The sequence below is a fragment of the Nostoc sp. genome (assembly GCF_036918245.1).
Taxonomy (GTDB): Bacteria; Cyanobacteriota; Cyanobacteriia; order Cyanobacteriales; family Nostocaceae; genus Nostoc.
In genome coordinates this window covers 1-115,343 of sequence record NZ_JBALEF010000087.1, presented here as the reverse complement: position 1 = coordinate 115,343, position 115,343 = coordinate 1, and the positions used below count along the sequence as shown (strand labels likewise).

At 42.8% G+C, this 115,343-nt stretch carries 89 protein-coding genes, 4 pseudogenes and 1 riboswitch; of the genes and pseudogenes, 53 read left to right on the top strand and 40 right to left on the bottom strand.

The genetic code is table 11. From position 1 onward, the window contains the following. Window positions 1–51 precede the first annotated feature (51 nt). Window positions 52–291, top strand: coding sequence for a hypothetical protein (locus tag V7L12_RS24835; RefSeq protein WP_335088403.1), 240 nt, complete (start codon window positions 52–54; stop codon window positions 289–291). A 274-nt stretch (window positions 292–565) separates the two neighbouring features. On the opposite strand, the gene dnaA is transcribed toward V7L12_RS24835, so the two are convergent. Further along, a complete protein-coding gene (dnaA, locus tag V7L12_RS24830) occupies window positions 566–1,948 on the bottom strand; it encodes a chromosomal replication initiator protein DnaA (RefSeq protein WP_335088401.1) in 1,383 nt (460 codons plus the stop codon). A gap of 164 nt (window positions 1,949–2,112) precedes the next feature. On the opposite strand from dnaA, the gene V7L12_RS24825 reads away from it, so the two are divergent. Further along, window positions 2,113–3,357 (top strand): HhoA/HhoB/HtrA family serine endopeptidase, encoded by a 1,245-nt coding sequence (locus tag V7L12_RS24825; protein ID WP_335088399.1) that lies wholly within the window; start codon window positions 2,113–2,115, stop codon window positions 3,355–3,357. A 152-nt stretch (window positions 3,358–3,509) separates the two neighbouring features. Beyond that, entirely contained in the window at window positions 3,510–4,040 is a 531-nt protein-coding gene (def, locus tag V7L12_RS24820) for a peptide deformylase (RefSeq protein ID WP_335088397.1), read from the top strand. A gap of 257 nt (window positions 4,041–4,297) precedes the next feature. Here the strand turns inward: def and V7L12_RS24815 are convergent, their stop codons facing one another. Then, window positions 4,298–5,989, bottom strand: a complete 1,692-nt coding sequence (locus V7L12_RS24815) for an NAD-binding protein (protein ID WP_335088395.1) — start codon at window positions 5,987–5,989, stop codon at window positions 4,298–4,300. A 316-nt stretch (window positions 5,990–6,305) separates the two neighbouring features. Here V7L12_RS24815 and V7L12_RS24810 point away from each other — a divergent pair, with 316 nt between their 5' ends. After that, the gene (locus V7L12_RS24810; protein WP_335088393.1) at window positions 6,306–7,406 is read left to right on the top strand and encodes a D-alanine--D-alanine ligase family protein; all 1,101 of its coding nucleotides are present in this window, start codon (window positions 6,306–6,308) and stop codon (window positions 7,404–7,406) included. A 356-nt stretch (window positions 7,407–7,762) separates the two neighbouring features. After that, complete coding sequence (locus tag V7L12_RS24805; RefSeq protein ID WP_335088391.1) at window positions 7,763–8,257, top strand: hypothetical protein; 495 nt, start codon at window positions 7,763–7,765, stop codon at window positions 8,255–8,257. A gap of 23 nt (window positions 8,258–8,280) precedes the next feature. Here the strand turns inward: V7L12_RS24805 and V7L12_RS24800 are convergent, their stop codons facing one another. From V7L12_RS24800 to V7L12_RS24785, 4 genes are all read right to left on the bottom strand, one after another. Further along, window positions 8,281–8,502 carry a hypothetical protein gene (locus V7L12_RS24800; protein WP_335088389.1) on the bottom strand — a complete coding sequence of 74 codons (222 nt, stop codon included), beginning with the start codon at window positions 8,500–8,502 and terminating at the stop codon, window positions 8,281–8,283. Window positions 8,503–9,326: 824 nt separating this feature from the next. Further along, entirely contained in the window at window positions 9,327–10,259 is a 933-nt protein-coding gene (locus V7L12_RS24795; protein ID WP_335088387.1) for an alpha/beta fold hydrolase, read from the bottom strand. A gap of 19 nt (window positions 10,260–10,278) precedes the next feature. Continuing rightward, window positions 10,279–10,785, bottom strand: a complete 507-nt coding sequence (locus tag V7L12_RS24790; protein ID WP_335088385.1) for a DUF4112 domain-containing protein — start codon at window positions 10,783–10,785, stop codon at window positions 10,279–10,281. 87 nt (window positions 10,786–10,872) lie between these two features. Further along, a complete protein-coding gene (locus V7L12_RS24785) occupies window positions 10,873–11,772 on the bottom strand; it encodes a YihY/virulence factor BrkB family protein (RefSeq protein ID WP_335088383.1) in 900 nt (299 codons plus the stop codon). 157 nt (window positions 11,773–11,929) lie between these two features. Here V7L12_RS24785 and V7L12_RS24780 point away from each other — a divergent pair, with 157 nt between their 5' ends. Continuing rightward, window positions 11,930–12,391 carry a hypothetical protein gene (locus V7L12_RS24780; protein ID WP_335088381.1) on the top strand — a complete coding sequence of 154 codons (462 nt, stop codon included), beginning with the start codon at window positions 11,930–11,932 and terminating at the stop codon, window positions 12,389–12,391. A gap of 97 nt (window positions 12,392–12,488) precedes the next feature. On the opposite strand, the gene thrC (V7L12_RS24775) is transcribed toward V7L12_RS24780, so the two are convergent. Beyond that, complete coding sequence (thrC, locus tag V7L12_RS24775) at window positions 12,489–13,580, bottom strand: threonine synthase (RefSeq protein ID WP_335088379.1); 1,092 nt, start codon at window positions 13,578–13,580, stop codon at window positions 12,489–12,491. Window positions 13,581–14,514: 934 nt separating this feature from the next. Between thrC (V7L12_RS24775) and V7L12_RS24770 the strand changes: the two genes are divergently transcribed. Continuing rightward, complete coding sequence (locus V7L12_RS24770) at window positions 14,515–14,709, top strand: hypothetical protein (RefSeq protein WP_292778303.1); 195 nt, start codon at window positions 14,515–14,517, stop codon at window positions 14,707–14,709. Window positions 14,710–14,787: 78 nt separating this feature from the next. Here the strand turns inward: V7L12_RS24770 and V7L12_RS24765 are convergent, their stop codons facing one another. Next, a complete protein-coding gene (locus V7L12_RS24765) occupies window positions 14,788–17,145 on the bottom strand; it encodes a hypothetical protein (protein WP_335088377.1) in 2,358 nt (785 codons plus the stop codon). Between the two features lie 255 nt (window positions 17,146–17,400). On the opposite strand from V7L12_RS24765, the gene V7L12_RS24760 reads away from it, so the two are divergent. Then, a complete protein-coding gene (locus tag V7L12_RS24760; RefSeq protein WP_335088375.1) occupies window positions 17,401–19,068 on the top strand; it encodes an iron uptake porin in 1,668 nt (555 codons plus the stop codon). A 401-nt stretch (window positions 19,069–19,469) separates the two neighbouring features. Here the strand turns inward: V7L12_RS24760 and V7L12_RS24755 are convergent, their stop codons facing one another. Then, the gene (locus tag V7L12_RS24755) at window positions 19,470–19,745 is read right to left on the bottom strand and encodes a ubiquitin-like small modifier protein 1 (protein WP_335088373.1); all 276 of its coding nucleotides are present in this window, start codon (window positions 19,743–19,745) and stop codon (window positions 19,470–19,472) included. Between the two features lie 88 nt (window positions 19,746–19,833). Continuing rightward, a complete protein-coding gene (thrC, locus tag V7L12_RS24750; RefSeq protein WP_335088371.1) occupies window positions 19,834–21,144 on the bottom strand; it encodes a threonine synthase in 1,311 nt (436 codons plus the stop codon). Window positions 21,145–21,973: 829 nt separating this feature from the next. Between thrC (V7L12_RS24750) and V7L12_RS24745 the strand changes: the two genes are divergently transcribed. The 6 genes from V7L12_RS24745 (at window position 21,974) to V7L12_RS24720 (ending at window position 34,735) form a co-directional block, all read left to right on the top strand. Further along, window positions 21,974–24,502: a beta strand repeat-containing protein gene (locus V7L12_RS24745; RefSeq protein ID WP_335088370.1), complete on the top strand. Its 2,529-nt coding sequence runs from the start codon at window positions 21,974–21,976 to the stop codon at window positions 24,500–24,502. 178 nt (window positions 24,503–24,680) lie between these two features. Next, window positions 24,681–25,244, top strand: coding sequence for a hypothetical protein (locus V7L12_RS24740; RefSeq protein ID WP_335088460.1), 564 nt, complete (start codon window positions 24,681–24,683; stop codon window positions 25,242–25,244). 165 nt (window positions 25,245–25,409) lie between these two features. Then, on the top strand, window positions 25,410–26,960 hold the full coding sequence (locus V7L12_RS24735; protein ID WP_335088368.1) for a hypothetical protein: 1,551 nt from the start codon (window positions 25,410–25,412) through the stop codon (window positions 26,958–26,960). Then, window positions 26,957–30,856, top strand: coding sequence for a TonB-dependent receptor (locus V7L12_RS24730; RefSeq protein ID WP_335088366.1), 3,900 nt, complete (start codon window positions 26,957–26,959; stop codon window positions 30,854–30,856). Before V7L12_RS24735 ends, V7L12_RS24730 begins: the two co-directional genes overlap by 4 nt. 284 nt (window positions 30,857–31,140) lie before the next feature. Continuing rightward, window positions 31,141–33,561, top strand: a complete 2,421-nt coding sequence (locus V7L12_RS24725; protein WP_335088364.1) for a hypothetical protein — start codon at window positions 31,141–31,143, stop codon at window positions 33,559–33,561. A 175-nt stretch (window positions 33,562–33,736) separates the two neighbouring features. Next, entirely contained in the window at window positions 33,737–34,735 is a 999-nt protein-coding gene (locus tag V7L12_RS24720; RefSeq protein ID WP_335088362.1) for a DUF1350 family protein, read from the top strand. Window positions 34,736–34,826: 91 nt separating this feature from the next. On the opposite strand, the gene argC is transcribed toward V7L12_RS24720, so the two are convergent. Together argC and glpK are read right to left on the bottom strand one after the other, a co-directional pair. Next, window positions 34,827–35,822, bottom strand: coding sequence for an N-acetyl-gamma-glutamyl-phosphate reductase (gene argC / locus V7L12_RS24715; RefSeq protein WP_335088360.1), 996 nt, complete (start codon window positions 35,820–35,822; stop codon window positions 34,827–34,829). A 150-nt stretch (window positions 35,823–35,972) separates the two neighbouring features. Beyond that, window positions 35,973–37,487 carry a glycerol kinase GlpK gene (gene glpK / locus V7L12_RS24710; protein WP_335088459.1) on the bottom strand — a complete coding sequence of 505 codons (1,515 nt, stop codon included), beginning with the start codon at window positions 37,485–37,487 and terminating at the stop codon, window positions 35,973–35,975. A 727-nt stretch (window positions 37,488–38,214) separates the two neighbouring features. Here glpK and V7L12_RS24705 point away from each other — a divergent pair. Continuing rightward, complete coding sequence (locus tag V7L12_RS24705; protein ID WP_334821543.1) at window positions 38,215–38,904, top strand: CPBP family intramembrane glutamic endopeptidase; 690 nt, start codon at window positions 38,215–38,217, stop codon at window positions 38,902–38,904. Between the two features lie 30 nt (window positions 38,905–38,934). On the opposite strand, the gene V7L12_RS24700 is transcribed toward V7L12_RS24705, so the two are convergent. From V7L12_RS24700 to V7L12_RS24680, 5 genes and pseudogenes are all read right to left on the bottom strand, one after another. After that, a complete protein-coding gene (locus V7L12_RS24700) occupies window positions 38,935–40,104 on the bottom strand; it encodes a PAS domain S-box protein (protein ID WP_335088358.1) in 1,170 nt (389 codons plus the stop codon). 1,192 nt (window positions 40,105–41,296) lie between these two features. Beyond that, a pseudogene (locus V7L12_RS24695) lies at window positions 41,297–41,593 on the bottom strand (hypothetical protein); the annotation flags it as partial. Between the two features lie 103 nt (window positions 41,594–41,696). Beyond that, window positions 41,697–42,032, bottom strand: a complete 336-nt coding sequence (locus tag V7L12_RS24690; RefSeq protein WP_335088356.1) for a XisI protein — start codon at window positions 42,030–42,032, stop codon at window positions 41,697–41,699. After that, window positions 42,020–42,436, bottom strand: coding sequence for an element excision factor XisH family protein (locus tag V7L12_RS24685; RefSeq protein ID WP_335088354.1), 417 nt, complete (start codon window positions 42,434–42,436; stop codon window positions 42,020–42,022). Before V7L12_RS24685 ends, V7L12_RS24690 begins: the two co-directional genes overlap by 13 nt. 238 nt (window positions 42,437–42,674) lie before the next feature. After that, the gene (locus tag V7L12_RS24680; protein WP_335088352.1) at window positions 42,675–43,112 is read right to left on the bottom strand and encodes a hypothetical protein; all 438 of its coding nucleotides are present in this window, start codon (window positions 43,110–43,112) and stop codon (window positions 42,675–42,677) included. 177 nt (window positions 43,113–43,289) lie between these two features. Between V7L12_RS24680 and V7L12_RS24675 the strand changes: the two genes are divergently transcribed. Further along, window positions 43,290–43,544, top strand: coding sequence for a hypothetical protein (locus tag V7L12_RS24675; protein ID WP_335088351.1), 255 nt, complete (start codon window positions 43,290–43,292; stop codon window positions 43,542–43,544). 126 nt (window positions 43,545–43,670) lie between these two features. On the opposite strand, the gene V7L12_RS24670 is transcribed toward V7L12_RS24675, so the two are convergent. Next, window positions 43,671–44,051 (bottom strand): endonuclease domain-containing protein, encoded by a 381-nt coding sequence (locus V7L12_RS24670; protein WP_335088350.1) that lies wholly within the window; start codon window positions 44,049–44,051, stop codon window positions 43,671–43,673. 261 nt (window positions 44,052–44,312) lie between these two features. Here V7L12_RS24670 and V7L12_RS24665 point away from each other — a divergent pair, with 261 nt between their 5' ends. The 3 genes from V7L12_RS24665 (at window position 44,313) to mutS (ending at window position 48,221) form a co-directional block, all read left to right on the top strand. Beyond that, complete coding sequence (locus V7L12_RS24665) at window positions 44,313–44,504, top strand: hypothetical protein (protein WP_335088348.1); 192 nt, start codon at window positions 44,313–44,315, stop codon at window positions 44,502–44,504. 164 nt (window positions 44,505–44,668) lie between these two features. Then, on the top strand, window positions 44,669–45,139 hold the full coding sequence (locus V7L12_RS24660; protein WP_335088346.1) for a tellurite resistance TerB family protein: 471 nt from the start codon (window positions 44,669–44,671) through the stop codon (window positions 45,137–45,139). A gap of 487 nt (window positions 45,140–45,626) precedes the next feature. Then, entirely contained in the window at window positions 45,627–48,221 is a 2,595-nt protein-coding gene (mutS, locus tag V7L12_RS24655) for a DNA mismatch repair protein MutS (RefSeq protein ID WP_335088344.1), read from the top strand. A 72-nt stretch (window positions 48,222–48,293) separates the two neighbouring features. Here the strand turns inward: mutS and V7L12_RS24650 are convergent, their stop codons facing one another. The 6 genes from V7L12_RS24650 to rpmI form a co-directional block, all read right to left on the bottom strand. After that, entirely contained in the window at window positions 48,294–48,863 is a 570-nt protein-coding gene (locus V7L12_RS24650; protein ID WP_335088342.1) for a peptidylprolyl isomerase, read from the bottom strand. A gap of 119 nt (window positions 48,864–48,982) precedes the next feature. Continuing rightward, window positions 48,983–50,965: a primary-amine oxidase gene (locus V7L12_RS24645; RefSeq protein ID WP_335088341.1), complete on the bottom strand. Its 1,983-nt coding sequence runs from the start codon at window positions 50,963–50,965 to the stop codon at window positions 48,983–48,985. 174 nt (window positions 50,966–51,139) lie between these two features. Further along, a complete protein-coding gene (locus V7L12_RS24640; protein ID WP_335088339.1) occupies window positions 51,140–51,664 on the bottom strand; it encodes a tetratricopeptide repeat protein in 525 nt (174 codons plus the stop codon). 83 nt (window positions 51,665–51,747) lie between these two features. Further along, a complete protein-coding gene (locus V7L12_RS24635) occupies window positions 51,748–52,563 on the bottom strand; it encodes a transporter substrate-binding domain-containing protein (protein ID WP_335088337.1) in 816 nt (271 codons plus the stop codon). A 12-nt stretch (window positions 52,564–52,575) separates the two neighbouring features. After that, a complete protein-coding gene (gene rplT / locus V7L12_RS24630) occupies window positions 52,576–52,932 on the bottom strand; it encodes a 50S ribosomal protein L20 (RefSeq protein ID WP_104908268.1) in 357 nt (118 codons plus the stop codon). A gap of 19 nt (window positions 52,933–52,951) precedes the next feature. Further along, on the bottom strand, window positions 52,952–53,149 hold the full coding sequence (gene rpmI, locus V7L12_RS24625; protein ID WP_335088335.1) for a 50S ribosomal protein L35: 198 nt from the start codon (window positions 53,147–53,149) through the stop codon (window positions 52,952–52,954). Between the two features lie 115 nt (window positions 53,150–53,264). Here rpmI and V7L12_RS24620 point away from each other — a divergent pair, with 115 nt between their 5' ends. Further along, window positions 53,265–53,804, top strand: coding sequence for a GrpB family protein (locus V7L12_RS24620; RefSeq protein ID WP_335088333.1), 540 nt, complete (start codon window positions 53,265–53,267; stop codon window positions 53,802–53,804). Between the two features lie 5 nt (window positions 53,805–53,809). Here V7L12_RS24620 and V7L12_RS24615 read toward each other — a convergent pair whose 3' ends face one another. The 4 genes from V7L12_RS24615 to V7L12_RS24600 form a co-directional block, all read right to left on the bottom strand. Next, the gene (locus V7L12_RS24615; RefSeq protein WP_335088331.1) at window positions 53,810–54,532 is read right to left on the bottom strand and encodes a hypothetical protein; all 723 of its coding nucleotides are present in this window, start codon (window positions 54,530–54,532) and stop codon (window positions 53,810–53,812) included. Window positions 54,533–54,715: 183 nt separating this feature from the next. Further along, window positions 54,716–57,175, bottom strand: coding sequence for an ATP-dependent helicase (locus V7L12_RS24610; RefSeq protein ID WP_335088329.1), 2,460 nt, complete (start codon window positions 57,173–57,175; stop codon window positions 54,716–54,718). Window positions 57,176–57,430: 255 nt separating this feature from the next. Further along, window positions 57,431–58,183, bottom strand: coding sequence for an aquaporin Z (gene aqpZ, locus V7L12_RS24605; protein ID WP_335088327.1), 753 nt, complete (start codon window positions 58,181–58,183; stop codon window positions 57,431–57,433). A 913-nt stretch (window positions 58,184–59,096) separates the two neighbouring features. Beyond that, window positions 59,097–60,185 (bottom strand): RuBisCO accumulation factor 1, encoded by a 1,089-nt coding sequence (locus V7L12_RS24600; RefSeq protein ID WP_335088325.1) that lies wholly within the window; start codon window positions 60,183–60,185, stop codon window positions 59,097–59,099. Window positions 60,186–60,494: 309 nt separating this feature from the next. On the opposite strand from V7L12_RS24600, the gene V7L12_RS24595 reads away from it, so the two are divergent. The 3 genes from V7L12_RS24595 to V7L12_RS24585 all read left to right on the top strand — a co-directional run bounded on the left by V7L12_RS24595 (window position 60,495) and on the right by V7L12_RS24585 (window position 63,607). Continuing rightward, window positions 60,495–61,439, top strand: coding sequence for a response regulator (locus V7L12_RS24595; RefSeq protein ID WP_335088323.1), 945 nt, complete (start codon window positions 60,495–60,497; stop codon window positions 61,437–61,439). Between the two features lie 82 nt (window positions 61,440–61,521). Beyond that, window positions 61,522–62,226 (top strand): bifunctional demethylmenaquinone methyltransferase/2-methoxy-6-polyprenyl-1,4-benzoquinol methylase UbiE, encoded by a 705-nt coding sequence (gene ubiE, locus V7L12_RS24590; protein ID WP_335088322.1) that lies wholly within the window; start codon window positions 61,522–61,524, stop codon window positions 62,224–62,226. 145 nt (window positions 62,227–62,371) lie between these two features. Next, entirely contained in the window at window positions 62,372–63,607 is a 1,236-nt protein-coding gene (locus tag V7L12_RS24585) for a DUF445 domain-containing protein (protein WP_335088320.1), read from the top strand. Between the two features lie 116 nt (window positions 63,608–63,723). Here the strand turns inward: V7L12_RS24585 and V7L12_RS24580 are convergent. Further along, a pseudogene (locus tag V7L12_RS24580) lies at window positions 63,724–63,936 on the bottom strand (Uma2 family endonuclease); the annotation flags it as partial. A 309-nt stretch (window positions 63,937–64,245) separates the two neighbouring features. Next, window positions 64,246–64,590 carry a hypothetical protein gene (locus V7L12_RS24575; protein ID WP_335088318.1) on the bottom strand — a complete coding sequence of 115 codons (345 nt, stop codon included), beginning with the start codon at window positions 64,588–64,590 and terminating at the stop codon, window positions 64,246–64,248. A 54-nt stretch (window positions 64,591–64,644) separates the two neighbouring features. Here V7L12_RS24575 and V7L12_RS24570 point away from each other — a divergent pair, with 54 nt between their 5' ends. Beyond that, the gene (locus V7L12_RS24570; RefSeq protein WP_335088316.1) at window positions 64,645–67,512 is read left to right on the top strand and encodes a beta strand repeat-containing protein; all 2,868 of its coding nucleotides are present in this window, start codon (window positions 64,645–64,647) and stop codon (window positions 67,510–67,512) included. Between the two features lie 309 nt (window positions 67,513–67,821). On the opposite strand, the gene V7L12_RS24565 is transcribed toward V7L12_RS24570, so the two are convergent. The 5 genes from V7L12_RS24565 to topA form a co-directional block, all read right to left on the bottom strand. Continuing rightward, complete coding sequence (locus tag V7L12_RS24565; protein WP_335088314.1) at window positions 67,822–70,539, bottom strand: HD family phosphohydrolase; 2,718 nt, start codon at window positions 70,537–70,539, stop codon at window positions 67,822–67,824. 229 nt (window positions 70,540–70,768) lie between these two features. Beyond that, complete coding sequence (locus tag V7L12_RS24560) at window positions 70,769–71,695, bottom strand: ADP-ribosylglycohydrolase family protein (protein ID WP_335088312.1); 927 nt, start codon at window positions 71,693–71,695, stop codon at window positions 70,769–70,771. Window positions 71,696–71,781: 86 nt separating this feature from the next. Beyond that, the gene (gene aroQ / locus V7L12_RS24555) at window positions 71,782–72,231 is read right to left on the bottom strand and encodes a type II 3-dehydroquinate dehydratase (RefSeq protein WP_335088310.1); all 450 of its coding nucleotides are present in this window, start codon (window positions 72,229–72,231) and stop codon (window positions 71,782–71,784) included. Between the two features lie 22 nt (window positions 72,232–72,253). Further along, window positions 72,254–72,394, bottom strand: a complete 141-nt coding sequence (locus V7L12_RS24550; protein ID WP_012410890.1) for a hypothetical protein — start codon at window positions 72,392–72,394, stop codon at window positions 72,254–72,256. Between the two features lie 421 nt (window positions 72,395–72,815). Further along, window positions 72,816–75,467 carry a type I DNA topoisomerase gene (topA, locus tag V7L12_RS24545; RefSeq protein WP_335088308.1) on the bottom strand — a complete coding sequence of 884 codons (2,652 nt, stop codon included), beginning with the start codon at window positions 75,465–75,467 and terminating at the stop codon, window positions 72,816–72,818. Between the two features lie 445 nt (window positions 75,468–75,912). Between topA and V7L12_RS24540 the strand changes: the two genes are divergently transcribed. Together V7L12_RS24540 and V7L12_RS24535 are read left to right on the top strand one after the other, a co-directional pair. Beyond that, window positions 75,913–76,206, top strand: coding sequence for a hypothetical protein (locus V7L12_RS24540; RefSeq protein ID WP_335088306.1), 294 nt, complete (start codon window positions 75,913–75,915; stop codon window positions 76,204–76,206). After that, window positions 76,193–77,260, top strand: a complete 1,068-nt coding sequence (locus V7L12_RS24535) for a DUF6745 domain-containing protein (protein ID WP_335088304.1) — start codon at window positions 76,193–76,195, stop codon at window positions 77,258–77,260. Before V7L12_RS24540 ends, V7L12_RS24535 begins: the two co-directional genes overlap by 14 nt. Before the next feature lie 33 nt (window positions 77,261–77,293). Here the strand turns inward: V7L12_RS24535 and V7L12_RS24530 are convergent, their stop codons facing one another. Then, a complete protein-coding gene (locus tag V7L12_RS24530) occupies window positions 77,294–77,986 on the bottom strand; it encodes a Uma2 family endonuclease (RefSeq protein WP_335088302.1) in 693 nt (230 codons plus the stop codon). Between the two features lie 592 nt (window positions 77,987–78,578). On the opposite strand from V7L12_RS24530, the gene bchB reads away from it, so the two are divergent. The 3 genes from bchB (at window position 78,579) to V7L12_RS24515 (ending at window position 81,319) form a co-directional block, all read left to right on the top strand. Continuing rightward, the gene (gene bchB, locus V7L12_RS24525; protein WP_335088300.1) at window positions 78,579–80,105 is read left to right on the top strand and encodes a ferredoxin:protochlorophyllide reductase (ATP-dependent) subunit B; all 1,527 of its coding nucleotides are present in this window, start codon (window positions 78,579–78,581) and stop codon (window positions 80,103–80,105) included. 491 nt (window positions 80,106–80,596) lie between these two features. Then, entirely contained in the window at window positions 80,597–80,842 is a 246-nt protein-coding gene (locus V7L12_RS24520) for a hypothetical protein (RefSeq protein ID WP_335088298.1), read from the top strand. 186 nt (window positions 80,843–81,028) lie between these two features. Then, complete coding sequence (locus tag V7L12_RS24515) at window positions 81,029–81,319, top strand: type II toxin-antitoxin system Phd/YefM family antitoxin (protein WP_335088296.1); 291 nt, start codon at window positions 81,029–81,031, stop codon at window positions 81,317–81,319. 203 nt (window positions 81,320–81,522) lie between these two features. Here the strand turns inward: V7L12_RS24515 and V7L12_RS24510 are convergent, their stop codons facing one another. Next, entirely contained in the window at window positions 81,523–82,338 is an 816-nt protein-coding gene (locus V7L12_RS24510; protein WP_335088295.1) for a hypothetical protein, read from the bottom strand. 1,140 nt (window positions 82,339–83,478) lie between these two features. On the opposite strand from V7L12_RS24510, the gene V7L12_RS24505 reads away from it, so the two are divergent. The 5 genes and pseudogenes from V7L12_RS24505 to V7L12_RS24485 all read left to right on the top strand — a co-directional run bounded on the left by V7L12_RS24505 (window position 83,479) and on the right by V7L12_RS24485 (window position 90,554). Next, entirely contained in the window at window positions 83,479–86,646 is a 3,168-nt protein-coding gene (locus V7L12_RS24505; protein ID WP_335088293.1) for a plasmid replication protein, CyRepA1 family, read from the top strand. A 202-nt stretch (window positions 86,647–86,848) separates the two neighbouring features. Then, a complete protein-coding gene (locus V7L12_RS24500; protein WP_335088291.1) occupies window positions 86,849–87,340 on the top strand; it encodes a Uma2 family endonuclease in 492 nt (163 codons plus the stop codon). A gap of 326 nt (window positions 87,341–87,666) precedes the next feature. Then, window positions 87,667–88,308, top strand: a complete 642-nt coding sequence (locus V7L12_RS24495; protein ID WP_335088289.1) for a transposase — start codon at window positions 87,667–87,669, stop codon at window positions 88,306–88,308. A gap of 6 nt (window positions 88,309–88,314) precedes the next feature. Continuing rightward, window positions 88,315–88,527: pseudogene (locus V7L12_RS24490) on the top strand (Uma2 family endonuclease); the annotation flags it as partial. A 206-nt stretch (window positions 88,528–88,733) separates the two neighbouring features. Continuing rightward, window positions 88,734–90,554: a tetratricopeptide repeat protein gene (locus V7L12_RS24485; protein WP_335088288.1), complete on the top strand. Its 1,821-nt coding sequence runs from the start codon at window positions 88,734–88,736 to the stop codon at window positions 90,552–90,554. Between the two features lie 37 nt (window positions 90,555–90,591). Here V7L12_RS24485 and V7L12_RS24480 read toward each other — a convergent pair whose 3' ends face one another. The 3 genes from V7L12_RS24480 to V7L12_RS24470 all read right to left on the bottom strand — a co-directional run bounded on the left by V7L12_RS24480 (window position 90,592) and on the right by V7L12_RS24470 (window position 93,588). Further along, window positions 90,592–91,407, bottom strand: coding sequence for a creatininase family protein (locus tag V7L12_RS24480; protein ID WP_335088287.1), 816 nt, complete (start codon window positions 91,405–91,407; stop codon window positions 90,592–90,594). A 92-nt stretch (window positions 91,408–91,499) separates the two neighbouring features. Next, window positions 91,500–92,051 carry a GNAT family N-acetyltransferase gene (locus V7L12_RS24475; RefSeq protein WP_335088285.1) on the bottom strand — a complete coding sequence of 184 codons (552 nt, stop codon included), beginning with the start codon at window positions 92,049–92,051 and terminating at the stop codon, window positions 91,500–91,502. A gap of 38 nt (window positions 92,052–92,089) precedes the next feature. After that, window positions 92,090–92,174: riboswitch (ZMP/ZTP riboswitch) on the bottom strand. 196 nt (window positions 92,175–92,370) lie between these two features. Further along, complete coding sequence (locus V7L12_RS24470) at window positions 92,371–93,588, bottom strand: FAD-dependent oxidoreductase (protein ID WP_335088457.1); 1,218 nt, start codon at window positions 93,586–93,588, stop codon at window positions 92,371–92,373. Between the two features lie 290 nt (window positions 93,589–93,878). Here V7L12_RS24470 and V7L12_RS24465 point away from each other — a divergent pair, with 290 nt between their 5' ends. From V7L12_RS24465 to V7L12_RS24375, 19 genes and pseudogenes are all read left to right on the top strand, one after another. Then, a complete protein-coding gene (locus tag V7L12_RS24465; RefSeq protein ID WP_335088283.1) occupies window positions 93,879–94,589 on the top strand; it encodes a pentapeptide repeat-containing protein in 711 nt (236 codons plus the stop codon). A 363-nt stretch (window positions 94,590–94,952) separates the two neighbouring features. After that, window positions 94,953–96,428 (top strand): pentapeptide repeat-containing protein, encoded by a 1,476-nt coding sequence (locus V7L12_RS24460; RefSeq protein WP_335088281.1) that lies wholly within the window; start codon window positions 94,953–94,955, stop codon window positions 96,426–96,428. A gap of 101 nt (window positions 96,429–96,529) precedes the next feature. Then, window positions 96,530–97,594 carry a pentapeptide repeat-containing protein gene (locus tag V7L12_RS24455; RefSeq protein WP_335088280.1) on the top strand — a complete coding sequence of 355 codons (1,065 nt, stop codon included), beginning with the start codon at window positions 96,530–96,532 and terminating at the stop codon, window positions 97,592–97,594. A gap of 200 nt (window positions 97,595–97,794) precedes the next feature. Beyond that, window positions 97,795–99,099, top strand: a complete 1,305-nt coding sequence (locus V7L12_RS24450) for a P-loop NTPase fold protein (protein ID WP_335088278.1) — start codon at window positions 97,795–97,797, stop codon at window positions 99,097–99,099. A gap of 81 nt (window positions 99,100–99,180) precedes the next feature. Then, window positions 99,181–99,483 carry a hypothetical protein gene (locus V7L12_RS24445; RefSeq protein WP_335088276.1) on the top strand — a complete coding sequence of 101 codons (303 nt, stop codon included), beginning with the start codon at window positions 99,181–99,183 and terminating at the stop codon, window positions 99,481–99,483. Between the two features lie 74 nt (window positions 99,484–99,557). Beyond that, entirely contained in the window at window positions 99,558–100,361 is an 804-nt protein-coding gene (locus V7L12_RS24440; protein WP_335088274.1) for a hypothetical protein, read from the top strand. 1,081 nt (window positions 100,362–101,442) lie between these two features. Continuing rightward, window positions 101,443–102,759 (top strand): annotated as a pseudogene (locus tag V7L12_RS33335) (WD40 repeat domain-containing protein); the annotation flags it as partial. Window positions 102,760–103,066: 307 nt separating this feature from the next. Then, the gene (locus V7L12_RS24430; RefSeq protein ID WP_335088270.1) at window positions 103,067–103,297 is read left to right on the top strand and encodes a ribbon-helix-helix domain-containing protein; all 231 of its coding nucleotides are present in this window, start codon (window positions 103,067–103,069) and stop codon (window positions 103,295–103,297) included. Next, window positions 103,294–103,509: a hypothetical protein gene (locus V7L12_RS24425; protein ID WP_335088268.1), complete on the top strand. Its 216-nt coding sequence runs from the start codon at window positions 103,294–103,296 to the stop codon at window positions 103,507–103,509. The genes V7L12_RS24430 and V7L12_RS24425 overlap by 4 nt, the downstream gene beginning before the upstream one ends. Before the next feature lie 467 nt (window positions 103,510–103,976). Next, the gene (locus V7L12_RS24420; protein WP_335088266.1) at window positions 103,977–104,129 is read left to right on the top strand and encodes a helix-turn-helix transcriptional regulator; all 153 of its coding nucleotides are present in this window, start codon (window positions 103,977–103,979) and stop codon (window positions 104,127–104,129) included. 90 nt (window positions 104,130–104,219) lie between these two features. Then, a complete protein-coding gene (locus V7L12_RS24415) occupies window positions 104,220–106,976 on the top strand; it encodes a PAS domain S-box protein (protein WP_335088264.1) in 2,757 nt (918 codons plus the stop codon). Next, entirely contained in the window at window positions 106,973–107,449 is a 477-nt protein-coding gene (locus tag V7L12_RS24410) for a response regulator (protein ID WP_335088262.1), read from the top strand. The genes V7L12_RS24415 and V7L12_RS24410 overlap by 4 nt, the downstream gene beginning before the upstream one ends. Beyond that, complete coding sequence (locus V7L12_RS24405; RefSeq protein ID WP_335088261.1) at window positions 107,449–109,419, top strand: hybrid sensor histidine kinase/response regulator; 1,971 nt, start codon at window positions 107,449–107,451, stop codon at window positions 109,417–109,419. Before V7L12_RS24410 ends, V7L12_RS24405 begins: the two co-directional genes overlap by 1 nt. Window positions 109,420–110,025: 606 nt before the next feature. Then, complete coding sequence (locus V7L12_RS24400; protein ID WP_335088259.1) at window positions 110,026–111,252, top strand: pentapeptide repeat-containing protein; 1,227 nt, start codon at window positions 110,026–110,028, stop codon at window positions 111,250–111,252. Between the two features lie 291 nt (window positions 111,253–111,543). Beyond that, on the top strand, window positions 111,544–112,080 hold the full coding sequence (locus V7L12_RS24395; RefSeq protein ID WP_335088257.1) for a MarR family winged helix-turn-helix transcriptional regulator: 537 nt from the start codon (window positions 111,544–111,546) through the stop codon (window positions 112,078–112,080). Between the two features lie 352 nt (window positions 112,081–112,432). Beyond that, window positions 112,433–113,575: an FAD-dependent oxidoreductase gene (locus V7L12_RS24390; RefSeq protein ID WP_335088255.1), complete on the top strand. Its 1,143-nt coding sequence runs from the start codon at window positions 112,433–112,435 to the stop codon at window positions 113,573–113,575. 49 nt (window positions 113,576–113,624) lie between these two features. Further along, window positions 113,625–114,095 carry a nuclear transport factor 2 family protein gene (locus V7L12_RS24385; RefSeq protein WP_335088253.1) on the top strand — a complete coding sequence of 157 codons (471 nt, stop codon included), beginning with the start codon at window positions 113,625–113,627 and terminating at the stop codon, window positions 114,093–114,095. Between the two features lie 16 nt (window positions 114,096–114,111). Further along, window positions 114,112–114,591, top strand: a complete 480-nt coding sequence (locus V7L12_RS24380; RefSeq protein ID WP_335088251.1) for a DUF3237 domain-containing protein — start codon at window positions 114,112–114,114, stop codon at window positions 114,589–114,591. 369 nt (window positions 114,592–114,960) lie between these two features. Continuing rightward, window positions 114,961–115,134: an NmrA family NAD(P)-binding protein gene (locus V7L12_RS24375; protein WP_335088249.1), complete on the top strand. Its 174-nt coding sequence runs from the start codon at window positions 114,961–114,963 to the stop codon at window positions 115,132–115,134. Window positions 115,135–115,343 lie beyond the last annotated feature (209 nt).

Sequence of the window (115,343 nt, the reverse complement as noted above, 5' to 3'; positions counted from 1 at the left end):
TCCAAGAGTTAAAGACGCTAAAATTTACAGCAGTTGATAAGAGTTAAGTTGATGAGTTCATCACTTGAAAAAATTTTAAGCGAGATTGAGCAATTAACTCCAGAGGAGCAATTGACGGTAATGGGGCATTTGGTGGAGCGTATGAAGAAACATATCATTCAAGCACAACCAAAACGCAAGTGGAGCGATTTAAAGGGTATGGTATCCTATCCGCTATTGGGTGAAGATGCTCAGGAATGGGTTTCGCGGACTCGACAAGAAGGAGATGAGCATCGAAAAGGATGCCAGTAAATTGCGGAAAACTTGCCACAATTTTTGTTGAAATCATATATGGTTAGGCAAGTTTACCTTGTGGAAAACTTGTGGAAAAGTACTTGAGTTTTTCCACAAGGTAATTATACTTAATTAAGTTTTGACTGTAGAATATCAAGTTTTCCCCAGTTTTTTGCACAATCTAAGTTAAATTTAATCAATTTTTATACGTTACTTAATATTTTTGACTAATTATTCCGCTGTTAAGGCTCATAATTCAGACTGCTGCTTGTGGAAAACTTACAATACATCTTCAGGATGGTTTTTGAGAACGGCTAGTCATATTGATGCGATCGCTCAGTTGGCGGATTGTTTGTGCTAAAGTGCGATCGCTCTCCTGGAGTTGAGTAATTTTATCGCAACTATAGATTACCGTTGTATGGTCTTTACCACCAAACTCCTCACCAATTCTCGGCAAACTCAAGGCCGTGTGTTGGCGCATGAGATACATTCCTAATTGACGCGCCCAGCTAATCTCTCTTCGTCGTGAGTTACTTTTGAGGTCATCTATTGAAACATCAAAATTATCCGCCACAACCTTTAAAATTGCTTCTGGGGTAGCTGCCATTTTTTCGTTAGGCGGTTCTAAAACTGGCGTAATATTTTCCACAGTCATCGGTAATCCCCAAATAGAAATATAAGCCACCGCCCGAATTAAAGCTCCTTCTAATTCTCGAATATTAGAAGTATAGTTAGAAGCAATATACTCAATCACGTCGCGGGGAAGACTAATATTTTCATCCTCGGCCTTTTTCTGCAAAATTGCCATTCTCGTTTCTAAATCTGGCTTTTGGATATCTGCAATTAACCCCATAGAAAACCGAGAACAAAGACGTTCTTGTAAGCTAGAAATTTGGTTAGGAGGACGGTCAGAAGCAATGACAACTTGTTTACCAGCTTCATGTAGAGTATTAAAAGTATAAAAGAATTCCTCTTGGGTATATTCCTTGCCTTCAAGAAACTGAATATCATCAACTAATAAAAGATCAGCGGCTCGGTAATGCTCTCGGAAACTTTGCATACTATCCTTACGAATCGCTGTAATTAAATCATTAGTAAACTGCTCAGTAGAAACATAAAATATTTTACAATTAGGACAAATTGCATAGCGATAATGACCAATAGCCTGCATAAGATGAGTTTTACCCAAGCCGACACCACCGCATAAAAATAAAGGATTAAACTCTTTACCTGGAGATTCTGCAACTGCCAAAGAAGCAGCGTGAGCCATGCGATTGTTAGCACCAACTACAAATCGTGAAAAGACATATTTAGAGTTTAAGTCAGTAGTTTGATGATTATGATTAACAACAGCTTCAGAAATACTGCTGGAATTTGATGATTCCCAAGCAACCTCTCGTTCACTAAAATGAGAAACTTCATCACCTTGAGCAACGGTAATGTAAATTCCCACAGGATGACCGAGAATATCTTGTACTACATGAGCAATGGTATTTATGTAATACTTCTGTAACCAATTACGAGCAAATGGGTTAGGAGTACGGATAACCAAGCAATTATTTTCTAATCGCTCTGCACTAGCAGTTTTGATCCAAGTTTCAAAGGTAGGTCGGGATAGTTCAAGCTTTAGGCGCTCTAGTACCTGACTCCACAGATTTTCTATGGGAATTTCCATTATCCACCACCTTTGCTGCTAATCGTCACAATAGAAGAGAAAGCACTAATTTAGCATTGAGACACTCTAGACCTAAAATAAGCTTTTAAGTTGTAATCGTTTTGGGATATACCCGGTAGGCAAGATCCTAACACCCACTGACTGACACGGAGAAGCAACGACACATGAAGATAACAAACCATCACTCAGCGCCCAAAAAGATTGAAATTAGGGGCTTACCCCATAGGTTGTGGATGCTCTCATACGGGGTAGCAGTGGTGTTCTTGGGGAGCTGCTCTCTTCTACCTGCTAAGACCTTTGATACTCAGCAAAGCGATACTCAAGCCCAAAAAACAACAGAACCTAATCAGATAATTGTCCCCCCGCCAATTTTTTCTTCGTCTGCTGATCCTAATTTTGTGGTGAAAGTAGTGCAACAGGTGGGGCCTGCGGTAGTTCGTATTGATTCTTCCCGAACAATCACTTCTCGCGTACCAGACGAATTTAACAACGATCCATTTTTCCGGCGGTTTTTTGGAGAGGGAACCCCACAGCCTAGACAACGCGTAGAGCGCGGTAGTGGCTCTGGATTTATTATTAATTCTTCTGGTCAAATTGTTACCAATGCCCATGTGGTAGATGGTGCTGATAGAGTGACTGTTATACTCAAAGATGGCCGGACTTTTGATGGGAAAGTTTTGGGTGAAGACCGAGTAACAGATGTGGCAACGATCAAAATTAATGCCAACAATCTGCCAACTCTATCTGTGGGTAACTCCGATGCCTTGCAACCAGGAGAGGCTGTAATTGCCATTGGTAATCCATTAGGCTTGAATAATACCGTCACTTCTGGAATTATTAGTGCTACAGGTCGTTCTAGTAGCGATATCGGTGCTAGTGACAAGCGGGTTGATTACATCCAAACGGATGCTGCAATTAACCCTGGTAATTCTGGTGGGCCATTGCTCAATGCTCGTGGTCAAGTGATTGCGATGAATACAGCGATTATCCGAGGCGCTCAAGGTTTGGGATTTGCTATACCCATTAACACCGTGCAAAGGATTGCCCAAGAATTAATTGCTAAAGGCAAGGTAGATCATCCTTATTTGGGTGTTCAGATGGTGACATTGACACCAGAAAATAAAGAAAGAATCAAAAATGTCGCTGGCGATCGCTTAAATCTTACAGCAGATGAGGGCGTTTTGCTGGTTGAGATTGTGCCGCGATCGCCTGCATCTGTAGCTGGTCTACGAGTCGGTGATGTGATTAAAAGCATTAACAGCCAGCCTGTTACTAAAATTGAAGAAGTACAAAAGCTAGTAGAAAAAAGCAAAATCGGTACAAAGTTACCAATAGAAGTGGAACGCAATGGGCAAATTGTCCAAGTAGGAGTTCAACCTGCTCCTTTGCCTGTAAGACGTGAAGGATGATGTTTGTCATTAGTCATTAGTCCAATGCCCAATGTCCAATGCCCAATGACGCCAGTTGCTTCTCCCAAGGGGAGACGCTACGCGAACAAGTCGGGCATTGCCCGCCCAACGCACTGGCTCCCCAATTCCCCATTCCTAAAAGGAGTTTTATCATGACTGAATTAGCCCCAATAATTCAATTAGGCAATCCAACATTGCGCCAAAAAGCTGCTTGGGTTGAGAATATTCAAGATGAGCAAATCCAAAAATTAATTGAAGATTTAATCGCCACTGTTGCCAAGGCTAACGGTGTGGGAATTGCTGCGCCTCAAGTAGCACAATCTTATCGTTTATTTATTGTGGCTTCCCATCCTAACGCCAGGTATCCCAACGCCCCGGAAATGGAACCTACTGCCATGATTAATCCCAAAATCATTGCTCATTCAACTGAAGTTGTCAAAGATTGGGAAGGTTGTTTAAGTGTTCCAGGAATTAGGGGGTTAGTTCCTCGCTATAAATCTATTGAAGTAGAATACACTGACTCTGAAGGCAACTTACAAAAACAAGAATTAACCGATTTTATCGCTCGGATTTTTCAACACGAGTACGATCATCTCGACGGTATCGTATTTGTCGATCGTCTAGAGAACACTCTTGATATGATTACTGAGCAAGAATATCAACAACGAGTAGTTAACAAATAAATGGGCGTGGGGGGTGGGAAGTAGCAGACCTCTTGCAAAAGTCCCTAACACCCCTCCGCGATGCTTTGGGGAGGGGAGCGTTTGCTTTACTCAAATGCGGGGTGGGGTTCTTTATTTTTGATTTATGCAAGAGGTCTAGTGTATTACAGCTATTTTTAGGTAAATAGACCACGCGGTAGGGGCGCAAGGCCTTGCGCCCCTACAACAGATGTGGTTCAAATACATGAAAACTGCTGTAATTACGAATTACGAATTATTTAAGCGTGTGATTCACAAACTTGCTCGTCCCGCCATAATTGATATAGCCGCGTTGTTGGCATTGTCATATATAAAACATCACCAACACTGAGTTTAGTGTCTAATAAATCCCACCCATGAAGGCTTTGGTGGTTTATTTCTACGTACAAAGGTACACAATCAGTGGACATAGCTACATCTTTTACCCACTGCCCGCAAAAGGCATGTGAAGCTGTAATCACAGTCGCAAAAGCTACCCAAAGACTATCGGCTGTGATGCCATTGCCGAGGATGCGTCCCCCTAGTGCCGCGGCAGCAAAAGCTGGGGCTGCCAGTTCAGCCGGACTCAGTACGGCCTCGAAGCCAAATAGCTGTTGCGCTATGCCAGCAAAATCAGGATCGGCATAATTAACAATCACTGGAATGCTGGGTGTTAAACCTTTGGCTTTGAGGGCAATTTCCAGATTGGTAGCATCATTGTTAGTAACAGCAAGCACTGCGGTGGCAGACTCTATATTGCTAGCTTTGAGTATTGTGCGGAAGCTGGCATCTCCCTGAATGACAGGGATACCTAGTTCACGGGCGGTGTTGATATATTTGTTGTTGGAGTCGGGTTCAACTACTACAACTTCATATCCGCTGGCGTGGAGTTGCTGGACAATTCTCACCCCAATACCACTCAAGCCACAGACAATGTAGTGATATCGCTGGGGAATTCGGGCTGCATCCCAAAATTGCTTAAAGCGGCTTCCCAAGACAAAATCTGTGAGCATGGCATACCAAATACCAATCACCACTGCTCCAATCAGCATCATCACAACGGTAAATAACTTAATACTTTTAGGAGCATTTTCTACTACTTTGTCATTACCACCCGCTCCAGTAATCATGCCTACAGAAAAATATAGAGCATCGACAGGAGACAAACTCAACTCAGCCGACATATAGGTGAATGTAGCAATCAGAATAACCGCCAATAGTACAATAGCACCCACCAGTACCGATCGCCCGTGTTGCTGAAACAGCCTAAGATTAGTCAGGACTTTCAGCAGTTTTTTAATCAACGATCTCCGAGGAGAACGGATGCGGGGTTGGGTACCAATAATTAAGCGATCGCCCACTCTTATCTCTTGTCCAGATATCACAGCTGACACCAAATCCATCTCACCTTTTACTGGCAAGTAATAAATCAACATCCGCGATCGGTCTTCCCACAATTCACTTAGCTTTCGACCCTTCCAGAAGTGGTTTTCATCAATGTATTCTTCGTGAATCGGCCAAGTTTGCTGAAATAATTTGATTTGTCCGATCGCTCGGTTTCCCAGCGCTGCAAAGGTGAATACGGGTGCTGCTAATCCCACAACACTCATACTCAAATGGTCTGGCAAACTTTGATCTAGGCGCTCTCCTAAGTTTGTATTATAAAAACGGTTGATAATCCGAATCTGGGGATTCAGCACCCGCGCTTGCATCATAATAGACAAATTCAGAGCATCTTTAGATCCAGAGATTACTAAAGTGTGTGCCTGTTGAATTCCTGCTGCTGTCAGGGTAGAAGCTGCTTGTAAATCTCCAACAATCACATCTCCTGCTGTTTCGCCAGGGATAGATTGGTGATGAATGCCAACAACGAAGGCTCCCTGGTGTCTCAGCAGACGAAAGATTTTATATCCGGTAAGTCCTAAGCCACAAACAATAATTCTGGGTTTCATGAAACGGCAGCATCTTTTACAGGTCAGGCTGCATTTCTAGTTAGTTATTAATAATCTTGCCCACTTTTCTGGAATATAACTGTAACTGACAACACGATTGTTTCAATTGGGGGCAGGGGGCAATAACAATTCAAAATTCAAAATTCAAAATTCAAAATTCAAAATTCAAAATTGTACCCTTACAGGGAAGCAAGCTAGCAAGAGCGTCTCGTAGAGCAAAGAGTTTCAGATGGGGATATAAAATAATATAGAAAAATATGGCAATTTTTGTAGGTTGTGATACGCTATCTGCTTTAGGAGTGTGGAGGAGCCGAAAATGACTAAGCTGCGGGTGGGGTTACTGTTTGGCGGTCGTTCGGGAGAACATGAAGTTTCGATCAAATCAGTACGGGCGATCGCTAAAGCCTTAAGTGCAGAGGAAAATGCTAATAAGTACGAAATACTGCCTTTTTACATCCAAAAAGATGGCCGCTGGTTAGCAGGAGAAGTACCCGAAAAGGTTTTAGCAACCGGCAGTCCGCTGCTGGAATCGGAAGAATCAACTTCTGAGGGAAATCTGACATCCAACCCTCAAGCCCAAACCCTGAGCAAGTGGCAATCTCCCTCTCAAGTTGCCCAAGTGGATGTTTGGTTTCCCATTCTCCACGGCCCCAACGGTGAAGATGGGACAATTCAAGGGTTACTCACCTTGATGCAAGTCCCCTTTGTCGGTTCTGGGGTGTTAGGTTCGGCAATGGGAATGGATAAAATTGCCATGAAAATGGCTTTTGAGCAAGCGGGACTACCACAGGTAAAATACAAGGCGGTAACTAGAGCGCAGGTTTGGTCTAATCCGTGCGTATTTCCGAAACTGTGTGATGAAATTGAGGCAACATTAGGTTATCCTGCTTTTGTTAAACCTGCTAATTTGGGTTCATCAGTGGGTATTGCCAAAGTGCGATCGCGCCCAGAATTAGAAGCCGCTTTAGATAGTGCTGCCAGTTATGACCGCCGACTAGTTGTAGAAGCTGGAGTCGTCGCTAGAGAAGTCGAGTGTGCCGTTTTAGGTAACTATCAACCCCAAGCCTCTGTCATTGGAGAGATTACTTATGACAGCGATTTTTATGATTATGATACTAAATATACTGAAGGCCGGGCAGATTTACTGATACCTGCACAGCTTCCAGATGCGATCGCTCGTCAAATTCAGGATATGGCTTTGCAAGCTTTTGCCGCTATTGACGCTGCGGGGTTAGCAAGGGTAGATTTTTTCTACGTGGAAGCGACACAAGAAGTTTTTATCAACGAAATCAATACCTTACCAGGCTTTACTGCGACAAGTATGTATCCCCAACTTTGGGCCCATAGTGGAGTCTCCTTTCCAGAATTAGTCGATCGGTTAATTCAACTTGCTCTTGAAAGACATTCTCCTAGCTGACAGAGGAAATAAGCGAACTGATTTCAGATTATTACGGCGAAAAGTCACAATAAATACAGAACTTTGGCAAAATTTAACCAGATTTGGTAACTTATGTTTTACAAAAAAGCTACTAAAATCTGAACTTTGTTACGGATACCTGATGCTTGACTCCTCAAGTACAATTTATTGACTAGAGGGGTACAAATCTGAAAATAATCATGGAAAAAAGTCAGAGTGTACAGCGCGAGCGAACCCAATTAAAAAGGGCTACTCCAGAGCTGACAAACAGGAAATCGAGACTAAGAAACAGCTCGAATGTTCTGATATATCTGGTTGCACATCATCCTTGGCTATTGTTAACCGGGTGTTTAGCCATGTTTATGGGAGGTGGTGCCTTTGCCTTATATAGCTTAGGTAATGCTGGCCACGTGCCACAAGAAGAACCAGAAAAAATCCCAGTTATAGTTGAAGAACCAATCAGTTCGCCTTCTGAGAATAGCAATCCTACACCTTTATGGATGGTGGCTGCGATCGTTCTCAGCTGTGGTGGTGGTTCTTTACTGATTTTCCGAGTGCTTAACCGCACAAAGCAACCGCAAAAAGTTCAAAAACAGGTTAATCGCCATCAGGTACGCTTGGCACAGAAGCATTACCAAAAATTGGAACCACATCTTCCCAAGAGTCAGCCAATTTTTGTACCACAGCCACAACTAATGCCCCTTATGCAGATGCAACCGAAAACAAAGCATCTAGTAACTGTTCTACCAGCCGAACACAAGCATCACCTGGATACGCGCACAGAACCTTTAGCAGACTTGATGGATCTTCGTAAAAATAGTTCATTGTCTGCTATTTTACGTCAGTATTAATACTACTGTAAAGTAAAACTCCGTTAAATTAACACTTTTTGCCAATTAGCTTGGCTTAGATTCCCGATTTTCTCTAAGAAGTCGGGAATCTTGTTATAGCGTTTTCCATTCAGATGCGGTACGACGTTATATCGCAAGGTGTAGGGGCACGGTATGCCCAAAATCTCGTTTCCAGCCTCTGGCTGGAAATGCTGCTCCTGGCGGCTCTGCCGCGAGTTTGGGAGGCTCTGCCTCCCATTAGGCATTCCCAGTCTCCGACTGGGAACGAGATAACGAGACAATATCTAAAAGCTGGTTCTAGGTTGGCTTTCACGTTAAGTTGACACCAATGGGAATGCCGTGCCTCTACTTAAACGAGAACTGCTATATGTACGAATAATTTATTTGCTATATAGCGGTTTAACTGCTTTTAAAAAGTTAGATATGAGCAATTAGGAATATTTAAAAACTTGCCAAAATGGCAACCAGCTTTTGATTATTCAAGTTAAATTGTATGAAGATAAACGACTTCAAGGGTTTGATTATCAGGGACTACCACTTAAGCAAATTCTTTTTGGAAAACACTATTTACTAAGTGATTTACAAAAACCAAAAGTTATCTCTAACAATTATTTGCAGAGTATTTATCTCAGTAAATAAATTCAATAATCAGGTTTGGCATTTGCTGCAACAGGAATATTAAATGCGTGCAGGCGTTGTTGTTGAACTACGCATTAGCCCCCAAATAGCGGGTAACGTCTGTATACATTCCTGTTCACTTCAGCAGCAAATGGTAGAGTGGGAGTTTGAAAGCTGACTGATATGCTTCCTCCTACTCTCTTTTTATCGAAACAGAATTCAGGAGTCAGGAGTCAGGAGTCAGAATTCAGAATGAATTTTGTGCGACTGGTATATAATAGCGCAACAGTAGCACTCCTGCCCAAAAGCAAGCTACGCGCAGCGTTTGTCTGCGACACGCTGCACGAACGTAGAGAGCATCTGAATCACCGAATTTAAAACCCCTACTAAAAGATTACTGAATTCTGTTAGCGCAGCGGGGCATAGCCCATTCTGGCTTCTGAATTCTTCTTTAGAAGTTAGTATTTTGTAAAAACTCAAGAATCGTTTTATTCAACACCTCAGAAGCCCCAGTTGAGGCATCATGACAGCAGTTAGATAAAATCTGTAATTTGGAATTGGGGATATGTTGATGTAATTTTTTACCATGACTAGCAGGAAACCAACTATCTTGCTCACCCCACAAAACTAGTGTAGGACACTTAATTGCACTCAGGTTATTTTGAATTTTGGTGAGCATATTTGGCTTATTTGCTTGCCAATTCTCAATTTCTCGCGCGGCTATTTGTAACTCTTCGGCGACTTTTGCGATCGTACCAGGCAATTCAGTAAACGGGTAAGTTATCCAATAGATATCTTCCTGTGTCAAGATTGAGGGATCGAATAATACCCCGCGTCTTTCGATTGCCATAACTTCCCTAAATAGAGGTGCAAACAAATATGTCAGACGTAAAGAGTCAATTGTTTGTATTACTTCTAGGGGCGTTTGGGCAAGCAACCACATAGACCAATGGGGTAGCTGTTCGGCAAAAACAGGTACGTTTACTACTATAAGCCGTCCGATTAACTGCGGATTTTCTTGAGCAAGAGCAAGGGCAACTAATCCTCCCAGAGATTCGGCCACAATCACTGCGGGTTCATCACATAATGCCTGAATAATTCTTTGAAACTCAATAACTTGATGGCCATTGTCTTCTCTACGAGACAATGGTTTTTCGGAAAAACCAAAACCTTTGGCATCAAAACAAATTACTCGATAATATTTAGATAATGGTGCTACGCTGTGGCGCCAATTGTAGCTCCAACTCCCCATGCCATGTAATAAAATTAACGGTTTACCTCTACCTCTTTCGCCATAAGCAATTTGTATAGGATACCCTTTAGCATCACTAATAACTAGACTTTGCCGCCCTTTGGGAAAAGTAGCTTGCCACCAATCTTTCATTCTTTTATCAATAAACAATTTAACCGCCTGTAAAGGCGCTCCACAGGATTCTAATTAGGATCACGGGCAATGCTACTAAGACAATGGAGATTAGCAACAATCCAGCCAAAACGGCAAAGATAAACCACCTGTCTGCACTCTTTTGCTCGCTGGGAAACTTTAAGTATTCTTCCAAGAGCTTAATATTATTAGTGTTAGCTCTCCAGGCAAAATCAAAAAAGTCTCCCAAAACTGGGACAGCGCCTACCAAGCCATCAATGATTACGTTCAAAACCATTTTACCTAGAGTGGCTCTAGATACGCCTAGCCGTGCTGCCTCTAGAATGATATAGCTAGAAAACATTATTCCCAAAAAATCACCACCAATAGGTATGAGTCCTAAAATTGGATCTATACCAAAACCAATCTTTGTGCCAGGAATGGTAATAGCATTATCCAACAGCCGACTTAACTGACGCAGGCGCTTCAAAGTGAGTGCTTTGGTATCAGGTTCAATCATCGAAAATCGAGGAGGAGAATCAGACATATAGGCGATCGCTAATTTTGTATTGAATCGTTAGATATTTTACTCCCCTACTGAGCTTTTGCAATCATTTTCTCAAGGATTTACGAATTAATATTTTTCTTGCGATTGCGGCTGGGCTTTTAAGCGCATATCTTCGCCGACAGTCACGTTCAACTGATCGCCGATTAACAAAACAGCAGCGCTCATTGAGAGCCAGAGCATTAAAACTATTACAGCTCCTACAGCACCATATACTTTATTATAATTGCCAAAATTCGCCACATACAGCCGAAACAGGGCAGACAACATTGCCCAAAAAACAGCTGCTAAAATTGCTCCTGGCATCATTGGCGTGCCTGAGTTCCATTTGCTTGGGCCATAGCGATAGACAAAGCCAAAGGCGACAGCGACAATACTTAAAGCTAAAGGCCAGCGTAACAGTAGCCAAAGATGCAATAAAAAGATTAAAGAACTATTTTCGCGCACTACTATTCCTAAAAGCCAGTCGCTGGTAAACACTGAGAAAGAAGCTAATACTAAAAGCAACATAGTGCCGACTGTTAATCCCAGAGAGACAAGCTTGGCTTTCCAAAAGGGGCGGATGTTTTCTGAGGGAATTTGATGGATTTGATCGAGGGCTGTCATTGCGGTACTCACCGCCCCAGAAGCAGTCCAAATTGCTAATACAAAACTTAGAGAAAATAAACCGCTATTTTTGGAGTTGGTAATTTCTGTGGTGGCAAAATTACTAATCAGATCCAGGGCTTGTTCAGGTAGGACTTGACTTAGTTGTGCCGCCAGTTGTTTAAAGGTGTTTTGTAAAGATTCTGCCAATAAGCCAATGGCTGTGAGGATAGCCAGAATTGCTGGAAACAGCGATAGCATGGCATTGAAGGCGATTTCCGAGGCGAGTCCCAAAAGTCGCCTTTCGATTGTCCTGGAAAAAGTTTTTTTAATCGTGCGCCAATTAAGATGGCGAAAAAAGCGAAAAAAACGAGGCTTTGGCATAATTTAGAGTTAAAACTGGTTGGGTTTATTAACTACTGTGCTAAATTTTGCGTAGCGATCGCATCTATCTTTCTACCGCAAGAATATCGAGTGGAGAGTTTCTAACTAATGACCATTGACTAATGACTAATGACTAATGACTAATGACTATTAATCTATGAATCAAGATTTAACACAACAGTGGTTGAGAGAAATCCAGGTAATCAAAGAGCAGATGGCAGAACTGCAACACGAGCGCGATACGGCTTGGGAAAGTGCCCAAAAATGGCGTCAGCTTTACAACACAGAAGCAGAACAACGCCGCACAGATACCCAACTTTCCCAACAGACGATCGCCTCCCTCAAGGCAGAACTGCATAAACTTCAAGGTTTTGAAATAGAGACACTGGCTGCTGGGACACCAGTAGCGATTCAACAAGAAATAGAACAGCTAAAATCTGTGGAAGACTTGCAAGCTAAACTGATCACCGCAATTAAAGAACGCGATCGCCTCTTGCAAGCTTTGAAAACTGAGCAGGACAATCATGCCCAAACTCGCAATAGCCTGACTACTGCCTTGGGTGATGCTATTGATAGCTTGACACGCGAACGAGCAGGGGTAGGGAAAAAGGGGGAGTAGGGGAGCAGGGGAGCAGGGGAGCAGAGGAGCAGAAGGGAGAAATAACCAATGCCCAATGCCCAATGCCCAATGCCCTAAAATCCCATTGCCCAATGCCCTAAAATCCCATTGCCTTAGCTACTGCGCCCAGTTCCGCGGCGATACCTTGTTGAAATTGACTGTGATTGTGTTTAATGGCTGTATCTGGATCTTTTAGACCATTGCCTGTGAGGACACAAACTACTGTCGCTCCTGTGGGAATTTGGTCTTTCACCTGTAACAATCCAGCGACAGAAGCGGCGCTAGCAGGTTCACAGAAGATACCTTCTGATGCTGCCAAAAGTCGATAAGCGTCGAGAATTTCGGCATCGGTAACGGCGTGGAAATTTCCCTGGCTGGCGGTTTGTGCCGCGATCGCTAAATCCCAACTTGCAGGGTTGCCAATACGAATTGCTGTCGCTAGGGTTTCGGGATGCGCCACTGGCTGACCGTGGACTAAGGGGGCTGCTCCTGCGGCTTGGAATCCCATCATCCGGGGTAAGCGATCGCACTTTTTGGCTTGATGATATTGACAAAATCCCATCCAATATGCTGTGATATTTCCGGCATTTCCCACGGGAATACACAGCCAGTCTGGTGCATCACCCAAGGCATCGACAATTTCAAAGGCTCCTGTTTTCTGTCCTTCTAGTCTGTAGGGATTAACCGAATTCACCAAAGTGACCGGATAGCTTTCGGCCATCTCGCGGACAATTTCTAGTGCTTGGTCAAAATTACCTTTAATTGCCAATACTTCTGCACCATACAGTAATGCTTGAGCTAATTTGCCCAGCGCTACATAACCGTCGGGAATCAGTACAAAGGCATTCATGCCTCCGCGTCTGGCATAGGCGGCGGCGGCGGCTGAGGTGTTGCCCGTGCTGGCACAAATTACTGCTTTTGCCCCTGCTTCCTTAGCCTTGGAAATTGCCATAGTCATCCCCCGGTCTTTGAAGCTGCCGGTAGGATTCAAACCGTCGTATTTTACAAAAACCCGTACTTGTCTGCCAATGCGTTCTGCGATCGCTGGCACTGGTATTAGAGGTGTATTGCCCTCCAACAGAGTGACAATCGGTGTTTTTTCGCTGACAGGCAAGTATTCGCGATAGGCTTCTATCAATCCAGGCCAGGGTTGGCGATGAGATGTAGCAACAGACAGGCTCAAAGTCACGGGATTTAAAATTTCTTAATGTAAAGGATTGGATATTTAGAAAGGGTGGGATAGGGAAGCGCAAAATCGGAAAGAGGAAGAAAGTAGATTTTTCGTTACCAGTTGCCTGTTCAGAGTTCCCTAATCCCAAAGAATCTTATTAAGAATATTATTTTTTGTAATGCAGGCGTTTCACTTGCTATTTTCATTTAGAAGGTTAATTTATCATAAACCGCCACGGCGACCTTCAGTTCAACAAATTAGCTTAGAGGATACTGACGAGGTGAAAAATCATCTGCAAATCTATAGGACTCCTATTTGATTTTGAATAAGACTCAGTACTTATCTATCCTATTCCCTATTCCCTGTTCCCTGTCCACGCAAGTAAATTCAGGAATTAAACTTGATTGCTATATGAGACTTACGTCATAACTCTGTGAAACTTTGATTTATCCGTGGTTAAACCTGCTTTTAGTGCATTGGTTTAGTCAAGTATATCTATGTATTTTCCCACCCGATTCGCTTCAATTAATCTAGGAAAATACGCAAGAGGCTGTCTCTTTTTGATAGTAGCCTTCTACTTCCCTGATTAACAGAGGCTGTGCCAAGTGTAAGTGCTTCGCCCTACGTTTTTTCATGATTTAGCATAATTCTTGATATAGTCTACATATAATTTCTTACGTAAATTCCCCAAAAACGGCGATAATCGTTTGTACAATCATAATTGACAGACTAGAAATTAGCTATTCCTAAGTACCGTCCAGTAGAAGGAAGCTTTACACACTTGGGCCAGTGTTTTTTTTGGAACACAGCCATTATAATCACCGTCTTTTATGAGTGAACCCCAAATCCATTAGAGTAATTGATTGAAAAGATACAATAATGTAATAAAGCTTAAAAGAGCATTATTATAATATTTCTAATGGTGTGAGTTAAATTGTGGATTTAATTAGCGATGCCTACTTATTTATCTAACGTTTCTGATCGCGAGTCCCAGACTGCCTGGGTCAGTAAGTTAACCAAGTCTTATTATCAAGACGATCAGCAAGCTAAATTGATGCATTTACAAGCAGAGGTAGACTCTCTGTTGCAGCAATTGGAAAACCTGAAGCACCAACGTCTAGCCGAAACCAACCAAAAAGAAGAATAAATCAGTCTTGTCGATAGCGAGCGCTTTTCCCCTCCTAATTTAAACTTCAGTAGAGGGGAAATTTGAGTTAGGAGTGTGCTATTCAAAGCGCTGATTTTTCTCTGACCAGCGCCTCAAACTGTAGTTATGAGCATTTTCTACCAGTAAAGCTAAGGATTGCACCCCTGAAAGCTTGGCGATCGCAGAAAGTCTTTGTAAGTAATTTCCTTTAAAATCAGTGTAGATGATTTTATTTCCATCAGAAAAAATTATAGTCCGCTCACGGCCTTGTTTTGTATTTTTTCTCTGAATATCAGGTGTAGGTTGATTCAAGGATGCTATTGCTTCTGGTGAGATAGTCAGTATTATTTCTGGTTGAGCGTTATTTGTTAAATCAATCACTTGAACGGGCCAATCACCTAATTTTTCCTGCATCTGTTCAAAGCTAGGAATAGCGCCAGATGGAACTTCACCAGATTGCTGCAAAGATTGCCACAGACTCGATAGCATTACTTTCACCCCTTGGGGATTTTGTTGATGCAGTTCTCGTAGAGTAATGGGAGATGGTTGTATCCATTCCAGTGCTGCATTTGTCAAGGCTAAAGGTTTGGGTTGGAGAACCTCGTTTTGATTATCTGGAATTTTTGGGCCAGCAGCTAATAGGCGCAAAACTTTACCCCGTAATTGCACCGCTTTGATAGCGGCTATAGTAATTTTTTGCTCTCCGTTAGGCAACCAGACTACAATCTGGATTTCCGGGTCAGAAGTGATTCCCAAAGTTTTCCAAAAAAATTTGGCGGCGTCAATTTTTGGTGGGTTGAAATTATCGAAGGGGAAATTTAGCCAGCGTTTTCCGTCATTAAATGCACTCACCTCTACCTGATACCAAACTTGATTATCCGTAAGTTTCAAATCTGCTGGGGAATTTGGTTGCAGCCATTCGGTATTTGTAACTTGAGTGAGTGGTTGCACTGTACCAACAATCTGACTAGGGTGAGTAGAGGATATTTGCGATATCCCCTTACCATTGAGTCTTGATAACAAACCTTGAATATAGGCAAGATTATCTTTTGTAATTTTTGGTTGCGCCTTTAACCAAGAATTAGCCTGTTCTTCTCCTTGCTGAACTGCTAAAATCAACGCGAACCAAGCTTGCACCTCTCGTCTATTTGGGTTCACCTGCAACGCCGCCACTGTGCGATTCCACAACCGTTTTTCATCAGCTTTGAGTAGAGTAACAATTTCTTGGGCATTATGTGGCGACGCTTCAAACACCTGTAAAGCTTTCTCCCAGCGACCATCAATCAAATCTGCCAGCACTTCTTGACTAGGACTGGCCCAAATTTTCTGGGCTTGAATTTTAGTAAGTTGGGAATGCAAGCGAATCAAATCCATTTGTGCTTGCGCCGCTTCTGGTAAAACTCCTTTGCGCTGTTTCTTGATGAATTTCAACCATTCAAAAGCTGGTGTCCACAGTCCACTATGGGCAATTGACAGGGCATTTTGATATCCAGAATCCTTAAAGGTTGATGATTTGAGGGTAATCACCTCCAATTGAATTGGTTTGAGGAATAACTTTAGAGGCTTGACTTGGTAAACCTGTAAGTGCGGTTCTAAACCTACTGTTTTATCGACAACTAACTCTTTTGTAGCATCACCAGTTACCTGCTGCCATTTGGGCAATTGTCCATTAAGACTAGTCCAAGACAACATTTGTAATAGATTCGTGCGTTCTGGATTGTAGTATACGACGTAACCGTAGCGGATAGAACCAGTTCCTTGTTGGCGTTTACCCCGCAAATCAAACCAAACCCCTGATGATGGTGTTTTACCTTCAAAGCCTTGCACTTCAGTTAAAGGTAGGGGAATACTGATATCTTGGGGTTCTGATGTTCCATCAAGCAAAGAAGAAATCACAAAGGATTCATCTGGGCCAGTTATAGGTAATTGAGTCGCTAGATAATAGTAACTTTCTGACTGAGATTTAAACTCTAACTCTTCTGAGCGCTCGTAAACCCTAAGTTCCACCACTTCTTCACAATCAGATTGACAATTAGCACGTTGTTGAAAAACTGGTAGTAAAAATGAGGTTTTCACATCTTGATTTAAAGGCAGAGTTTCCCCAAATATTTGGTTTTTTTTACTCAAATCGAGTTGAATTTGTTTGAGAGTTTGGGGACGTTCGTGCTTACCAAGGGGGATTTGTGCCCATGCAGGTAAAATTTTATTTAGCCAGCTTACCTCGTCTGGATTGAAAATGAAGAGAACACTAATCCAGGCAAAAGCCATAATTAGACTAGCACTACTTAACAGAATTGCGATCGCTAAAATTGACGACAACCAACTTCCTCGTTTTAACTTTTTCTGAGGTTTTTTAACGACGCGTTTCATCGCACCAGCACGAGGTTGATTTAGTTTCGAGGCTTTTGGCGTCAGCTTGCGTGAACGATTTGCCATAAATTCGGAATTAGAGAATTGAGGATTAGGGATTGAGAAACTCTTTCCTAGTCTCCAGTCCCCAATACCCAATACCCTGTTATACTCGCCCTTTCAAAAGTTGCCCAGAAGCATTAAGTCTAATTTGGGACAAAATCCGTAAATGTCCCCATGTGAACCCTAGATGATCGCGAATACACTCTTCACTTAAGTATGTGAGCAGAGTGTAAAAAATTGAAAGGTAGACTTATTAGCCGCAGTCATCGCAAAACCTGGATGCTCGCATGGTTACTAATTGCGGGAGTAAATGGAGTTGCACAAAAAGCATTAGCACAAGAATACATCAATACAGAAACTACTCAGCAGATAGGAGTTGAGGGCAATAATATTATTCCCTCATCCCCTTCCCTTTCCCCAGAAGAACCGATGGCTCAAGTTACATCGGTTTCTCAACTTAAAGACGTGCAACCCAACGATTGGGCATTCCAAGCCTTGCAGTCTTTGGTGGAACGCTATGGTTGTATAGCCGGCTATCCAGATAGCAGCTATCGTGGTAATCGCGCCTTAAGTCGGTATGAATTTGCTGCGGGTGTAAATGCTTGTTTAGATAGAGTCAACGAATTAATCACTACAGCCACCAGCGATTTAGTCACTCGCGAAGATTTAGCAATATTACAAAAATTACAGTCAGAATTTACCCCGGAATTAGCAACTTTGCGGGGTCGTGTCGATAGTTTAGAAGCCAAAACTGCTGAAATCAAAGCCAACCAATTCTCAACAACAACTAAACTCAGTGGACTACTGATAGTTGGCATTCAAGGACGAACTAACAATCGTGGTGATGTTAATCCTAGAGATGGACAAAAGGATACAGATGATGCCGGGACAAACATTAATCTTATATCCCTGGCGCAACTGTATTTAACTAGCCAAATCACTCCCCGTAGTTATTTGTTTACAGGTCTTTTAGATGGTAAAGGAAAAACTACACCTAGATTTCCCAATAGTGTTTCCCGGAATGATGTTTTTCTTGGCTATGAATTTCCTACAGATAACTTGATTGTAAGTGACCTCAATTTTCATTGGCTGGTGACAGATAAATTAGCAGTAATGGTAGGAACAGAAGGCGTAAGTATGCCCTATGCTTTCCGAGGGCCCAATCGGGTAGAAAGTGCTGCAACTGGGCCATTATCTTATTTTGCCCAAAGAAACCCAATTTTAAATATGGGATACGGTCACGGTGGTATAGCTATCGATTGGCAATTTGCTAAACGCGCTAGTTTGCAGGCAATTTATACTAGTTATCAACCAGGAAATCCCGGTAAAGGTAGCGGTTTATTTGATGGAACCACCACTACAGGTGTGCAATTACTGCTAACACCAACCGATACTCTAGATTTAAGTTTGTATTATGTTAATAATTACGCTTCAGATGGTTGTTTGCTAACCTTTGTTGGTAATGAATGCTTAACTACAGTTAATACCACTACTGGGAAATCAGCACCGCTACAAACTAACGCCGTAGGTGCGACTGTAACTTGGCAAATTGCTACCCACATTAGCGCAGGTGCGTGGGGTGGTTATACTAAATCTTATATTCCTGGACAATCGGGAAGTGTAGAAACAACAAATTATATGGTGTTTCTAAATTTCCCTGATTTATTTGCCAAAGGAAATTTAGGAGGAATTTATGTCGGTCAACCTCCTAAAATCACTAGTAGCGACTTACCTATAGGGAATAATGTCCCTGATTTTATTAATACAGGTTTAGGACGTGCAGGTGGACAACCAGGTACGACCACTCAAATTGAGGCATTTTATCGTTTTCAGCTAACAGATAATATCAGTATTACACCAGGGATAATTCATCTTCTACAACCTGGTAACACACCAGATAGTGACTCAGTTACTATCGGCATTCTGCGGAGTACTTTTAGTTTTTAGTTTTAATTTCGAATAATAAGAAGCTTCGGCGGCTTCCCGCAGAATGCGCGTCATATCAATATTGTTCGATTTATCGCATCTTTGCGGTCTAGAATTTTTATCAAAAAACTTTAACCTAACCATGTTGAGACTCATATAGGAATCCAAATTGAAACGTGAGAAAGGACAGAGATTAAAAGTATGTATTGATAGGTTTTTCAGAAATTTTCTCTCTGACAAATGATTTAATATAAAAACTCAACTGTTCTCAAGATTCTTCCGGCTGTGCCGTAAAACATCTTGAGAACCTTTCATTTACAAAAGTTTTCGATATACTGAATTTGAAACCTATAAAAATAAGCTTGCCATTTCTGGCAAGCCTACATGTATTTATTTGCTAAATCTAGTAGATATTTTTAGGATTAACCACCAGCAACAGCAGGAACAATACTTACTTCATCACCATCTTTCAAGGCTGTGTTAATACCATCTAAATAGCGGATATCTTCACTATCGACGTAAAAATTTACAAATCGACGTAGCTTACCTTCTTCATCGCACAACCGGGATTTAATACCAGGAAAGCTTTGTTCTAAGGAGTCCAACAATTCAGCAATGGTGCTACCGCTGGATTCTAGACTAGCTTGATTATTAGTCAAATTCTGAAGAGTCGTAGGAACTAAAACTGTTACAGCCATAGAAGTACAAAGTGAAGAGTTAAAAGTGAGGAATACAATTAAGAGTTAGGAGTCATGAATAAAAAACTCATAACTTCATAACTCCTAACTAAACTAGGACTTGTTGCCATTCCAAGCGATCCAGAGTACGCGATCGCTCCAAGGCGCGTTCAAAACTATCCAGTTTAGCATCAATAGTCAAGGGTTCACCAACGTAGCCTTGGATTGCTTCTTGGGTTTTCAGACCATTGCCGGTGATGTAAATCACGGTAGTTTCATCTGGATCGATTTTGCCAGCTTCTACCAGTTTTTTCAGCACGGCCACGGTTGTACCACCAGCCGTTTCTGTGAAGATGCCTTCGGTTTCTGCCAGCAACTTGATGCCATCAATAATTTCTGCATCATTGACTGATTCAATGTTACCACCAGTCTTCTGAGCTAGCTCCACAGCATAAATACCATCTGCTGGGTTGCCGATCGCTAGCGATTTCGCAATTGTATTCGGTTTAACTGGTTTAATAAAGTCGCGTCCTTCTTTGAAGGCTTGGGCGATGGGCGAACAACCTTCAGCTTGAGCGCCGCTGAAACGGACTTTCTTGTTTTCTACCAAACCAACTTCGACAAATTCTTGGAAACCTTTATAAATTTTGGTAAAGAGCGAACCAGATGCTAAAGGAGCAACAACATGATCGGGTAGTTCCCAGCCTAGTTGTTCAGCAACTTCAAAGCCTAGCGTCTTGGAACCTTCAGAATAGTAAGGACGCAGATTAATATTGACAAAACCCCAACCGTGTGTGTTAGCAACTTCCGAACAGAGACGATTGACTTGATCGTAGTTGCCTTTGACGGCCATAAGGGTGGGACTATATATCAAGCTACCGATAATTTTACCGGCTTCTAAATCTGCGGGGATGAACACACAGCAGTCTAAACCGGCATGAGCTGCGATCGCAGCTGTAGAATTTGCCAAATTACCAGTGCTAGCGCAAGAAACAGTAGTGAAACCTAACTCCCGCGCTCTAGATAGTGCGACTGACACCACCCGATCCTTAAAGCTTAGGGTGGGCATATTCACGGCATCATTTTTTATATAAAGCTTATTTAGACCCAGGCGACGAGCAAGACGGTGGGAACGAACCAACGGAGTCATACCAGTTCCCACATCTATAACATTGTCAGTTGCAACAGGCAAAAAGGGACGGTAGCGCCAAATTGAATTGGGCCCAGCTTGAATTGTTTCACGAGTGACAGTCAGACGTAGGGCGTTGTAGTCATATTTAACTTCTAATGGGCCAAAACATGACTCACAAACATTACTGGCTTTGAGTTCATATTCCGCACCACATTCCTTACACTTCAAGGCTTGAAAGTAGGCAGTGCTGGTTTGGGTTTGGGTTTGGGTTTTGATTGCCTGAGTCATAAACTAGCTTTCCCTGTTTGTCTGTCACTTGTCGCCTGATACTAACACGAGCAAAAATACCAGTCAAACATACCCGACTTAAAATATCGGGTATGTTTGGTATTGAGAGGAATGATTCTTGTAAAACTTTAATACTAGTAATCTCTTTTTTTAGTATTTACACGTATATATTTAATGTTAAAAAAAAATGAAATAGCTGACCTTAGTCAGCATTAACACGGTAGATTACTATGATTAAATCGCATTTTTTCATGACAAAGTTGCATTTATTGAAATTGCTATCCTATTTAAGCAATCTAGATCGCTTATTTAACTTTCAATTTTTTTTATCTAAATGACTCTACAGAGCAGTATATATTTCTGATAACAAAGACTCAAAAACATTTATATATATAAGTTTTAGTGTTTTTAGCATTTGATTAAGCCACTAAAATTGCTATGTGTGTTGCCAAAATAAAGCTAATTTTTCAGCTTTGATGCACTCATATCATAGCTAAAGAAGTTACTTATTTATACGGAAGATTTTTTTTGCTTTAAAAGCTACATTGCTATTTACATCTCTAATTCAGCAAAATACAGTAATAAATTACACATATTTGCGATTGCCAGTCTTGATTCTCAAGGGTAAGCGTAAAACAAGTAGACAAGTTATTTCTGGTTATTGTCTCAATATAATTTCCAAGGAGTGTCAATAATTTAACTCCTTAAATATGCATTCCCAAAACTTCAACGTTTTGGGCAGCCATAATCGGTAATTCCTTAAAGGGAATTGCCGAACTTTATCCTGTCTCAAAATCCGAAATATAAGTTCAGCAAACAAACTATTTCTATGGTAAATCGAAATCAATCTGTAAATAAGCAGCGTAAACTTTACCAATTTCTAGTAGCAACAACATTATTAACTGGTAGCCTTTTCCAATTTCTCGCACCAGTATTAGCTGACGGAACTACTGCGGGTACATCTATCAGTAACACAGCGACAGCGACCTACGAAGATCCCAACAATCCAGGGACAACAATCAATGCCACTTCTAATACTGTCATTGTCACTGTAGCAGAGGTTGCTGGGATTACCGTCTCAGCGTCTGGAGTTACAGATAACAATGGCGGTAATGTTGCAGTTGGCGACTTACTAATCTACACCTACACCTTGACCAACGTCGGTAATGACCCCACCAAATTCCACATTCCCAACCAAGCGACAACAACTGGGCCGGGTACAGTTTCTGGCACATTACCAAATGGTGGTACAGCTAATAGCCTGCAATATAGCACTGACGGCGGTCAAACTTGGATAAACGTACCCCAAGGCGGCGTAGACACACCCTCTGTTCCGGTTAGCGGTACTGTGTTGGTGCGTGTGCCAGTCACTGTACAAGCTGGTGCCCAAACTAACGACATAATTACCGTTACCCTTGGTAACACTCCTGGTAATGCTCAAAACCAACTGCGGAGTCCTGATGGTGGTGACATATTCACTGTAGATAACCCCGATACTGGTGTTACTGGTGAAGTACCTGGCGCGCCAGTTAATGGTACACGAGAAGCTAGTGCCACCGAGCAAATTAAGGTTGGTTTAACGGTGAAGACCTACGCTTTAGCCAGCATTCTCAAGATTCGCAGTGGCTATAACAATGCTGGCACGACTGCGATTACAGATGACAAGTTGACCTACGATTTGAGTTTGCGAGTTGAGTCCAACGATCCCACAGGGCAGGGAATTACACCGGCAGCTTTGACGGGTACGAGCATCAATGTTGATGGCGTTCCTGGCAACTATATCTTGGTTTCTGATGCGATTCCTGCGGGTACAGATTTGGCAGTAGCACCAACTGCACCTCCTGGTTGGCGAACTGTTTATACCATTAATCCAGTTACAACTAATGCTAATACAGCTAGTTGGACTACGACAGCACCAGCCTCTCTGGCCTCAGTCACTCGCGTTGGTTTTATCAATAATCCAGCGACTATTACTTCCATTGCTCCTGGTACAACGGTAAATGGCTTCTCGATTCAGCTAGCCGTTAAATCAACTGCAACTTCACCCTTAATCGTCGCTAATATCGCTCAATTGTTTGGTCAAACATCCAGCAGCAATCTCCCAATATACGACGAATCCGGCGACCAAAATCCCAGTAACTACGACGGTTCCCCAGGCAGTATGACACCTCCTACGGGTACAGATACCAATGGTGATGGTATTCCCGATACTCTACCGCCCGGCAACGTTGATGATGGCTATATTAATACTCCAGCATCTCCAGAAACTGGAACTGACACGGGTAATAACAACAGTGGTACTGGCACAGGTGGTGAGGCGAACGTCTTCACGGTGCAAGCACCGGTTGCTTCAGCCTTACTCAACGGGCCGCAGAATGCCCCAGATGCTACTGGGCCATCGGGTGGAACCAACGATGACTTCACTAACAAATCTTCTCTCGTTCCTGCTGGTACCGCACCTGGTAGTACACTCGATCCTCAGTCAGTTGGCTTCACCAACACAGTTAAGAATAGTGGTACTGACTCAGGTGTCTTGAAGATAGAGCCAACGCCACCAACAATTCCAGGAGATTTACCGAATAATACAAAGGTGACTATTACCTATAATAGTCAGTCTGCTGTATATACTTACAATAATGGAGCTTTCAGTACAACTGGTACAGCAATTACAATCCCCAATGTTGCTCCTGGTGCAAGTATCAACTATGGTGTAGAAGTTGATTTACCTCTAGGCACGCAGTTATCTACTGATATTAGCAAAGGCTTCCCAGTACGCATCACTGCTTCGATTGACAACTACACGACGGATACTAATGGTGATGGAATTAAGGATAGTGGAAACGATAATACCTTTGATTCAACCAACATTACTATCGATCGCGTGTACACTGGCTTCCTGAAACTGCTGAAAGTGTCGCGAGTTTTACAAGGAACTGGGCCTGTAGTCCAGGGTAATGATGGCATATTGAGTATCGATCCGAAGAAGCCTGCACCAGGAAACATTATTGAGTACCAAATTCAATACACAAATATTTCCGATCCTCAATCTGGAACCGGGAATGTGATTTTGAATGCTAACAAAGTTGTGATTACTGAAAATGGTACGCAAAGCCCCAATAACTGGGCATTAGACAACGATGCCAGCGGTCAAATTGATACTAGCAACATTGTTGGTTCAGCTAAGGATTCCGGGAGTGCAACCATCCAATTCTTTAGTGGTAATCCAGCTACTAACTCTGGTATTGACCAAACTGGAACTACGGCAAACACTGATGTTGCTAAGTATGTAGATACTGTCACTGGCGCGATCGCACCGGGTATTCAAAGAACATTTACCTTCCAACGCAAGGTGAACTAATTCATTGGGATTGGGGACTTTGAAGTTCGCAGGCTCTGGTACAGAAGAGTCTGCAAACCATTTGACCTTATCCCCAACCCCCAAATAGCAAGCAAATAAGGGAATGACTTTTTCTGAGCAAAAGCTGGGAAAGATAAGTCAACAATCAACATTCTGGAATTTTATTGAGGTTATTTATATGAAGCGTGTTTCTCTTGCAGGTTTAGGAGCATTCGCTCTCATTGTTACAGTTCCATTTGTCGGTCAAATTCCGGGAATCGCAAATGTATGGCATTCAGAAAGTGCTGTTGCTCAGAATATCAAAACTCAAGGGCAAATTCAATTGCGTTTAGAAGCAGAAAAGCAGGTGGTGACACGGGATGGGCAGGGTAAGCAAAGCCAGAAATGGGAACCCTTGAAAGGTCAAGTTGTGGTGCGACCAGGAGATGTATTGCGATATACCTTGAGTGGCGAAAATAAGAGCGATCGCCCAGTGAAGAATTTAACTTTTAATCAACCTATTCCCAAAGGAATGGTCTACGTGCTGAATTCTGCCAATGTCGCCAACAATGCCAAAGTTGTTTACAGCATTGACGGTGGGCGTAGCTTTATCGAAAATCCCACTGTTAAAGTTACTCTTCCTGGCGGCAAAGTGGAAACAAAACCAGCCCCAGCCACTGCTTATACTCATATCCGTTTGCAGATTCCGTCACTTGCAGCGAAGACGACAGTCAAGGCAACTTATCAAACCCAAGTGCGCTGATTGGGACGCAAGGACGCGCTGCCTTCCTGACTCGAAAAAGAGCCGCAATCTAACAATATTTCCAGATAAAACCTGAAAACGAGATTTTTAAAGGGTTTTGGCTTAACTGGATTCACTAAATAAATAGATGCTTTTATTAACAACAAGCTTGACATTTCAGAGGAGATGTGTTCGGTGAGCCGTCCTCAAAACCAAAAGCAAATTACTTTTAGCAGTAGCTGGTGGCGACGGTTAACAGCTACTGTTCTTCTGGGAAGTTTTTTGCATACTACTATATCTATGCCAGCGATCGCGCAACAGACTAACAATCTGGTTGCGTCTTTGCCATTAATAAATCAAGCTACTTATACTTATACGGATTCTGCTAGCAATTATCAATATCAAGGAAGTTCTGAGCAAATCAATGTTAGTCCTAGCCCATTACTCGATCCATTAGGGCGGATTTTAGGTTGCGCTGGGACAATTTTACCTGACTATACAGGTTTTTCAGTTGGGGTATACGAACCGAACTCTAGCGATCTAACGGGGACAGAATTGGGCAGCTTAGTTTCTCTGACTAGAACAGAGTTGCCAGATATTTCTAATAACAATGTTCCTGGTGGTAAATCTCCAAATACCGAGAATAGTAACCCCTACTTCGTTACGAATAACCCTGCGGGTGTCTACAATTTCCTACTCGATCCCAATAAGGGTCAAACCGATCCAGGTAGAACCTATATTTTTGTAATTAATCCACCACCAAATTCTATCTATAAACAGCGGCGGATCAAGATTGAAATCCTTGGTAGTACTGGCACACAAGGTAATAATGTCGTGCGATATGTCGCTAGTTCTTTGGATGGTCAACCAATCAATATCACAGGTGAAACCAGGGTAGAGCAAACAGTTGTTTTAGTTCCCAATGCAGAAGTAAATGGACTGGACTTATTAGCCTTTGAATTCACCACAAATATGTGTCAAGCCAATCAGTTGCAGATTATTAAAACAGGCGATCGCGCTACTGCTGAACCTGGAGATACGGTAATCTACCGCCTGTCGGTAAAAAATCTTGCTGATGCTGGTTTGAATAATATATTTGTTACCGACGACCTACCTTTAGGATTTCAGTTTTTGCCGAAATCTGTGCGGGGAGAGCTAGATGGTCAACTAGTCACGATCGCCTCAGAACGCAATGGTAACACAGTGACATTCCGCACAGACATAACAATTCCCCCAGAGAAAGTCTTGAATATTGCCTACGCTGCTCAATTAACAGCTGATGCACTGCGTGGTACTGGTCGCAACACTGCGATCATTAATGCCCAACGAGCTGATAACCGTTTTAGTACTAAGGATGGCCCAGCAACGCACCAATTGAAAATTCGTCCAGGAATCGTTTCTGACTGTGGCACGATTATCGGTCGGGTGTTTATTGATAAAAACTTTGACGGTGAACAACAGCGTGGTGAGCCTGGAGTAGCCAATGCAGTGATTTTTCTAGAGGACGGAAACCGCATCACTACAGATCCTAATGGTTTGTTCTCCTTAGCTAATGTCTTACCTGGATACCACACAGGTGTACTAGACCTCAGTAGTGTAGCTGGTTACACCTTAGCTCATAACGAAAAATTCCGCGAACGAAATAGCCAATCTCGCTTGGTGCATTTAGAGCCTGGTGGCTTAGTACGCATGAACTTCGCTGTCACCCCCACATTTCAGGAGCCAGTCAAGAAATGAAACCCAGACTGCACTGTATAACCACATTTAACCTGAGATTGGTCGGGGCGATACCAGTAGCTCTCTGCCTTGTTTTGTACTCAACAATTGTCAAAGCAGAAATCACTAGTGAAAAACTCCTTTTCCCTGATTCACCTTCGCAAGCAGATAAGGGTGTTAAAGATCCTGATTTTTCAGCGGATCTGAAAAACCTATCTCCAAACCTCTCACTTAGAGGGGGAGAGGCTTTGAATTCTCCACCTCTCGAATTTGCCTCAACTTCTTCAGCATCGACTCTTGATACTTCAATTCCAAATGCCCAGCTAAGTGAAACAGAAATACAACCATTTCAACCAAAAACTTCTGTAGATTTGTCCAGAGACTTAGGCAAAATAGCAGGAATAGAGGACAAGAACGATGGACGCAAAAATACTGAAACACTGTTTCATGCTTCTCCAACGGAAATACAACCATTTCAGCCAGTAACTTCTGTAGGTTTGCCTAGAGGATTACGCAAAATTGCAGGAGTAGAGGACGCGGGGACAAGGGGACAAGGGGTAAATGAAAATCTTCCCGTGTCCCCCACTGTCCCTATCCCTACAACAATCAAAATCCTGACTCCGACGGCTGACAGTGTTGTAGATGTACAAGCTAGCACGGTGATTGTGCAGTTTCCTGCTGGTAGTCAAGTGGAATTGCGGGTAAATGGGGCGTTGGTAGACCCTTCTTTAGTAGGACGGACAGAAACTGATGCTACCACCAATTTGGTAACGCAGACATGGTATGGTGTCTCGTTAAAAGAAGGTGCAAACACCATCTCTGCACAAATTGCTGGAGGAACAGAATCCCCTGTAACAGTGCAAGTTGCAGTGCGGGGAACGCCGCAGCAATTAACTTTAGAAACAGTCGAGTCTCGTATCCCGGCGGATGGACGTTCGACGGCTACAATCCGGGGTCAACTCATCGATGCAAACGCTAATCGCTCGAATCGTGATGCTGTTGTCACGCTCATTCCCAGTGCTGGGGAGTTAGTCGGGAAAGACTTCAAACCCGATGAACCGGGATTTCAAGTAGAGGCGAAAGGGGGACAATTTACAGCTACGTTGCGATCGCAACTGAAGGCCGAAACTGTGACAATTCGCGCGATCGCAAATGATTTAGAAGCCTTCACTCAACTACAATTTGAAACGGCACTGCGTCCGAGTTTGGTGACGGGGGTAATAGATTTACGATTGGGCGCTAGAGGTACAAATTATTACGGCAGTTTCCGTGATTTCCTCCCCCCTGACAAAAACAACGGAACCCAATTAGATTTCCATTCAGCGATATTTGCCACTGGTGCGATCGGAGAATGGTTATTTACAGGTGCATATAACAGTTCTCGTAGCCTTAATGAAGATTGCAACTGCGATAATCGCCTGTTTAGAACTTACCAATTCAGCGAGCAAAACTATCCTGTCTACGGCGATAGCTCGAAAGTTGATGTAGTCGCTCCTTCCATTGACAGTGTATTTTTGCGTTTTGAGCGTTCAGCTCGTATCCCCGGCTCCGATCCTGATTATGCTATGTGGGGTGACTATAACACAGAAGAATTTGCGCGGCGATCGCAGCAATTTACTTCTATCACACGTCAACTCCACGGTTTTAAAGCTAATTACAACTTAGGAAACCTACAAATTACAGGTTTCTATGGCGACCACTTAGAAGGATTTCAACGGGATACTATTGCTCCCGATGGTACTAGTGGTTATTACTTCCTCTCTCGCAGACTATTACAAGCAGGTAGTGAAAATGTCTTTATCGAGCTAGAAGAACTCAATCGTCCTGGGACTGTATTAGAACGGAAACAACTTAACCGAGGCCCAGACTACGAAATCGATTACGATCGCGGTACTTTATTATTCCGTGAACCTATTCTTCGCACTGATATCGATCAAACCGGACAAGTGTTGGTACGTCGGATTGTTGTTAGCTATCAATATGACAGCGAAGACTCTGACGGGAGTATCTATGCTGGTCGTTTGCAATATAATCTTTCCCGCAAACTTAATTCTGAAAGTTGGATAGGAGCAAGCTACGTTCAAGAAAATCATGGGGTGCGCGACTTTCAACTTTATGGTGCAGATGCGCTGATTGCTTTGGGTGACAACGGTAAGTTAATCGCAGAATATGCCCATTCTACGAATGACTCTGATGTTGTGGGAAAAGTCAGAGGTGATGCTTACCGTTTAGAAGCTGAAGGAAAGATTGCTAATGGGATTCAAGGTCGTGCCTATTATCGCTTTGCTGATACGGGTTTTGCCAATAATTCTACTATCAGCTTTGTCCCAGGACAAACCCGTTATGGAGTGCAGGTTACAGCTAAACTCACTTCAGCTACCAACGTCAGAGCGCAATACGACCACGAAGACAATTTTGGGATTGCTCCCCAACCCCTAGACACTTTTGAAGAACTGTTTGCACCACGTTATGAGGCGATACCTGGTAGCAAGGTTGATAATTCGCTGACAACGATTTCTGCTGGGATTCAACAACGCCTGGGTAGCGCCACTATCGATCTGGATTTGATTCATCGTCAACTGGAAGACCGCATCCCCGACAGTACCCTAAGTAGTAATTCCGATCAGCTGCGATCGCGTTTTTCAGTTCCTCTAGCTAAAAACCTGACATTCCAAGCCCAAAATGAACTCAGCTTATCTTCCCAAAAAAATGCTATTTACCCAGACCGTACCATTTTCGGGTTGAATTGGGCAGTAATTCCTGGTGTCAGCGTCAGTTTAGCCCAACAGTATTACACTAGCGGTCAATATTCAGGTAATTCCATCACCAGTTTGAGTGTCAACGGCGAACACAAACTCGGCTCGGATACTACCTTGACTGGTCGTTACTCAATTTTGGGTGGTGCTAACGAAATGACTACCCAAGGAGCAATTGGGATAAATAACCGTTGGATTATTGCTTCTGGATTGCGGCTGAACGTTGCTTACGAACACGTATTTGGCAACTTCTTCGGACGCACTTTGGCAGGTCAACAATACGCTCAACCCTACGCCTTTGGTCAAGCTGCATCTGCGATCGGATTTGATGGGGGTGATAGCTACAGTGTGGGTCTGGAATACAGTGATAATCCGCAGTTTCAAGCTAGCGTCCGTTACGAACATCGTTCCTCTTCTGGTGGTGCTAATACAGTAATTACCGCAGGTGCTGCGGGTAAAATTTCTCCGGCTCTCACAGCTTTGGTACGTTATCAACAAGCTGGTTCTTCCAATCAAAAGCTTTCAGGATTGGGAGATACTGCTAACCTAAAACTGGGTTTAGCCTACCGCGACCCCAATAACGATAAATTTAATGCTTTATTACGTTATGAATATCGCCAAAATCCATCAACCATCCCTGACACCATCTTCTTAGGAAGTGGTACGGGTTCTCAAGACCATACCTTTGCTTTAGAAGCAATTTACGCTCCTAACTGGCAATGGGAATTCTACGGGAAGTATGCGTTGCGTAACAGTACCTCTTACATAGCTAGTGATTTAGCTGGTACTAGCACAGTCAATCTGGCCCAAGTACGTGCTACCTATCGTTTGGGATATAGCTGGGATTTGGTGGGTGAAGCTCGTGTAATTAGTCAGTCTAGCTACAGTGAGACAGGCTTTGTTCTGGAAACAGGCTACTACCTCACGCCTAATCTGCGCGTTTCGGCTGGTTACGTCTTTGGTAAAGTTGATGACCGGGATTTCTCAGGAACACGTTCCGCAGGTGGGGCGTATTTAGGCTTTACGGTTAAGCTCAACGAATTGTTTGACGGCTTTGGACAACAAAAACCTGTAGCGCGTCAGCCACAGGAATCGGCGATGAAAACTTTGGTCGGTAAGCTCAAGGCTGCAACCAGAGGGATTCAAAGACGTGAAATATAAAACAGTTATTTGTATAGATTTAGTAATGTTAAATCTCTACACCACGTCAATTTTTAACCTAGAATTTCTTAATTTTAATTCTCAACATTATTGCTTTGGAAATTAGATGTTTGTTTAACTATTTAAAAGCGATCGCCAGAGTAAATATGAATACAAGTGGTAGATTATCCTCGATTTTGGGCAATCTAAAGACTGGAGATTTATTTGAGGTAAATCAGACTTCATTGATGATTAGGGTTAGGGTAATCAACATTTTTTAAAAGTTATTTTATGGTGATTTACTAGTGAAAAACTTAAGGCAAAATTTTCAGGCGTTGGGCTGGGGGCTGATGAGTGCAACATTAGTACTTCAACCTACGTTAGTACAAGCTCAATATATTCAGCGATCGTTCTTAAATCCCAGTTTTGAACAACCTGTTTTTAGTAATAGTTGTTACATTCAAGTGGATGAAAGTCAGATCCCCGGATGGACAACAACCCATAGTACCAAGCAAGGTACAGCTTCTTGTACAACTAATGGTTTCACTACATTAGGTCACATCATTGAAATTTGGACAAAAGGATTTAATGGTGTTAACACAGCAACTAGTGCAGGAAATCAATTTGCGGAGTTAAATGCTGAAGAAGCTTCCGAGTTGTATCAGAATATATGCCTAATTAAAGATGAAACGATCACATTCTCTCTTCTACACCGTGGGCGGTCAAGTGCAACTATTGCTGATGTAGCAAATTTTTTAATTGGACTAAATACTGATCCAACAGCAACTGTTTTTGGCAAATTTTCAACAACTAACAATGGGACAGTTACAGCACAACCCGTAGCACAGAATGGTGCAACTATTCCTACTGTAACTAACAATAATGCTGGAAATGGCTGGGTGCGATACAATGGCACTGTTCCTTACACTGGTGCTTCTGGTAATCGACCTGTAGGATTTGCGGCCGTTTCCACAGGGGGCGGGAACAATACTGTAGGTAACTTCCTTGATGACGTGCAATTTGCTGGTAAACCGGTGCTTGAGTTTACAGCGAGTTCTGGTGGTGCAGCAGAATCGGAAACTACCCCTACAACTAACCCCCCTAAACTCAGAATCGTTGGTTTAGTCCCAACTGGGGGGATCAGTGTTCCGATTTCCGTCTCTGGTACAGCAGTTTTAGGTACAGACTACGATACAACATCACACACATCCACTTTTAATATCACTATTCCTGCGGGTAACTACGATGGTAGTGATGCTACTAGTGTTTTTACCATTCCTTTTACTGTCATTAATAACAACGTTCCTCAAGGTGTGAGGACAATCATATTCACCATACAAACTTCATCTAGTTTTTTCGCCAGTTCAACAATGACTTGTGGTAATTCCCCAACAGTCGCTTCCAACTATACTATATATGATGATGATTTCCTTAGCGGCAAGGTTTGGGATGATGCCGACAATAGCGCTAACAATACTTTTACTAATATCAATACTGGCTCGGAAACTGGCACTAATGCAGGTGGGTTATTAAATGCTATTCTTGTGGATTCTAACAATAAAGTATTAAAAACAACAACTGTCGCTGCAAATGGTACTTATACCTTTCTTGATGTTCCCCTGAATCAAAGCAACGTTAAAATTCTCTTAAGTACAACTGCTGGCACAATAGGTAATACTGCCCCTGCACCATCGCTTCCCTCTAACTGGGTTAATACTAGCCCATTGACGACGGCTAGTTTTAATACTGGCACAAACATCTCTAGTAAGGACTTTGGGATTGAGCAGTTACCTGATACTAATAACGTCACTGCATCTTCACAAACAAATCCAGGGGGAACCAATAAATCGCAAGTACCCACTTTATCAGCTACTGACCCTGAAGATGGCAACTTTAGTGTTGGCAAAAGTTTCAAGATTACTAGTCTGCCAACAAATGGGATACTTTATTACAATAACGTAGCTGTGACAGCGAACCAAGTCATTAATAATTACGATCCAACTCAGCTAACATTAGATCCAAATGATGGTGCAATAACGGTTACATTTACAGTAGCAGGTGTAGATGCAGCAGGCAAAGAAGATCCCACACCTGCTACTGTGACTATGCCATTCACAGTTAGCAAACCCAAGCTACTTTTAATTAAACGGATCACGCGTATCAATAACCAATATTTAAACGACATTGTGGATGGTCGTAGTGACGTTCCTACCAGTGCTGCCAATTATGTGTCATCTCTCTATGACACTGATGATGATAGCAATAAACCATGGCCACTTGGTTACTTGCGGGGATTAATTAATGCTGGGATAGTCAAACTAGGGGACGAATTAGAATACACCATCTATTTTCTTTCCAATGGTCTTGGTAATGCGACTAATGTGAAATTCTGTGACTTAGTTCCGACTAATGTTAATTTTATTCCTACTGCTTTTAATGGTATGACTCCTAGTGATGGTGGCTTGCCAGGAGCGGATCGAGGAATTGCCCTAGCTATTGGTTCTACTACACCTACGCTTTATCTTACTAATGTAGCAGATAGCGATCGCGGGCGTTTTTATACAGCTAATGACTCAGGAACACCATCATACTGCGGTACTAACACCAATGGAGCAGTAGTGGTCAATATTACAGTCCCAAGTTTTCCCAATATACCCGCAGCCACTGGATCTGGTACACCAGCTAATTCTTATGGTTTTGTCCGCTTCCGCGCTAAGGTGAAATAGTTTTAACCACCGCTAACTAGTGGAATTAACGCCATTAGGAGAGTTCAGGCTGTTTGGTAACGAGGCGATCGCAGCTTGTTCACCGAAGCATCACAGTTTGGCAAAAATATCTCTTAAAGAATCCGAAAAGTAGCAACTTCAGTTTGAATATTCAGCATATACCTACAAATAAGTCATGGTAAATATGAATCTAAAACTGAGATTTAAACCAGTTTCTCACAGTTGGGTTGCTCTACATCTAAAGCCTAAAGGAGTAATTCAATTTATTGCCGGGGCTTTCTTTGGTACATTTGCCCCTATGCTTTTTTATCGTTATCTGCTTCAATCTTTATTTGAGCAGGGATATACAATTATTCTTTTGCCGTTTAATTTTACTTTTAACCATTATGTAGAAGCTGGTTTTCTCATGAGAGAACAGTATGAAATTCTGCCAGAGCTTGTGAAAATGGCAAGTGTTGCAGGATATGATTATGAAGCCTATCTAAATGATAAGAACTTTTCTTGGATTGGACATAGCCTTGGCTGTAAATATATCTCGCTGTTAGAAGGATTTACTGCTCTACCTTCAGACGCTCATGATAGAGAGCAGTTTCTACGGAATCTAGTATTTAAAACTTCGGATGAGTCACAGATAGAAAGTGTTATTGCAGATATTAACATTCTCTTTGATGAACTAACGCGAAAAAAGGATGAAGTTAAAAAATTAATTTATACTTATGTGCATAAGAATATCAATATTAACAGTGTCTTCATTAAAGGACAGGTTTCTATCCTCTTAGCTCCTGCTATTGCTGACACAGGGAGCGCAATTCGTCCTCAATTTTTAGCGGATATCATCGATAATCTTGGTTGGGGTGTGAAACCAACTGTTGAAGAAACCCAGCATTTAATTAAGGATAGTGGGCTATTTAATATCATGGGTTTAGTCTGTTTCAAATCAGACAATATTGCTAAATCAACCTGTGAATGGTTTACTAATATTCTGCAAAAGCCACCTAAAGATTTTCGGAAAACTGTAGCAGGTGGACATTTAAGACCTTTAGGTATTCAGCTAGCGAAGTATGTCGTTAATCTTTTTGATAAACCGTTAATTGAGTCAGTTCAAGAACGAAACAAAGCATTTGAGCATAATGTAATTCAATTGCTTGAGGAACTGAAAGAAAAATCGAGATAATGGGCATTGGACATGGGGCACATGGGGCAGAGAGGAAAAACTTACTGCAATTTCTCCTCTGCTCCCCTGCTCCCCACTCCCTAACTCTCTTTCATGACAATCCCAATTCTTCTGGAAAACCGAGCATGATGTTTAGGTTTTGGACTGCGGCTCCTGATGCGCCCTTACCCAGGTTGTCAAGACGAGCAACTAGCAACACTTCTTTGGTAGTGTCATTGGCGAATACAAAAACCTGAACAATATTGGTATTATTCAGTGCGTAGGCGTAGCCCGTCGTAGACATCGCATCCAGAAATGTTCCGTCTCTCAGCAGACTAGAATCTTGGAATGGAGCAACCTGCACGAACTTTTCACTTTGGTAGTAATCAGCGATCGCTTGATGAATAATCTTACCTGATGGTGGATTATCCAAAGTTCCCAGTGGCAAAGGTACTTGTACTAGCATCCCCTGCTCAAAATCTCCCACTGCTGGTACGAACAGCGGCAGTGATGTTAACCCCGAATACTGCTGCATTTCCTTGACGTGCTTATGCCCAAACTGCAAACCGTAGATGCCATAAGGGTAGAGCGACTCTGCCCCGGCTTGCTGTTCATGGAAGGTATGGTACTGTTTAATGAGATTCTTTCCGCCACCAGAGTAACCTGACACTGCATTAACGGTGATCGGAAAATTACTATTTAGGAGTTCTTTGGCAATCAACGGACGGATACAAGCTAAAAATCCTGTGGGATAACAGCCCGGATTGCTGACAAACTGGGCGCTGGCGATTTTCTCTCGCTGTCCTGGGTTTAGTTCAGGGAAACCATATACCCAGTTCTTAGCTGTGCGATGGGCAGTACTAGCATCAAGGATCTTAACCCTAGTATTACTAACTAAGCTAACAGCTTCGCGGGCTGCATCATCAGGCAGGCAGAGAATGATAATATCAACAGCATTGATTAGTTTGGTTCGCTCAGTTGCATCTTTACGCTTAGATGCTTCAATGCTAACTAACTCGATATCATCACGTTGGTTCAGGCGTGAGTAAATTTGTAAGCCTGTGGTTCCTGATTCCCCATCAATGAAAATCTTCGGTTTAGTAGTCATGCGCTTGTTATATGTGAGTGATATTTTGACTGATTAATACTTACTTGACTTCTGCTAAATAGATATATCCAGAAACCTTGTAGAGACTTAGTAGTACTATGTCTCTATTTTTTCACCAGATGTCTAATGAATTATAATTTTCGTTAAGGGCTACTCCTCCCAAGCTAGAGTACGTTTCACTGCTTTTTGCCAAGTACCAAAGTTGGACAAGGGGAAATCACTCTTCGGCTCAAACACACGCTCAATTTGCCGTTGCTCCACCAGTGCTTCATAGCTCTCCCAAAATCCTACAGCTAAACCTGCCGCAAATGCTGCACCCTGAACGGTCGTATCGCGCATTACCTTTCGTTCAACTGGAATACCTAACACATCAGCTTGAAACTGCATCAAAAAATTATTCTCGCAAGCACCACCATCTACGGTTAATCGCCCAACTGGAGTACTGCTAGATGCGTTAATTGCTTGCACCACCTCCAGAACTTGATAAGCGATCGCTTCCAGCACAGCCCGAACTAGATGCTCTGGTTGTACACTGGCGGTAATGCCGAAAAAGGCTCCCCTGGCGCTCATATCCCAGTAGGGTGCGCCCAGTCCACTAAATGCTGGTACAAAATAGACTCCGCCATTATCTTTTACTTCATTGGCCATCGCTTCAGTTTCAGCAGCAGTTTTAATCAGCTTGAGGCGATCGCGTAACCATTGGATACAAGCGCCAGTAGTAAACATACTGCCCTCTAAGGCGTAACCGACATCTAAAGTCTCGCTGGTATTTGCTTGTGTCCATGCCACCGTAGAAATGAGTTGATGATGCGAGCGCACAATTTGATTCCCTGTGTGAGCAACCAAAAAGCTACCAGTACCGTAAGTACATTTCATCAAGCCGGGGCGATCGCAGCCATGACCAAATAGAGCCGCTTGCTGATCCCCCAAAATGGCAGTAATGGGAATTTCAGCGCCTAATAAAGTCGCATCAGTGACTCCAAATACTCCTAAACTCGGCTGAATCTGGGGCAAAATATCAGCCGGAATTTGAAATAGATCCAGTAAAATCTCATCCCATTCACAGGTTTTGAGATTCATTAGCATTGTACGGCTGGCGTTGCTGTGGTCAGTGGCATGGACTTTTCCACCTGTGAGGTTCCACAGCACCCAGCTATCAATAGTACCTGCTAAAACATTGTTCAGGTCAATATCAGTAAAATTGTCTAATAGCCATCGGAGTTTGGTAGCAGAAAAGTAAGCATCAATGATTAATCCGGTGCGATCGTAAATTTCATTAGCGTAGCCTTGCTCTTGTAACTGGTTGCAAAGGGGAGCAGTGCGGCGATCTTGCCAGACGATCGCTCTATGGAGTGGTTTACCAGTAGTTTTGTCCCAAATCAAACAGGTTTCGCGCTGTACAGTTAGTCCCAAGGCGGCGATCGCTGATGGCGCAATCTGGGCATTTTCAATTGCGGTTTGCATCACCCAACAGGTATCCTGCCAGATTTGTTGAGGGTCATGTTCTAACCATCCTGGCTGAGGATAATACTGAGTTAATTCTTTATATGCCTGCCCAACAATCTTGCCGTCTGCGTTAAATACAAAGGCGCGGTTGCCTGTCGTACCTAAATCCAGTGCTAAGATGTAGCCCAATGATGGAGTTTTTTTGCCAAATGTGTGCATAGCCGCTTTTAATGCTGCGTAGGCGTAGCCCGCCATAAGTATCGCAATTTTAGGAATACGCGTTCAATCAGATATACATTATTTTAGGTACATTTGGAATTCCCTGTTTGTATAACACTAGGATTTGACAAAAAGCTATACTTAGGACGATGGGTATTAATTGTCCGCCTCAAATCCCATATCCTTCATAACATTGCAGCAGCCTGTGCATTTTAATTATGTGTAAGTAGATCGGCACAGGAAATCATTATAAAAATGCTGCGATCGAGGGAATATTACACACATATTCATCCAAGTTTTAGTATTAAATTTATGTGACATGTATGTGACAACGGACAAAGTGTCACCATATTCAAGTCTGATTATGATACTCAAGTTTTATAGTTTGAATATAAAAAGTAATAGTAAACCTCATCCATTTTGAAACTTGGAGTATTGTGGGCAAAATGTCTGCTATTTCTAGATGGTATCAAGATGCTTCCACTACGTTTAATATCATATTAGGTTAAACCCTTGTAATATCTGTGATTGAGGAACAAAACCCAACATTTTATCCTTGTTAATGTTGGATTTCACTACCTTACCCCTACGGAGAAGCAAGCTACAACACAACCTACATTGATAGATTTTATTATAAGTAATCACCCAAACTTGATATCAAAACTATGGTTCTCAAAATAGATGTGGTTTAAGAGTTCAAATCATCGAAATACAACAATATTTTCGCATGTTAAAACCTAACCAAAATCGAAATGCACTACTAGCTCTGTTGTTGCTTGTGCCAGTTCCAAGTATTGGGATTACAACTCAACTGTATATGCTCCCTGGAACTAAAGGACATTTAGTAGCTTTATTATCTAAAATCTGGTTGTTGGTACTACCCATTATTTGGTTGTTATTTGTCGATAAAGAGAATTTAAAATTTGAATATCCTAAAAGACGTGATTTGTTAGCTGGAGTCGGATTAGGGTTATTAATGCTAGGCATCATCTTGATTGTTTATTGGCTGCTGGGCGCAAAATGGATAGATGTTGAATATGTTCGCAATCGAGCAACGCAAGTTGGATTGAACAGTTTTGTGATTTACTTAGTAGGTTCAGGATATTGGATATTTGTCAACTCTTTGCTTGAGGAATTTGTCTGGCGTTGGTTTGTCTATCGTAAATGTGAAATTTTGGTATCAAGTCCTTTAGCTGTAGTACTATCTGCACTATTTTTTACAATTCATCACGTTGTTGGTTTGGCAGCTTATTTCGACTGGCGTGCGACAACATTATGCTCTTTGGGGGTATTTATAGCAGGGGCGGTTTGGTCATGGTGCTACTTAAATTATTGCTCGATTTGGCCTGGATACATCAGCCATGTTTTTGCAGATATAGCAATTTTCCTGATTGGCTGGCAACTTATCTTTGCTTAACAAAAATGTAATCAATCTCTAGCGAACTAATTAATCAAAATCTCTCAATATAATGTGTTTTTTTAAGTCGAAACTAATTATACCTTCTTCTTGTAATTTGCCCATCAATCGTGTGATTGTTACCCTAGTGGTGCAGCAGGCGCTAGCAATATCTTCGTGAGTAAAGCGAACACTTAGGCGAGTTCCCTCTGATACAGTTTCACCCACTTCTCGTTTCAAAAGTTGTAATAGATGGTGGAAGCGTTCTTGTACTCGCCGTCTTCCACAAATGGCTAAAAAAGATTCTGTTTGCTGTAATCGGTGATTAATTTTTGGTAGAAGTGTATGGCTAAGTGTTGGAGAAGCTGCTATCTCTACCGTGTAAATTGACACCAACTCAACATCAGCTAGGACTGTTGCTTGGTAAATGTTTAAAGATGTCAAACTAGAACCAAAAACCATTCCTGCTGTTGCCAATCCTATCAGCACTTCTTCACCCGTTTCGCAGTAGGTACTGAGTTTGACCAAACCCTGAGAAACATACCAAATTACCAATGGGTTGAGGAGAATAGTTTCTCCTCTAACATATTTATGTATGGGGCGATCGTTGAAGATGTCACTGTCGCCCTTGACTATTGCTGATTCTAAATGCTGACGCTCAGTAATATTACGCAGCATCCAGCGCAGAGAGATTGCCTTACCTTGGTGATTGCGGATAACTGCCACTGTCAAAGCTGCATCAAAGAACTTGCCATAACGTTGCTGCAAACGTACAAATAACTCTCTAACTCTGTCTGATTGCGATAGCTGCATCAGTTCGTTACAAACTTGCTGACGTTCTTCTAGAAGAACAAAGTTAACTATTGGTTTGCCTACTAAAAAATGCTTTGAAACATTCAACAACTTAGCTGCGCTGAGGTTAGCTTCTTGGATGATTCCTTCTCTATTAGTCACTAAATAGCCGTCTGGCGCCAACTCGAATAAATCTTGGTAGTGTTGGCGTTCTGCCTCTAACCAATCTCGTGTTTTTACTAGTTCCTCGTTTTGCTGATAAAGTTCCTCCGCCGCTAACTGTACTATCTTTGAGGTGTTATAGAGTTCCTTAAAAGCTTGCGGTAGCAGATCCGGGGAAATCCAAGGTAGTACACTAGCAGTTTGGTATAAATCTGCTAAACGCTTGTGCAATACTTCTGCGCGTTGGATAAATTTTTCTATGTTCACCTTAAATTCCCACTACTTGCTTGCAGAGGTTGAGCAAAAAAATCTACTAAGTAAATCCTTGAAAAAATTGCAGCATTCCTAATTTTACTGAGTAATAAATTTAACTGCTTGTAAACTACAATCTTTATGCAATTGAACTTATAAAATTACATTATTTTAGGTTTTATACAATTTATATCCTACAGTCGCTCCAGATGGGCCAGTTTTTAAATGACACGTGTCGCATTCAATCTAGATGCTCAAAGTAAATTGAATCTAGCAAATTACAAAGTGTCCATTGATAACTTTCGCCACTCAGATGTTTTTTTATAATAAATTCTACGGAATTTTGCTAAGTACTACTTCTACCTTTGGTGGGAAAATTCTGTAAACTCAGCTAAATACGAGTGCCAAATCTGCCATCTAAGATTATGCTAATTTTTGACTAAACTGATAAGCCAGTCAAAATGATGACTAGCAAAGAGCAGATACCACAGTTGGAAAACCCTACATCTCAACCTTAATTTCTGACTATTATTGTTGAACCCGCTTTGTCATTCCTCCAATGAATCATTTAGTGCTAATGATAATTGTTTCCATTGTTACTAAGAATAACTGATAAGACTTTCCCCAACTTCCATCACAAGAATCAAGCAACTACTACTAAAGACATAGAATCTAAGTTAAGTTTATTTGTGATTCTGAATACGTTGCCTATTAATAAAATTCACAACCAGATTCTCAACTTCTTAAAGAAGTTGGGAACCTGAGCCTTTCGATTTTCAAATTCATTATGAAACTATCTGGCACAGGTAACGAGTAAAACTAGTGAGAACAAGCAATAGTCGAACTCATAGTATCTAGAATTGAAAAGATAGATATTAATAAGTTAAAAAGAATTGTATAGAAAAGCACATATCAAGTTAATAATTATCCGCCTCTTTAGTTAGAGGATAAATGAAGTAGTAAGCTGGTGTAATTTAACAATGCGTAACAGCTAATCAACGCGCAAGTTATAAGGAGTGATGGGTGAGGTGTCAAGGCTATAAAATCTCGTCACTCCTTTTTACTTACATGAGTTTATTAGCTTAACGAATGCCATCATTATCAATGGCGCTGTAGCTGTCGCTGGGAAAAAGCCTGAACCAAGGGTCAGAACTAGGAGTTAAAAATAGTTGGGCGTATACTTGTTCATTGAGTGCTTTCACACTCCTATATAATGAATGCTATTGCCTGTAATCGTTCGCTCCAACTTACGTCCGTCGCCAAAATCAATAGTTACTTTGGGTACAGGGCGCACTGATTGCCAATGCAAAATCAAGGGGTCTTGAAGCAGTTTAGAAATTTCAACATTCGGATACAGCGCTACTCTGAAAAACCTACTATTAGCACAACTCAAATCTTGATCCAGGCTACCCAATAACCGCAGAGATAGAATGGGTTTACCACTGGTTCTAGCAGCAGCTTTGGCTTGTTCTATATCAGTGTACCAGTACAAACCAGAGGCGTAGCCCGCACTTCGGCAAGCTCAGTGACCATCGTAGATATCACCTTTCTTAGGTCTTGATATAAAAGTATAAAGAGTTTTTATTTAATTAGTTGATTGTTGATATTTAACCTACAGCATAATCTGTAAATTGGCGCTTAAATGGTGAATGAAAGCCGATGACAATATCCTGCTTGGGGATACCTAAATTTGCTAAATCTTCTCCTACTTCATTTTCTGTTCCATTGTGTTGCAGCCAAACTTTACCATCTTTGATGTCTAAATGTATAAAACAACCATAGACACGACGTTGGTTTTTCCAGCCGACATTTACAAGTTGATAGTGGTGGCGTTCTGTGTCAAAAATTAATTGAGTTTCAACTTCTGAGTATTGACTAGAAATTGCAGCATATTGTTCGAGAAGTTGCTGAATTATTTCTTGATATTTTTTTAGTTTATCCATTCGACAATCTCCTCGGTTACAGGCTGATAAGTAATCAATTTAAGCTGATATATTTTGATAATGTTTTGTACAAGTCTGATAGTAAAGAATGAAGTATAGGTATCGATGGGAACTGCTAAATAAAGAGTTCGGTCTGGTTCTTGTTCGGATAATGCTAATCTATAGTTAATAAACTGTCCTAAAGCTGTGTGAAATTCAGAAATCGCAGATGTTTTAAAAAAACTTTTAATTTCAACAGCGATTTTTACACCCTCTCTTTCTGCTGCTAAAATTTTTTCCGCACCTAAGTCTATATACATATCTCCTAACTCGAAACTGACGGGTAAGGGATCGTGGGTAATTTTCCACCCTTCTTTTTCTAGTCCTTTTTTGACTGCGTTGTGAAAGATATCTCTTGCTGGCATAATATCGCATTATAGTTAAGTTGACACTAATGATATCGGACTCTTCTACAAGGGCGACGCCGAATAGCCCGTTGTAGACATCGCCACTATAAAATTCAGATGGATTAAACGTAGGTTGGGTTGAGGCAATGCCTTACCCAACAACATAATTTATGTTGGGTTTCCTTACGTCAACCCAACTTACATTTAATGCACAAATTTAGGCTTTACACGGCACTAGATTTATGCAAAAAGTGGATTATTGCAGCAAAGGAGTTATGCTGTTACCGTTAGTTGACGCATTCGCAATTGCAGCTTGAGCAGGTTGAGTAACAAGAACCGCTACAACTGGAGCAACTTTTGAACTAGATTGTTTATTTCTTTTTCCATTAGAGCCGCCAGCCTTGGAATACTGTATACTGTTTCTGCCGTAAATAGTTGCAACTCCACTTAGCATTCGTTCAGACATTTCGGAGAGGGCTTTATCCATCTGGGTTATTGTTTTACGCGATTCTTCAAGATTGGATACAAGGGTGTTATGAGCTTCTAACGTCGCACGGGTAGTGTTAACGAGGTGGTTGTAGGCTTCAATGGTTAATCCATGTCCTAAATCCAGATTTTCATCAATGGATTTAAGCAAGGCGAGACGAAGTTGGGCTTTGTCAACAGCAGCAGAACCACGAGTTCTTAAAGACATGAGATATCCTTTTTTTTAAGAATTCCTTTTTCAACATAGTGGAGTATCCTTTTGCCTGAGATGGGTAGTTTTGTGGATTTATTTCCTTAAAACTTCAACGAAATAATTACGAGTTTGTCTGTATTCTTACTCATTTTTCATATCGATTTGTTGTTTGAGAATAAGTGCAATCAACAAATGCGAACGCTAAATCAACAAATGCGAACGCCAAATCAACAAATGCGAACGCCAAATCAACAAATGCGAACGCCAAATCAACAAATGCGATCGCCGAATCAGCAAATGCGATCGCCGAATCAGCAAATGCGATCGCTAAATCAACAAATGCGAACGCCAAATCAACAAATGCGAATCCCAAATCAACAAATGCGAACCCCAAATCAACAAATGCGAACCCCAAATCAACAAATGCGAATCCCAAATCAACATTAGAAAGGGGAAACTAGAACATCTAATTCCCTCCCCTTTATAAGCTACGGTGTACATACAAGTCGAATTACCCCCCTTATAAAGGGGGGAAAAAAGAAATCTAGTTCCCTCCCCTTTATAAGGGGAGGGTTAGGGTGGGGTAACTTCCCGCAACCTACAAATAACTTCCCTAATCTTATCCACCACACCATCAATATCTTGATAAACTTCTGGATTCGTAAATCTCAAAATCCTTGTACCTTTTGATTCCAAAAACGCTTGGCGATCGCGGTCATATTCTGGAACTCCATCTTGATAGTGACTATCACCATCAATTTCTATGGCAAGTCTCAATTCCGAAGAATAAAAATCCACTACAAATCTGTCAATACTGTATTGTCTGCGAAATTTACAGCTTTCAATTTGTTGATTTCTAAGTTTTGCCCAAACTATTTTTTCAGATGGGGGCATATTGTTTCTGAGAGTTTGCCGTTTGTGCTTTTCTGAGCTTTGGTTATACAGTTTTGTCATCAGCGTTTTCATATTCCAGGAATGTGCTTATTATTCCCAGGATTACCCCCCTTAATCCCCCCTTGGAAAGGGGGGAAATTGGAAAATCTATCTAGTTCCCTCCCCTTGTAAAGGGGAGGGTTAGGGAGGGGTAATTCAATAACTTGCGTGTACACCGTAGCCTTTTTAACGAGGATCTAAAACTTTTTACCTCTCATTTTTCAGAAATTGAGGATAATATCGTTGAAGCTTCATCAAGATGCGTCTAACTCACACCTGCTCATGAACGAACAGCGTTTACACGCTTATAATCAGCTAATTCAAACCCTGCTAGATTGCCCTAGCGGGGAAGAACCAGAGATATTAGCAGCGAATACAGAATTGCTAGATGCTGACTTTGTGCAGGTTGTAGCAGCAGCAGAGCATTTTGCCCAGCAGGGAGAGGAAAATACTGCCGAGTTTAAGCAAGTTTAACCGTTTTTATACGCAGATGAATATATTTTCTGCGTATTTTTTATGAAAAAAAGATTCATCCCAATGTATATTTCTGCATTCTTTTGGGAATCATAAATCGAGGAAGAATTATAGACCACAAGGTATGACTTCCTGAAATATCACGTAACTTTTAGAGGATAATTATGTCTAAACGCAAGTTGCCCAAAGGCCGTAGTATTAGTTCAGTTGCTCTAGAACCAGAAGTTGCGATCGCAATCCTTGGGTTGTTTTCCGCAGCTGCTGATGGTGAAGGTATTTCTTCAACAGAAGAATATACTTTGAGTGAATTTCTCGGTCGGGTTGACTTATTTGAAGATTACTCTGAAGAAGACTTTGAAGAATTGAACGAAAAAGTCGTCAGCTTGATTGAAGAAGAAGAACCAGAAGATTTAATCGCCCAGTCCATCGAATCCTTACCCAATAAAAATTATCGTGAAGCTGCATACATCACAGCTATCTTAGTAGTAGGGATTGATGAAGAAGTACCCGAAAGTGAACAAGATTATATCTCTGAGCTTCAAGAAGCCTTAAATATTTCAGACGAACGCGCACAAGAACTTATAGACGCAGTGTTTGAAGAGGAAGAAGAGGAAGAAGAGGAAGAAGAGGAGTAATCTTTTTTGAATTGCAACCTCACTCATCTACCATCTTTAATTTGGGGTTACTAATTTAGAATATGAAATAATTTTGTTTGAGTTAAGTTGTTCAGATTCCCGGCTTCATGAAGAAGTTGGGAATCTTGCATTTTATCAAAATTAATCTGATAGAGCACTAATTAGAAATTAGACAAAAATCAGCAAAAAGCTGAATTGATAAATTTGTAGAGTTATCCAGAACCCTTGTAGAGATGTAATACCATTTCACTTTAAGGTTGATACAAATAGGCAGCAGGGGGAAAGAGTTAGAGACAAATCATTTGTATCAATCATTTCGTGAAATGGTATAATATCATGTCCGCATAATTAGTTATGCTAACCACAGTCATTACGCACCACCATTTTTCAGATAAAGGTAAAATATCCTTGAGCGATTGCCATTCAACTTTCACATCACGTTATTATCGGATCTTGTGGAATTTTCGTGCATAACTCGATAGCATCTATGACCGCCTCTCACTCCGAAACTCCATCTACCAAGCCCGATGCAAGTACTTTTATTTCTGACCATCAACAGGTGGATCGCAGTAAGCTAAGTCAAATGTACTTGCATTATGTCGAGACAAAGGATAAATATCCTCACGCGGTATTGCTGTATCGGGTAGGAGATTTCTTTGAATGCTATTTCCAAGATGCCGTAAAACTAGCGCAAGAATTGGAATTAGTTCTCACTAGTAAGCAAGCTGGGGAACAGGGACGGGTGGCGATGTCTGGTGTTCCGCATCACGCTTGGGAACGCTACGCGACGATGCTAGTAGAAAAAGGCTACGCAGTGGTAATTTGCGATCAAGTGGAAGATGCTTCTGAAGCTGCTGGGAGATTGGTGCGGCGGGAGGTAACGCGCATTCTTACACCCGGCACTTTGCTAGAAGAGGGAATGCTCAAATCCAGTCGCAATAATTACTTAGCAGCAGTAGTAATTGCCGCAAATCATTGGGGATTAGCTTATGCAGACATCTCCACAGGTGAATTTCTCACCACTCAAGGTAGTGATTTAGAACATTTGACACAAGAATTAATGCGCTTGCAACCTTCAGAGGTGTTAGTTCCGACAAATGCGCCTGATTTAGGTAGTTTGCTGCGTCCGGGAGAAACTTCGCCACATCTTCCCCAATGTTTGCCACCATCATTTTGTTATAGTTTGCGATCGCAACTTCCCTTTTCTCAAGGAGAAGCTAGACCTAGATTATTGCAGAAATTTAAGGTGCGATCGCTCGAAGGACTCGGTTGCGATCATCTTCCTCTCGCCGTTCGTGCAGCCGGCGGTCTTCTGGAATACCTGGAAGATACTCAAAAAGAAAACCCTGTCACCCTCCAGAGACTTCGCAGCTACACTGTCACCGACTACCTAATTGTTGACAATCAAACCCGCCGTAACCTAGAAATTACCCAAACCGTTCGGGATGGCACTTTTCACGGTTCCCTACTTTGGGCGTTAGATAAAACTAGTACAGCAATGGGTGGGCGTGCTTTGCGGCGGTGGTTGTTGCAACCCCTACTCGATATTAAAGGCATTCGGGCGCGACAAGATACCATCCAAGAATTGATGGAAAATACGCCCCTGCGTCAAGATTTGCGGCAGTTATTACGGCAAATTTATGATTTGGAACGCCTCACAGGAAGGGCGGGTTCTGGTACAGCTAATGCTAGAGATTTAGTAGCTTTGGCAGATTCCCTCTCACGTTTACCAGAATTATCCAGCTTAGTAGTTGAGACGCGTTCTCCTTTCTTGAAAGCTTTGCAGAAAGTCCCAAGTGTGTTGGAAGAATTGGCACAAAAGTTACACTTACATCTTGTAGAGTCGCCACCCATACTAATTAAAGAAGGCGGATTAATTCGCCCCAGTGTAAATCCCCTATTGGATGAAAGGAAGGCGACTGTAGAAGCAGACCAGCAATGGATTGCCAACTTGGAAGTTGATGAGAGAGCTAAGACAGGAATTTCCACACTGAAGGTAGGATTTAACAAAACCTTTGGTTATTACATCAGTATTTCTCGCAGCAAAGCCGACCAAGTACCCGCTAACTATATCCGCAAGCAAACTCTGACCAATGAGGAACGTTACATCACCCCCGATTTAAAGGAACGAGAAGCTAGAATTCTCACAGCGCGAGATGATTTAAATCAGTTGGAATATGAGATTTTTACGGCGTTGCGGGAAGAGGTAGCACAAGAGGCGGAAGTAATTCGCAATCTGTCTCGTGCAGTAGCGGCGGCGGATGTGTTGTGTGGTTTGGCTGAGTTGGCGGTGCATCAAGGTTACTGTCGTCCCGAAATGTTGCCAGGAAGGGAGATAAACATTGTTGATGGTCGTCATCCGGTGGTGGAACAGTCTTTACCTGCGGGTTTCTTTGTGCCGAATTCAACGCAATTGGGTCAAGAGTCATTAGCAGATGACGAAGAAAAAATAACAAATGACAGTCCCGATTTGATTATTCTTACTGGGCCAAACGCCAGTGGCAAAAGTTGTTATTTGCGTCAGGTGGGATTGATTCAGTTAATGGCACAGATTGGTAGTTTTGTACCAGCTAGATTAGCCAGATTGGGAATATGCGATCGCATTTTCACCCGTGTCGGTGCAGTAGATGATTTAGCAACTGGTCAATCTACCTTCATGGTGGAGATGAATGAAACCGCAAATATTCTCAACCATGCTACATCTAGGTCGTTGGTACTATTAGATGAAATTGGTCGCGGGACAGCGACATTTGATGGTCTTTCCATCGCTTGGGCAGTGGCAGAATATATAGCAGTGGATATTCGGTCACGCACAATTTTTGCCACGCATTACCACGAGTTAAATGAACTGGCTAGCATTATACCGAATGTGGCTAATTATCAGGTGACAGTGAAAGAATTACCCGACCAAATTATCTTTTTGCACCAAGTTCAACCAGGAGGTGCTGATAAGTCTTATGGAATTGAAGCGGGAAGATTGGCGGGTTTACCAGCCGTAGTTATTCAACGCGCAAAACAAGTCATGGGGCAAATTGAAAAACACAGTAAGATTGCGATGGGACTGCAAAATCTTGATGGGTAAGCAAGTTCGTAGTAAGAATTTTAGTCCTTATTTTTTCAGCACTAAAGTACTTACTACAAACCGAGGTGTTAATTACTGGCGAAAAATTTCTACTTTTTGTAACACCACTTCTTGATTCGGACGATCTCTAGTTGTAGCCACATTAGCAATCTTGTTGACTATATCTAGACCTTGGACAACTTCACCAAAAACACTGTGTTTGTTGTCAAGGTGAGGTGTTGGTGCTTCTGTAATGAACCATTGCGAACCATTAGTACCGCGTCCCGCATTAGCCATCGACAGGATACCTGCACCTGTGTGTCTCAATTCAGGATGAAACTCATCCTCAAATTGATATCCCGGCCCACCAGTACCCCATCGGCTGGCCGTATCCAAATAACGACTCAGAGGATCGCCACACTGAATCATAAAATCAGGGATAACCCGGTGAAAGCGAACCCCATCGTAAGCTGGAGTTCCCTTACCAGATTGACCAGTTTTAGGGTCTTTCCAGTCGATTGTTCCAGTTGCTAGACCGACAAAATTTTTGACGGTGTTAGGAGTTCGTTCTTCCTCCAAACGAACTACAATTTCACCCAAGGAAGTAATTAAACGAGCGTGCAGTGTTCCATCACCGGGAATATTAATTTCTGGAAAATTCATGAGGTATCCTATTTTGAAAATTGCCAGTTTTTGACCTACGATAAGCTTATCAGCATTCAAGTTACAGGTTTACAGATTACGAAAAAACTAAACTAAGGAAACTTGAGAAAACGAATATTTTACTCTGGCAAATTTATCGCTGGATTACGGCTAAAGAATCCTCTAGGGACTAACTTAAAGCCAACTCGGTGAACAGGCATCACAGGCCAATCTTCCGAGCGCGGAATATGAGTTACACCCATTGTGTACCACAGTACAATATCTTCACCCAGCAAAGACTCATCATCTGCAATATATTTTGGCAAACCCTGTCCGGGTTGAGTTTGGTTGGGATAATCTCCCCCAGCATAAAGTTCAGTAGGTTTATATTTTGTTACCCAGAGATGATGAGTCGCAAATTCTGCCCTTTCCCGGATTTTTGAGCCTTCTACAGGGAAAAAGATGGAATTTCCTTCAGGCATCAGCATATATCCAGGTGCAGCCCCTAAAACATTCTTTTTGTCTGCACTGACAATCATCCATTCCCGACTGCTTTTCATATCTAAATCGCGCACAGCAGCCGTTTCTTTGGCTAGTGGCGTTTCTGCAACTGCGATCGCATTTCCTAAAGGATTTTTCTCATTCATCGGCAAAGCATTCACATTCATTTCCATCACAGAATTAGCCTGGCCATCGATATCGAAATCTAGACGATAGTTGAAAAAGTGCTGGTGATTTACTCCAAAGATATTCTTAGCAATTAGCCGACCATAAGAATCATCATCAGATTGCTTTTGGGCAGCTGTTCCTTGCGCCAGTATAATACCCGTTAATTCATTTTGGACTTCCAAAGTCCCATCCTGGTGAAAGAGCCAATTGATACTGTAATCATAGTTGTCAATGGCTACCGTCATCTTCATCACTAATTCTCGACTGCGACGGACATCATTACGCTGAGTATTATATTCATAGTGTTTCCACAGCATTCCGTTATCACGCTCGTAGATACCGATAACCCCTGGTATTTGATAAGGTTCTCCCTGCTCATTAGCAAATACAGCATTTAGCAACAAGCCATTTTCAGGAATTTCTTTACCTAATTCCATCGTATTTGCTAGTAGACCTAAGTTGTATTCTCCAACATCAAAGGCATTTCTGAACGACCAAGTAGGCTCAGGATTGCCATAAGGTACTACCATTTCTGAGAGGCTAGCGCGGTATAAAACTGGTCGAATATTTTCCCCGTCTTTGTGCGTCACTTGGTAGAGCATTAATCCATTACGAGGATGCATTGAATAGCGAAAATTCCAACCTTGCCAGCTAATCTCATTGTCTTTTATCTGGAAACTTCTACCATTAGTTTGAAGGATTTTCAATGCTTTAAGTGGTGACAGTAATTTAACCAATGATTTGACATCGTAATCCCAGTTTTCTTGAGAAAAAGGTATGTTTCCTTTATCAACAAAACTGGCAATTTTACCCGTGTTCAAATTGACTGTTGCTAAGACTCCTTCAATCGGACTACCGTAATAGTTCCAGCTTTTGCCTTTGTAGTAAGATAAGCCGCGACAAAGACGATTACCTGTTGCTTCTTCCTGTTCACTCAGAATTCCTGGTGCCCACCAACTAATTTTGACTTGCTCAAAATTAGTAATTCCCCGCTTTTGCATCGCTTTTTGCCATCGCGGATCGGCTTTAACCACCTGAGTTGCTAGTTCATATTCTGAATTAACGATCGCAGGTTGAACAGACGGTATTTCTTTCCAAGAACTTAAAGTTTTGCTTCTCAGGTCAACAATTCCCTCATAGGTTTTATTTTCTGAACGTTCATAGATTACCAAAAAAACTTTTCGCCCAAAGACTTTACCAGGTGTAAAATTTAGAACTTCTTCTTTATCTGGTTCTTGTAAAGCAATAAGTGGAAAAGCTGCCATTTCGCTCAAAGTTTTTTCTCTTTGAATGACCGAAACAGCTGTGCTAATTTCTGACTCGGTTAGCGAAGTGAGAGGATGGGAAATCGAAGGCTGTTGAGCCGTCAATGTTTCCATTAATCCGAGTGAGAAAGAAATGACAACAATGATGGCAATAGCTAGCCATAAAAAACGCTTGAGCCGCTTAATCATCTTTTACATTTTTACAAAAGACTTATAGTTATCTATTTCCAAACCTAAGATTGAAAACCGATAAATTAAGAGGCTAAAGCTAAATTAATTATAATAAAAGAACCCCACCCCGCTAAAGCACAGCTTTGGCGGGGTGGGGTTCTAGGTATTATGCTTAATTACCTGGACATTATCTTACGCCGAAACCAAACGGCGTAAAGATTCAGCACGACGTTTAGCAATAGAGTTATTTGGAGCAAACTTGAGTGCTTCTTCGTAACTTTGTAACGCCTGAGTAGTTAATTTTTTCTTCTCGTAGGCATGACCGAGATTATTTAATCCTGTCACGTAGTCTGGTTTAGATTTGAGAGCTTCTTTGTACTGACGAATTGCTAAGTCATATTGCTCTTGGGTAAAATAAACATAGCCTAGCCCGTTGTAGACGGGGGCGATATTTGCTTCTTCCTCTTCTTCGGCAGCTTTCAGAGCTTTTTGAAATAGCGCGATCGCTGGAGAATACATTTTTTTTTCTGAATAAATACTGGCTAACTCATAATATTCTTGAGTCGTACCCTTTTCTTTCTCTAACTTCTTTCGCAACTTTGCAAAAGAGCCTTCAACCTTGCGAGTTTTGAAAATCTGGCGAAAAACACTCACGGCTGCAAGTGTGAGTAAAACCACCAAAATTGAGAGATAAACAACGGCTAGACTGTTATCCATTGCTGCAAATACAAATATTATAAAGTTTGTTATTTGTCATTTGTCATTTGTCCTTGGTTATTCGTTAATGACTAATGACCAATTTACGGTAAACCCCAATATTGAGAGCGTTGCTGGAGCCAACCTTTTTCTAAATAACGAGCGATCGCTTGATTCACATTTCGTCTTAACTCATCGTACTGCAATCCCTTGGGCATTACTACAGACAAGGGTTCAGTTGATAACTTAGTTGGCAGTAACCGATATTGAGGATATTGTTGTACCCAACCGCTTAGAACACTAGCATCTGCGGCAAAGGCTGTTGCGGTATTATTTTCTATTCCCTCTCGCGCTTCTTGATAGGAATCCACTGCTACTAACTCGGCGTTTGGCAGATAGTACCGCACTTTAGCAATGGTACTGGAGTTGTTGAGCACGGCAATTTTTTGTTTTGACAAATCACTCAACTGCTGCACAGAAGCATCTTTTGTAACTAATACAGTGCCATCCAAATAGTAGGGAACACTGAAACTAACTATGCGGGCGCGTGACTCGGTTGCTGTGACTCTAGCGATCGCAAAATCAACTTTCTTGTCTAAGACTATAGACAGGCGATCGCGATTCGCTACAGGTTGGAATTTTACAGCTTCGGCTTTACCAACCAAGTCAACTGCCAAACGCTTGGCCAAGTCAATTTCTAAGCCTTGCAAATTCCCGTTGTCATCTTTAAATCCCAAGGGACGCAAGTTATCTTTCACCGCAACATTTAAATAGCCCCGCTGCTGAATTTCTGACATTTCGGCAGCAGATGCAGTTAATCCTGTCCCCACTAGAGAAAAGCAAAAAATCCAAAAGATAGTGGCGGATAATACCAGATGTAACCGAGTAATTACTTGCAATTTGTTACATCTGTTATACATCCCTTACCACCTTTATCCTTTAGCTTGAATTGCCAATTCAGCAACCTTGCCGAAACTAGCTGGATCGAGGACTGCCAATTGCGCCAACATCTTGCGATTTAGTTGGATATCAGCTTTTTTCAAGTTACCGATCAACTGGCTGTAACTCAAGCCGTGTTGCCTGGAAGCAGCGTTGATGCGGGCGATCCACAGGCGACGAAAATCGCGCTTTTTCTTTTTGCGATCGCGGTAGGCACTCCGTAGCGCCTTCATCACTTGTTGGTTGGCAGTTCTAAACAGAGTTGAATGGGAACCGCGAAAACCTTTAGCTAGTTTGAGAATTTTATTGCGGCGTTTGCGAGCTACATTACCGCGTTTTACCCGAGTCATAACTTATTTCCTAAAATACTTACAAATATGGGAGCATCAAGCGCACGTTAAGTTCATCGCGTTCGTGTACAAGCGTACTCTGGCGCATACCACGTTTTTTGTTAGAAGATTTGTGTTCTAAAAGGTGGCTTTTGAACGCTTTACGACGGACGATTTTGCCGCTACCGGTGGCACGGAATCTTTTTGCCGCGGCTTTACGAGTCTTTAGTTTAGGCATGGTCTAGCTTTGATTCGACACGATCCATTATTATATACTATTAAAATTGCTATAACTGCAATTAAATAAAGGATTTAGCCAACGGCGATCGCTGTAGATCAACTTAGCTTCACTTATGGATGAGGTCAATATAGTTGAATATGACCCACATTGGGCGACTTTGTTTACAGAAGAAGCCGAGCGGATTTGGCAGGCACTAGGCAATGATTTAGTTATAGAAATTGAACATATTGGTAGTACCGCAGTACCAGGAATGGCAGCCAAACCAGTTATTGACATCATGGTGGGAGTGCGTTCCTTAGTAGATGCAAAATCTGCTATTTTGGCTTTAGAATCTTTGGGATATGTTTATTGGTATGAAGACCCGCATCCTGGACGAATGTTTTTTGTTAAAGGAATGCCGCCATACGGAAAGCAACGTACTCATCATGTTCCCATAGTCGAGATTGACAGCGAATTTTGGGAGCGCAAGCTATTTTGCGACTATTTGAGAAAGCATCCTGAAGAGGCGAAACGCTATGAAGTTCTAAAACGCGATTTGGCGGCAAGTTTTCGGAGCGATGGCGAAGCTTATACGAATCGTAAAAATGACTATATCCGTGCTTTGATGGTCAAAGCACGGAATGAGGATATGGAAAAAAACCAAAGCCATTGATTTATTTAACTTTTTTCAGTGGCGTTAGCTTTGGGATCTAAAATTATTTGCGAAGTGGATTTATTCACATGGTAAATCCAAGATTGTTCTTTAACCTTGACAATCACTTCCCAGCCTTCCACTGGGTCGTACTGCTGGGTGCAGACTTCGCCAAAGTTGAATTGGCAGAGATTTCCAAAGGTTTTTGGTGTAGTTTGAGTAATTTTTAAATCAGCAATTCCCACCCCTGAACGCCTTGAGGCATCGCTCAAAATTGCATCTGCGATCACCTTCGGCAATGTTTGTAAAGTAATTACTTTCGGATCTAAAAGGATTTGCTTTCCAGATTTATCTACATGGTAAGTCCACGAATCTTGACGGACTCTGACAACTACCTCCCAGCCTTCAATGGGGTTGTATTCTCTAGTACAAACTTCTCCAAATTTGAACTCACAGGGATTACCAAAGGTTTTCGATGTGACTTGGGTAATCTCTAATTCCCGTTTACGTAGGCCGGAATTCTTGGACGCATTTCGTAAAATCTTATTAGCGATCGCTTTCGGCAACTCGTTTGCTTGCGATTTGGATAATTGAGTGCCGTCTGGGTAAGTAATAGCCCCAGCAGAATTGTTTTCAATAAGTCCGAATCCACAGGATAGCAAGCTTGTCAACACCAGTGTCAAGAAAATTCCTCTGGGTGACTGGAAGGTGCTTTTAATTACGGCAGATGCTTGGATGATTGATTTCATATATTATGTATTGATTGTTAAAAATTGAACGGATAATATCGCAATTACAATTATAATTTGTTTGACGTTGCACTCTCAATTCAGTTTCCTTATAAGGAGTGGGAGAGTAGTAGTGCTGAGTGCTGTTATCTATCCGCTAACGGGATTGTTTTGCCTAATGCCCAATGCCCAATGTCCCATCCCTTATACTTGTTTACTCATTGCCGCTAAATTCACCACACATTCAGGAAATTGACGTTTTAATGCTGGAAACACCGGACAAGGCGCTTGTTCTTGTAAATTATCCGGTTTACTCCAAGTAAAGGGGGCTTTCTGCGCCGCAGACATCCACAACAGAAGCTTTGCTCGTGTCATGGCAACATAGAGTAAACGATACTCTTCAGATGTTTTCAAATTTTTTGCCACCTCCCATGCCTGACTAACATCCGGTATGATAGATTCTTCGTGGAGAGTAGCGCGAATTTGGGCGCGGGCTACTTCTGATAAGGTAAAATCGCCTAAAAATTGGCTTTGGGGAGGAACCCAAAATCTGCCAGGAATCAAGTTTTCGTGGAGAAAGGGAAGAAATACATAGTCCCAATCTAGCCCTTTAGCTTTGTGCATAGTGATAATCGTCAGTTGACCACGACGGGTATAACGTTCTTCCGAATCCTCGGTTTCCACTGGTTCAAACCGTTCGGAACTAACGATTTCACTTAAAGCTGAAAGCATTCCCCCCATCGAACTATTGCCAGCTATCTGCTGGTTTACCCGTTCTGCGAGTTTATCAGCAGTTGCCAATTCTGCCTGGTCGTAGTTTAAGGTCAAGGCGAGAAAGGAAATTAGCTGGTACAAGGGTAGTTCCAAGCGAGCGCGAAGTAAATTGCGACACAAGCGGGCAGCTTTTTGTACTGTTTCTGGCTGGGGTGTTGCTAGGGGGCCAGGATACAAAAACTCTTCTGGCAGACTAACAAGGGCGTTGAGGTCTTGGGTAGGAATTAATTGGCGCTGTACTAATGCTTCTAGGGCGGCTTTGAGGTAATCGGGGGAGTGGGGGCGATCGCAAAATTGCAATAATGCCAAAATTTCTTGAGGAACATGGGAACGGCGATCGCGTTCTCCCACATCGTAAAGTGTAATTTTATGCTCTTTGCACAGAGGTGTTAGAGCCTCTGCTAACCATCGTCCTTGGCGATTTTCTCGGACTAAAATCGCTGCACTATTTTTTGTTGGATCTTCACCAAATAACTCAATCACCCTTTGAGATAACAATTCAACAGTGTGATGAATGTCACGCGGTGTATAAAGCTCTAATCCTCGTCCTACGGGTGCGGGGTTGGCGTTAGCTTGCGGATCGCCAGCTTCTACAGGGCGAATTGTCTGCAAACGAAATGGTACTTGTCGGTTGTCAGGAATCTGTTGTTTGTTGTTAGTTTTGGTTGTTGCTAACCACTGATTATTGATCCATTTGAGGGCAAAGTTAGCGGCTTCAATGATAATTCTAGTACTGCGACCAGCTCGATCCATCGTTGCCAATCGTTCGATGCGATCGCACTCTTCGCAAAATTGCCGGAAATAAATCGGATCGGCTGGGGTGAAGGTAGAGTTAATCGCCTGGTTAGGGTCGCCAACTCGGACTAAATTTAGTGGGGAGTGCGTAGAGACGCGATGAATCGCGTCTGTATTGAGTGAGGAATTAAGAGTTAGGAGTGAAGAATTCTCTCGCTGATATTCCCCATTACTTGCCAAAATTTCCAATAGCTGCGTCTGAAGAGGGCTAGAATCTTGGGCTTCGTCTTCAAAGACGGCGAATATTTGGTTTTGCTCGATCTGACGGGCACTGTCGTTTTCTAAAACGCGCAGTGCAGCTAAAATCATATCGTCGTAATCTATAAAGTCACGCGATCGCATCAAGTTTTGATATTGCTCGTACAATCCCGCTGCTACACTCAAAATTGCATATTCGTCTGTGGTTTGTTTACTCCACTCCCGCAACAATTCTGGCGATATCCCAGAACTTTTTGCTTCATGAATTACCGTATTAGCCAATTCTGGTAATACTTCTGTTCGCAGCACCGATTGACGACGCAACCTTTCTGTCTCTTCTCCATCAAATTGATGACCTTCCAATAACCGCAAATATACATCTGGATTATTTACAATCCATTGCTCAACAGCAGTTCTGATAAAGCGGTGACTTTGGGTTGGTGTAATTAATATGACATTTTCTAACTGCAAACCCGACAAATCAGAATGGCGGTTGGCAATGTTCAACGCTAGACCGTGTAGGGTATAAACAAAAAAGCCCGTCTGAGGTAAGGATAAATCATCTCGTAAAAATTTGCGAATCTTCGCTTTAATATTGGCAGCAGCGGAGCGAGTAAAAGTAACGACTACCAACTGACGGCGGGAGGATGAACGCTCATATTGACGGGCAATTGCGATCGCCGCCGCCGCCGCCATCCCAGTAGATTTACCTGCACCAGGAACGGCTGAAATAGCCAAAGGACCAGATTGCCAATCAGCCATTTGCTGCTGTCCAGGGCGGAGACTGTTGCGGATTGCGAGAATTTTCTCCTGCAAAGAAGGAATAAGCGATCGCTCAGACAATTCTGAGTCGAGTAATTCTTGAATAACAGGAGCAGTAAATTTAGAGTCGGACATCTTAAATTATATATTTTAAATAGATATTGAATTTAATTCCCAAACCGCAGATATGAATAATCTTCGGTGATTCTTAATCCCAAATTACTAACAAAATACTCCACCTTTCTTGTTTTAACTGTTCTAGTAAACGGTCTGCATCAAATGCGTGTATATATACTTAAATATTATGTCAACCCCCTGACTAAACATATAACATTTAGTTAATTTGTTTAGTTAGGGGATTGTTAAGAAAGTTAAACTAGTTCTTTGAGTTTACCGTTCTTCCACAGTTGATTCACTAAAGATAGCTACGTACAACCATCCTGCTAAAATAGCCCCCAAGATAGGAGCTATCCAGAACAGCCAGATTTGCGAAAAGAGTTCTACACCTGCAAATAGAGCAACTCCAGTGCTACGGGCAGGATTAACCGAAGTATTGGTTACAGGAATACTAATCAGGTGAATTAAAGTGAGTCCAAAACCAATTGCCAGTGGTGCAAATCCTTTAGGAGCACGGCTATCAGTCACACCCAGAATAATCAACAGAAACATGAAAGTCATCACAACTTCAGTAATGAGGCAAGCAAACAGCGTGTAACCACCTGGAGAATGAGTACCATAGCCGTTGGTAGCCAGTGGGTTGAAGCCAGTCAGCGTAAATCCAGTTTTGCCGCTAGCAATCAGGTAGATAATGCCCGCAGCAACAACTGCACCGATCACTTGAGAGAGGATGTAAGGTAGTAAGTCAGACCCCGGAAAGCGCTTACCTGCCCATAGTCCAAACGAAACAGCTGGATTGAAATGACCACCAGAAATATGACCAAAAGCATAAGCCCCTGTGAGGACAGTAAGCCCAAATGCCAGGGATACACCTACTAATCCAATACCCAATGGAAAAGAAGTATTCTCGCTGATTTTGGCAGCATCTTCTGTGTAGGCGGCGGCTAGAACAGCACTACCACAGCCACCTAAAACAAGCCAGAATGTGCCGATAAATTCGGCCAAACAACGTTTCGTAAGAGACATTTTCAGAAAACTCCTTGTTCAGCTACAAACGAGTAATAGCTATGTTGAATAATGCTTGAGTCATTCCTGTAAACAGGAAATCCATTGCGTTTGTTTCGTTATGAAACTAAATCGAAAAAATAGTAATTTGTTTTTTCCTCAATAATTGTGGTGATAAAATATGAAGATACTGGAAAAGCTAAAATCCCAAAAAAATGCTTAATTTATTAAGAATTTTGCTCTCATGATATAAAACTCATATTTGATTTTTTAAATATCCGTAGGGGAGCCAGTGCGTTGCGGTGAATCCAGCGCTGTAGCCGGGTTTACCTCTGTAGGCGACTGGTGTTAGCGTAGCGGTAGCAGCTAGCTAGCTGTGCGTAGCGTCACCAGAAGGGAGGTTCCCGACGCTCGTAAGCGTTACGTTACGCGATAACACAATGCCAGTCCGCTCAAGTCGAGCCAGCCGCTTGCGGGGGTTTCCCCCGTTGTGCGGACTGGCGTGGGAAACCCGCCCACAGAACTGGCTCCCCTACATTACTTAAATTTTTTCAAAAATCAAATCGTATTGGTATATATCTGTTGAGATTCTTGATCCAGTGCGTTCTATTAAAAGTTATTACGAAATTCAAATAATTTTTGTGCTTTATACACTTTCAGCTTAAAAAATTTGGGTTTTTCTTGTTACAGTCGTTACTTTGTGACTGTTCAGGGGATGTCATCATCCCTCAAAATATGGAATTACACAAGTCAGCGAAAAATCAAGGGTTTAGGCAAAGCATTGCCAAGCCAGTGCCAAGTTCATGTTAAGAGAGTTAAAGTAGATGGGGCATTGACTAAACAAAAAATTGAACCAATGCCGCCATTTCCTATCCGCTGTTTGGACAGTCAAAACAAGTTCACATCACGCAGTTAGTTCTGTCTAAAATTAAATTTATTCGTCAATCTGCCATGAATCCTTGGTTAATTCTTCATCCAGAATTTTCTTAGGACGCACAATGATAATAATTTGTCCTAGTAGAGGAATTTCTGGCTCAGTTTCAAACCATTGAAAATCTAATTCACCACCATTTTCAACGACAAAGTAGCTGGAGGCATCCCATTCTCGTTGGGCACGATCTATTACTACTACGACTAGCCCTATTTGGCTTTGGGTTTGGATGGGAAAGCGATCGCTATTCGCTAAAATCACTACTGGATCTTCTGCCGCCAGTAGCACTTGCCAACCTGGTAAGGGCACCCAAGCTTGCTCTCCAGAAAACTTGACCATCCGAAATGGTTCTATTTCTGTCAGTATGGGCACAGCTTGCAAGTCTTGCCGCGATAATGGCAACTCGCCTACTACAGGTAAAATACGCGGTAACTGTTCCTCAAATTCCAGACGGTAAAATGGTAAAATTGGCGCTGGACGCTGGGGAACGGTAGTAAAATCAGTCAGTAACTGTTCGATTTTTTGCCTTGCATCTGGCGTGTGAGCAAAGCGTAAACCTTTGGCAATTAAACGCGATCGCTGTTGTAAATCTGCATTTTGGCGTGCCAGTTTCCAAACTTGGTGAGCAACAGCATCCCCAGGATGAGCAGAAAACCCTTCTGGTAAAGTGCGGAAATAGGAGAACTCTTTAATTGCTTTTGCTATATCCCGTGCCTCATCAGCATCAACGTTGTGGATGAAGATTAGTTCGGCGGCGGCGGCGCGTTCTTCTTGGGTGAGCAAACGTAGCTCGTATAAAACATCGCTGCCACGTGTAGTATAGTGCGATCGCGTTTCTACCGATACTCCAGAGTTTTCCAAAGAATTGTAAACTTGAGAACCAACAACCACCTGATTTTGTTGAATTGGCTCAAATCCAGTCGCCTCAAAAATTTCTTGGGGGTTATAACCGACTTTTAGCAACGAGGCGATCGCGGCTCCCCATTCCACCCAGTTGCCTTGTTTTTGCCTCAGCCTTCGCAGTAACTCTTGTGCTACATCGTTGGTAGCATTATCTTCGGGATTCTGAGTGTTGGGTGGTAGATCAGTCATAATCGGAGTGCGAGCTTCAACTTGAGAGGTTAATTAACACCTCATGAGCAAGTCTTATTCTAATCTATACCCAGACCTACACCTCATCCACGATCAAAACTGCCATAGTTTTGCTGATTTAGTTAATTTTTATAGCGCAACATTTTTTAATTCAGATATTTAGGCAGACAAATTTCCTCTGTAGCGCTCACTATTAGCGTTCTAAAATATGCAAAATAACTCCGTATAAACCCTTGGCAGTCTTCGGCTATTCTCAACTAAACTTGGTATGGAATATAACAAGAGAGTGAATATTTAAAGGAAAATCTTATGGATAAACCCAATCTCGAAATTGATAAAGTCCAATCTCAAGTGATGACTCTCGAACGACCAAAAAAGTTGAAAATCCTGGTAGTTGACGATGAGCCAGATAATCTCGATTTACTTTATCGCACATTTCGACGCGACTTTAATGTTCTCAAAGCTGATAGTGGGGTAAACGCTCTACAAGTTTTGGCAGCAGAAGGGGAGGTAGCAGTGATTATCTCCGATCAACGGATGCCAGAAATGAAAGGGACTGAGTTTCTCAGCAAGACTGTACCTCAGTTTCCCGATACAGTGAGAATAATTCTCACTGGATTTACTGATATAGAAGACTTAGTAGAAGCAATTAATGCCGGACAAGTCTACAAATATATCACCAAGCCTTGGGACCCAGGGGAACTGAAGGCAGTGGTGCAAAGAGCAGCAGAAACCTACGACTTGCTTAAGCAACGTACAGAAGAATTACGCCGTGCTCATGCTCAAATGGCGCTGCTGAGTGTTTTGGTACAGGTAACTCAAGCCGCTTCTAGCTTAGAAGAAACTCTCGCTCCCATTGCTAGGGCTGTGAGTGAAACTTTTGGGGCAGAAGGCTGTATTTTACAACTTACAGATGGAAATACTCTGGTTGCAACTCAAGGAACTTACAGCGATACAGGTACAATAGAAAATTGGCTATCTCAAGACCCACTAACCAGGGAAGCGATCGCCACGGGACAAATGCAAGTTTCCTTAAATGTACTTAAAAATACTAAATTAGTTGATGCGATTCACTACAAAAATACGAATGTACAAGCACACTTAGTGATCCCAATTAGCTACCGCAATCAACTTTTGGGTGTATTGTCGCTACAGTGGAAACAACCTTGCACTTTGCGAGAAGATGAATTGGTGCTAATTAATTTATCAGCACAACTAGTGGCGATCGCTCTGACTAGTAGTCACTCTCATTAGGGTATTGTGTAGTTGTCATTAGTCATTTGTCCTTTATCCTTGGCAAATGACGAATGACTAATGACCAATGACTTATTGACCAATGACTAACGAAATTCAGTCCATTTTTAACCGTATTGCTCCAGTTTATGACCAGTTGAACGATTGGTTGAGTTTGGGACAGCATCGAATCTGGAAGGAAATGGCAGTAAAATGGAGTGCAGCTAAACCAGGAGATACTGCATTAGATTTGTGTTGCGGTAGTGGTGATTTAGCTTTACGTTTGGCACGGCGTATCGGAGCTACAGGACAGGTGTATGGAGTGGATTTTTCCCAAAACCTGCTAGAAAAGGCTAAAGAACGCTCACATTGGCAGTACCCCCAACCTGCTATCAGCTGGGTAGAAGCTGATGTCCTCAATTTACCCTTTGACGACAACCAATTTGATGCCGCAACAATGGGCTATGGTTTAAGAAATGTTAAAGATATTCCCGGCAGTCTCCAAGAGTTATACCGTGTTTTGAAGCCGGGAGCTAAAGCCGCAATTTTAGACTTTCATCGACCGAGTAATCCTCAGCTACGTGCCTTTCAACAGTGGTATCTGGACGGTTTTGTGGTGCCAGTTGCCAATTATTTCGGCTTAAAAGAAGAATATGCTTACATCAGTCCCAGCTTAGATCGCTTTCCCATCGGTAAAGAGCAAATAGAGTTAGCTCATCAAGTTGGTTTTGCAGTTGCTACACACTACCCCATTGCGAACGGTATGATGGGAGTGCTAGTGCTTAGTAAGTTAGGAGTTATTAGTTAAAAGTTATGAATTATGAGTAGTGATAAATTCTCATTTAAAATTTATCATTCCTAACTCCTAACTCTTGTACAGACGCGATTAATCGCGTTTCTACTCTTAACTCCTAACTCTAAGCTCTAACCTCCTAACTTTTTTAATTCTTCCCTTGGACTGGTCTCATCTTTGGCTTTATGTGTCTCCCCCGGTACTGGGTGGAATTATTGGCTATTTCACAAATGATATAGCCATCAAAATGTTGTTCCGTCCTTACCGAGCAATTTATATCGCTGGACGAAGAGTACCCTTCACCCCTGGATTGATCCCCCGCAATCAAGAACGTCTGGCTAAGAACATTTCTAATACAATCATGGGGTCACTATTGACACCACAAGAATTGCAAAATTTGGCGCGGCGTTTGTTGCAAACAGAACGCGTGCAATCAGCAATTCTCTGGTTGTTGCGGTTGGCAATTGAACAAATAAAAGCAGATAAAAACGAGAAAAGTGCCAAAATTGTAGCGGGAATTTTGCGGGATTTACTAGGGGAGTCCTTGCCACGATTGCTTAAGGTTTTAGCGCGGCGTGAAGATTTTTTAGAAGTGCAGATCAATCAAATTTTTGACCAGATATTGCTGGAATTTCAACTGAGTGAAGAACAAGCTACGCGGCTTGCTGATTGGTTGTTGCAAGCAGTTTTACCGCCGGATCTGCTGCGCCAAACAATAGTTGATTTTTTGACCGATCGCACGATTCAAATTATCGATGAAGGCTTCCGCGAAAAAACCAGTGGGACTTATTGGGTAGTAGCAAATTTGTTTGGCTTACGTAATACTCTTACACGCCTGCGAACTTTTTGTTTGGATGAAAAAGAGGCTGCTAATAGTCGCTTGCAGGAATTGACTCAAGATTTGCAGATGCGCGATCGCATTCGGAAATTACTGCAAAATTTATCATTACAAAACTTGCCAATGGGTACGGTTCGCCAACTCCGAAAAACCACCCGTGAAAGTGTCCGCCATTACCTGCAAAATAGTGGTAGTGATTTTTTACAAGGATTAACTGATTCTGTTGATTGGGAAAATATTGCTGTAGTGCTGCTGAATCGTCTTAGTACTTCACCAGTTGTCAGTACTTCTTTAGAGGTGATGAGTCAAGAGTTGGCTCTAATTTTAGATAAGTATTTAGAAAAAGATTTAGAAGTAATTGTGGCACAGGCTATTCCTATTTTGTCGATAGATGAAGTGATAGTTGACCGTGTAAAATCAACTTCACCGGGTGATTTAGAAGCTGCAATTGAGGGAATTGTCAAAAATGAATTACAGGCGATTGTGACTTTAGGTGGTGTTTTAGGTTTTGTTATCGGGTTATTGCAGACAGCATTTTTAATATTAAGTCAATATTAATTTTGTGTTTTTATCTGTAAAATTTTATCAAATTATAGTTGCAATTTGACCAAATTATGAAATGAGTGGAATTGAGCGATCGCCTTTTCAGAAGATATCTGAGTAAAAAGCGATCGCTAACTCAAAATCTGTGCTAAATTCAGCACAAATTCAGGTAATACATCCTCTCCTGATAAGCTAGTAGGCGATGTCTCCGACGGGCTACGCCTACGCAAAACCTCAACTTCCTTTCCTGGGCGGTAAATTTCCACCTGTTGGTTTTGCGGATCAATCAGCCATCCTAAACGCACACCATTGTCAATGTACTCCTGCATTTTTTGTTGCACAGACAAGCGTTTTTAATAGATAATGCTGGGTAACACTTTTGCTCAGTCGTGGTTTTGGGTAGCGATCGCGCCTCACCTGGCTCAAAGTTTCTCTAACGACGGTAGCCGGAAGTTTGGGACTAAAATTATCTGCCACTGGTTAATTTTTAGATATAAAATTAATACCCAAATGGGTAAAGTTCCGACTCCTAAAAAAAATTTACTAGTTTCTGTAAAGCACAGAGCAATACTTAGTTTAGTTTACACTTCGCGCCAAATCTCTCGGCATCTGATTTTATCATCCAAGCGTAATTCGCTTGGAACACTAAGCTACTAGCTCGGAACAGCAAACTTCGAGTTGAGAACACCAAATTCCGAGTTCAGGACACTAAATTCCAAGAATAGAACATCAAACTTCGAGTTCCGAACACCAAACTTTGAGTTAGGAACACCAAACTTTAGGTTGAGAACACCAAACTTTAAGTTGAGAACACCAAATTCTGAGTTCAAAACATCAAACTTTGAGTTCAGCACACCAAACTTCGAGTTCGGAACACCAAACTTCGAGTTCGGAACACCAAACTTCGAGTTCGGATTTGTACCACTGTGGCAACCGCCGTTCATTAGCTGTTCCACATAAAAGTTGTATATTTCATTATGTTCACTGTCAACAGTCATTCTGACTTCTTCAATTGTTTAAATTTTTAGTTGTAGAAATAAAAGGACGAACTCATGGCAAATTCAGTTTTCAACTTATCTAACCTCAACGGCAGTAACGGCTTTACCATCAACGGCAACGGTTTAAGCAATTCTGTCAGCAGTGCGGGAGACATCAACGGCGACGGTATTGACGACGTGATTATCGGGACAGGAGGTCCCAGCACCATAGGAGAGAGCTACGTGGTGTTTGGCAGCAAAGGCGGTTTTGATGCTCAATTCAACCTCTCCCCCCTCAACGGTACTAATGGCTTCATCGTCAAGAGCATTCGTGATTACTCAGGCAATTCTGCCAGCAGTGCGGGAGACATCAACGGCGACGGTGTTAACGACCTGATTATCGGGGCAATAGGTGCCGACCCCAACGGCTTGGACGACTACTACGACTTATGGCAGAGCTACGTGGTGTTTGGCAGGAAGGGCGGTTTTGGTGCCCAATTCAACCTCAAGACCCTCAACGGCACTAACAGCTTCACCATCAACGCCATCAATACAGGTGACGGTTTAGGCAGTGGGGGAGACATCAACGGCGACGGTGTTGACGACCTGATTATCGGGACACCAAGTGCCTCCCCCAACGGCCAAGGCTCAGGGCAGAGCTACGTGGTGTTTGGCAGCAAAGGCGGTTTTGGTGCCCAATTCAACGTCTCTACCCTTAACGGCACTAATGGCTTCACCATCAACGGCATCAATGCAGGTGACTACTCAGGCAGTTCTATCAGCAGTGCGGGAGACATCAACGGCGACGGTGTTGACGACCTGATTATCGGGGCATTTGCTGCCTCCCCCAACGGCCAAAGCTCAGGGCAAAGCTACGTAGTGTTTGGCAGCAAAGGCGGTTTTGGTGCCCAATTCAACCTCTCCAACCTCAACGGCACTAACGGCTTTCTCATCAACGGCATCAATCCACGTAATTACTTAGGCATATCTATCAGCAGTGAGGGAGACATCAACAGCGACGGTATTGACGACCTGATTATCGGGGCATCTTCTGCCTCCCCCAACGGCCAAGGCTCAGGGCAGAGCTACGTAGTGTTTGGCAGCAAGGGCGGTTTTGGTGCCCAATTCAACCTCGCCACCCTCAATGGCACTAACGGGTTCACCATCAACGGCATTAATACATATGACAATTTAGGCACATCTGTCAACAGTGCGGGAGACTTCAACGGCGACGATATTGACGACCTGATTATCGGGGCAAGGGGTGCCTCCCCCAACGGCCAAAGCTCAGGGCAAAGCTACGTGGTGTTTGGCAGCAAGGGCGGTTTTGGTGCCCAATTCAACCTCTCCAACCTCAACGGTACTAACGGCTTTCTCATCAACGGCATTAATACACATGACCATTTAGGCACATCTATCAGCAGTGAGGGAGACATCAACAGCGACGGTCTTGACGACCTGATTTTCGGGACAAATGGTCTCTCCCTGGGCGAGGACAGCGGTTCAGGGCAGAGCTACGTGGTGTTTGGCAACCGTGCCCCCGTACTCGACCTCAACGGCAACTTAGAAGGAATTGATTTTAGCACCACCTTTAGCGGCACTCCCGTCTCCATCCTTGATCGCAACTTCACCCTGAGCGACAATAAAACTACCCTAGCTGGTGCCACCATCACCATTACCAATCTCTTGAATGGCGCTACCGAAAGTCTCAATGCCACTGCCATTGGGAACATCACTGCTACCTACAACCCCACCACAGGCACTCTCACCCTCAGCGGCACAGATACTATTGCCAATTACCGAGAAGTTCTCAACAGCCTTACCTACAACAGTACAGCTACCACTGCTAACACTACAATTGAGTTTGTCGTCAATGACGGACAGCCTCCCCTTAACACCAGTGCAGTGGCAACTACTACTCTGGGTTTTATCCAGAAATTCATCACGGGAACCAGGAGTGCAGATATCCTTATCGGCACACGCAACAACAATATCATCGAAGGAAAAGCTAGTAACGACAAGCTCACTGGTAACGGTGGTCAAGATAAATTCATCTTCCGTCTTGGCGATGGGATCGACACCATCACCGACTTTGGCGGCGTAGGTATTGGTTCAAAATCTTCAGCGGCGGTAATTACTGAGGTGGATACCTTGGATTTTACAGGTAGTGGTTTGACTGCGAAAAATCTGCAATTAACTCAAAATGGCAACAATCTAGAAGTAACTTTTGAAGATGTCGCTAATACCAAAGTCATTGTGCAAAACTTCAAATTAGAAAACCTGGATAACCTCCCAGCATCTGATACTAAACAAGCTATCGGCAATATCCTGTTTGATGGACAGACGAGCATCCTTGACAGTTTTGATGTCTTCGATGCCAACTCCACTCAAACTAACTTGTTTAACAAGAACAGGGTGACTTTCCTCAATGACCTGAACAATAACATTACGGGTTTTGACTTCTCCGATGATGTGATTAATGGTCAGGGAGGTGATGACATCATCGACGGTAAGAGTGGCAATGATTTGCTGCGGGGTGGTACTGGTAATGATACCCTCATCGGTAATTTTGGCGATGATACTCTCGTTGGCGGTGCGGGTGCTGACAGATTCCTTTACGACCAAAATTCTCTTTTATACAACTTTCCTGCTCTAGATCCCATTAGTGACTTCAACAGTTCTGAAGGTGACAAGATTGTACTGGATAAGACTAACCTTACTGCGATTGCTTCTACTCCCGGAACAGGTTTCAGTAAGAAGAGTGATTTTCAAGTCACTAATTTAGGTCAAGCCAGCACAGCGAGAATTGTCTACGACCCTGTGACTGGGCAATTGTTCTACAACGGAAATGGCAGTGCGGAGGGTTTTGGCGATGGCGGTCAATTTGCGACTCTAACTGGTGCACCAAATCTCACGGCATCTGACTTTATTATCCAAGCGTAATTCGCTTGGAACACCAAACTTTGAGTTCAGAACACCAAACTTTGAGTTCAGAACACCAAACTTCGAGTTCAGAACACCAAACTTCGAGTTCAGAACACCAAACTTCGAGTTTGGAACACCAAACTTTGAGTTGAGAACAGCAAACTTCGAGTTGAGAACAGCAAACTACTAGCTCAGAACACGAAACTTCAAGAAGAGAACATCAAATTTTGAGTTCAGCACACCAAACTACTAGCTCAGAACACAAAACTTCGAGAAGAGAACATCAAAAATACAAGCTAAATCAACGAAACCTTTGCTATATCAGAATTATGAATTCCGCGCAGCGCTACTAGTCTTCAACTTAGGATAAGCAATGCGTTTGTGATGAAATTGCTGCCAAACATCCACAAATATCTGGGCAATTTGTGACATTTCTTCTCTTGTTAGTCCTGAATCTACGAGTTGATTTTCTTGCCATTTGGCACGCAAAATATTATTGAGCATTGCTAAAGCTTGTTCGCTGGAGACATCTTTGAGCGATCGCTTCTCTCCCACAGATTTAGCCGATGCTTGCAGCGATCGCAGCGCTGCTTCACAAGAATCTGCTAACATGACAATTCCGGTTTCCCGTGATTGGGGAATTGGACCATCGTAACGAAAATCTGCGTCGTCTACAGTTAAACTTGGATCTGACTGAGCCATTTGCTGGGCTTGGTGATGAAAATAAGCAATCAGCATCGTTCCCTGATGTTCTGGAATAAAAGCTTGAATTGCCGTAGGTAAAAGGTGTTTACGCGCCATTACCAACCCTTCAGTTACGTGCTTTTTAATAATTTCTGCACTCTTCCAAGGGTCTTTAATCTCTGTATCGTGTTTATTCGGCCCACCCATTTGATTTTCAATAAAGCCAAGAGGGTCGTGCATTTTGCCAATATCGTGATATAGTGTCCCAGCCCTGACTAGTTCAACATTGCATCCTAATTCTTTGGCAGCAGCTTCAGCAAGGGTAGCCACAAGCAACGTATGTTGAAAAGTTCCCGGAGTTTCAGTAGCAAGTCGTTTTAATAAAGGGCGGTTAGGATTCGCCAGTTCTGCTAGGCGAATTGGGGTAACTAAATCAAAAACTTTTTCTAGATAAGGACTCAAGCCTAAAGCTATAACACTCCAGCCTAAGCCGGATAAAGCAAACAACCCGGCTTCTCGGAGGACAATATACCAGGTTGAACCAAATACTTGACCAATTAAGATTTTAACAACCAGGTAAATACCGCCTTGAGTTAAGGCGATCGCAACGCCTAATAATGCCAACTCTTCACGCGATCGCAATCGTTGGGCAATATAACTACCTAATATTCCTCCCCCAACACCAGCTAAAAGCGCAGCCTTGCTCATATCCAAGCTAATGCCTAATATCGGCCACAGCAGGCCGACAACTGTCAACCCCAAAGTCGGCCCGTAAAAGCTTCCCAACAATAAACCAAGGGCGCTCCAGGTGGTATAATGCAATCCGATCGTAATCACTCCTGGCACACTCAGAGTTAGCAATAACACCAACAGGCGATCGCGTTGTCGCAATTCGTAATCAATATGGCGTTCTACCCAGACAAAAATGCCAATAGCGATCGCAATAACGCCTCCTAACTTCACCAACTCCTGCCACTTTACCTCCCGGCGAATCAGGTGATAATGCTCCAGCACCTCAAAGTTCCATGCAGTAATCTGCGCCCCTTTTTTGACAATCACCTCACCATGCCGTACCTTCACCATCACACGTGGCACATCAGCCGCAGCCTTTTGAGCATTTTGTCTGGTTTGTTCTTCATCTTTTTGCAGATTCGGCTTGAGTACAGCTAACAACAGATTCTTTGCCAATGTTTCAGCGGATTCTGGTACAAAGGTCTGTAATTGTAAACTCACCGCATCTTGCAAGATATTTTTTGGCAGTCCCTGTGGAATGCCTTGGGTGAGAATCCTCTCTATACTTTGATGGATTCCTATTTGTGTTTTTTCCCATTCCACATCTGAGAAATCCAAAAGTAGAGATTCTTCATATACTGCTTCGGCGCTAAGAGTCTCTAACTTTAAAAGTTTGGCAGTGGCTTGGATGTATCTTTGACGTGTTTGGGAAATTTCGGCAATTAGTAAGGACAAGCTTTTCTCAGAAGTTGTGAGGCGGTAAGATTCTAGTTCTGCTTCTGCTTGAGTAAAATCAGTGTTTTGAGAAAAATCTACTGGCTGTGTCTTTTCTAGACTCTGGGTATCAGATTTGGATGTGATGCGCGGCTGGCGTTTCTGATTGGGTGCAGCTATGGATGATCGCGGGGATGAAGCGGTGGTTTGTCCGATTCCCTTCTGCTGCTGATTTTTACTATTTTCTACAGCCGATAGCAGTGCTTGCCATTCCAACTCAGAACAAGAGCGGAGGTAACGTTGGGTAGAGATGGATAAAACTACAGGATCGAAAAAAGGAAAAGCTCCAGCAACAGCGCGAATTTCGTTGCCATCATCTAGAAGTTGTTGCAAATTTTCGTTGATTTTTTCGTTGATTCGCGCATCAAGCATCAACACCTGTAAGGAGCTTGTGCTGACGGCTTTGCGCTCGGCTTCTGTTTTTTTCTGATCTTCGATGCTAGCTGTATAAGGTGCTGTAATCGTTTGGGGCGCAGGATATCCTACTTGGATTTGAGTCTGATTGTATAATTTATGCCCAATAATACCTGTGAGGGACACTACAGCGATCGCCAAAATCACCGAGTAACGCTGTTTATATGCCCAATCTAAACCGACTGCATAAATGCTACTCTTAATTTTGACAGATTTTGCCTTTGACCTTACCGCTCTTTCTTGTTTTCGGCGTTCGCTTTTCTCATTAGTTTTTGATAAAAACAGGAATACGTTCTTGAGCATAGTCCTTAGAAGTTCCCTTCTATGGGTTTTACCTTTGGGACTTCTGATTAACTTTCCCTTACGGCGTAGTGTTTTGTACTGTCGCCTCCAGTGAGTCAATTGCTGGTTCAAGAACTGCAAAAATTTATGCATTTTCATTATCTCTACCTGCAATTGCCGACTTTGATAGCTCAAAAAAAGACAATCATCAGGAAAGTTTGATCTGCGGCGGCTGCAACTCGGTGGTGGGGCTTTTTTATTGCTGATTTGCCACAATAGCTAGCTACAGAATCAGTCCAAGGGTTTACTGAAAAATTGTAGTATATGAGACTAATACACTGTGGCGGAAGTTTGCCTACCTTTAACCGCTTATCTGGTTAATTTAAGATTAACGCGACCGAATAACGCGAGGAGCTGCGTAAACCGAAAGCAAAGCCACCTCACATCCCTCCTCTGTTAACTCTTTTGGGTTTAAGGTAAGATTATACACTCCTGACCACACCCCCACAAATGCATCGGTCAATTCTAACATTTGGGAAAAGCTAGTTAGTCCCCATGCTGGAGAATTCCTCTGCAAGAGCAATACTTGCCAATTTACAGGAATTCCGCCTGTCCCGTTATATGCTCCCGACAAAGCACCAGTAATTGCACCTGTAGCCTGTGAGCTTAGAAGCGTAGCATTTTGCACTTTAGCCTGCAAAACTGTCAGGCGAAAGTCTTCTAAGGTACTCAAAAAGCAGTAAAATGCCATAGCAATAGTGTTACTGAGTTTTTCTTCCTTAGCAAACTCAGCTTGCGTCGTTGATAAACCAGCCCCTTGCTCTAATAAATTCTGGACTCTTAATAATTTTTTTGGTATTGATGTCGGTGTTTCTCCGATAAAAGAAATTGTTTGTGGGATAAGAGTTAGAGGGTCAAGTTTTTCAGTTAGGGCAAGAGCGATCGCATATCCTACTGCTAGTGTTCCATCCCTGACTACTGGATCATCCTCCCAGATTTTCAGCACACGCAGCAAGTTTTGCCGGAGCTTAATCGGATTTTCGTGAAAAAAGAGTGCTACTGGTAATGTGGCAATAATTATTTTTATCGAGATGTCATCAGTTGCTACTAAATGAGGAGATTCTTCTTGCTGACGCTCTATCCAATCATCTAAATCTAATCTACCCAACGCAATCAAACTCTGGATACCCAGAACTGCCATTCTGCCTAAATCTAGGTAACTCTCAAACTCTACTTTACCATCGGAAGCTAAACTTCCCCCCAAGAATGCTCCAAGTAAAGTTCCTTTAAACCGACTTATAGGAGAGTAACGCATAAATTATGTAGTTAAAAGTGAGGAATGAGGAGTTAATGAAATATTACTAATTCCCAACTTTACTACCAACTACCAATTTTTAACTTCTAACTCTTAACTCTTAAATGCTCTATCAAAGCTTGTAAGCCCAATAAGTAACTTTGAACGCCAAAACCACTTATTTGCCCGATCGCAACTGGGGCGATATACGAATGATGGCGAAAATCTTCCCGGCGGTAAATATTACTCAGATGTACTTCCACTGTGGGCAAATTAACAGCAGCGATCGCATCTCGCAAGGCCACACTTGTGTGCGTGTACGCTCCTGCATTAATCAGAATTCCCTGATGTTGCCCTAACGCGCCATGAATACTATCTACCAAAATTCCTTCATGATTTGACTGCAAAGGAAAAACTTTCGCCTGTAATTTTAATGCTTCTTGTTCTAACAGGCGGTTAATTTCAGCTAGTGTCAACGAACCATAAATTCCTGGTTCTCGCTGTCCTAGCAAATTTAAGTTTGGCCCATGCAGTGCCAGAATACTTAAGGATTGCAACGTCAAGTTTACCACTATGGGGTTAGTGGCGACGGCGCGAGCGATCGTTCACAGGAATCGGAATCAGTTCCGGTTCCGGTTCAGCCTCTGGCCCTAATAGGCTTTCGATTAGCCTACGAGCTAATTCCTTAAGCTTTTCCAGCACCTTTTCTATATAGTCCATGAACTGACCGCTCCTGAGATACTACCTCAATTTTTGATAAACAGGTACGCAGAAAATGACATACTTTCGCACCTCTGGCTTCCAATCGGGCTGATACACAATCCCGCATTTGGGACATAAGCCACTTCTAAAATTTAGTGTTGTGTTTTCCCTTACTTTTTAGAGTATCACACTTGAACCTACTGAACTGTATCCTATCAAGGATAGATATCAAGGGTCAAGAGTTAAAAATCGGACTTTAGATAGACTATTGAGTAGGAATTTTAGATTTTAGATTAAGAGAATTTTGAGATTCATGCCTCGTCCATTATGGGCGAAATAAATCTAAAAGACGCTCCTTCTCCCAAGGGGAGACGCTTACGCGAACGTCGCTAACGCTACGCTATCGTAAATCTAAAATCCAAAATTGTTTGACTTGCCACTAGCCTTCTGTGCCCTTTTTCTTTGCAGCGGTCGTTGATGATTTAGCAGTTGACTTAGATTTGGAAGTCGTTGATTTACTCGTTTTGCGAGTCGATTTCCCGGTCGATGTCTTAGCTGCCAACAAGTTCAGCGCCGCCGCCAGGGTTACATCTTCTACCGTTTGACCTTCTGGGATACTTACATTAGTTTTGCCATACTTGATATAAGGGCCATAAGGGCCATCGTAGATGTTAATTGTTTCCCCGTCCTCTGGATGCGTACCCAATTCGCGTAAGGCTGCTTTGGACTTGCTGTTGGTGGAACTGCGTCCCTTTTTTGGTTCGGATAACAATTCCAATGCACGTTCTAAGCTAATTGTCAACACATTGTCAGCAGCTTTCAGAGAGCGGTAGTCTTTCCCCTCCTTACCTTGATCATGAACGACATAAGGGCCAAAGCGTCCCAAACTTGCTTGGATTTTGCCGCCAGTAGCTGGATGAACCCCTAACGTCCGGGGTAGTGCCAACAGACCAACAGCCATTTCCAGGGTAACGGTTTCTGGGGTGACACCTTTAAGTAGGGAGGCTTGTTTCGGTTTGGGGTTTTCGTCGGTTTTGTCACCCAACTGGACATAAGGCCCGTAAGCACCAATTTTCACATAAATTGGTTCGCCAGTTTCGGGATGGCGACCTACTTGATCAGGTCCTGTGATTTTTTGCCGCAGCAATACTTCTACCTGTTTGGGGTCGAGGTCAGCTGGTGTCAGGTCTTTGGGAATTGAGGCGGTGATAACTCCTTCACCATTTTCGACTTCAATATAAGGGCCATATTTACCAATGCGGACTTTGGCATCTAAATTTTCCAGTTCTACAGTCCTAGCTTTGGTGGCATCAATTTGACTTTCCCGTTCTTTTACCAGGGTTTCCAGCCCTTTTTCTCCCAGATAGAATTTCTGCAAGTAGGGTAGCCATTTCGCTTCACCTGTGGCAATGTCATCGAGAGTTTGCTCCATCTTCGAGGTAAAACTAGGATCAACGATGTCTGGGAAATGTTTCTCCAGCAAGTCGGTGACGGCGAAAGCGGTGAAGGTGGGAATGAGAGCGTTAGTCACCAAATGAGCATAACCCTTATCGATGATTGTGCCAATGATGCTGGCGTATGTACTGGGACGACCAATACCTTCGCTTTCTAAAGTTTTCACTAAAGTTGCTTCGGTGTATCTAGCTGGCGGTTGAGTTTCGTGCCCAACGGCTTCTAAATCTGTACAATTTGGATGATCTCCCACTTTCAGATTCGGCAAAATTACTTCCTGGTCTTCCAGTGCTGCTTCCGGGTCGTCTGAACCTTCGACGTAGGCACGTAAGTATCCTGGAAAGTCAATCCGTTTGCCAGAAGAACGAAATCCAGCGTCTTCGACTTGCAATTGCACCGTAATTTGAGTTTGGCGGGAATCAGCCATTTGACAGGCGACAGTCCGCTTCCAAATCAAATCGTAGACAGCAAGTTCCCGACCGCCCAAACCAGTTTCTTGGGGGGTGCGGAAGCTGCTACCCGCTGGACGAATTGCTTCGTGCGCCTCTTGTGCGCCTTTAGATTTGGTGGTGTATTGCCTGGGTTGAGGACTGAGGTATTGTTGACCATAAAGCTTTTCTACACAACTTCGAGCAGCTGCGATCGCTTGATCTGACAAATGCACCGAATCTGTCCGCATATAGGTAATATACCCTTGCTCGTACAAATTCTGGGCAACCCGCATTGTGTCACGAGCCGAGAGGCGAAGTTTCCGGTTAGATTCTTGTTGCAACGTCGAGGTGGTGAACGGTGGCGACGGTTTACGAGTTACTGGGCGTTCCTCAATGTCGTTAACATTCCAGGTTTTCCCAGTTAGGCGTTCCTTGAGCGCTACCGCTTGTTCTTCGTTGAGCAACAAGACATTGCGACCTGCGGTAATTTCTCCGGTCGTGGCGTCAAAATCGCTACCGTTAGCGATTTTGGTTCCTCCCAGTGTTACCAACTGGGCACCAAAGGGGGTTTTTTCCTTTGACAAACTAGCTTTCAAATCCCAGTACGTACCCTCATGGAAAGCGCGGCGTTGACGTTCCCTCGTGACTAAAAGTCGCACGGCTACAGATTGCACTCGCCCAGCAGATAATCCCCAGGCGATTTTTTTCCATAGCAGGGGAGACAGGGTATAGCCCACCAGTCGATCTAAAATCCGCCGGGTTTCTTGGGCGCGAACCAACTGCTCATCAATATTGCGGCAGTTTTTCAACGCTTTTTTGATCGCCTCTTGGGTAATTTCGTGAAACACCATCCGCTTAGTCGGAACTTTTGGCTTCAGTAATTGGTATAAATGCCAACTAATGCTTTCACCTTCCCGGTCTTCGTCCGTTGCCAGAATCAGTTCATCTACATCCTTGAGGGCATCTTTGAGTTGGGTAACAATTTTCTTTTTGTCTTTCGGGACAACATATACCGGTTCAAAGTCGGCGTCCACATTTACCCCTAGCTGCGCCCATGATTCCCCTTTGACGGCAGCGGGAATTTCACTAGCCGACTGGGGTAGGTCACGCACATGACCCATAGACGCCTCCACCCGATAGCCTGCTGGCAGGTAGTTGCGAATGGTACGAGCTTTGGTTGGAGATTCGACGATGACGAGAGTTGACATGGAAATTTCAATAAAAAGAAGAGCTACTAAGCTAAACAGTCAAATTGAGGTAACTTTTGCAAATTGTCAAGATAAAAGGTCACGCTTAGGGCGGTGATTTAATCCTCACATAAACTGCCTGCTTGGGAGAAAATCTGCTGAACTTAATGCCCAGTCTGTCCCAGAGGATAAATGAGGGTACGCTGGGTCTGAATTTCCAGCTATTTCAATCTTTAACTTATCTAACGCATAATTGGCGACTACAGTTTTCAAAATATTCTTTAATTGGGGAATGGGAGAGATGAGGAAGCAGGGGAGCAGGGAAGCAGGGGAGAAGTTGCAGTAAGTTTTTCCCCTCTGCCTTGTGTACCCAATGCCCCACTCTTATAGAGCTTGTGCCAAAATTAAATCAAACTTGAGAGCAAAAGCGAAGTGGGATTTGTACCCATGTCAGGAAAGCAAAACCATGAAACCAATTCGTCAGGGTGATGTTATCTTACTACCTGTGCAGCAGGTTGAAGGACAAAAAATACCTCATTTAACTTTGGCAGAAGGCGAAGTTACGGGCCATAGACATCGTATTACTGAGGGCAAGGCTGAATTATCTGAAAAAGATAGCACACTCTATTTACGTGTTATTTCAGAGTCGGCATTGCTAGCTCATGAGGAGCATAAAGCTATTTATATTCTCCAAGGTGACTGGATGGTGAAAATTCAACGGGAATACGAGCCTGAAGGTTGGCGTTATGTCGCTGATTGAAAAGTTAACGCCTGAGCAAGAAGCTTTAATTCCAGTTTATCGAGAGAAGTGGAGAGCGATCGCGCTTTCAACTGAGCGAATTGATCGTGAAAAAGCGGCGGAAGCTGTGAAATCTGCTTATAAAATTATGGACTTTGATGAGCCTAAAATTCTATTTTATGATAGTCCTTATGCAGTTTTTAAAGAATTTATGCTGCAATTAGATAACTCTTTCTTTAATCAGAAAGCTTACAAGTTTCCAGAGAAGCTGTTATTTTCAATACGAGATAAGATAGAAAACAAAATAATAAATAAAGAGTTAAAAATTTTCCTTAAACAAGAAATTATTGTAAATTCAATACGTGATATATGTGAAATATTTGCTTGGATTTTACCGAAAGAATTGGATCAATCTTTGTATATTTTTTATGAAAGATTCGATATTAGTATTTTTAACTTAAATTATATATCACCAGAACTATTGGTTGGTGACGCTATTTGTATTAATTTCTGTATATCTGAATTAAAATGGAATGTCTTTCAGCAACATTGGTTAATCTTACAAAATCTAATAAAAAATTGTGGTTGGATTTTTCCAGATAAGAATATAGCCATTATATGCGATCGCCCGCTTCACCTGCGCTTCGACAATCAAAATCGCCTCCACGCTGAAGGGGAACCAGCCATTGAATTTACTGATGGATATAGCCTCTACTCATACCACGGTGTAACCTTGCCTGAAAAATACGGTAAAATCCACCCTCAGCAATGGCAAGCTGAATGGCTTTTATCAGAGGAAAACGCCGAACTACGGCGAGTGTTAATTCAGGGTATCGGTTACACCAGAATTTGCGAGGAATTGCAAGCTATTGAATTAGATACTTGGCAAGAATACACGTTATTAAAAATTGATGCTGATGTTGATGAAGAATCAATTAATTTATTAAAAATGACTTGCCCTAGCACAAGCTTTATTCACGCCTTGCGAGTTCCACCAAATATGAACTCAGCACGTGAAGCAATTCGCTGGGTTAATTGGGGAATTGATTCAGAGGAATTTGGTGTGCAAACATAATTGCTTAAGGGACTTTTCCCATTTACAAAATATTCAATAATCGCTACCCAATTTCTTGATAAAATCCCCATGTTCAGCAGACTGTAAACCTGCTTTTAAAACCTTCAACACACCCTGCATATTACCTACTAATAACTCTGTCACTGCTAACCACAACCCTGGAAATATGTGACTTCTCAAAATGCCTTCATTGTCAGGTACTAATTCCAAATATTCACCCTGTTCCAGAGAAAACCAAATCAAATTTTGGTCTAAAACTTGCCAAACAATATATTCTTTGACACCGTTGCGACGATAAGCCTGTTTTTTGCCATGAAGATCGATAGCCGCACTACTAGCAGCAATTTCCACAACTAACTCTGGCGCACCTTCAATATAATCATCTTCACTCAGCCGCGTTTGACCACCTGCTTCCGGTACAATCAACAGAACAGCATCGGGTTGAGGTTCGTTATCTAAGTCTAAGCGGACGGTAGGTTCAACTCCCAACCCTACACCAGAAGTTGCAGCTTCGTAAGTACCAAGCCATGTCAAAATCCAACCATGCGGTTGACCGTGACTTCGGAAACGCAAAGCAGCAGGCATAATATAGACAATCCCTTCGGTTAATTCAGCTTTTTTTAAGTTAGGGGTGGCATTGTAGCGACGCTCAAATTCATAGCGGGTGAGTTTATCGCCATTTTCCAAAGGAGGAATTGTCCAAGGCTGGGAGGGTGTTTTCACCATAATTTTTGTACTGAAAATTAGCTTTTGTACATCCTAGCGAATTACGTAAAAACGCAACCTACTAGGAAACGAGAGATTCTTGAAGAAGAATTCAGGAGTCAGAATCACTCTTCGTGGGGGATTTAGACCCGCTCCTGATAGTGTATAGCGAGTCCGCGTACTCTTACGAGAAAGCAAGCTACGCCCAGCGTACACGATTCATTCTGAATTCTGTTTTGATAAACAAATTTACTGAAATATTAAGATTTTTTTGCAAAAAAAACACTAATGTTGTTTAAATAGATAGCTGCATCCCAAGCATTAAATAGGTTTCAGCCATATCACCTCTCCTAAAACCCGCAACAAACCTTATTTTTTTTCAGCCAGCAGGTTTGAGAAAATCAGAAACGATTTAATAATCAAGCACTTATAAGTAAATGGGCTGAATTAAAGATAATACCTCTCTCCAAAGCTCTCCCCTTCTCTACCAACGGCACGCTGTGCGATGCCTACGGCGGTAAACTACGCACCGAAGGGGTTGGTGGTAAGCTCTATCTTATATTTTTTACGCCCACTTACTTAGTTATTTTGAGTTTAAAAGGGAGACACAAACATGAAATTGGCTTACTGGATGTATGCTGGCCCAGCCCACATCGGCACTCTGCGAATCGCTAGTTCTTTTAAAAATGTTCATGCGATCATGCACGCCCCTATTGGCGATGACTACTTTAACGTCATGCGCTCTATGCTATCGCGGGAGAGGGATTTTACTCCGGTGACAACCAGTGTCGTCGATCGCAACGTTTTAGCACGCGGCTCCCAAGAGAAGGTGGTAGATAACATCGTCCGCAAGGATGCCGAGGAACACCCAGATTTGATTGTGTTAACTCCCACCTGCACCTCCAGCATTTTGCAAGAGGATTTGCACAACTTTGTCGAACGGGCGCAGCTGGAAGCGAAAGGAGATGTAATGCTGGCGGATGTGAACCACTACCGCTACAATGAACTGCAAGCCGCTGATCGCACTTTGGATCAAATTGTCCAATACTACATTGAAAAAGCCCGAAAGCGCGGCGAATTGCCTGAGGGCAAAACAGCAAAACCCTCAGTTAACATTATCGGTACTACTACCCTGGGTTTCCACAACAATCACGACTGCACCGAACTCAAACGGCTAATGGCTGATTTGGGAATTGAGGTAAATACCTTAATTCCTGAAGGTGCTTCGGTGAACGATTTGAAAAAGATGTCTAAAGCCTGGTTTAACCTCGTGCCTTACCGTGAACTCGGTTTGACCACAGCCCGTTACCTGGAAGAACAATTTGGCACACCTTATATAGACATTACCCCAATGGGTGTAGTGGAAACTGCCCGTTGTATTCGCAAGATTCAGCAGGTAATTAACGCTCAAGGCGCAGAAGTTGACTACGAAGACTTCATCAATGAGCAAACCCTCCATGTCTCTCAGGCTGCTTGGTTCTCCCGTTCGATTGACTGTCAAAACTTGACTGGCAAAAAAGCTGTGGTCTTTGGTGACAATACCCACGCCGCCGCTATTACCAAGATTCTAGCGCGAGAAATGGGGATTCACGTTGTTTGGGCTGGAACCTACTGTAAATATGATGCAGATTGGTTCCGCGAACAAGTTAGCGAGTATTGTGATGAAGTGTTAATCTCCGAAGATCATGGTGCAATTGGAGATGCGATCGCTCGTGTCGAACCCTCTGCCATTTTTGGTACTCAAATGGAACGCCACGTTGGTAAGCGCTTGGATATTCCTTGCGGCGTAATTGCTGCACCAATCCACGTCCAAAACTTCCCCATTGGTTACAAACCATTTATGGGTTATGAAGGGACGAATCAGATTACAGATTTGATCTACAATTCCTTCACTTTAGGAATGGAAGATCACCTGTTAGAAATCTTCGGTGGTCATGATACCAAAGAAGTTATTACTAGGGGAATTTCTGCTGATTCTGATTTGAATTGGACAAAAGATGGTCAAGCAGAATTGAATAAGATTCCGGGATTTGTTCGTGGAAAAGTGAAGCGTAATACTGAGAAATTTGCCCGCGATCGTGGCTTCAAGGAAATCAACGCTGAGGTTCTTTACGCTGCTAAGGAAGCTGTTGGGGCTTAATGATAATTTAGTTATCAGTTATAAAACTGATAGCTAAAATTCCATAGAAGAGTGTTTTTTCAAAAGAATACTCTTCTGCTTATTATCAAATAAATTTTCTTGCACAAACTAATTTATTAAAAATGGTGTATTTATGAGCAACAATCAATTATCCAGCAGATTGAACGAAAATAGACTGTACACTAGATTAGTTACTACACTCAAAATACTTCAGTTTGTCGGCTTTTTTATTGTAGTCATTTTTTTTATTGTAATATTTTCAATATTTGGTTGAGCTTTAAGTTTTGTTGGTGCAACTAATATATTTATTCTCTTACCTTTAATTTATGTGATTATTCCCTATATTATTATATATATTATTACAGCAGCTTTAATAGCAATAATTGACCTTTTAAGCCGTATAGAACGAAATACAAGGTCTGAATAATAACTGAGGAAATATCTACATTGAAAGGGTTTTGTTGAGGAAAACGTGCTGGTACTTTGGAAAAGTGCAATATTACGTTCCTATTTACCTTCAGAATCAAGAAAATATTACAGCTACTCCTGATTTAGTAGTACCTATTGAAATTGGTCAAGATAACCTACCTATATTTGTTCGTACTGCATTAAACCCTGAAAGTCAGACTAGCTACTACAGCAATATACGACCAGTTATAGCAAGGGCTGATCAGCTTAAACCTTGGGTAGTTAGTAGTTGGGCTACAAAAGTAGTATCAAGCGATGAGGTCGAGTAATGAAAGTCTCAGAGTATTGGGTTAAAAATACTTATAAAGTATGAAGCAAAAGTAAAGAAGCGATCGCCCTATTCTAAAATCGATAATTTTAGTTACTTTTCTTACATTGCTGAAAAAGCGATCGCGCCTCCAACCGCTCAAGCTATTATGTACTGTAAAGCCTACAGCATTAGGAAATTTCCCACCATGTCCAAGCAGACAAACTTGACTGATGCTCGTAACAAGCTAGCCGAACTATGCGCTCAAGTAGTTGCAAATAGAGAAGTGGTAATTATTAACCGACAAGAAGGCGAAACCGTCACCCTAATTGCTGTTGATGAACTAGATAGTTTACTAGAAACATCTCATTTATTTCGTTCACCTAAAAATGCAGTTCGTTTGTTAACTGCTTTGGAAAGAGCAAAAGCTAGAACTTTAAAATCTCAAAGTATTAACGAACTACGTCAGGAGTTGGGAATTGACGAAGAAGAAGGATGAAACCCTACCCCAATAAAATAAAATTCGAGATGCTATATTTCATCCAGAATTTCGGTCAGACCTCGCTTATTGCGTAGAAACAAGTAATCATAATCGTCCACACTAATAAATTTAATAATGTTAGTTCGGTTTTGTAACAAGACTGAAAAGCAAGAAGCTTTTCAGTCCGTGAGAATTTGTTGCACAGATCCGACAACTAGGCCTTAATTTAGTTTTTGTTTTTGGATTTGTTCCCATTCCCCTTGAATACTTTCTAATGCCTTCAAGGTGCGATTTAAACGGGCTTTCTTTAACTCAGGAGTCTCTTTTTGGAATAAACTCGGAGAATTTATTACTTTATGTAGTTCAGATTGGGTGGAATGCAACCGATCGCTCAAACAGCGTTCAAAGATTTCATTATTACCATTACTCACATTTTCTACTAATTGGCGATATATATACTCTTTATAACTGATTTGACCATTGAGGGCGGTATTAACAATTTCCTCGATTAACTTGTAGTAGCAGTCAGATAAGGAATCAGATAGTGCGGCTGGCGTAGGTTCTGCTGCTAGATTACTTGTTTCAGAAGTAGATGGATCGGATATTTCTTCTTTAGTTGGTGTTACGAAAGTTTCCTCAGAACTAGGGGATTCTTCTTTAGTTGGTGTTGGTAAAGTTTTCCGAGAATTTGTAGGTGAAGAATTCGCTTTGGAATTAGATAAGTAATAATCTGCTAAAGAGCCACAGAGAAACTCTTCACGAAATCGGTTTATTTTGGCAAGTGACTGGATTTTGTGGTAACGACGTTTTTGATACCATAAACCAGAAATTAGTAAGCCTCCTATGACTCCTATGCCAACTCCTGCAATAGCAACCTTGGCATCTTCTAAAGCTTGATTTTGTTGCCCAGATTCGACAGTCGGATTGGAAGATGCACTTTCAGCAATAGCATAGTCGCTCACTGAATTTAGCTGTACGCTAGTGGCGATCGCCGCAGCCGACAGTATAAATCTAAATATTAACTTTGATTTCCACATAATTTTACAGTTTAAAAATATGTTGTCTATTTCTGGAGACTAACCGCCTCCCCAAGGGGTGAATAGTTAAGAATCAAACTAACTAGATCCCTCTTTTACCAAGGAAGTTCCACTCCAGTTATATAAAAAATAAACTTTGTCAACAGTAGTTTACGGAAGATATTCTTATTTTTTAACATTATTTGTGCGTCTAGGAATCTTGATAAAGCCGTATATTAATATCATTTCTCAAAGTATCTGTATGAGGTATTTCTTAAAATGGTTAATGATTTATAGTCATCGTATAATCAAATAGCATTGAGTTCGGTAGGCAATGGTCGATGATGTACGATCGCTGCTAGGCTCTCCCTGGCAACTAAAAGCAAAGGGTTTATAAAGCAGATTGAACTTATTTGAAAAGTTGTTGTTTATTTTACCTCCAATCAGCTTTAGAAGTTACCGTACTACTTGAGTAAAAGTGTTACGTCAAGTTATCTGTACTAAGTGCGATCGCAAAGACAAGTTAACACTCAAGGTGATCTCAAACCTTTGTTAGCAAACCTTTGGAGCGAGGTTAAAGGGTTATGTAGAGTGAGCGTTTTTGTCTTTATTCATTCAGAGAGGTCACAGGCGTGGTATAGCCCTCTTCTGTCACTCTCCGGGAGGGCGATCGCTAGAAGCCTGATGAGGCAATCAATACAAGCTATACTATTAGAAAAAAATGGGTCTTGTATTTGTTATTAGAAAAGAATCGCGCGTAGGCGTAGCCCGTCGTAGACATCGCTTGCTATACAAAAGCTCTAGAATCCAGAAATGGCAAATGTTTTCGGAGAGTGACAGAAGAGGGATAGGTAGAGCTTCAGTGTCAAGGCTTTGCTGAACTTGATGAAGATATTACCTTATAGTGATGTCATGCAGCGATCGCATTCCTTAACGCAGAAATTTACTGATAAATAAAAATTAAAAGCGAACAAATATCACAATACAAAATTATTACTTCGGGGATCTGATAGGCAGAATAACCCACTAAAGCTTTAACCGATGTGTCTCCGGCAACGAAGTAAAAAAAGCATCATAAAAGCCTCGCAATCTCGCGTATTAAAAAAAAGCAGATGCATGTTAGTGTTTTAATCTCATTGTCTTCCCTTCGCGCCTTTCGTTATGCATCTGCACTATTTACACCCCCAACACCTTGAAGAATTAGTCAAGAGCAGTGGTATAGACTTACACTTAGTGCATCTCAATTTTAGGTCGCTCCAAGGTGTAACAGCTTATGAGTACCTGTTGATTTCTGAGCTACTCCCCCGCACCAATACCGGAATGGTGAAAAGCAGTTGGTTGCAGCGTTACGCTCACATCACAGAAGGTGGTTGGTGGTGTTCGGGACTAGACCCTCTGAATAATTGGCAAATGATGGAATGGGGATGCTTTAAGCCAAATCAACCCCGACAAAATCACAATGGCAAATCCATCAAGTACGAGCATCCTCCCAGCACGCCAACGCAAGTGTTTTGTTTGCGGGTAACGTTGCAAGTGTGGCAGCAAGTCGCTGGGCGTTACAATCTGGTCATGCCTGAAAATATCACTATTACTCCTGATGGCGAGACTGGAGGGTTTTGGCAATGGGTGATGCAACAGAATATCCCCCTTGTCATCTGCGAAGGTGTAAAAAAAGCAGCCACGTTGTTGACGCAAGGATATGTAGCTATTGCCATTCCCGGAATTACCAGTGGTTATCGGGTTGTGAAAGATGAATTTGGTAAAGTTACCCGTCGTCAGCTAATTCCTGATTTAGCAGCCTTTGCAATTACAAAGCGCAGCATTTACATTTGCTTTGATTTTGAAACTCAACCCAAGACAGTTGCTGCTGTTAACAATGCTATTTCTCAACTTGGTTGTTTATTCCAGCAAAAAAATTGCCCTGTAAAAGTCATCGAACTTCCAGGAATAGAAAAAGGGGTTGATGAATTTATTGTTGCTAAGGGTGCGAGTAGTTTCGATAAAATTTATCGCCAAAGTGTTGATTTAGAAATTTATCTTGCTCAAACTAAACCCCACACTGAGTTAAGTATTCCTGCTGCACTTACCTTCAACCGTCCTTATATAGGTGAAATACCTTTCCCTACATCTGGATTAGTAGGAGTCAAATCAGCAAAAGGAACAGGGAAAACTACAGCATTGCAAGGCGTTGTTCAACAAGCAAAAAGTAGAAACCAACCCGTTTTATTAATTACTCACAGAATCTTACTTGGACGATTTTTGTGTGAAAAAATTGGTATTCAATGGGGAACACATAAAGAAGATGGAGAAAAAAGGATTGATAAAAGACTTACTCCTGCTCCTCCCATCCTGCGCTCTCTATTTCCTCAGCAATCCCTCGGACTGTGTGTTGATTCGATTTGGAAACTTAACCCAGAACATTGGCGCGGAGCAATAGTAATTTTAGATGAAGTGGAGCAATCTTTATGGCATCTGTTAAACAGTAATACTTGTAAGCACAAGCGGGTAAAAATATTAAAGTTATTCCAGCAACTAATTGCGACAGTTTTAACGAGTGGAGGGTTAGTAATTGCTCAAGATGCTGATTTGTCTGATGTTTCACTGGAATATCTACAGGTATTGGCAGGAATTAAATTAACACCTTGGGTAGTTCTCAACCAGTGGAAACCTCAGCATGGTTGGGACGTGACTTTTTATGATTCACCAAACCCAACACCGCTAATTCACCAACTGGAATTAGATTTACTTGCTGGACGTAAATGTTATGTTACTACTGATAGTCGGGCTGGGCGTTATAGTTGTGAAACAATTGAACGTTATCTAAAAGAACGGCTACAAAAATTACGGCGACAATTTCCTAAAACTCTGGTAGTTAGTAGTCACACTACAAACACACCTGGTCATGCAGCAGTTGATTTTATCGCAGCGATTAATCAGAAAATATCGGAATATGACGGCGTTTTTGTTACCCCTAGCCTTGGTACAGGAATTAGTATTGATGTCCAACATTTCGACCGAGTTTATGGCATTTTTCAAGGAGTAATTCCTGACTCGGAAGCAAGACAAGCGTTAGCAAGAGTCAGGGATAATGTGCCGCGTGTTGTCTGGTGTGCTAAACGAGGTATTGGTTTAATTGGTAGTGGTAGTACAAATTATCGCTTACTATCTGATTGGTATCAGGAAAATCAAAAAGAAAACTTAGCTTTGCTGAGTTCCCTACATAAAATAGATGTGGATTTACCTTTAGTTTATGACCCGATTCATTTGCGAACTTGGGCAAAGTTATCTGCAAGGGTAAATGCTTCTATTCGCTTCTATCGGCAATCAATGCAAGATGGTTTAATTACTGATGGGCATCAAATTCAGGTGCGGAGTAATGCAGTTCACAATAATATTATTCGAGATTTACGTCTGGCATTTTTAGCAACTGATACAGGTGATTTAGCTACCCGCAAAAGATTAATTTTAGAAATTGTCAAAGTTCAAAAAGATTGGGCACAAAGTCGTCAAAAAGCTAAAGAAATTAAACGTAAAATTAAAGAAATTAAGCAGCAAAATCAACTATCAGTAGCAAGTGCTGTAGCTAATGCTAAAGATATCGATTATGTAGAATATGAGCAGATGTTAGTTAAGCATTCCCTAACGGATGGAGAACGCAACCAAATCAACAAATATATTCTCAGACAAAGGTATGGTATAGAAGTTACTCCTTGGTTGAAATTGCAGGATGAACAAGGATATTATAGTCAACTGTTAATTCACTATTATTTAACTCACGAGAGCGAGTATTTTCATGTTAGAGACGAGCAAGAATGGCATCAGCAATTGTCTTGGGGTGAAGGGAAAGTTTTTCTCCCAGATTTAAAAACTTATACGCTCAAAGTTGAAGCTATGAGAGCATTAGGTATGCTTCAGTTTCTCGAAGTAAAACGGGAATTTACTGAGAACGACCCAGGTTTGATATTGCTAAAAAATATTGCTTTTCAGCATAGTAAGCATATTAAAAGAGCACTTGGTATTAATTTAGTCGGAGAGAAAGAGCAGGTTTCGGCAATAAAAATACTTGGCCGACTGTTAAATTTGTTGGGTTTGAAGCTGAAACGAGTGAATCAGGTTTATCAAATTGATTTAGAAACACTATATGATGGCAGGGAAAAAATATTCGCTGTTTGGCATCAACGAGATGAGTTGATGTTGGCTGATGTTAAGAGTGTTGGTTATGAGTTGCCTGATTACTCTTCAGCCTGGAAGTTTGAAATTCTACAACCGAAGTCTGAAAAGGTAGACCAAAGGTTATCTACGTCTACTCTCCCATTATCCAAGATATAGGAATCCTGACTTATTTTTAAGTATTGCAAGTCAGCAAATACCCAACTTCGTAAAAGTTATCGTTAATCATTTATTTGAAAGTTTGTATTATTCCTGTAGACCTTATCCAATTGTAAAATTAGTTTCAATTGTGCAACCTGAGCTATCGTTAAATTATGGGCAAATAAGTTTAAATTAAGATATTGAGGATTGAGGACTAGTTATGTTCAACTACAATCCGTTAGACTGCCTACCTTCATCGGCAGAATTACCTAATTCAGATAATACCCCCGTGGATAATGAACTCCAAATATTAATTCCTAACTTATTGTTAGCCATCTTAGCCTCGATTTGGCAAAACCGTGATGACTGGTTTTTCGGTATTAACATGGGTGTTTATCATACACCAAGTATTGGAGCTATAGTTCCTGATGGTTTCTTGAGTTTAGGTGTAGAACGTTTTGTTGGAGAAAATGGACGTTCTAGTTATGTTTTGTGGGAAGAAGAAGGCATTCCACCAATTTTAGCTTTAGAAGTTGTTTCTCAAACTTACAACGGCGAATACGAACAGAAAAAAATTGATTATGCCGAATTAGGCATTTTGTATTATGTCATTTATGCACAAACTCGCCTCCGGCGGAAGCGTCAACGCTTAGAAGTTTATCGCTTAGTTGAAGGTAAATACAGCAGATTGCGGGTATATAGAGTACACTAAACGCGCTTTGCATGTACCGGGACTATGAAAGCTTATTCCATCGAATTTCGAGAAAAAATAATTAACGCTTACTCTCAAGGCGATACATCAATTAGAAAAATAGCTTCAAGGTTCGATGTAAGTAAAGCTTTTATACAAAGGCTGCTTTTACAAGAACTCAAGGTCATGTAGAGCCACAAAAACAAGGTGGAGGGATGAAGAGTGATTTGGATAAGCATAAAATTGAGCTAGCTCAAATGGTAGAAAAGTATCCAGATGCAACTTTATCTGAACCCAAGTGAATATTGGGGACAGACTTACGATAAATGGGTAAATACTAGTGCTATGTGTCGCGCCTTGCAAAGACAAAAGTTGACACAAAAAAAAAGACCCTGCGTAGTAGTCAATGTGCTACAGAAAGAGTCCAAAAGCTAAGGTGCGAATTTTGGGAGAAAGTTAAAGCTATAGACCCAGAAAACTTGGTTTTCATCGATGAAATGGGTGTTTTACTTGGCTTAACACGAACTCATGCTAGAAGCCCATGTGGTCAAAGAGTATATGATTTAAAACCATTTTATAGAGGTGCGAAAGTAACGGTTATTGGAGCAATAAACTTAACAAAAGTTTTAGCTGTCATGACGATGAATGGCTCAATGGATGGAAATGCATTTGAAGTATTTATCCAAAAATGTTTGCTCCCTCAATTATGGGTGGGTGCTGTAGTTGTTATGGATAATGTGCCATCTCACAAAGTAGCTTCAATTGAACCATTGATTCTATCATTGGGTGCCAGTGTTCTCAATATGTCACCGTATTCTCCTGATTTTAATCCGATTGAACTTTGGTGGTCGCAACTTAAAGCTTTTTTACGTCAATTCTCTCCAACCACAACAAAAATGGTTGATATTCTTATTGCAACTGCTCTTGATTTGATTAATCCGAAACATCTAAAAAACTGGTTTACAGACTGTTGCTACTGTACTTCATGAACCTGCAATCCGCTGTATATTTTACAACCAGGGGATAAAATTTGGATGCCAGAAATTGGTTTAGGTATTGGACGGGAACAAGGTACTTATCAAGGAAGGACGCGGGAATGGTTATATTGGTACGATGAGCATGGTGATAGATACTCAACGCCTGAAGAAGAATTGCAAAATCTGTTAGCCAGATTACAACAGCAAGGAATTGACCCAAACACGCTTTAAATAGTTGACAGTTAACCGCTAATTAATCATTACGGAAGATAATTAAATATGAAAGTTAGAAAGAACATATAGTGATGATTCGTTAGTCTCTGCTTTTAAATAAACCTCGTTGCAACAGGTATAATAGTAGTTGGAATGATTTTCAAAACATATCGTTAACAATCCTGATGCTTTAGGCTAGAGAATGTCAAAAGCTAAAAAATTATATGAATTCTGAAGATTTTTTCAACCAAGGATTAAAGCACAATTTACAAGGGGACTATGAAGCCGCGATCGCAGCTTACACCCAAACAATCAAACTAAATCCTGATTATGCCGAAGCTTACCATAATCGCGGGCTGATTTTAAGTGGTCAACTTAAAGATTATCGCACTGCGATCGCTAACTTCAATCGCGCCATCGAAATAAATCCCAATTTTGCCACAGCCTATTACAACCGGGCTAATGCTCGTTACTTTTTAGCCGATTATCAAGGTGCGATCGCCGATCATAACGTAGCATTACAATTAGATCCTAATCTGGCGCAATCTTACCACAGCCGCGGAAATGCCTACTTTGCTTTGGAAAACTACGACAAAGCGATCGCAGATTATATCCAAACAATAGAAATGAGTACCCAATTGGCTGATAACATCAATATTGATATTGCCAACGCTTATCATAATCGCGGCGTAACTCGTTTTGAACGTGGAGATCGTCAAGGGGCAATCGCAGATTTTCAGCAAGCTTTACAATGGCATCCCCATTTTGCCGCAGCTTACAGCAATCGGGGTAACATCCACCAGATTTTAGGAAATTATCAGGACGCGATCGCTGACCATAACCAGGCATTACAATTAGATCCTAACTTGGCGGAGGCTTATCATAATCGAGGTAATGCTCACTACGCTTTAGCAGATTATCAAAGTGCGATCGCAGATTACAACCGCGCCCTAGAAATCAATCCCAGCTTTGCCGGAGCGTACTATAATCGGGGTCTGGTGCTTGCTCACCTCAAAAACTATCACGGAGCAATTGAAGACTTTAACCAAGCATTAAAGCTGAATCCTGATGATGTGCAAGCTTATTGTGAGCGAGGTCTGGTTCGTAGTACTCTTGAAGACTATCAGGGTGCGATCGCAGATTATGACCAAGCATTACAAGAAAATCCGACTCTAGCTTTAGTATACGGCTTTCGGGCTAATGCTCGTCGGCGGTTGGGAGACTATCAAGGTGCAATTGAAGATAGCAATCGCCTATTACAACTCAATCCTAATTTAGCAGAAGGATATTGCGATCGCGCGGCGGCTCGTCGTTCTTTAGGAGATCATAAAGGCGCAATTAAAGATTATGATCGAGCATTGCAAATTAATGATAATTTAGCCGCAGCTTATTATGGTCGGAGTATTGCTCGTGAAGCTCTGCAAGATTTACAGGGAGCAATTGATGATAATACTCAAGCCATAGAGCTTGTTCCTGAATTTTCCCAAGCGTATTGCAATCGGGGAAATGCTCGTCGTCTTTTGGGAGATGAACAAGGAGCGCTCGCAGATTATAATCAAGCATTAAAAATTAATCCTGATTTAATTGAAGCATATTACAACCGAGGTTCTACCCATTATGCTTTAGAAGCTTATGAAAGTGCGATCGCAGATTACACCCAAGCTTTGCAAATAAATCCCCAATCTGCTGCATTTTACAGCGATCGCGCTAATGCTTGCTATGCCTTAGAAGATTATCAAGGGGCAATAGAAGATTACAGTCGAGCGATCGCGATCGACCCCAGCTTTGCCGAAGACTGGTACAATCGAGGTCGTAGCCGTTCTCTGTTGGGAGACTTACAAGGAGCGCTTGCAGACTTAAACCAAGCCTTACAGCGTCAGCCTAATTGGGCTTCAGCTTACATTCTCCGGGCAGATGTCTACCGCAATCTAGGAGACTCTCAAGGAGCAATTGCCGATTTCCAAAAATCCGCAGACTTATATTACCAAGAAGGAAATATCCAATATTACCAACAAATTGTTGAGCTAATTGAACAGCTTCGATGAAGATAGAATGTATCGGTAAAATCGATAAGGTGAAAGATCATCCTTGCTGTAGTGGATCAACGGCAGCGGGTTGGAGATGGCTTAAATCAAACTGAGCAATTTGTTCAACCAACTCACCGAGACGACCTACAATGTGTTTAAGAATTTGTTCACCTTTTTGAGCTGTGGCGATGGTTGCGTCGCCCCAAGCACCAGTTTCACAGATATCCTGGCTCAACCAGCCGAAGTTTGCTGGACCGAACGGACTCAGAAGCGAATCTTTTGACTCTAGGACAAAGGGTTTCAGTTTTGCTTTAGGCATCTCATCCCGCCTGACCAAATCCGGTTCGAGATGCAGCATTAGTGATGTTTCGATAGCACCTGCGTGCAAACCAAGACTCATCTCGTAGTCATTGAAAATACCTTTAGGAACACCAAGGGCAAACCAACTTGTTGCAACTGCCAGCATACTATAGCGGCGGCGTAGCGCTAGAATTGCTTCGCTAATGACGGATTGATTGCCGCCATGAGAATTTAGAATTAAGAGCCGCCGGATACCAACTGCTGTGAGGCTTGCCGTGAGTTGTTTTAAAATTTCCAGGAGTATATCAGGAGAAAGCGCCAAAGAGCCTGGAAAATCCAGATGTTCCAGGCTTTGACCAATAGTCTGCGTTGGGAGAACTAGTACATTAGCTGAATCAGTGCCCTCGCTCAAGAAGCACTCGATTATTCCGTTGACGATACGTGTATCAGTCCAAACTGGCAAATGTGGCCCGTGCTGTTCAATCGCGCCTATCGGCAGGATAGCTATATTACTACTATCAAGATTTCTGAAATCAACCGTTGTGAGTTCATGCCAGTAGTACTTTGACATTGCTTAGGAAGGTATTTGAAATAGTACAGTAGAGTCTACTAAAATTAAAGTGGCTGCAAATGCAGTAGGAATAGAAATTGTAGAATTGACTTCTACAGAAATACTAAAACTTTCTCGAAGACAATTGCATCAACCCACACATCTGAGTTGTAAATTAGTTCTCCCACTTGTTGATATCCTCGGCTTTTATAGAAAGACAACAGCTTTGGGTGTGTCTTCACTCCATCCAACCGTACAGTATAGTAACCGCGCTCAATGGTAAGCTTCTCAATAGCTTGCATACACCATGTTCCTAATCCTTTGCCTTGCTTTGATGGAAGTATCGCTAGTTTATGTACGTATACTGCCGGAATATCTGATATCTGCCAAAGAATGTTTCCATACTTGATGTAGCTCAATGGAGCTGTTGTCATCATCTCAAGTGTGAAGGTGCCAACTAGGTTCTCGCCGACTGTGACGGCGTAGACCTCCTGCTCCATAGCATCCTGGAGCATTTGCTCAAGCGGATAATTTGGCGGCATCCAGTGACTCAAACCGAAGCGGTCTTTCATATCAAGACCGCAAGCCACCAAGATTTCGTGAAGGGATGGAACCTCAGCTATGCTGACGTGTTGGAGACAGAGTTGTTTGCTATCGCTAACCATAAGCAGTTCCTTTAAAGACACATATTGCCTTACATCAAAGTGGCTGCCCAGGCGTTCGGCATAAGATTTCCACATGCTCCCTAGTAGTTTTTTCTACTTAAATCGCCAGTCACATGAGGGGGTTGATGGTTTTAGCTAATCTTTTAGCGATCAACAATATTAAATATATTAATCGGAATCTGCACTAAATGTTCCTAATTTGTATAGAGAATTAGAACTTAGTCTACTGAGATTGAAATTTTATAGATGGATAATATTTGGGTTGGTGTTATTAACACATGCTTGCACTATTTTACCTGTGCCATGCTGTGCCATGCCATCAGAAGTTGCGGAAGCCTTCCATGAAACGGCGGTCAATCCAATCTTTGTAACGCCACAAGAGTTTGTGGGGTGGTAAAGTAAAAGTGCCTCTGGTTGCGATCGCTCGTTTGTCTCCTGTACCAATTAAACTCAAATATTGTTTCTGTGGTCTATAAGGTTTGAGTGACTTACCTAATAAAATTCGCTGCAAATTCTCAAATAAAGGTTTGCCTTGCCTAACAGCAAATACCCCAGCTTTTGGACGGGGATGATTTACCATTGTGGCAATGTCACCAGATGCAAATATCTGCGGGTGCGTTTGAGATTGCAACGTGTCTTCTACCAAAATAAAACCTTGCTTATTAGTTACTAATCCAGCGGTTTTTAACCATTCGGGTGCTGAAGCTTGTGTTACCCAAAAAATTTTATTGCACTCTACTGTCAAACCAGATTTACATTTAATTTCAAATACTTCTTTATTTCCCCTCTCTGCTTGCAAAGAGGGGTTAGGGGTGAGGTTTTTAGGTGCAATTTTACACACAGTTTCCCCAATATGTAACTTAATACCTCGGTCAGTTAAAATTTGCTGAAGTTGATGCCGCACTGATTGATGATAATTGGGCATCAGTTCTTGTCCACGCTGGAATAAATGAATTTCTAGGTTTTGAATAGGTTGTTGAGTTTCATGCAAAATCCGATGTAAACGAGATTGCATCGATAGCGCTAATTCTACACCGCCAGCGCCTCCACCTACGATCGCAATCCTAATTGGTTCTTGAGGATTTCTATCTACAGCTTCAATTAGTTCATACCAATGCTCTAATAGCTGCGATACTGGTTTAGCTGCGATCGCATATTCTGCCGCACCTGATACAGACAGTATGGCCGGAGTGCTGCCAATATCAATAGACAGCACATCAAAATCTACCGCAAGTCCGTTAGCACAAAGAACTTTGTTGTTTTTTAAGTCAAGGGCAACTACTGTGTCAATATACAATTGTACTTGAGCAAAGTTCGCCAAGGGTCGCAAGTCAATATGGCATTCATTGTGGCTGTAAAATCCGGCAATATGTCCTGGTAACATCCCAGAGTAGGCTGTCTCTGATGCTGTGGTAATCAGTATCAAACGTACTCCTGTTAACGGTTTGATGCCGAACATTTTTATAACAATAGCATGGCTATGACCGCCACCAATTAACACCAGATTTTTAACTATTGGTTGTATGTTTTGCTGAATTTTAATAGTCATTTTTAGTTAATCAATGATTATAAATAAATCAAAATTATCATGACGAGAGTTCATTGTCAGTGAAGACTAAAGACTAGTGAATACAACTTATTATTGGAAATGGCAAGAGTATGTATGCTTATATCTACTTACTCGAAAGTTATATTTTCGATTTTGTTGGTTACATGAGGAGATTTCAGTACTAACTATGTATCAAACAATAGCAGACGCAAAAAAATCATTCCATAAAAAGTAGATATTAAAATTTATTTTCATTAATTATTAATGCTTTTAATGCCATGAAAAATATTTTATCAAAAATTCCCATCCAGCTATCAAAAATATTCCTGCGGATACCTGTTTTCCAGGAACCAGTTAAACAAAATCAGCATCAGGCGCTAAAACGACGCTTAAGAATAGCAAGTGAACAGCTTGGAAATAATACTATAAAAACCAGTGTAGCTGTAATTAATGATTTAGAGCAAATTGCCCATAATCATTCACAGTACTACTGGATAATCATAGATATTCTTACAACTTTTGTACGAAAAAATGCTCCTTATACATCTCAAGAGAAACTAACGAGCAACCTGTCAACAAAAATTCGTTTAGATATTCAAGCCGCGCTGACTGTTATCGCCAGAAGAGATGCAAACGAAGACCCAGTAAATGAGCAACTTGATTTGAGCTTCACAGATATGAGAGGAGCAAACTTGAAAGGGGCGAATCTACAACAGATAAATCTTTATCAAGCTAATCTAGCTGGGGCCAATCTCAGAGAAGCTAATTTAGCGGGGGCAATACTTAGTGCAGCTAATTTAGAAGGAGCTAATTTATATCTAGCAAACTTAGAAGGAGCAATCCTCAGTGCAGCTAACCTTTCTGAAGCTAACCTTTCTGGAGCTAACCTGCATCGTGCCAGTTTATATCTAGCTAGCTTACATGGGGCAATTCTCTATGACACCATACTTGATGGCGCAAACCTCAGAGAAACCAAATTCTCTGAGTAATATCATATGCGCTTGATTGCTTATTAAACGCTAAAAACTCCACCCCAGCAAAACCACGCTTTGTCTCCCCTACCCTTACTAAAGGGACGGGATTAAGGGGTAGAATGCAAGTCAATGAAAATTTTTTTCCCTACTCCCTAGTACAGACGCGATTAATCGCGTCTCTCCTCATTCCTTACTGCCAGCCTAATTCGTAATTCTAGTACCGCAAGCGTTTCTTTGTGTCGTGACGTAAAATTATATTCGATATCATTGCCTAGTTCAATGAGTGTTTTGACACCTATTATAATTTTCTGCTAAATGCTATACTATTTTTCCTCAACAGCTAAGTAATAATTCTAGGTTGTAAGGAAAATTTTTACCATGTCTTCTAAAAAGACAGACGCTCTTTTGAATTGGTTGATAACTTTAACAGTTATATTTGGCTGCTCGTTGACTGTAATTTTCTTTGTCTTGTCCAGTATTAAAGAATTGTCAATTCAAGAAAAAATTCAGTATAGAAACCAAGCTTTAACAACTACTGCAATAGTTTTTCTCGCATCGGCAGCAATGTTTAATACTTATTATGCAGCAAGGCGTGCCCAAGCGATGCAGAAGAGTGCGATCGCATCTGAGAAAAACTTAGAAATTGGCCTGCAAAATGCAAAACTCAATCAAGACAGATTGATTGCAGAGCGCTTTATGGGCGCAATTGCCCAGCTTGGCCATGAAAAAGTTGAAACCCGGACAGGTGCAATTTATGCTTTAGAAAGGGTTGCTCAGGATTTTCCTCAAGAACACTGGACAATTATGGAAATTCTCACTGCCTTTGTGCGAGAGAATGCACCCATCCAGCAGGTAAAAGGGGAGCAACAACAGCCGGAATATCAAGGAGCAATTTACTCAAGCAGGCGTAGAGGTGGGTCGCGTCTGACACCGCAGGTAGAGCAAAATCTCCATGAAGAATTTCCCAAAATACGCACTGATATTCAAGCAGCCCTGACTGTTATCGGCAGGCGTAATTTACTCGAAGACCCAAAAGATCAGAAACTTGATTTACGTAACACCGACATTAGACAAGCAGACCTGCTAAAAACTAACCTGCAACAAGCAGACCTGCGTGGGGCTGATTTGAGTGGGGCTGACCTGCGTGGGGCTGACTTGAGTGGAGCAGACCTTAGTGGCGCTAAACTCATTAGGTCGATTCTTTATGAAACAAAATTACTAAAAGCTAGTTTATATGGAGCCAACCTTTGTTGGGCTAACCTGAATCGTACTAACCTCTCTGGAGCAAACCTGCGTTCAGCCAATCTCTCTGGTGCAACTCTGCGTGCAGCTAATTTACAAGGGGCGAACCTTTATAAAGCTAACTTGCAACAAGCGACCTTAAAAATGGCTAACCTCTCTGGAGCAAAGTTGTTTTTAGCTAACTTGCAAGGAGCAAAATTGGGTAAAGCCAACCTGCACCAAACGGGTTTGATTGGTGCTAACCTCTGTGGGGCGAACTTAAATGGAGCTAACCTTTCTGGGGCTAATTTGAATGCAGCTAAACTCCACCAAACAGAAGTCTATTTTGCCAACCTTTCGGAAGCTAGCTTAACGGAAGCTGACCTATATCAGGCTAATCTGATTGGAGCCAACCTGTATAGGGCAACCTTTTATCAAGCTAACCTGACTCAGGCAAACCTCATGGGAGCTAACTTTTCAGAAGCTAATCTCAGTGATGTCAAACTAGAAGGGACTATTTTGACAGGAGCGAAAAACTTAGAGTTGCAGCAGATTAGAGAGGCACTTGGCGATCGCACTACTCGTCTACCTGATTATATCGAAGCACCGACACATTGGCGGCAATCTGGTTAAGTTATCACAGCATCATTCGTTATTTGGGCGTATTCTACCGTTTTCACTTAATGCTATAGTTTCTACCAAAAGTCTCCGTAACAATTCTGGAGATGAACAAGATGAAAGCTATGTCTGATAACAACACAGACCCTCTGAGAAATTGGTTAATAGTTCTACCATTTATATTTATTCTTTGCTTATTTATTGTTTTTTTAGCCTTTGTGAATGTTGAAGGTTTATCAACAGAGCAAAGGTTAGATTATGGAATTAAATCTTTAACAACTACTGGAACAATTTTTGTTGGAATTGCTGTATTCATCAATGCGTTCTATGCAGCTAAACGTGCTGAAGCTGCAAATGAGAGTGCTAAAGCTGCACTCCAAAATGCTAAAGCTGCACAAGACAAGCAAATCACAGAACGCTTTGCGAAGGCGATTGAACAGCTTGGAAATGAAAAGATTGAAACGCGATTAGGGGCAATTTATACTTTAGAACGAATCGCCAAAGATTCCAAAGATGATCACTGGACAATCATGGAAGTCCTCACGGCTTTTGTGCGAGAGAATGCGCCTTTGAAAAAAGACGAGGAGCAGGAATCACCAAAAATTTGCACCGATATTCAAGCAGCCCTTACCGTTATCGGACGACGCAATTGTAAGAATGACCTGGAAAATCAGAGATTGAATTTAGATAATATCAATATTAAGAGAGCACAACTCAAGGGAGCTAATCTGCAAGGGGCAGACCTCAGGAAAGCTAATCTTCAAGGGGCATTCCTTTGGGAAGCCAATCTGCAAGGGGCAGACCTCAGGAAAGCTAATCTTCAAGGGGCAGACCTCAGGAAAGCTAATCTTCAAGGGGCAGTCCTTTGGGAAACTAATCTTCAAGGGGCAGACCTCAGGAAAGCTAATCTTCAAGGGGCAGACCTCAGGAAAGCTAATCTGCAAAAGGCAGTCCTTTTGGAAGCTAATCTGCAAGGGACAGACCTCACGGAAGCCAATCTGCAAGCGGCAAAGCTCTGGGGAGCTAATCTGCAAGGGGCAAAGCTCTGGGGAGCCAATTTGCAAGGGACAGACCTCTGGGGAGCCGAAAATCTAGAACAACAGCAGATTGAAGAGGCAAAAAGCGATCGCACAACCATCCTACCGGAAAATCTTCAACCACCCGAACATTGGAAAGGTTAATCAGCTATTTCAGACTTGTGTATACACCGTAGCCTCGCTTGTGAGGAGGGGTTGGGGGTGGGGTTCATCTGAATTCTGTTTAATTAAACAGACAAAAATAATCACTCAATCTGAAAAAGTTTTTTCCGAAATAACCGCTTTATCGTCTGTATAATCACTGAAATGGGCAAGAGCGTTAGGCTGATTTCGGGTAATTTGTGATGAAACTAGATTTAGTCAGGTTTTTTCAAGCTTGCAACCCCAGTAAAACTCTGGTCGTGAGCAAACCGGAGGATAGACAATATTATATTGATTTTTCTAAAGTGCGTGGTGCCAAGATTATTGAGGAACTTGGGCGAACTATCACCCGCCTTTCACCTGAGCAACCCACTTGTCAATTGTTTACCGGACATATCGGTTGTGGCAAATCCACTGAATTACTGCGGCTAAAGGCAGAGTTAGAACAGCAGGGATTTCATGTGGTTTATTTCGAGTCTAGCCAAAGCCTGGATATGGCTGATATTGATGTTACAGATATTTTATTAGCAGTAGCTCGTGAGGTTAGTCAAAGTCTGGAAGCAATCAAAATTAACCTCAAACCAGGATACTTTAAAAATCTGTTTACGGAAATTTCTGAGTTTTTGCAAACGCCGCTAGATATAGGCGTTGAGGCTGAATTATCTGTAGGTATTGCCAAGATTACTGCCAAAACTAAAGATAGTCCCAAACTTCGCTCTCAGTTACGGCAATATTTAGAACCGCGCACCAACGGCATTTTAGAATCAATTAACAAAGAATTGCTCAAGCCTGCTAGAGAAAAACTCAAGCAGCAGGGGAAAAAAGGACTAGTGGTAATTATAGATAATCTCGACAGAGTGGATAATTCTCAAAAACCTTCCGGTCATTATCAGCCAGAATATCTCTTTGTGGAACGGGGCGAACAATTAAACCAGCTAAATTGTCATGTTGTTTATACCATTCCGTTAGTGTTGATTTTTTCCAACGCTTTAGGAAGGTTAACAAATCGCTTTGGCGTAGACCCTAAGGTTTTGCCGATGGTTCCTGTGGAATTACAAGATGGTTCGCAATTTTCACAGGGAATTGTACTGCTGCAACAGATGGTTATGACCAGAGCTTTTCCTGGTGTCAGTTGGGAACAAAGCCGGAATTTAATTACCGAGGTTTTTGATAGTCCTGATACTTTAGAGCGACTTTGCCAAGTTAGCGGTGGTCATTTGCGTAACTTGTTGATGCTGTTGTTTCGCTGTCTTCAGCAAGAAGACCCACCTTTGTCGCGGGAGTGTGTGGATAGGGTAATTAAACAACGCCGCAATGAGCTAACTTTGGCAATTACGCCTGATGAATGGGAATTACTACGTGAGGTAGCGCAAGAGAAAAACTTGAGAGGTCATGAAAGATACGAACTTTTGCTCCGCAGTATGTTTGTATTTGAATACCGGAATGAGGATGGTTCGTGGTTTGATATTAATCCGATTTTGGCAGAAGCCAAGGAATTTAGGTTATAAATCGGCTGTAGAGGCATAGAGTTGTACGCTCTTAGCTATCAGGTATTTTGTCAAATGGCACAACGTTAGCGGTGTCAGCAAGTGCGGGAATCGTATCAGCAAGTGCGGGAGCTATATCAACAAGTGCGGGAGCTATATCAACAAGTGCGGGAGCTATATCAACAAGTGCGGGAGCCATATCAACAAGTGCGGGAGCTATATCAACAAGTGCGGGAGCTATATCAGCAAGTACGGGAGCCATATCAACAAATGCGGGAGCTATATCAGCAAGTACGGGAGCTATATCAGCAAGTACGGGAGCCATATCAGTCGTCATCTTCACAACTACAGCTTTTTACAACTAGCAGAAATCGTCCTTTCTGCCTCCTGCCTCACTTCGACTAGGCTCAGTGACCACCTGCCTCTTGCCTCAAAACCCGTAGCTTTGTACTTCATGCAAAAGAAAACTACTGTATGTTATGAGTAATCAGCAAGAACCGGAAAATTTAGCCTTTGACAATGAGGGTTCATTACAAACTTTAGTCAGAGCAATTACCTTTTCTCAGGGGCAATTTTCGCTGATTATATTGCGCTGTAATTATGTTGCTTTACGTCAGCGCATGGTAGAACGGCTGCACCAAGTCTCTCCTGTGGAAATATACGAAATTACCTTACCTGCATCAGTCAAAACGCTTTACACAAATATATGCGAACAACTGGGAGATGAACAGCCACCTGCATTGATGATTTTTGGTTTAGAGTCGGTTAAAGATATTGATACTGTTCTGACTTCAGCTAACCAAGTACGGGAGGAGTTTAGAAAGAACTTCCTATTTCCGATATTGTTGTGGGTTAATGATTCAGTTCTGCAAAAATTTATTCGATTAGCAACTGATTTAGAAAATTGGGCAACTATCATTGAGTTTGAAAACCCTACCGATGAGTTAGTCAATTTCCTTCAGCAAAAAAGTGATGAAATCTTTGCTGGTAATATCACGCCCAATTCCCAAATGTGCCGGGAACTAGAAACCGCCCGTCAAGATTTGCAAAATCGAGGAGAAGTATTAGAAGCAGCACTTCAAGCAAGTTTAGAGTTTTTGCTTGGTTTAAATGATTATCTACATGACCAGATAGATTCTGCTCTATCACATTATCAACAAAGCTTAGGGTTCTGGCGACAAAGTAATTATTTAGAGCGACAAGGTATATTACTCGTTAATATTGCTTCAGCTTATAACCGCCAATCTGAAAAAAAATCAACAGAAAATCAACGCAGAAGTTGATAAACTAGATTTGGTCTTAGAGATTTTTGTGGCATCAAGGTTAGTATTGCAATTACCAGAATCTCCGGCTGACCGTTATCAACTGGTGCATGATTACCTTGTGTCATTTATTCGCCAACAACAGGGCAATGAAATATTAGCAGAACTAGCTAGAGAGCGAGAACAACGCTTGCAAGCAGAAGAGAAGCTGAAGCGCGAACAAGATGCAAGGCAGATATTAATTGATGCTCAACAAGAAGCCAAGCGACAAATTCGCCAAGGGCGGATGGGGTTGACGGTGAGTTCTGGTTTAGCAGTATGTCTATTATTATTGGCAGGTATATCATCAAGATATGCATTGAGTCAAATTCAAGTGGCTAAAGATGCTGGTAATAAAAAGCAACAGGCAGAAAATAAATTTACAACTGCTCAAGCCAACTACAATCAAGTAACTCAACGCTTGCAAGCTACACAAAAGCAACAGGTAGTAATACAAAATAAAGCGGATGAATTAGAAACTAAGAAGAAAGATGCAGAGCAAAAATTTCAAGCAGCGCAGAAGAATCAGCAAGCCGCAGAAGTAGAATCAAAATTAGCAAAACAGAAAACTCAACAGGCAAACCAAAGCCTTGCTGCTGCTAAAGCAGACTTGGAAGAGGTAAACCAGAAAGCCTCAGAATTACAAGAGAAAAATGCCCAAGCAGAGGAAAGAATTAAAACAGCAAGCGAAAAAGTAAAAACTGCTGAAGTAAAATTAAAACAAGCTGTGACAAAACAACAGCAAGCAGAATCTCAAGCTCAACAAGCCCAAACCACACTCAGCCAAGCACAAGCAAAACTTACAGAAGCACAGAAAGCAACAGAAGCAGCAGAAGTAGCACAAAAAGAAGCACAAAAGGGAACGGAATTAGAACGGGCTGGTGTTAATACTTTAAGACAGTTTGAGTATGCCGAGTTAGAATCGCTAGTGGCAGCAGTACAGACTGGTAAAGAGTTAAAAACTTTGGTCAAAGATGGTCGCCCTTTAGAAAAATATCCAGCTATCAGCCCGATTTTTGCTTTGGATAGTATTCTCAATAAAATTAAAGAACGCAACCAGTTCCAAGGGCATCAAGGCCCTGTCTGGGGTGTGAGTTTCAGCCCGGACAGCAAAACCATTGCCACGGCATCAGATGACGGAACAGCGCGGTTGTGGAACCTGCAAGGGCAACTGCTGCAAGAATTCAAAAAGCAGCAAGGCACAGTCTTAAGTGTGAGTTTCAGCCCGGACGGCAAAACTATCGCCACGGCATCAGATGACAAGACAGCGCGGTTGTGGAACCTACAAGGGCGACTGCTACAAGAATTTAAAGGACATCAAAGCAGTGTCTATGGCGTGAGTTTCAGCCCGGACGGCAAAACCATCGCCACGGCATCAGATGACAAGACAGCGCGGTTGTGGAACCTGCAAGGGCGACTGCTGCAAGAATTCAAAGGGCATAAAGGCACAGTCTTAAGTGTGAGTTTCAACCCGGACGGCAAAACCATCGCCACGGCATCAGATGACAACACAGCGCGGTTGTGGAACCTGCAAGGGCAACTGCTGCAAAAATTCCAAGGGCATCAAGGCACAGTCTATAGTGTGAGTTTCAGCCCGGACGGCAAAACCATTGCCACGGCATCATCTTACTACACAACGCGATTATGGAACCTGCAAGGGCAACTGTTGCAAGAATTCCAAGGGCATCAAGGCACAGTCTATAGTGTGAGTTTCAGCCCGGACGGCAAAACCATCGCCACGGCATCATCTTACTACACAACGCGATTATGGAACCTGCAAGGGCAACTGTTGCAAGAATTCAAAGGGTATCAAGGCTATGTCTTAGGTGTAAGTTTCAGCCCGGACGGCAAAACCATCGCCACGGCATCATCTGACAACACAGCGCGGTTGTGGAACCTGCAAGGGCGACTGCTGCAAGAATTCAAAGGGCATCAAGGCACAGTCTATAGTGTAAGTTTCAGCCCGGACGGCAAAACCATTGCCACGGCATCACTTGACAAGACAGCATGGTTGTGGAATCTGCAAGGGCAACTGCTGCAAGAATTCAAAGGGCATCAAGGCACAGTCTATAGTGTAAGTTTCAGCCCGGACGGCAAAACCATCGCTACGGCATCATCTGACAAGACAGCGCGGTTGTGGAACCTGCAAGGGCGACTGCTGCAAGAATTCCAAGCGCATCAAGGCTATGTCTTAGGTGTGAGTTTCAGCCCAGACGGCAAAACCATCGCCACGGCATCAGATGACAAGACAGCGCGGTTGTGGCCTGTGGAGAATTTAGACCAATTGCTGGTGCGGGGTTGCAATTGGCTGCATGATTATTTGCAGAATAACCCAAATTTGAATGAGAGCGACAAGCGTCTGTGCGATGATATCAAGTGAAAGCCAAGCGATGTCTGGCGACAAGCCGAGGCAGCGTCTACACAATTTGTAGGATTATCTCATGCGATGTCTACGGCGGTAAACTACGCTCTTTCAACATAACTATACACAGTTCAGATGTGTAATATCAAGTCCGCTCAATCACTTATAATATGTGATTGCGAGTGCAACGTTCGCAGAGCGTCTCTAAGAGTTGCGATCGCAATGATGCGATTACTTCACCGTGCGATCGCTGCGATCGTAATGACAAGTATTTAGCCGGACATGAGATAAAATAAAGCTGATAGGCAAGATAAAGCAATAAATCATGCATCGACAGATTAATATTACCTTGCCAGATGAGACGATTGAACTAATTGATCGAGTCATTGAAAAAGGCGATTCTCCAGAGGAGACGCTAGGCGATCGCAGTCGATTCATCAACGAAGCTGTGCAATATTATATTGCTCAGAAAACCTTAGCCAATCTTGGAGAACAGTTAAAAAAGGGAGCCATCCAACGCGCAGAACGTGATTTGGAGTTGGTGAAGTTTTATTGAGGCGATGTCTGGCGACAAGCCGAGTCAGCGTCTACGCACCTTCTAGAATTATCTCAGGCGATCGCCATCTCTTCTCTAACCCCCTTCTCCTCTCATGGGATGATGAAGTAAAAGGGACTCTTTATTGGGGATTGGGTAATCTGGCAATTTACGATGACCCAGAAGATTTGCTACAGCATTATGACTCTTCTATTCTGGGCGCAAATGCTTAAATACTAAAAGGGTAGCGATCGCAGTCAATTCATCAACGAAGTTGTGCAATATTGTATTACTCAAAAAGCCTTAGTCAATCTCAGCGAACATTTAAAAGAAGGAGCGATCCAACAGGCGGAACTTACAGCATTTTGCATCTAAATGAAGTACATCCTTAATCCCCCTTGTAAAGGCTAACGTGTACATACAAGTTGAATTACCCCCCTTAATCCCCCCTTGGAAAGGGGGGAAAAAAGAAGTATAGCTCCCTCCCCAATACATACGGGGAGGGTTAGGGTGGGGTAAAACCTTGGTTAATCAGCTATTTCAGACGTGTGTGTACACCGTAGCTTTTTTAAGGAGGGTTAAGGGGGATCAACAAGTGCCTAAAATTACAGCCAATCACTTTTAAAATGTTCTCTAAGTAAGAGATAATAAATAGGACACCTGTTTTATGCCACTTATCCTATGGGGATAAAATACAGAGATGTCTGTAACAAAGCGGCTGGAAATTTTAGATTTCATTCGAGAACTTCGTCAGCAGCTCAATCTTTCTCAAAAACAATTTGCTGCTAAAGTAGGAGTTACTTCAAAACAGTTAATCGTTGGGAAAATGGGCATACAGTCCCTTCACGCATAGCACTAAAACTAATAGAAGAAATGTTACGGCAGATGGGTGAACCCGGCAAAAGGCTGCTAAACCAGTATTTTCCAAAACCAAAGTAGAGTTATGGCTCATAAAGTCAGAACAGCTGAACCCAAAAAGATTTTTGCTGGCAGTAGAAACAAGGGCGCAATCATTCGGGAGCAACTGCTGCACTATACTATTGCTTTGCTATCCGTTGCCTTAGCAGTAGGAATAACGCTGCTGCTCCGTCCATATTTCACCGCAGCACCTGCGGCACTATTTTTGGCTGCGGTGATGGTGAGTCCCTGGTACGGGGGTTTCGTACCAGGACTACTTGCAACTGTTTTGTCTACTTTGGTAATCAACTACTTGTTTCTTCATCCGCTCTCTCCGCTGAAGATTACAAATCTGGAGATTTTAGTGCGGCTAGTCGTGTTCATGATGACAGCAGGGTTAATCATCTGGCTCAACGAATCACGCCGCACAGCCCAAAGAAAAGCTGAAGCGAGCCTGAAGTCACTACGCGAAAGCGAGACACGGTTTGGTCGCTTAACCGAGTCTAATATTATTGGGGTGATTGTGGCTGATCTGAACGGCTTAATCATTGAAGCCAATGATGCCTTTCTAAAAATGCTCAATTATACCCGCGAGGATTTGCGCTCTGGTCGAATCCGCTGGGGCGAGATCGTTCCACTCGAATATATTGAGGTGAGCGAGCGAGCGATTCAAGAACTGATAATTACTGGGAGTTGTAAGCCCTTTGAGCAGGAATACATCCGCAAAGACGGCTCTCTAGTTCCGGTTCTACTTGGTTTTGCTAAACAGGGAGATCGGACAATCATTGGTTTTGTTCTTGACTTAAGCGAACGCAAACAAGCCGAAGCAGAAGCCCAGCATCGCTCCCGCCAAGCAGAAGAAGCCCAGAGCATTTTGCAAATGCTCCTAGAACACGTCCCAGAGGGAATTACGATCGCTGGCGGCCCCCCTGATTTCCCAATCATCGCTAACAGCAAACTCGCGCAAGAGCTTTTGGGTAGAGCGAATGAATCTCTTGTTGGCATATCTTGTGAGTCTTATGTTCAGCTCTACGGTCTGTTCCTAGCTGATGGTGTAACGCCCCTCAGCTTAGAGCAACTACCTTTATACCGTGCTACGCGCTATGGTGAAACGATCCGCGATCAAGAATGCATCATTGAACGTCCAGATGGTACTACAATTACAGCGATCGCTAATGTCGTACCAATTCGAGATTCCCAAGGTGAGATTATTGGTGCAATAGATTGCTGGCGCGATATCACCAACCGTAAGCTCATAGAAGAAGCACTGCGGCAACGAGAAACAGAACTTCGTTTAATTACAGATACGCTGCCAGTTCTGATTTCCTTTGTAGATTCAGAACAACGCTACCGCTTCAACAACCGAGTATATCAAGAGTGGTTTGGGCATCCGGCGGCAGAAGTTTATGGGAAGCATCTTTGGGAAGTTTTGGGTAAATCCGCTTATGAAATAGTTCGTCCTTATGTGGAACAAGTACTGGCAGGAGAGCAGGTAACATTTGAAAGTGAAATTCCTTATAAAGATGCTGGTACACGTTACATTAATGCTATTTGTGTTCCCCAGTTTAGTAAAGAGGGAACCGTTGAAGGGTATGCGGCATTGATCGCTGACATCAGCGAACAGCAAGCTGCGCTGCGCGAACGCAAGTTGGTAGAAGAAGCGCTACGTGACAGTGAGGAGCGATACCGAATTTTAGCGGAAGTCTCGCCACAGGCAATTTGGATGGGCGATCGCGATGGTGGTATCAGCTATTGCAATCAATACTGGTTAGACTATACCGGACTGACAATGGAGCAGACCGCTGGCTATGGCTGGATTTATGTGATTCACCCCGATGACCGCGATCGCGTCTTAAAAACTTCGATGCAGGCTGTTGCTAACGCTACAGACTACGAAGTAGAAATCCGCTTCCGTCGAGTTTCTGATGGTAGCTATCGTTGGCATATTGTCCGGGGTTTACCATTTCGAGATGCGGCCGGACAGATTATCAAGTGGGTGGGCATCGCTAGCGACATTCACGATCGCAAAGTTGCCGAAGCCTCCCTGCAACAACTCAACGATATGCTAGAGCAACGAATTCAAGAGCGCACTGCCCAACTCGAAGCCGCCAATAAAGAACTTGAATCCTTCTCCTACTCAGTTTCTCACGACTTGCGGGCACCACTGCGCCACATCGCCGGATTTGTGGAATTGCTTCAGAAGCGCCATAGTTCAACAAGCTTGGATCAAACAAGTCAGCGCTATTTGAAAATAATTGCCGAAACTGCCAAACAGGCAGGAATACTGATCGATGAGTTGCTAACATTTTCTCGCATGGGGCGCACGGAAATGCGCTACATCAACCTGAATATGCAGGAATTGGTACAAGAAGTAAAACGCGACTTGATCGCAGAAACCCCAGGACGCATAATCCATTGGCACATCGAGCCACTACCAGAAGCGCAGGGCGATCCCTCTATGCTGCGGCTGGTGCTTCGTAACCTGATAGGCAATGCCGTAAAATATACCCAGACTCAAAACCCAGCAGAAATTACTGTTGGAAGTATTGACAATGAAAACGAAGTTGTCTTTTTTGTACAAGATAACGGCGTAGGCTTTAATATGCAATATGTACACAAGCTATTCGGAGTATTTCAACGCCTGCATAGCGACCCACAATTTGAAGGCACTGGTGTTGGATTGGCAAACGTGCAACGCATTATTCATCGGCATAATGGTCGAGTTTGGGCAGAGGCTGTAGTTGACAGTGGCGCCACCTTTTATTTTTCGCTGCCTAAATTGTCGAAGAAGGAAAATGAATGAAAGAACTTAAGCGGATTCTGCTAATTGAAGACAGTGCCAACGATGCAGAGTTAATCCTAGCCGCCTTGTCGGAAAACCATCTCGCCAATGAAGTAGTGGTGGTACGTGATGGCGAAGAAGCACTAGATTATCTTTATCGCCGGGGGTTGTTCCGGTTGCGAATGGAAGGGTATCCTGTGGTGGTGCTGCTTGATTTGAAACTGCCTAAAGTCGATGGGTTAGAAGTGCTGGCACAACTCAAATCCGATCCAGTAATGCGAGTGATTCCAGTGGTGGTACTTACTTCTTCCCGCGAGGAGCCAGATTTAGTTCGCTGCTACGAGTTAGGGGTCAATGCATACGTTGTCAAGCCAGTAGATTACCATGATTTTGTCGATTCTATTAAGGGTGTTGGCCTGTTTTGGGCGGTGATCAATCAGCCTCCCGTTGGTGCTTTACCTCCGGCACCTCATCCACAAAAGGAGAGCAACTGATGAATGTCCTGCGTTTTCTCCTTTTGGAAGACAGCCTGTTAGATACAGAGCTTGCCCAAATGATATTAATCGAAGGGGGAATTGATTGCGAACTGATCCGAGTCGAAACCGGTGCTGATTTCCTAGCTGCTTTGGAAACAGACGCTTTCGATTTAATTCTTGCCGATTATGCCTTGCCCTCTTTTGATGGAATTTCTGCCTTGGAAATTGCCCGAAATCGTTGTCCAGAGGTTCCTTTTATCTTTGTTTCTGCTGCACTGGGTGAAGAATTAGCGATCGAAGCTTTGAAGAACGGTGCAACCGATTATGTATTAAAGCAACGACTAGGGCGGTTAGTTCCCTCGGTGCAACGGGCATTGCGGGAAGCTAAGGAGCGACGTCAGCGCCAGCAAGCAGAGGAGTCTTTACAGAAGAGTGAAGCCAAGTATCGCCGAATTGTTGATACCTCTTATGAGGGAATCTGGATGATTGACTCTGAAGCCCGAACAGAGTTCGTGAATCAACGGATATCTCAGATGTTGGGTTATCCGGCAGCAGAAATACTCGGTCGTTCTATATTTGATTTTATGGAGCGGGCTGATGATATAGCAGCAGCCGAAGCAAAACTGGAGTGGTTCAAAGGAGAAGAGAGCGATCTCAAAGAAGGGCGATTACGCTGCCAGGATGGTTCCTACATCTGGACACTGATTTCTGCGAGAGCGATTTTCAATGAACAGGGTGAGTGTTTAGGTGCGATCGCCATGCTAACTGATATCACCGATCGCAAACGCACCGAATCAGAACGCGATCGCCTTTTGCAACTTGAGCAAACAGCCAGGGCGGAAGCTGAGGCTGCTAATCGAATCAAAGATGAGTTTTTGGCAGTACTTTCCCACGAATTGCGATCGCCCCTGAATCCGATTCTCGGTTGGGCAAAACTATTGCAGAGCCGGAAATTTGATGAGGCATCGCTCAACAAAGCACTGAAAACTATTGAGCGCAATGCCAAATTACAAGCTCAATTAATTGAAGACTTATTAGATGTTTCTCGCATTCTCCAAGGCAAACTCAGCCTCAACATGATCCCAGTCGATTTGGTATCTACCCTTGAAGCCGCAATGGAAACAGTGCATTTGGCAGCAGAGGCTAAAACCATTGAGATTGAGACGATGCTCGATCCAACTGTGGGGAAAGTTTTGGGTGATTCAGCCCGCTTACAGCAAGTTTTCTGGAACCTTCTCTCGAATGCCGTCAAGTTTACTGAGACTGAGGGAAAAGTAAATGTGCGATTGCAGCGCATCGATGCTCAAGCGCAGATTACCGTCAGCGATACAGGTAAAGGCATTCACCCTGATTTTCTATCTCATGTATTTGACTATTTCCGTCAGGGTGACAGTACAATAACTAGAAGGTTTGGTGGATTAGGGTTAGGTTTAGCGATCGCTCGTCACTTGATTGAGATGCACGGGGGAACGATTTGGGCGGAAAGTCTTGGAGAAGAGCAGGGAGCGATTTTCACAGTTAGGTTGCCGCTAATCAAGGACGGTGCAACAATCAAGGATGACACAAATACTGATTCCTCAACTGCCGCTTTTCCCTCCTCTCCCCTGATGGGTTTACAAGTACTGGTTGTGGATGACAATGATGATACCCGCGACTTTTTCAGCTTTGTACTGGAACAGTTTGGTGCGATCGTCACCGCAGTAGCATCAGGATATGAAGCATTACAAGCGCTAACCCAGTCAAAACCAGATATCTTACTCAGCGATATTGGGATGCCAGAGATGAACGGCTATATGCTGATGCAACAGGTGCGGACTCTAGAAGCAAAAATCGGAGGAAAAAAGATGCCTGCGATCGCTCTGACTGCTTATGCAGGCGAAATCAATCAGCAGTACGCACTAAGAGCAGGGTTTCAACAGCACATCGTTAAACCTGTAGCACCAGAGGAATTGCTCATGGCGATTTCTAACTTAGTCCAATCTACTTAGGGATTTGTTATCAACCTGAGTAATTAGATGAACTGGCTTAATGTTACAGATTTTAAACTATTCTTCACAAGAAATATGGTCTTTTTAATTGCCTAGAATACTCCAGGTGATACAGAAAATGTTATGTCAATAAGGTTCGGTTAAGATTTTTTGATGAAAATTCTAGATCGCAAAGATGCGATTTATCACCGTATCTTGCCTTACAGATATTTTCAGATAAATAGACCACGTGTTAGGGCCGCAAGGCCTTGCGGCCCTACGACAGGTGTGGTTCAAATACATGAAAACTGCTGTAACCGAACTGTATTGCGCCCCTACAAATCTACAAATAATTTGGGATAATTTATTTTTTGCAAGTCCTTAACGCATATTTAACTTCACCAGATGTCTAATCATTCGTGAATCATCATATCCCTGGCTTCTCTAGAAAGTCGATAATCTTATTTCTCAGGAATGATTCAGGATTATTATATATATAATTTTTATATAGTAGATTTAATCTTTCGTCAATTTTATCCGTGTTTGTACTCTATCATAACTTTACGGATACTCTTAGAATCAACCTAAATTTATTTCCGTAAGGAGTCGGATATGAAGACTTATGACATGTCTTTCATAAAGACCAATGGACTGACGACTTTGTTGGTATTTGTCTCAGTTATATTTATTTTATCATTCACTCTAATTATATTATTTTTTGAAAATATTCAAGGATTTTCAAATCAAGAAAAAATTGAATACATCACTCAAGCATTAACAACGATTGCCATAATTATTGGGGGATTAGCATTAATTCTTAATGCTTACTATACATCCAGACTCTCTCTGGATGAAAATCACAGCTTGTTAACGCAACTCCTGGCTGGAACACCAGCTTGGGATAACAATATCGTAAATTGTATTAATCAGACACAACTCACTCCACAAGAAATTGTTTCCGAACGCTTTTCTAAAGCGATTGAACAACTGGGAAATGAAAAGATTGAAACGCGATTTGCCGCAATTTATGCTTTAGAACGAATTGCCAAAGATTCCCCGAAAGATCATTGGACAATTATGGAAATCCTCGCTGCTTTTATCCGCGAGAATGCCCCAACGAATAGGGAATATGAGGATGAGTCACTGCAATCATCAAAACTTCCTACAGATATTCAAACAGCCTTAACTGTCATTGGACGACGCGACTCATATAAAGATCCAGTTAATCAGAAACTCGATTTACGTAATACAGACCTCAGCAATGCAGACTTAACGGAAGCTAACCTCTCTAGAGCAATTTTTGTCGGGGCTAACTTGCAGTGGGTCAATTTTACCAGAGTAAACCTCTCTGAAGCAGACTTATCAGTGACCTGTCTTTGTGGCTCAATCCTCTATGAAGCCAAGCTGCAAAAAGCAATCCTCCCAGAAGCCAATCTCCAAGGCGCAGTTCTTAGAAAAGCGAACCTTTCCCAAGCAATCCTTTACGATGCCAACTTGGAAGGGACAGTTCTTTGTGATGCAAACTTAACAGGAGCAGTTCTTTGTGATGCCAACTTGGAAGGAGCAATCCTTTGTGATGCCAACTTAGAAGAAGTCAACTTTGAGGGTAGCAATCTCCAAGATACAAACCTAATTGGCAGTAACTTGCAAAGGGCAAAACTTGCTGGCGCTAATCTAGAAAGTGCATTACTGAGTACAGCTAACCTCCAAGAAGCTAATTTCCAAGAAGCTAACCTCTGTGGAGCAAACTTGACTGGCTCGGAAAACGTAGAATCACAGCAGATTGAACAAGCAATTGGCGATCGCACAACCATCCTACCGGAAAATCTGAAAATACCCCAACATTGGCGGTAATAAAAACTAAAGTTTCAGCATCTAAAACTTGATTACACGATAGGGACGCATAGCTATGCGTCCCTATCGTGTTTAATTTAGTACCCAAAGCTAAAAAATTGCCAAAAACCTGATAAATATTCTCTCTCAGCCTAAATTTTCCGCAATTTAAATCACTAACAATTATGAAACGCTGAGAGGTTTTTAACACAGCTGCGATCGCTCGCGTTTAGCTCAGTTGCAGCCATGCATCAGACTTTAGAGCAAAAAAAGCCAATGCCGTCCTGCGCCCGATGAAAAGGCGTAGCGTCCGTGGTATTAAGAGAGTTACAAGCCCTGCTTGCTGATAATACGATAGATGCCCGAATTGCGGGAAACAAGAACGTGCCTTTTTACCATTATAAAAAAACGCCCGCGTCAAACGCTTTAACCGATCTGATTCGCGCCGTACTTCGTATGAACGCAACGGTGCAAAAATCAGGAACACGCCTAATGCGGGGTACGGGAATAACCAATGCTCGGTGGCAAATGCTGAGTGAGTTATTCGCACTTGAAAAGCGCGTCACGGTAAGCGAATTGGCGCGGCATATGGGCTTAACACGGCAAGCCGTACAACGACTCGCTGACGACATGGCAAGCGACGGTCTGGTTGAGTTCGCCGAAAATCCCGGCGACGCCCGAGCCATGCACTTGCTTCTCACCGAAGCCGGCAGGGCAACTTATCACGATGCGTTGGAGCGCGAATGGCAGTGGACAAATGCGATTGCCGAAGACTTTGACGCGGAACAAATCACTCGTGCCGTGGCACTTCTGGAAGCCATTACGCAGAAGATGCAAGCCAAAAATTGACAATATATTGTCAATATGGTAACATCTACTACTATTGTAAGAAAGCTACCAACCTGATGCCACACCCAACCACCGCCGAACAGTTCGACCCAAGTAACCCGCGATTTACCGCAGACTGATTCACGCTCCTCGCGCAGATGCGCTCCGAAGCTCCCGTGACATTCCTGCTGGCACTTAATGTTTACGCCGTGACGCGATGGCAGGAAGTGCTCGACGTTTTAGGGGATCACGTGACATTCGCGTCATCCGAGGCGTTTAGGGTTGGGGTCTAGACGACCCTGATCACCCGCACTGATTACCTAGCACCCGTCTAGGTGCGCAACCAAATCCAAAGTAACTATAAGGGACTATCATGAAATCTTGCGAAGAGCTACGGGACGGGGGTATGGTCGCCATCGTCGGAGCTGGGCCAGCTGGTACGATGTTGGCGCGGCTATTACAGACACAGGGCTTCTCTGTGAAGGTCTTCGAGCGCGACTCCTCGCCGACCTCGCGGTCGCAAGGCGGCAGCCTCGATCTGCGCAAGAACGCCGGCCAACGGGCGATCGAACAGGCTGGGCTGATGGAGGAATTCCGTCGCCTCTCGCGTAGTGACGCCAAGGCTTTCAAGATGCTGGATTCGCGACGCAAGCCGCACCCAGCGGGCGAAGCCGGGACCCACGAGGAGGCCGGGCCGGAGATCGACCGCGGCGATCTCCGTCAGATGCTGCTCGGTTCGCTCGCTCCCGACACAATCGCCTGGGGCCACGCCGTCAACGATGTCTTGCCCGAGGCGGACGGCCGGTGGCGCATGGAGTTTAAAGATCAAGCGCCCGTCACCGCGGATCTCGTCGTCGGCGCCGATGGCGTCGGCTCCCGCATCAGACCCTGCCTGACGCCGGTTCGCCCGCGCTACACCGGCATGACGATGCTTGCGGGCGTGATCCGCAAGGAGCTTTGGCGCGGCTCCGAACTGTCGGACCTTCTGGGCGAGGGTTCGGTGATGTTCGCCGACCATCACCAGACCATTTTCGTGCAACGCTGCTCCCGCGACTTGATCCTTCTCTATTACTCGATGGTGGTTGCCCAGGACTGGCCTGCAGCGCAAGGCTTCGCGCTCAACGACAGCAAGGCCGTCCTCAACGCCATCACTGCCGCTTATCACGATTGGTCGCCCGAGCTGTTGACGATGCTGACACAAGTCGACGGCAATTTCCATCGCTGGCCTCTGTCTGTGATGCCGCCGGACTACCGGTGGGAGACGCGGCCGGGTCTTGCCATGGTCGGCGACTCGTCGCACGCCATGCCGCCATTCACCGGCAAGGGGGTGAACCTTGCACTGCTCGACTCGCTCGAACTGGCCGACGGCTTAGTGGCCAATCCGGCCGCCGAGGTCACGGAGGCCGTGAAAAAGTGCGAGGCGCGCATGCAGGAGCGGACACGCAATGAGATTTCGGAATGCCTGGAAGTCGGACGACACATTTACGGACTCGAAATCGACTTTAGCAAGCCGTAGTGAAGTGATGCCGAAATCCAAATTCAATCATCCCAGTTAAGGATCAACCATGACTATTGATCAGAATCCCATCGCGTCCGCTGGCGAGCACTTGGAGATCATGGATGCGCTTTACCGTTTCGGTACCGGAGTCGACCACAACGACCCGGCTCTGATCGCCTCGGCCTTCAGTGAGGACATTGTGGTGGACTTTGGTCCCTGCGGTTGCAAGATTGGTCTCAAATTCCCGCTGTTGACCGGGCACGAGACGGTCGTCGGCTTCTTGAGCGCGAACGCCGGATCACAGACGACCAGCCACGTGATTACGAACGGGCGCGTCCATGTCGAAGGAGACGTCGCCCGGTTGCGAACATTGGTCGACGCCACCCACCTTCCTCGGGGCGACCATTCCCGACGATGCCGGATGATGAACTGGTACAAGGTGGAACTCATCAGAGACGAAAGGCTTTGGCGCATGCGTCACCTCGTCATCGACAACGCTTGGTTCACCGGCGACCCGCAAGTGCTTTTAGGAAAGTAGCGTTCTGGAGCGTACAATGTCTGATCAATCCCTGCAACTCGTCCACGAGTTCACGTGTCAAGTGGCGTGCGGCCCACCCCACGAAGTCGGGGACGGCCCCTACGGCGGTCGCCAGTACTTCGAGATGACCGGCGGCCGGGTCGATGGGCCACGACTTAAGGGAAAGCTCCTCGGAGTCGGCAGCGACTGGATGCTTACCGGACCGGATGGCTTCATAAGGATGGACGTCCGGGTCCAGATCGAGACTGACGACGGGGCGATCCTTTGCGCCCACTACTTTGGTCCGGCCGAGGCCAACGAAAAGTTGAAACGGGCCGTGAGCGTGTGCGCGCCGACCGAGTTCGCCGACCAGTCAATTCGTTCCCATTGGGTGCTGGAGACAGGCGACCCGCGGTACGCCTGGGTCAACCAGACGCTGTTCGTCGGTCAAGGCCGGTTGCTCCCCCCAGGCCCCGGACTGCTAGGCTTCGAGCACCGGGTCTACCGACTATCTTGAACCAGTCTGTTTCAAACCGCCGTCGCCCCCAAGGTGGACATCAAGGAGCGACGCCGTGGTAGACGCCAAGCACACCAAGAGCGCCAAGAAGCAATCGGTTTGGAGGGTGGCTAGGCTAACCAAGTTCCGCGCGGAGGCTGCTGGAAGAGGGGCGCATGGTGCGCGCCCTTGTCCGCGCCCCGCAGAAGGCCGCCGAGCTTGCACAAGGGCGTAGACGTGCGTCAGGGAGACTTCAACGACGCCGCCACGATCGCGCCGGCTCATGTCCTCACGTAGGCGAGAACAGCACTCTTTCGGTATCTCAGAAGATAACGACGCCGACAATTCCAACGAAGCACAAAGCAAAATTCAAACAAAAAAGGAAAAACCATGATCTTGGTAACAGGAGCCACCGGACAGTTGGGTACGGCAGTAATCCAAAATCTACTGGACAAAACATCCGCCAACCAAATTGCCGCACTTGTGCGTGATGAAAGTAAAGCCTCTGCCTTGAAAGAAAAAGGGGTAGACATACGCGTAGGTAACTACGATGATACTGCTTGACTCGACAAGGCCATGCAGGGAATTGAAAGGGTTTTGTTGATAGCTGGAACGGATGAAGAGAACCGCCTTCGGCAACACCAAAATGTCGTGGATGCCGCAAAAAAGGCAAGGGTTCAATAGACCTCTTGCAAAAGTCCCAGATACGTGAGACAAGTAGGTTAGAGTTGGGTAGCATTTATCACCTATGACCAAGTAAAGAGCCTAAAACC

What these genes read in the sequence shown, in the direction of transcription:
- aqpZ (WP_335088327.1), bottom strand. Translation starts at nt 58,183, where the DNA reads ATGTCTCTTACGAAACGTTGTTTGGCCGAATTTATCGGCACATTCTGG.
- V7L12_RS24675 (WP_335088351.1), top strand. Translation starts at nt 43,290, where the DNA reads ATGCGAACGCTAAATCAACAAATGCGAACGCCAAATCAACAAATGCGA.
- V7L12_RS24650 (WP_335088342.1), bottom strand. Translation starts at nt 48,863, where the DNA reads ATGAATTTTCCAGAAATTAATATTCCCGGTGATGGAACACTGCACGCT.
- V7L12_RS24735 (WP_335088368.1), top strand. Translation starts at nt 25,410, where the DNA reads ATGTGTTCGGTGAGCCGTCCTCAAAACCAAAAGCAAATTACTTTTAGC.
- topA (WP_335088308.1), bottom strand. Translation starts at nt 75,467, where the DNA reads ATGTCAACTCTCGTCATCGTCGAATCTCCAACCAAAGCTCGTACCATT.
- V7L12_RS24835 (WP_335088403.1), top strand. Translation starts at nt 52, where the DNA reads ATGAGTTCATCACTTGAAAAAATTTTAAGCGAGATTGAGCAATTAACT.
- V7L12_RS24410 (WP_335088262.1), top strand. Translation starts at nt 106,973, where the DNA reads ATGAAAGAACTTAAGCGGATTCTGCTAATTGAAGACAGTGCCAACGAT.
- V7L12_RS24485 (WP_335088288.1), top strand. Translation starts at nt 88,734, where the DNA reads ATGAATTCTGAAGATTTTTTCAACCAAGGATTAAAGCACAATTTACAA.
- V7L12_RS24745 (WP_335088370.1), top strand. Translation starts at nt 21,974, where the DNA reads ATGGTAAATCGAAATCAATCTGTAAATAAGCAGCGTAAACTTTACCAA.
- V7L12_RS24380 (WP_335088251.1), top strand. Translation starts at nt 114,112, where the DNA reads ATGTCTGATCAATCCCTGCAACTCGTCCACGAGTTCACGTGTCAAGTG.
- V7L12_RS24720 (WP_335088362.1), top strand. Translation starts at nt 33,737, where the DNA reads ATGGTAAATATGAATCTAAAACTGAGATTTAAACCAGTTTCTCACAGT.
- V7L12_RS24455 (WP_335088280.1), top strand. Translation starts at nt 96,530, where the DNA reads ATGAAAGCTATGTCTGATAACAACACAGACCCTCTGAGAAATTGGTTA.
- V7L12_RS24475 (WP_335088285.1), bottom strand. Translation starts at nt 92,051, where the DNA reads ATGGTTAGCGATAGCAAACAACTCTGTCTCCAACACGTCAGCATAGCT.
- V7L12_RS24640 (WP_335088339.1), bottom strand. Translation starts at nt 51,664, where the DNA reads ATGGATAACAGTCTAGCCGTTGTTTATCTCTCAATTTTGGTGGTTTTA.
- V7L12_RS24415 (WP_335088264.1), top strand. Translation starts at nt 104,220, where the DNA reads ATGGCTCATAAAGTCAGAACAGCTGAACCCAAAAAGATTTTTGCTGGC.
- V7L12_RS24500 (WP_335088291.1), top strand. Translation starts at nt 86,849, where the DNA reads ATGTTCAACTACAATCCGTTAGACTGCCTACCTTCATCGGCAGAATTA.
- V7L12_RS24550 (WP_012410890.1), bottom strand. Translation starts at nt 72,394, where the DNA reads ATGGACTATATAGAAAAGGTGCTGGAAAAGCTTAAGGAATTAGCTCGT.
- V7L12_RS24535 (WP_335088304.1), top strand. Translation starts at nt 76,193, where the DNA reads ATGTCGCTGATTGAAAAGTTAACGCCTGAGCAAGAAGCTTTAATTCCA.
- V7L12_RS24375 (WP_335088249.1), top strand. Translation starts at nt 114,961, where the DNA reads ATGATCTTGGTAACAGGAGCCACCGGACAGTTGGGTACGGCAGTAATC.
- ubiE (WP_335088322.1), top strand. Translation starts at nt 61,522, where the DNA reads ATGACTAACGAAATTCAGTCCATTTTTAACCGTATTGCTCCAGTTTAT.
- V7L12_RS24570 (WP_335088316.1), top strand. Translation starts at nt 64,645, where the DNA reads ATGGCAAATTCAGTTTTCAACTTATCTAACCTCAACGGCAGTAACGGC.
- V7L12_RS24780 (WP_335088381.1), top strand. Translation starts at nt 11,930, where the DNA reads ATGAATCAAGATTTAACACAACAGTGGTTGAGAGAAATCCAGGTAATC.
- V7L12_RS24765 (WP_335088377.1), bottom strand. Translation starts at nt 17,145, where the DNA reads ATGGCAAATCGTTCACGCAAGCTGACGCCAAAAGCCTCGAAACTAAAT.
- V7L12_RS24770 (WP_292778303.1), top strand. Translation starts at nt 14,515, where the DNA reads ATGCCTACTTATTTATCTAACGTTTCTGATCGCGAGTCCCAGACTGCC.
- V7L12_RS24575 (WP_335088318.1), bottom strand. Translation starts at nt 64,590, where the DNA reads ATGACTGTTGACAGTGAACATAATGAAATATACAACTTTTATGTGGAA.
- V7L12_RS24815 (WP_335088395.1), bottom strand. Translation starts at nt 5,989, where the DNA reads ATGAAACCCAGAATTATTGTTTGTGGCTTAGGACTTACCGGATATAAA.
- V7L12_RS24480 (WP_335088287.1), bottom strand. Translation starts at nt 91,407, where the DNA reads ATGTCAAAGTACTACTGGCATGAACTCACAACGGTTGATTTCAGAAAT.
- V7L12_RS24540 (WP_335088306.1), top strand. Translation starts at nt 75,913, where the DNA reads ATGAAACCAATTCGTCAGGGTGATGTTATCTTACTACCTGTGCAGCAG.
- V7L12_RS24620 (WP_335088333.1), top strand. Translation starts at nt 53,265, where the DNA reads ATGGATGAGGTCAATATAGTTGAATATGACCCACATTGGGCGACTTTG.
- rpmI (WP_335088335.1), bottom strand. Translation starts at nt 53,149, where the DNA reads ATGCCTAAACTAAAGACTCGTAAAGCCGCGGCAAAAAGATTCCGTGCC.
- argC (WP_335088360.1), bottom strand. Translation starts at nt 35,822, where the DNA reads ATGACTACTAAACCGAAGATTTTCATTGATGGGGAATCAGGAACCACA.
- V7L12_RS24685 (WP_335088354.1), bottom strand. Translation starts at nt 42,436, where the DNA reads ATGCCAGCAAGAGATATCTTTCACAACGCAGTCAAAAAAGGACTAGAA.
- V7L12_RS24690 (WP_335088356.1), bottom strand. Translation starts at nt 42,032, where the DNA reads ATGGATAAACTAAAAAAATATCAAGAAATAATTCAGCAACTTCTCGAA.
- V7L12_RS24660 (WP_335088346.1), top strand. Translation starts at nt 44,669, where the DNA reads ATGTCTAAACGCAAGTTGCCCAAAGGCCGTAGTATTAGTTCAGTTGCT.
- V7L12_RS24760 (WP_335088375.1), top strand. Translation starts at nt 17,401, where the DNA reads ATGCTCGCATGGTTACTAATTGCGGGAGTAAATGGAGTTGCACAAAAA.
- V7L12_RS24385 (WP_335088253.1), top strand. Translation starts at nt 113,625, where the DNA reads ATGACTATTGATCAGAATCCCATCGCGTCCGCTGGCGAGCACTTGGAG.
- V7L12_RS24805 (WP_335088391.1), top strand. Translation starts at nt 7,763, where the DNA reads ATGTTTATGGGAGGTGGTGCCTTTGCCTTATATAGCTTAGGTAATGCT.
- V7L12_RS24645 (WP_335088341.1), bottom strand. Translation starts at nt 50,965, where the DNA reads ATGATTAAGCGGCTCAAGCGTTTTTTATGGCTAGCTATTGCCATCATT.
- V7L12_RS24505 (WP_335088293.1), top strand. Translation starts at nt 83,479, where the DNA reads ATGCATCTGCACTATTTACACCCCCAACACCTTGAAGAATTAGTCAAG.
- rplT (WP_104908268.1), bottom strand. Translation starts at nt 52,932, where the DNA reads ATGACTCGGGTAAAACGCGGTAATGTAGCTCGCAAACGCCGCAATAAA.
- thrC (WP_335088371.1), bottom strand. Translation starts at nt 21,144, where the DNA reads ATGACTCAGGCAATCAAAACCCAAACCCAAACCCAAACCAGCACTGCC.
- V7L12_RS24800 (WP_335088389.1), bottom strand. Translation starts at nt 8,502, where the DNA reads ATGCCTAATGGGAGGCAGAGCCTCCCAAACTCGCGGCAGAGCCGCCAG.
- V7L12_RS24430 (WP_335088270.1), top strand. Translation starts at nt 103,067, where the DNA reads ATGCATCGACAGATTAATATTACCTTGCCAGATGAGACGATTGAACTA.
- V7L12_RS24615 (WP_335088331.1), bottom strand. Translation starts at nt 54,532, where the DNA reads ATGAAATCAATCATCCAAGCATCTGCCGTAATTAAAAGCACCTTCCAG.
- V7L12_RS24515 (WP_335088296.1), top strand. Translation starts at nt 81,029, where the DNA reads ATGTCCAAGCAGACAAACTTGACTGATGCTCGTAACAAGCTAGCCGAA.
- V7L12_RS24465 (WP_335088283.1), top strand. Translation starts at nt 93,879, where the DNA reads ATGAAAAATATTTTATCAAAAATTCCCATCCAGCTATCAAAAATATTC.
- V7L12_RS24665 (WP_335088348.1), top strand. Translation starts at nt 44,313, where the DNA reads ATGAACGAACAGCGTTTACACGCTTATAATCAGCTAATTCAAACCCTG.
- V7L12_RS24530 (WP_335088302.1), bottom strand. Translation starts at nt 77,986, where the DNA reads ATGGTGAAAACACCCTCCCAGCCTTGGACAATTCCTCCTTTGGAAAAT.
- V7L12_RS24795 (WP_335088387.1), bottom strand. Translation starts at nt 10,259, where the DNA reads ATGAAAGATTGGTGGCAAGCTACTTTTCCCAAAGGGCGGCAAAGTCTA.
- V7L12_RS24740 (WP_335088460.1), top strand. Translation starts at nt 24,681, where the DNA reads ATGAAGCGTGTTTCTCTTGCAGGTTTAGGAGCATTCGCTCTCATTGTT.
- V7L12_RS24560 (WP_335088312.1), bottom strand. Translation starts at nt 71,695, where the DNA reads ATGCGTTACTCTCCTATAAGTCGGTTTAAAGGAACTTTACTTGGAGCA.
- bchB (WP_335088300.1), top strand. Translation starts at nt 78,579, where the DNA reads ATGAAATTGGCTTACTGGATGTATGCTGGCCCAGCCCACATCGGCACT.
- V7L12_RS24565 (WP_335088314.1), bottom strand. Translation starts at nt 70,539, where the DNA reads ATGAAAATGCATAAATTTTTGCAGTTCTTGAACCAGCAATTGACTCAC.
- V7L12_RS24390 (WP_335088255.1), top strand. Translation starts at nt 112,433, where the DNA reads ATGAAATCTTGCGAAGAGCTACGGGACGGGGGTATGGTCGCCATCGTC.
- V7L12_RS24705 (WP_334821543.1), top strand. Translation starts at nt 38,215, where the DNA reads ATGTTAAAACCTAACCAAAATCGAAATGCACTACTAGCTCTGTTGTTG.
- glpK (WP_335088459.1), bottom strand. Translation starts at nt 37,487, where the DNA reads ATGCACACATTTGGCAAAAAAACTCCATCATTGGGCTACATCTTAGCA.
- V7L12_RS24600 (WP_335088325.1), bottom strand. Translation starts at nt 60,185, where the DNA reads ATGACTGATCTACCACCCAACACTCAGAATCCCGAAGATAATGCTACC.
- V7L12_RS24680 (WP_335088352.1), bottom strand. Translation starts at nt 43,112, where the DNA reads ATGTCTTTAAGAACTCGTGGTTCTGCTGCTGTTGACAAAGCCCAACTT.
- def (WP_335088397.1), top strand. Translation starts at nt 3,510, where the DNA reads ATGACTGAATTAGCCCCAATAATTCAATTAGGCAATCCAACATTGCGC.
- V7L12_RS24420 (WP_335088266.1), top strand. Translation starts at nt 103,977, where the DNA reads ATGTCTGTAACAAAGCGGCTGGAAATTTTAGATTTCATTCGAGAACTT.
- V7L12_RS24785 (WP_335088383.1), bottom strand. Translation starts at nt 11,772, where the DNA reads ATGCCAAAGCCTCGTTTTTTTCGCTTTTTTCGCCATCTTAATTGGCGC.
- V7L12_RS24450 (WP_335088278.1), top strand. Translation starts at nt 97,795, where the DNA reads ATGAAACTAGATTTAGTCAGGTTTTTTCAAGCTTGCAACCCCAGTAAA.
- V7L12_RS24460 (WP_335088281.1), top strand. Translation starts at nt 94,953, where the DNA reads ATGTCTTCTAAAAAGACAGACGCTCTTTTGAATTGGTTGATAACTTTA.
- V7L12_RS24610 (WP_335088329.1), bottom strand. Translation starts at nt 57,175, where the DNA reads ATGTCCGACTCTAAATTTACTGCTCCTGTTATTCAAGAATTACTCGAC.
- V7L12_RS24755 (WP_335088373.1), bottom strand. Translation starts at nt 19,745, where the DNA reads ATGGCTGTAACAGTTTTAGTTCCTACGACTCTTCAGAATTTGACTAAT.
- V7L12_RS24810 (WP_335088393.1), top strand. Translation starts at nt 6,306, where the DNA reads ATGACTAAGCTGCGGGTGGGGTTACTGTTTGGCGGTCGTTCGGGAGAA.
- V7L12_RS24510 (WP_335088295.1), bottom strand. Translation starts at nt 82,338, where the DNA reads ATGTGGAAATCAAAGTTAATATTTAGATTTATACTGTCGGCTGCGGCG.
- dnaA (WP_335088401.1), bottom strand. Translation starts at nt 1,948, where the DNA reads ATGGAAATTCCCATAGAAAATCTGTGGAGTCAGGTACTAGAGCGCCTA.
- V7L12_RS24405 (WP_335088261.1), top strand. Translation starts at nt 107,449, where the DNA reads ATGAATGTCCTGCGTTTTCTCCTTTTGGAAGACAGCCTGTTAGATACA.
- V7L12_RS24400 (WP_335088259.1), top strand. Translation starts at nt 110,026, where the DNA reads ATGTCTTTCATAAAGACCAATGGACTGACGACTTTGTTGGTATTTGTC.
- V7L12_RS24730 (WP_335088366.1), top strand. Translation starts at nt 26,957, where the DNA reads ATGAAACCCAGACTGCACTGTATAACCACATTTAACCTGAGATTGGTC.
- V7L12_RS24790 (WP_335088385.1), bottom strand. Translation starts at nt 10,785, where the DNA reads ATGTCTGATTCTCCTCCTCGATTTTCGATGATTGAACCTGATACCAAA.
- V7L12_RS24440 (WP_335088274.1), top strand. Translation starts at nt 99,558, where the DNA reads ATGAGTAATCAGCAAGAACCGGAAAATTTAGCCTTTGACAATGAGGGT.
- V7L12_RS24670 (WP_335088350.1), bottom strand. Translation starts at nt 44,051, where the DNA reads ATGACAAAACTGTATAACCAAAGCTCAGAAAAGCACAAACGGCAAACT.
- V7L12_RS24595 (WP_335088323.1), top strand. Translation starts at nt 60,495, where the DNA reads ATGGATAAACCCAATCTCGAAATTGATAAAGTCCAATCTCAAGTGATG.
- V7L12_RS24825 (WP_335088399.1), top strand. Translation starts at nt 2,113, where the DNA reads ATGAAGATAACAAACCATCACTCAGCGCCCAAAAAGATTGAAATTAGG.
- mutS (WP_335088344.1), top strand. Translation starts at nt 45,627, where the DNA reads ATGACCGCCTCTCACTCCGAAACTCCATCTACCAAGCCCGATGCAAGT.
- V7L12_RS24635 (WP_335088337.1), bottom strand. Translation starts at nt 52,563, where the DNA reads ATGTATAACAGATGTAACAAATTGCAAGTAATTACTCGGTTACATCTG.